We start from the raw sequence: 111,944 nt of genomic DNA, 5'->3' as shown, positions 1-111,944 counted from the left end.
GCGATCATTTCGCCGGGTAAAATGCAGGTAACCGCTGTCAAACCCGGCTTCAATTTCAAGCTGGGGTCGGTCATGCACGATCAGAAGGGAATTGCGGAATGTTATGATCCCATCGCGGCGCAAGGCCGAGAGGGTTTTGTTCATGTGTACGATCGAGATGCCCAGAATATCAGCGAATTCATCCTGCGACAGCGGTATGAGGTAGCTTTCATCGATTCCTGCGCCGACAATTTCCATACGCGCAATCAATTCACAAAGCACATGCGCAGTACGCTGACGTGCAGATCTGCGGCCCAGCGAAACGATACGCTCGGCCAACATGCTTTCCTCCTGACCGTTGATCCAGAACAGCGCTGCGGCCAATGAGGCGCTTCGCGAAAGCGCGCGTTCCAACGCGTCGCTGGAAAACCGGTAGGCGCTGACATCGGTTTTGCACTTCAGCTCGAAATCCGACGTGGTGAATAAAAGAGCGTTGAAGGCCAGAAAATCACCCGCCATGACGGTGTTTACAATCTGCCTGGACCCGTTGGCCATGAAGCGCGCGCGTAACGCCCATCCACTATCGACAAGATATACGTCACCATAGTCTCCATCCTGCGCCACAATAACGGATCCGGCGTTCAGATCGACTTTGTCGATACAGATATCGGATAGGATTTCAGTGACATCATCGGTCACATCATAACACCCTTCGAGTTTTTTGAGGATCGCACTGGTCAAGGCGTAGAGCCCCTCCTCTTCCCCCGTGTTGAGCATGGCGTTGTTCCGGACAAGTGTTCCACTAATTCTGCAGAACCCGCATATAGCAGACCACAATTCACTGGCTTCCGTCCAGCCTCACACTGTTACCATGCACTCTCAATCGATCCAGAAGCGTCGCCGCAACCTGGTTTTTTTCATCCGTGTGCTGCGCGTGCCGGTACTTGTGGGCATTGATTGCCGCGTCAAATGCGTCGTCCAGCTCATCTTCGGTAATCAGGCTCTTTTCCCGCAAAATCAGAATGATGGCTTCAAGCAATGATAGCGCGCAGATACCGTATATATCGGTGTCGGCCCTTTCTTCGATGTCGCGGGTTTGGGGCAATTGAATAGATCCTCGGCAGCGATTTGACCCTAAGTCGCGAAGGCGCTTCAGGGCATTTGGTCTTTCGTGGCGTTTAGTCCGAGTGATTACGCGTTGAATGCCGGAAGGTTCCCGCTAGTCAACGCATATATGCACCCAAGATCGAAGCAACCCAGCATTGTTAAAAGATTTCGTGCTTTCGGCGGGTGACAGTGCGTTAACGACGCGTTCACATCGGCACGGTCCTCGTTAACCGCCAGGCCGGTCATTGCGTGTCTTCACAGGCTGGATCGGATGGCAAGATGAATATCGCAACGCACGAACCCTTCACCCAAAAAGCAGACCCCGCAGATCAGGCTTCTTCCAAGGAATACCCTGATGATTTTGAACAGGGGTTGGTGTATTTTCTACCCAATCTCAAGGCATTTGCCTGCTCTCTCACACGCGACGTCTCCCATGCCGAAGACCTGGTTCAGGACACCGTGCTGCGTGCTCTAAAATACAAGGCGAAGTTCATCCGCGGATCGAACCTGCTGGCATGGCTATTCACAATTCTGCGCAATCTATTCCTGTCCGAAATACGGCGAAACAAATCCTTTGCCGAAATCGTTCCACAGATTCAGGCACGGAAGAAACCAACCGAGACCAGCAGCCAACACGACTACATGCAATTGGTAGAGCTATTGAATGCGATCGGCAAACTGCCATCACACCAAAAGCGCGCCATAACCCTGGTTGGGGCGCTTGGGTATTCGTACGAGGAAACCGCAAAATGCGAGGCTTGCGCCGTTGGCACCGTCAAAAGCCGCGTCAGCCGGGCGCGATCTTCATTACAGGAATGGACCGATCCAGATCCGCTGTGATTGGTTTCTCAGGGCAGAGCGACCTCAGTAAAATTTTGGGAACCAACGGACAGCGCGTGCGTTATCGCTGATAGTCGCGGAATTATCGTGACCAACCCATTATGCAGGGATGTGGAATTGGACATTTCAATCGAACCCATCGCTGTGGCAACCGAACAAATCAACCTTTTCCTCAAGCAGGTCGTCGCATTAACACCAAACTTGCTGGCAGCCCTGATCGTGCTGCTTTTCACCGGCGTTCTGGTTGCAATCGTCACACGGATCGTCCGGAAAATTCTGACGCGTTCAAAAACGCGCCCGTCGCTCAGAAATGCACTGCTGACGCTGACCCGCATGCTGATCTGGCTGATCGGCATTCTCATTACCGCAACCATTATTTTTCCGAACCTGACACCGACAAAACTGGTGGCCGGCCTCGGGATCGGATCAATTGCAATTGGGCTTGCCTTCAAGGACATCTTCGAGAACTTTCTGGCCGGATTTCTCATCTTGTTGCGCAAACCGATGCGGATCGGTGACGACATCGAATGCGAAGGACTATCTGCCCGGGTCGAGGATATCTCGATCCGTGATACATTTCTCCGCAAGCGCTCGGGCGAACTGGTGATCGTTCCCAACAGCTTCCTGTTTAAGAACCCGGTCAAGATCCTGACCGATGACAACCTCCGACGGATTTCCGTCGCCATCGGCGTTGCCTACGGTGAAGACGCTAAGGAAGCCTATTCCATAATTTCCTCTGTAATCGAAAACCTTGATAGCAGGGACAGTTCGAAAGGGTTCGAAGTCGTCGCAGATAATTTCGGGGCGTCTTCGGTCGATTTCACCGCGCGTTGGTGGACCGAAAGCACACCACCGGCCGAGCGTCTTTCAAAGAGTGAGGCGATACTGGCGATAAAGGCCGCACTGGACGATGCCGGTATCGAAATACCCTTCCCCTACCGCTCGCTTACATTTGCCGAGCCCTTGCAAATAGACATGACCAAAGTGCCACAGGCCAGCAGTGCGGATTAATCGATATTGGTTTACCTCTGATGGCCGCCGATATTCGGATAGCGTATTTCACCGGTCCTTGCATTGTCGCTGTCAGCACGGTGGCATAAGGTTTTAAACATGTGAACGGGATGGGCCCAGATTTCAGATCGCGCGTGATCTGCGCTTTGTCGGGCCTGCGGAATGACGAACATCGCTGACGGGCCAGGTGGGTATCATGGATAAAGATGCATTTCCAACACGTCCGCTGGACGATGTCACACCGCTGATTACAGCTGGTGAAGGCTATCCGGCGCTTGAACGTCTTGCGTTGAATGCCGAATACTATCTCTGGCTGGCCTTTCGTATTTTCGACCCAGAAACTCAACTATATTCAGCGGCCTCAGGAACAGGGACGTGGCGCGACCTGCTGGAACGAAAGATCGCTCAGGGCGTTGCCGTTCGGCTCCTGATCTCAGATTTCGATCCGATCGGCGCGCCAAAATTGCACGAGACGACCTGGCGCAGTGTCGAACACCTGCGAGGGCTGGCCAATAGGGGTGATTTCCAGGTGCTTCCTGTGCGACACGAAGCACAGGTCGGCAAGGGCCTGCGGTTTGGTCTTTGGCTTATGGCGGCCCGCGCGATCGAAAGCCAGCGCAAAGAACTGAACGACGCAAGACCGGAAGAAAGCAGTACGATATTCCAAACCCGGCCCGGCCTTTGGCGTCACCTCAAGCAGGATAAAAACGGCACATTCAAATGGCGCAGCTTGCTGTTGCCAAGGTTGTTCCCGGCGACGCTGCACCACAAGGTTGCGGTGGCCGACGGCACAGCAGCAATCATTGGCGGTCTGGATGTAGACACCCGCCGATACGATGATCTGAACCATGACCGACCGGCCGAAGAGACCTGGCATGACGCAACTGTGCGCGTGGACGGCCCCATTGCGGGTGACATCGCGCATTATGTGGCGCAGACGTGGAACGCCAACCGTATCAGAATGGCGGCGATCCGGCGCGAGCAGCTACGCTACGCACCCGACGGTGTCGCTGAGCGGGAATTGCAGGTCGCGCCGCTGGAACTCCCCCAGCCGTCAACGGCATCTGCCGAAAGGGGTGGTATCCGCCTCATTCGCACCCTTTCCAAACAGGCGCGCCGCACTGGTTTTCAACTTTCACCCAAAGAGCATCTTCGCGAAATCGAAGAGGCCCATATCCAGCTGTTCTCAAATGCAAAAAGGCGCGTCTACATTGAAACCCAGTATTTCAGAAGTAAAGCAATCGCCGATGCCTTAGCTACCGCAGCAAAGAATACCCCTGAGCTTAGCCTGATCCTCATTCTCCCCGCCGCCCCCGAAGAAATCGCCTTTGGCGACGTGCCTCACGTCTCGGACAAAATGGGGGAGCAGCTTCAAACCGAATGCCTGGAACGCGTTGCCGGGGCATTCGGCAACCGGATGACCGTTCTCAGCCCTGTCAGGCCAAAACCCCGAAGCACCGATGGGCGCGACAACCTGCACGGGGCCGAAATCATTTATGTGCACTCAAAAATAGCCATCGCTGATGATAACGACGCGATCATCGGATCGGCCAATCTGAACGGACGAAGCATGCGATGGGACACGGAGGCCGCGGTCAGAATTGAAGATCGTGACGTCGTCACCAATCTCTGCACCCGTGTTTTCGAAGCCTGGCACGTTGCGGGCCGGCAGGCGCCCGACCTGTTGATGGCGGATGCATCGCACTGGCACAAGATCGCCCAGAGAACAGCGCAGGAATTGCCCGAGGAAAGAGGGTTTTTCCTGGTGCCCTATTCGGAAGAGCCGGCCAGACGGCTTGGACAATCCATTCCGCTTGTTCCGGACGAGCTTGTGTAAAATGTGTGAGAACAATGCCAATGCAGTGTTGTTCGCGAAGCACACCAGACCAAAAGCCAAACATGCTCAATCTGGCCATCATGTTTTTACAATCGCGCTTGTTGCCGCATTAGTCTCAAATTTCCTGCGTCGCAGTTCGTAAAACCTGCCTGCCTTCTTCCTTGGGGCAACTAATGATGTCGCACCCTTTGCCCTTGGCCCCAATCCAACCCGAAGGGCCATTCAATGGCGCTTCGGGCGGCACATAAGTTATGCAGAGATGTCATTGAGGAAACGGTCCACTTCCTCTTTCGCTTCTTCTTTGGATTTGCCGTATTTTTCCTGGATTTTACCTTCCAGTTTCTCACGATTTCCCTCTACCTGATCAACTTCGTCATCCGTCAGATCCCCCCACCTTTCCTGAACGCTACCCTTCATCTGCTTCCAGTTTCCGACAATTTGATCCCAATTCATCTCTTATCCTTTCACATTAACACCAGGCCAAACGTAGACCTGCCTCGTTAACGGGCTCACCGCGGCAAAGTTCCAATGCAAAAGATGGGAACCAAAGTCGAAATCAGGCGTTTTACATAGACTGGCGAGCATCGGAAAGAACCTGCCCATGACTGACGACACCTATCCAAGGTCTGACCGGCAGGTCCAAGAATGTATGAAGATGACTTCGACAATTCCATCCAATCGCGGATCATCCTTGATACGTCGGATGGTAGAAAAAGGGCCCCGGTATTCCGAAAAGGCTCTTGTTTGGTCAACGTATCTGAAAGAGACCATTTTCGGTCCTATTTGTCCCCAAAAGGCCCGTTCGCTATGGCCGTTCCCAACGGCGGTTTGTCGCCATTCCAGGGCAATGTTCAACGCCGCCCCTACCCTGAGCCGGCGATTGCCAACCGCGACATTATCTCGATCGTTCTTGAAAATTCTCTTCCGGTGCTTGCCAGTACAACTGCCGACAAATTAGCATGACCCAAACAGCCCGGCTTGCGGTACAAGATCGGGGTATTGGGCAAAACAATGACGTTTCACATTAGTCCACGCGCTTTTTTCGGCAGTCCGACGGTGTTAGTAGACGTTTGATTTTGTTGGAAAATAAAACCCCACGCTGGCGTTATTTTGACAACCCGTACTGATCATCACTGACCTTTTCCAGCCAATCCACGGCAATGCCATCTTCGGCCTCCTGCATCGCCAGATGGGTCATGGCAACATCAGGTGCCGCCCCGTGCCAGTGTTTTTCGCCAGACGCAAACCAGACCGTATCACCGGGGCGGATTTCGCGAAGCGGCCCACCCCAGCTTTGCACCAGACCAAGACCCGAAAGAACATGCAGCGTCTGCCCCAACGGGTGCGTGTGCCAAGCGGTGCGCGCTGCGGGTTCAAACGTGACGATCACCGCGCGCAATCGGGCCGGATCGGGCGCGGAATGCAGCGGGTCGATCCGGACCGCACCGCTAAAATACTCTGCCGAACCGGATGAGGACGGGCGGGAGCCGCCGGGGATGATGTCCATGTCTGGTCTCCTGCCAATTGCACGATTTCAGACTAGGCAAAGCGGTGAGCACTGGCAATCCGATCAGCAGCAAAACGCACGCCGTGGCGCCCGGGAAATCTCCTCGCATACACAGTTAAGTGAAACTTTTTTGGATGTGCGCCCGTGTCATCAATACCGGCAGAGTTGAGTTCGTTTGTAACGCCGGCGACAGAAAAGGAGAAAGATCATGGGTTGGATCATTGTACCGGCTTCCGTGAAAGAAGGTGATAGCAGCAACACGACGATGGAATTTGACATCGCGTGGGATTTCAAGACCTCGCTACCCTATCCAAAGGCGAACAAAGTAACGCTGGAGTTTGATATCAAGCACGGCACCACCGACGCCAGCGACCTGTCAGGCACGTCTTCGCAAGTCACGCTGAGCAAAAACGGCAATGGTATGTTTGTTGGCAAAATCAAGCTGGATATCCATGGTGACACGGATGTGGAATCGAATGAAACCTTTGAAATCCAGTTGACCAAGGGGTACTGGAACGTGCCAGGCTACGGTAATTTCCTGCATTTCCACACCGAGGTGGCCAAGGGGACGATCGTCAACGACGATGCACGTTTGCCCGACGAAGAATTCGTTTTCCATAGTGGCGGCAGCAGCATCGGCGACAGTGGCGGTGGCTTCATCACCAAACCGGGCTACTGGTTCCAGAAAGAGGATGCAGGAACAGATTTCAGCGACGTCGTCGAGATTGCAGCGCAGCCACTGGACCCGGTGATATCCGGCCAGCCGGCCTTTGCACCTGCCGCGCTTGGGGGCCTGTCCATGGAAACCCTCACCGTCTATCGCTACGACGATGCTGACCTGACGAAACAGCAGGTTCTGGGCCAGCTTGAGCGCGGTCAGATGCTGCTGGAGACGGTGCTTGTGACCCCCGGGCCGTTTGATGATTTGGGGTGAGACAAGGTGGCGCGGGCCGTTCTGCGCCCCTTGTTTGGCCGCATGACGCCCCCATATCGGTTTCAATTGAAACAGGAGGCTTATGACACACGATGCAATGTCCGATTGATGGAACACAGCTGGTAATGACGGATCGAAACGGGGTCGAAATCGACTATTGTCCCCAATGCCGGGGCGTTTGGTTGGATCGCGGTGAATTGGACAAGATCATCGAGCGCAGCACCGTGCAGGCCGCACCGCCGCCCCCGCCCCCGTCAGCAGCACCGTCGCATGATTATGACCGTGTTTATGACAAACGTCCGCACAAGAAAAAGAAACGCGACAGCTTCCTGAGCGAGATTTTCGACTTCTGACCACGTGCCGCTGTCGGCTTGGTAACGGGCAGTACACGGTCAGATTTACAGCAAAAAAAGGCCGGGCATGAACGCCCGGCCTTTTCTGATCTCATCTAAGAGATGGCTTAGCCGTCAATGCGGATGACCTCGTTTTTCGGATCATAAGGGCTGTCGCAGGTCACCACCGCATCCCAGAGCTTGTCCTGCATGCGCACCTGCAATTTGGTACCTTCAACCGCCAGATCGGGGGTGACATAGCCCATACCGATGGATTTGCCGAAGACCACCGAATAGCCGCCTGATGTTAGACGGCCCACGCGGGTGCCATCCAGCATATAAAGCGCCTCGCGGCCCCACGGATCGGCATCGTTCGGCCCGTCGATCAGCAGGGTGCAGCATTTGGCGCGCACGCCGGTTTCAACCAGTTTGCCCTTGCCGTGGAAGTCTTTTTCCAGGTCGACGAAACGTGGCAGATCGGCCTCAAGCGGGGTGGCGTCGCGGCCCAGTTCGGTGCCGAAGGCACGGTAGGATTTTTCCTGCCGGAGCCAGTTCTGCGCACGGGAGCCGACCAGTTTCATACCGTGCTTTTCGCCAGCGTTTTCAAGCAGATCGAAGAGATAGTTCTGCATCTCCATCGGGTGATGCAGCTCGTATCCCAACTCGCCCGTATAGGCGACGCGGATGGCGTTGACAGGGCACATGCCCAGTTCGATCCTGCGCGCGCTCAGCCAGGGGAACCGCTTGTTGGAAAGCGCTGTGTCGGGATCGGCATCCTTGATCACCTCGCGCAGCACATCGCGGGATTTCGGCCCGGCGATGGCGAAGACGCCCCATTGGGTGGTTACGTCCTGGATCTCAATATAGCCGAACTCGGGCGCCTTGTCCTCGGCGGCCTTGCGCAGATAATCGGCATCGTATTCGGTCCAGGCGCCGGCCGAGACGAGGTAGTAGTGATCCTCGCCATTGCGCACGATGGTGTATTCGGTGCGGGTGGTGCCATGGGCGGTCAGCGCGTAAGTCAGGTTGATGCGGCCCACTTTCGGCAGCTTGTTGCAGGTGAACCAGTCAAGGAAGGCGGTGGCGCCGGGGCCCTTGACCACATGTTTGGTGAACGCGGTGGCGTCGATGAGGCCGACGCCTTCGCGGATCGCCTTGGCCTCTTCGACCGCGTATTGCCACCAGCCGCCGCGGCGGAAGGACCGCGCGTCATGGTCGAAGTTTTCGGGCGCATCGAGCGGGCCGAAATAGTTCGGGCGTTCCCAGCCATTGACCCAGCCGAACTGCGCGCCACGGGCCTTCTGCCGGTCGTAGGCGGGGGCTGTACGCAACGGGCGGCAGGCGGGGCGTTCTTCGTCCGGGTGGTGCAGGATGTAGACGTGGTCGTAGCATTCCTCGTTCTTGCGGGCGGCAAACTCGGTCGTCATCCAGGATTGCGAGTAGCGTTTGGGATCAAGCGACGCCATGTCGATCTCGGCCTCGCCTTCGACCATCAGCTGCGCCAGATAATAGCCGGTACCGCCAGCGGCGGTGATGCCAAAGCTGAACCCTTCGGCCAGCCACATGTTTCTGAGGCCGGGTGCCGGGCCGACCAGCGGATTGCCATCGGGGGTGTAGCAGATCGGTCCGTTGAAATCGTCCTTGAGGCCGCTTTCCTCGCAGGACGGCACGCGGTGGATCATCGCCATATACTGCTCTTCAATGCGTTCCAGATCGAGCGGGAAGAGATCGGCGCGGAAACTGTCGGGCACGCCGTACTCAAAGCAGGCGGGCGCGTTTTTCTCGTACACGCCCAGGATCCAGCCGCCGCGTTCCTCGCGCACATAGGATTGCGCGTCGGCGTCGCGCACGACCGGGTGTTCCTGGCCCCCGTTTGCGCGGTATTCGACCAGCGCCGGGTCCTTGTCCATGACGATGAACTGGTGCTCGACCGGGATGGCGGGCATCTTGATGCCCAGCATCTTGGCGGTGCGCTGCACGTGGTTGCCCGACGCGGTCACCACATGTTCGGCAGTGATCACGATCTGCTCGTCCGAGGCGACCAGGTTGCCACCCTTCTCGACCATTTTCGAGCAGGTGACTTCCCAATGGGTGCCGTTCCAGTGGAAGGCATCGGCCTGCCATTTGCGTTCGATCATCACGCCGCGCTGACGGGCGCCCTTGGCCATCGCCTGGGTGACATCGGCGGGGTTAATATAGCCGTCGGTGTTGTGGTAGATCGCACCTTTCAGGTCCTCGGTATTGATCAGGGGCCAGCGTTCCTTGATCTGGTCCGGGGTCAGCCATTCGTAGGGCACATCACAGGTTTCAGCGGTCGCAGCGTAGAGCATATATTCGTCCAAGCGTTCCTGGGTCTGCGCCATGCGCAGGTTGCCGACCACAGCGAAGCCCGCGTTGAGGCCGGTTTCGTCCTCAAGCGTCTTGTAGAAATCGACCGAGTATTTGTGGATATGCGTGGTCGCGTAGGACATGTTGAACAAGGGCAGCAGACCGGCGGCGTGCCAGGTGGAGCCGGAGGTCAGCTCGTCCCGTTCCAGCAGCATCACATCATCCCAGCCTGCCTTGGCAAGGTGGTAGGCAATCGACGTGCCGACGGCACCGCCGCCGACGACAAGGGCTTTGACATTGGTTTTCATGTGAGTGCGACTCCGTTACATGACCTGCCGGAGTTTTATCAATCCTGTCGCGCGGCGCACAGCCCAGCCGACGCTAGATCGCGCAAAACCGACCTCGGCGATGAAATGCACCGTATTCGCATCGCGGCATGGCACCCACTACCGCGCTGCGACGTGTTCTATGTTCGGGCGACGGCTGTGCGGACTTTGCGGTCTTTTGAGAAAAGAACTCGAAGGTCTGCTTTTGGTTTGTCGCTTCAGACAGTATCGACCGAGCTACCCAACGAGCTTGAGGAGGTTTTCGAGCAGCTTCAAAAGGCTTTCGAGACCAATCTGAACCGGTTCGGTTTGTGCCGCAAAATAACCTACACCGGCACGTATTGCCCACTTTGTACCCGTACTTCCTAACTCTTCAGTGCCTTTTTTTGAGAGCGACATCAATGAGTTTTCCAGTGTGATTTGAGACTCTTACGAGCAATCGGTAGAGCTTGGCAACAAGGCTTCGGAGGCGTTCTGAGGAAATGCCCGGCTTGTCCACTACCTCTTTCGCGTCATTGAGCGCAATGCTCGTCTCATCTATTAGAGCATTGACCTCAGCTTGCTCGTCTATCAATTCAGGAGGATTATTGTGAGAGCGAACTTCGATCATAGCGCGTGCTTTGGAAATATTCGCGCGGATCTGTCGAATCTTCCGTATGGTCTCATTGGGAAGTAATGCACCATCGATTTGGGAATCGAGCGTGTCTCCCCGCGCTTCCCAGTCATCGCCAGAAATTGAAGAAATCGACTGCATGGAGCTTATGCACTCTGAGACTTTCAGACACATCGGCGATCAAACAGCATAAATGACGTGAAGCGTTCAGATATTCATGCGATGCAGTCGAATGCCAATGGCTACTCCTCTGTAGCATTTCACAGGGAAATACGGATGGAAAATCAAAGGAAACCATTTGCTGCGAACAATAAGAATTTGCTTGAACACGCGCTAGCGCCTTCGTTTCGGTGGCTAATCGCAACTGCGCTTGACGATTCGACCATGACATATGGAGAAGTTAAAGCGAGGCTCGAGAAGGAAGCTGGCTTTTCTACCGTATTCGCGACCCGCGTTGGATTTGTCGCCGGTGCACTGATGGACCGAATACAGCAAGTAGATGCCGCCGCTCCACTCATCAACGTGTTGGTGGTGAATCAAGCGGATCGAATGCCAAGCAAGGGAGCGGGTTCGTTCATGGCAAGGCGGTTCAAGAATTCAAAGCTTGGGAAAACCGAGTATAAGCAGCGCCACACTGAAAAATGGCGTGATTATTTCCAACGCGCCGTCGCCGAGGTCTATTCTACCTCCGCGGAAGATTGGGCTAACCTCTACCACCGGGTGTTTGCTGTCGAACTCCCGCAAGATCTGATCGCAGCCGAACGTGAGAAGCGCCAAAACGGAAGAGAGAATGATTTTGGCGCCGGCGGCGACAAGTATGGGCAAGGGGGAGAAGGTGAGTTTCACAAGGCGCTGCGACTCTGGCTAACTGCGAACCCTCACAAAATCCGGCGCTCCTTTGCGAAGGCGCGAACAGAAACTGAATTCTGCCTCGACTCCGGAGATCGGATCGATGTGGTTTACCATCTCGACGATCGAAGGATCGTGCTTGAAGTGAAATCACGGATCTCCAATTTTGTCGACTTAAGTCGTGAGGTCTACTAATGCGTCAAGTATCGAGCAGTAAAAGCCGCTATGGATATACGCGAAAATGTACCCGTTGAAGCGATACTGGTCACCGAAGGAAAGCCGTCCGGGGAAATTATGGGCCTGCTGAGACAAAACAGGATCAGCCATTTTAATGCGCGTTTTCTGCTTGACTAACGGTCGTCATGGCTAACTTGCTCAGTGATCTGGCCGACCTCGGACAACTGCCAATTTCACGAGAAAGCCGAGCGGCAGCAATTTCCGCACATCGTAGGTTCGACCATCTCGAAGCTTTGCACGCGCAGCGAATGGCCGCAAAATGGGCTGCGACTTCAGCATTCTTGGACTATGCTGAGAGTCCGGTTCGGGCCGAAGTTGCAGTGATCGGCTGATGAAATCGGCATTTCGTTCACCGCTTTGTTCGCTGCATCCGTATATTCACGCTCCTCCCGTCAAATCTTCGGCGAGCATAAGAGCGTTACCATCAGGGTCGTAGAAAGTTGCCGTCTTGACCATGCCTTCGACGACATCCGTTTCGCCATCGAATTTCACTCTGGCCTGTTCCAACTTCTGCCTCGCGACGTCCAAATCTGCGACCCCAAAGACGGGGACGCAGTTGCCGGGCGCGGGTTTGGTATGCTCACCAAGGCCAATTGTGACTCCGATTGTATTTGTTTGAAGTTCCGACCAGCCTGCATCATCTGCATGATAGATTGTTTCGAATCCCAGCATACCTCCGTACCACTTTGCACTGGCGTGGCGGTCTTTGACAGATAGCGAGATAGTGATGGTTTCATCCAATGAAATGAGCGACATGGGCTTTCCTTTGGGCTTAAAATATACTAGATATACTTTATGTACATTGGAGTGTTTGTCAACATCACGTCGAGAGCTTGGGCATTACCCATTCTATCGAATCTGCACGAGGGTGTCGCCGGACGGCAAGCACCACTGTTGGCAGCTACTGGCGCAAGTAGGACCGCTTTCGCGCAAAGCATGGACCATCTGATTACGATGAAGTTGTTGGAACGGAACCCTGGCTACGGTCATCCGCTGCGTCCAGAATTTCGACTCACGCAGTTCGGAGCTAAGGCCGCCGCAATCGCCAACAAAATTCACCGTGTTGCCGGAGATGAAGATCAAGACTTGCTTCGTCGGTCATGGACTTTGCCGGTGCTAACGTCGCTTCACACACCATGCCACTTCAATGACATCAAGCGAAACTTGCAGACGATTACAGATCGCGCTTTGTCGCAGTCGTTGAAATCGATGGAAGCTAGAAGCTGGGTGTGTCGCAGCGTTGATGGAACCGCTCGCCCACCCAGATCGCTGTATAGCGCCGTGAACACTGGAGGAATGATAAGTAAGGTCTCCGCACCAGAAATTAGTTTTGTCTAGCAATACCTGTCGTTCGTTCAAAAGTGGGGAATTCAGCGACCCGGTCGTTGCCGTAGTCCAAATGCTGCGCGGCTCGTGAAAGCCGACTGTGAACCCTCTCTGACAGATGCTGCGCTTTGTGCAAATGGCGGCTTCTGTGATTCTGTGAAAATTGCGAATCTTGCCGACTTGGATTGTCAAAGCATTCAGATTTTCCTCTCAATGCATCATTTTCGACCGAAATGCTTAGCCTAAGTAATTCCCGTTATTGTCTTTTTTGGGCGCCCAGTCAGCTTGTTTCAAAACGTCAACGCTAAGGCAAAGATCACGCCGGAGGGCCACCCCAGCGTGATCCTCCTACTTCCGAGCTCTATTGGATGCTATCAGCATCTGCGGGAGGAACTATGAAAGCTCTGGCAGGAATGCGGCGTTCATCATTAGTGCCCGGTGTTCCAAACAAAAAGCTTTAGCGTCTTTCAAATGTAATGATCGAGTTTGATCTTACAGTCGCAGAACATGAACCGAACAATGCGCGTGGCGAACGATGAGAGCGGCTGTCGAACCCAGAAAAAACTCTCTCATACCCGGTTTGTGAGACGCGAGGACAATACAGTCGATGCCATTTTTGTTGGCGTATTCAGTGATTGCCCGGCCGGCTGATTGGCTCTCAAGCAAGACAGAAGAGACATCAGTTTCATCTTTCAGGCGCTCTGCTAACCTCTCCTTCGCCCTTCGGTAAGATTTTTCGGCGACGCCTTCTTCCATGTAGTACATGATCTGTTTGTTTGGTGGTTCGTGGATATGTGTCGCGGTGATCTTTCCACCTTCTGAACTCAGAGCGCGTGCCGTGGAGAGCGCGTGAGCGCTGATGCCATGCTCCAGAGATAGAGCTACTAAGATATTGCCGTACATGATTTTCCTCTCGTGTTGAGTTTCGACTCTGCTGCCGCAGTCTTGTTTCCGATTTGCATTGCCTCGCTCTATCCGCAACTTGGTGGGAGACTGCACACACCCCAATTCTTTGCCTGGGATGCGTGCCTGGTATTTTCGGACTTTCCAGCCGTTACTTCCCGAGCAGAAGATCCGGCAGGAAAAGGGCCAGTTCTGGTACAAAGGTCGTAAGCATCAGCGTCGGAAGCCAGGCAAACACAATGAAAATCAGGGTCGGCCAGAGCATGCGTGAAACCGGTTCATCACAGACCTGAGCACCAAGATAGAGCAATGGTGCTGTGGGTGGGGTAATATTCGCCATACCCAGATTGACACCAATAACCGCTGCAAAATGGATTGGGTCCATGCCAGTGCTTTGCGCAATGGGCAGCAGGATCGGCGTTGCCAGAAGCAGGCCCGAGATATCGTCCATCAGCATGCCGATCAGGATCATCACGACGTTGATCATCAAAAGGATCACAATCGGGTTGTCCGACACGGAATAAACGAGGTCCTTGGCCAATTGCGGCGCACCTTGCGAGATCAGGTTGTCCGACACGATCAAAACCATGAAGATCATCACCATCACCACTCCGATCGTGACGCCGGAGTTTTGGATGGTCTGAGCCAGGGTTTTCCAGGTCAGGCCACGGTAGAAGTAGATCGCAATCGGGATTGAGTAGACAACAGCAATGCCGGCCGCTTCGGTCGGGGTCATGATCCCACCGTAGATACCGCCCAGAATGATCAGAGGCATCATCAAAGCAGGCCCCGCCAGACGCGCCTGCACACCAAAAGTTGGCAGGAACGGTTTGGGACGCTCTGTCAGATTAATGTTGTCATATTTCCGCAGCATGAACTGGTTGGTGATGATCAGCAAAGTGATCAGGATGATCGCCGGAAATACCGTCGACAGAAAGCACTTCAGCACATGCTGCTGCGCGACCCAGCCATAAAGGATGTGCGACGAACTGGGCGGGATCAGCAGACCCAGAGGGCTCGCCGCGACGATCAGCGCCGCCGATTGACCACCCGGATAGTTGGCCTTTTTCAGATGCGGCATCATGATGCCACCGATGCAGGTCAGCGTCGCATTGGCACTACCGGAAATGGACCCAAAGACCCCACAGGCCAGAACACCCGCAGCGCTAAGACCGCCCTTGATATGGCCGATGAACATTTCCGCAAGCGACACAAGAGGCGCGGCGATCTTACCTTTTTCCATAATGCCACCTGCAATCATGAATAGCGGGATCGCCAGGAGCACCAGCGAGCGGATGCCAGTGGAACCGGTCGGCAAGTAGCCCGTGATGGATTGGTCCCCGACCAAGGCGATGAAGATCAGAACCGAGCCGAATGCCACATAGACGCTGACACCGAGTAGCAGCATCGCGCACACGATTAGAAGGCTACCTGTAATGATCATTTTGCGACCTCCTTAACGATGTCTGATTTGAGAGGGAGGCCTAGCCCCTTGCGGATATGAACGTAGAGATATGCGGCGGTGAACATCGCCATGAAGCCAAAAGCGCACATGATCCCAATCCGCCATGTGACGAACGGAATACGCAACACCGGTGTCGATCGCAGGCGTGGGAATGAGAAGTCGTCAAGCAGCGAGACGTAGCACGCATATAATAGAAACAGGATTACCAGTAGCTCGATTACCAGCACGATCAAACCGCGCCACCAGATCTTCTTTGGGTCCTGGATCACGATGCCAAGAATATCGGCGTTGATGTGCAAATTGCGTGCTGATGCCAGAACCGCACCAGCGAAAAAGCCCACGATACTGATACCCAAAAGCCATTCTTCGTAGGCAAAAAGGTCACCGCCAAAGCCGTATCTGATCACAACGACGGCCCCAAATGTGAACGCCATCAAGAAGCCGGAAAACATCACGATCTGCCGGCAGACGAACGCGATAACTTTCATCGGGTATCCGATCAGAATGGGCAGTTCGTCGGTTACTTTTTTCGGACTTTCTATGTTGTCACTTTCCACGGCCTCCGGCCGTTCGTCTTCTAATTTAGACATCTTTTCCCTCCCTTTGTAACGACAGAGCAAAAAGGGCCGGCTGGTATGCCGACCCTTTTCCTGTTTTATTGTTCCTTGGCGGCCAGCAGGCGGTCGATGATGTCCTGACCAACACTTTTCGCCATAGATGGCCAAACCGTCTCTTGAACGTGCGCAGCCATCGCGGCCTGCTCTTCGGCGCTTAGGCTGAGGATTGTGTAGCCACTATCGAGCAGCTTCTGGCCAAACACTTCGTCGTTTTCACGGTTGTAGTTGAAGAAGTCGCCGGAGGCTTTCGACATCGCCGTCTGAAGGGCCTCGCGTTGTTCGTCGTTCAGCTTGTCCAGCGTACGTTGCGACGCATAGAACGTGGTCAGCTCCGAGATTGAGTTATATTCGACGAAATGCGTGCCAACGTCGGATTTGGCAAAGATCGAGTAGGTTGCCGTCTTTGTGCAACAGATCGCGCCATCAACGATACCCGCCTGCAGTGCCGGGAAAATGTCGCCCCATGCCATTGTCGTGGCCTGGAAACCCAGCTCTTCGACCATGGATTTCACGACGCTCGACGACCAGACGCGAATATTCATGCCCTTGTCATCGAATGTGTTCCAGTTCGTCGGCTCCTGCGAGGCGACGATGCCGATGAACCCTTCCGGGTTCTGCGCCATCACGCGGACGCCGTATTCGTCGGTGATCTCTTGCAGGATCTTGTTAAACTCGGAATCCATGTTGCGCATGATGTTGTCCATGTCGTCCCAACCGCCCAGAAGGAACGGCATCGACAGGAACTCCAGACGCGGATCGGTATCGGCGTAGATAAAGGCCGCTGCTAGGTCGATATTACCCCGCGCTACATCTTCGAACAGCGCCTCGCCCGAGCCGAGCTGGTTGGCCGGGAAGACATCAACCTTCAGGCCGACACCAGCCGCTGCAACATCCTCGGCGACCTGCTGCATCATCTTTGTGCCCTGGTGGTCGATCGGAAACACACCGGCAAAGCGCAGCGTTATGTCTTCTGCAAATGCAGCCGTCGACATCAGGGCGCTCAGCGCACCCACTGCCAGACCTTTTGTAAACTTGTTGAAACTCATCGAGTTTTCTCCTCCTTGTTGATGAAAGACGCCCGCCCCGCGACATGCGGTGACGGGCGGTGATTTGCTTAGTTCAGCAAATTTCTGGGGTCCTCAAAGGCATAGCCGAGGTCATCCGCGACGGCCTTGTAAGTGACCTTGCCGTACGCGACGTTCAGGCCGTTCAGCAGGTGGTGGTTGCGCGACACAGCGTCCTTCCAGCCGTTGTTCGCAAGCGCCAGAGCATGCGGTAGTGTCACGTTGTTGAGCGCATAGGTCGAAGTTCGGGCCACCGCGCCGGGCATGTTGGCGACGCAGTAATGCACGACGTCATCGACCATGTAGGTGGGGTCCGCGTGAGTGGTGGCTTTGGACGTTGCAAAACACCCACCCTGGTCGATGGCCACGTCCACGACCACAGCGCCGGGTTGCATCTTTGCGATCAAGTCACGCGATACCAGTTTCGGGGCCGCCGCGCCGGGGATCAGGACTGCGCCGATCACCAGATCGGCATTCGTCACTTCATCTTCCAAGGCGGACTGGGTCGAATAGACAACTTTCGCCGAGGATTCGAAATGGTTTTCCAGGCGTTCCAGCGCGGTAGGGTTGCGATCCAGGATCGTGACATCCGCGTGCAACCCGACGGCCATCTGCGCCGCATTGAAGCCGACGACCCCGCCGCCGATAACAACCACTTTGCCGGGTTTCACACCGGGCACACCGCCCAACAGCACACCACGCCCGCCATGCGCTTTCTCAAGAGCGGCGGCGCCAGCCTGCACCGACATGCGCCCGGCAACCTGGCTCATCGGTTTCAGCAGCGGCAAACCGCCCGCAACGTCTGTCACCGTTTCATAGGCGATGCAAACAGCGCCAGAATCCACCAGATCCTTGGTTTGTTCGGGGTCGGGTGCAAGGTGCAGATAGGTGTAAAGCAGCTGACCTTCCTGTAGCATCGCCCGTTCGACTGCCTGCGGCTCCTTGACCTTGACGATCATCTCGGCATTGGCAAAGACATCAGCGGCGCTTGCAGCAATCTCGGCACCCGCCGCGACATAAGCCTCGTCATCTGCGCCGATACCGAGACCGGCACCGGTTTCGACGACAGCCTTATGTCCGTTCGATATCAGTTCGGCCACACTTTCAGGGGTCAGCCCCACCCGGTATTCGTGGTTCTTGATTTCTTTGGGAACACCAATGAACATTTGCGTTCTTCCTTGTTTTGAGGGGTTATTTTGCTGTCGGCATCACGAATTCAGCGCCCGCATCGATGCTTTCAGGCCAGCGCTGCATGATGGATTTCTGCTTGGTGTAGAACCGCACGCCTTCTTCGCCATAGGCATGCATGTCGCCGAATAGGCTCTTCTTCCAGCCGCCGAACCCGTGCCAGGCCATGGGCACCGGGATAGGGACGTTGACCCCGACCATGCCCACCTGAACCTGCTTGCCGAATTCGCGTGCGGCGTTCCCGTCACGGGTAAACAGCGACACGCCATTGCCGAATTCATGGTCGTTGATCAACTGAAGTCCTTCGGCGAAATTCTCGACCCGCACGCAGGATAGAACTGGTCCGAAAATTTCCTCGCGGTAGATTTTCATGTCCGATGTGACGTTGTCGAACAGTGTGCCACCCAGGAAATAGCCATTCTCGTGATCTGCGACCGTGTAATCACGGCCATCGACCAACAGATCCGCGCCTTCTTCGACGCCGGAGTCAATATAGGCCTTGATCCGGTCGCGCGCGGCCGCAGTAACGATCGGGCCCATTTCGGCATCCAGCTCCAATCCGTTTTTGACCTTGAGCGTCTCGGCACGTTCCTTCAGAACCGGCATCAGCTTGTCGGCGGCATCGCCCACCAGCAGCGCGACGGAGATCGCCATGCAGCGTTCGCCCGCAGAACCGAACGCCGCCCCGATCAACGCATCAGCGGTCTTGTCCATGTCGGCATCGGGCATGACCAGCATGTGGTTTTTGGCGCCGCCAAGGGCCTGAACGCGTTTGCCGTGGTGTGCCCCTGTTTCATAGATGTAGTTGGCGATCGGCGTTGATCCGACGAAAGATACCGCCTTGACGTCATCATGCTCCAGCAGGGCATCCACCGCGACCTTGTCACCCTGGACGACGTTGAACACACCATCCGGGAAACCGGCCTGTTTCATCAGGTCGGCATAGAGAAGCGACGGGGTGGGGTCGGTGGGCGATGGCTTCAGGATAAAGGTGTTGCCCGCAGCGATCGCAACAGGGAACATCCACATCGGCACCATGACCGGGAAGTTGAAGGGCGTGATGCCTGCCACGACGCCAAGCGCCTGACGCGTTGTCCAGTTGTCCATTCCAGTCGAAACCTGCTCGGTATAATCCCCTTTCAGCAGTTGCGGGATACCACAGGCAAATTCGATGATGTCGATGCCACGCTCGACTTCGCCCTGCGCGTCGGTAAAGACTTTTCCGTGCTCCAGTGTAATAGCACGGGCCAGATCGTCCTTGTGCTCGCGGACCAGACCCAGGAAGTTGTTCATTATCCGTGCACGACGGATCGGTGGCTTGTTCGACCAGGCGGAGAATGCCGCCTTTGCCGCCGCGACCGCATCGGCCACCGTTTCCACCGTCGCAAGCGAAACCTCACCCGTCTGCTCACCCTTCGCGGGGTTGAAAACGGCCTGCGTTCTTTCGCCATCGGGGCGTTTCATTTGGCCACAGATATAGTGGCCGATCTTTTCGATCGGGGTCGCATCTTTCATGATGTCGGTCCTCTGGATTAGGGGGTGGGGGTCACGGTAAGTCGCTCAGAACGTCACCAAGTGTCTGGCACAGAGTGGCTATCTCCGGCTCGGTAATGATCAGGGGCGGCGAGAGGGCGATGATATCGCCGGTGATCCGGATCATGATCCCGGCATCCCAAGCACGTTTCATGGCGTCAAAGGCGCGCGTACCGGGCACACCATCGCGTGGCGCAAGCTCAACCGCACCGATAAGCCCGAGATTGCGAATGTCGATGACATTCGGCAGAGCTTTCAGCGCGTGTAACTGATCTTCCCAAGGCTGCGACAGCAGCGCAGCGCGCTGGAAGAGATCGTTTTGCTGGTAGCTGTCAAGCGCCGCCAATGCCGCCGCGCAGGCCATCGGGTTGGCCGAATAGGTATAGCCGTGGAAAAGCTCGATGGGTCCGTCCGCGTTTTCCATGGCCGAGTTGTAGATTTCGTCGCTGACAATGACCGCGCCCATCGGGATGATCCCGTTGGTCAGACCCTTGGCCGTGGTTATAATGTCTGGCGTCACTTCGAAATAGTCCGATGCCGTGGCTGCACCCAACCGGCCAAAAGCGGTTATGACCTCGTCGAAGATCAGAAGGATGCCGTGCCGATCACAGATTTCGCGCAGGCGTTTCAGATAGCCTTTGGGCGGTAGCAACACGCCGGTGGACCCGGCCATCGGTTCGACAATCACCGCGGCGATGGTCGAGGCATCATGCAGGGCAACGATCCGTTCCAGATCATCGGCTAGCTCCGCCCCATGCGCGGGGCAGCCGCGGGAAAACGCGTTGCGACCCAGATCGTGCGTGTGTGGCAAGTGATCGACGCCGGTCAGAAGCGAGCCGAAATACATCCTGTTCTTCACGATCCCGCCCACAGATATGCCGCCGAAACCCGTACCGTGGTAGCCGCGTTCACGACCAATAAGCCGGGTCCGCGATGCATCGCCCCGTGCCCGGTGATAGTGCAGGGCAATCTTCAGCGCGCTATCGACGGATTCCGACCCGGAGTTGGTGAAAAACGCATGGTTCATGCCGTCGGGCATCATGCCCGTCAGGCGGGCCGACAGTTCAAACGCCTGCGGATGCGAGAACTGGAAGTTCGGCGCATAGTCAAGCTCTTCGACCTGTCGCTGCAGCGCTTCTACTATCAGCGGATCACGATGTCCTGCATTCACGCACCACAGCCCTGCGGTGCCATCCATGATCTTCCGGCCATCAGAGCTAGTGTAGTACATACCTTCGGCCGAATGGATCATCCGGGGCTCGCGAAGGAAATCACGGTTGGCCGTGAACGGCATCCAGAATGATGTCATTGTGTTGGGATTGTCGAGCACGTCCATTCCTCGCGATCTGGTTTTTCGTTTCCTGCCAGAGTGTTGCAGATATCGAAACGCGCGTGCAGTCAGTTTTATGGAAATCGATAAGTTATTGAAAAACGGTCATGGATGATCCAAGGTGCTTTCGATCGAAAGCAGGAAATCACGATGAGCGATTCACAGACGTCAGACTTGGAGGTGGCTCGGCGCCTTCGTTTGATTCGAACCTCTAAGGGAATCAGTCAACGCGAGATGGCGAAAAAAGCAGGTGTCGGAAGTGGTACGATTTCGCAAATCGAAAGCGGGTCCACGCAGCCTTCGGTGGCGTTACTCAAAAAAATCCTGGCTGGCGTCGATATCAATCTCGGTTTTTTCTTCAGCTTTGAGCTTAAGGATGACGACAATTTCTATTTCCCGCACGAAGACATGCGCGACCTTGGCTCTCATGGAATATCCTATCTTCTTGTCGCGGGTGAACGTCGTAATCGAAAACTGCAAATGCTAATCGAAGAATATGCCGTCGGCGCCGAGTCCGGAAGGACCGCCCTGTCACATGAAGGCGAAGAATGCGCTGTTGTTATAGAAGGCCGACTGGAGGTTACGGTTGATGGCAATTCCCGGATTTTGCGGCCTGGAGACGCCTACTATTTTTCGAGCATTTTGCCGCACCGGTTTCGCAATGCCGGCGATAAAGCCTGTAAAGTAATCAGCGCATGCACCCCATCTTCATTCTGACGCACATACGCTTTTAACGCCAAGCACAAATTGTAAGATAATGCGTAAATTCATACTGCTTTCCGTTTCTAAGCTAAAAGCCGAAAGCAGCCATTTGGGAAAACGCAGCGGATTTTCGCTTCGTCCGCACTGTTTGAATTCGCCAATCTCCTGATTGTGCAGGCGCAGCGAATGTCTCCTTCGATGGGCTGCATCGCAGCGTTCAGGATGGTTGCTGGACGGCGGCTCTGGGCCGCGAACCATGTTCTCCGGTAACGCACTGTTGTCTGTTCTTAAGGCAACCTCGGAAATCCGCATCACGCTTCTAGATAGTCTTTTGCGTCGAGGGTGGACACGGAGAACTTGATAGTCGAACCACCGTTCGCACGTTGAAAGCCTTGCGGCGCACGCGCAAGTAGATTGGTTATGTCATTGGCACCCATCCAGATCAAATGGTCTTCCTCGGTCACCTGTTGATCCGGACCCAGCCAGCGACCGGATTCACAATGGTTGTAACCGTAGCGCAGATGAGCCCCCTTGGCGGCCAGTTTCTTAGGCACAAGCGCAAACACAAATGACGGGCTCCACACCCCTACCCGACTGCACCTGACGTCTCCTTTGCGGGAAGGACCAACTGGTCCCGCTTCGGCTGAGCTTCTTTTTGTTCAGGTCAGTGGTGAAACGCGGCTCATAGAAAATTGTCTGGCGACGGGGCAAAAAGCCAGGCCTTTAGCCCCGCCGCAAGACTGGCACAATCCCTATGGGAATATCGTAGATGCGGGACAGTGTGTTGGGTAAAACGCTAGAATTCAGTGGGAGCCGACCTTAATTCGATATGCTATGGGCTTCCACTCTGAGCCCATAGCAACTGATGCTGCATGATGCACCGATGTAAGGTTTGCCAGCGTTCGCGCTTGACCTCAATCTAGGTTGAGGTCGTACCTTTTGCCTAAATGAAAGTGACACCGGCAACTGGCCTGGACCGCGGCTGACCAATCTTTGCATACACCCGTAACTAAAGACCTGAATAGATCAGGCGGTGGCCACACTCTGCCAGGTCATTGCCGTGATCTTCTCGCGAAACGCGAAGGTTTCCAGGTGTCTGTCAATCACATGGCGCGCTGGCTCCTCCGCACGCACATCCTCCAGCTCAAAACGCACGGTCAGGCCTATCTCATCAGCGGTCATGATGGCCTCACCAAACACAAACGCTGCCGTGCCGCGATGTGCGTCATATTCTACGTCGATCTTATGACCAAAATGCTTGCACAATTGCTGAAGGTATTTCGAAGCGTTCGGGGTCTCAATATAGCCGATCAAAGACGTCATTCGCCAAGCCCCTCATAAACCCTCTAACTTCGGCTATACTTTTGGGTTTTTTCACAATATTCAAGCGTCAAATCACTCTGCAAAGCCAGTTTCACCAGCCATGCAACCGAACCCAAGGTTTTGCTCTGATGAAATATGTTTTTGCCTTCGCTCTCGCCCTTTTGTCAACGCCCCTTGCCGCGCAGGAGGTGACCATCGACACCTATGCCGGTCTGACCACCCTGCCCGCATCGCCGCAAAAGATTGCCGTGTTCGATCTGGCCGCTCTGGACACTCTGGCCGCACTTGGAGTGACACCCGATGGCGTGATCAGCCCGACCTACCTGCCCCATCTGGATCGGGCCGCCGAGGGGGCCGAGCCTGTCGGATCGCTATTCGAGCCGGATTTCGAGGCGGTGAACGCCCTGCAACCCGATCTGATCATCGCCGGGGGTCGCTCGCAGGAACACGTACCGACCCTGTCAAACCTTGCCCCGACCATCGACATGACGATCTGGGAAGACACCATTGGTCAGGGGCTGGAGCGGCTGACGGCCTATGGGACGCTGTTTGGCAAAGAGGCTGAGGCCGCCGCCCTGCGCGCGACCTTTGAGGACAAACTGGACCGCACCCGCACCGCCACAGCAGATCAGGGTAAAACCCTTGTAATCATGACCAACGGACCCAAGGTCACCGCCTATGGCGCGTCCGGGCGGTTTGGCTGGCTCTACTCCGGGCTGGGCCTGCAAGAGGCCGTGGCCGATGTGGAAACAACCACCCATGGCGAAGCGATCAGTTTTGAGTTTATCCGCGAGGCGAACCCCGATGTGCTTCTGGTGGTAGACCGGCTGGGGGCCATTGGAGCCGACGGGGACCGTGCGCAGGTGACATTGGACAACGCCTTGGTGCACGACACGGCCGCGTGGAAATCGGGCAAGGTGATTTATCTTAACGCCGGGGCCGTTTACATCGCAGGCGGCGGCATCCAATCCATGACCCTGGTGCTGGATGATGTACTGGCCGCTTTGTCCATCGAGTAACCCGGTGCGATCGATCCTTATCCTTGGGTTTGGCCTTGTCGTCCTTTCGATTGCCTCGCTGTTTATCGGCGTGATTGATTTGCGGCCCGGCGATCTTTGGCGGGATCGCGCCGCGCTGGAACTGGTGGTGGTCAGCCGCGGGCCGCGTCTCTTTGCCATCCTGATCACTGGCGCTGCGCTGGCCGTCTGCGGTAAGATCCTGCAAATGCTGATGAAGAACCGCTTTGTAGAGCCGATGACCGTGGGCACTGGCCAAGGTGCCGCGCTTGGCATTCTGATCGCGGCGATTTTCTTTCCGACCGCCCCCCTGCTGAGTCAGATGGGGATCGCCGCGATCAGTGCCCTGATCGCCAGCCTCGGGTTTATCGCCATGGCCCGCCGCCTGCCCCCGACTCAACCATTTCTGGTGGCTCTGGTGGGGATCGTATATGGCGGCATTCTGGGTGCGATCATGGTCTTCATCGCGTTTCAGGCGGACCTGCTGCAATACATCGACATCTGGCTGACGGGCGAGTTTTCGGGAGTGCTGCAGGGCCGCTACGAGCTGCTATGGCTGGCCGCTTTGGTCGCAGCACTCAGCTATCTGGCCGCCGATCAGTTTGCCATCGCCGGGATGGGCCGCGCCGCCAGCATCAATCTGGGGCTGAATTACACTCAAGTGGTCCTGATCGGGCTGGTGGCGATTTCGCTGGTCACGGCGATGACGGTGGTGACCGTGGGAATGCTCCCTTTTGTCGGGCTGATCGTACCCAATATCGTATCGCGGCTTTATGGTGATAACCTGCGCCACACCTTGCCGGTTGTTGCCATGATGGGGGCCGGGTTGGTGTTGGCCGCTGATATTCTGGGGCGGGTGGTGCGCTATCCGTTTGAGATCCCTGTCGGGGTGGTTCTCGGCGTGGTCGGCGCTGTGCTGTTTATCTGGCTTCTGTATCGGCCCGCGCGCTATGCCGGGTAAGCGCCTCGTCATAATGACCGGGCTCATGGCAGTTTGCATGGTGTTTCACATGACACTGGGCACCCGTGGTAGCTGGGACTTTGTCCTGCCGTTTCGCGGTACAAAACTAGCCGCTTTGCTGCTGGTGGCCGTCGCGGTATCCACCTCGACCTTGCTGTTCCAGACCGTGGCGCGCAACCGCATCCTGACTCCGTCGATAATGGGGTTTGATGCACTTTATGTGTTGATTGTAACTCTGTCTGTGTTCGCCATTGGTGCTCAAAGCTATGGCACCCTGCCCCCGATGGTGCAGTTCTTCCTCTCGCTTGCGATCATGGTGGCCGCTTCAATGCTGCTCTTTGGAACGCTGTTGCTGCACCGCAAGGAAGACATTGTGCGCATGATCCTGACGGGCATCATCCTGGGGGTGCTGTTCCGCGCCGTGAACAGCTTTGTGATGCGCATGATTGACCCCAATGAATACAGCGTGATCCAGACCTCCTCTTACGCTCGGTTCAGCCGGATCGAGACCGATCTGCTGGGGATCAGTGCGGTGCTGGTCTTGATCACGCTGGCCTTGGTCTGGCGGATGCGTCACCGTCTGGATGTACTTGCCCTGGGGCGCGAGGCCGCGATCAACCTGGGCGAAGACCCGCGCCGCGATACGGTGCAGATCCTGCTTCTGATCGCGGTGCTGGTCTCGGTCTCGACCGCCTTTGTCGGACCCGTTGCATTTCTTGGCCTGCTGGTGACCAGCCTGACCCATGTCATCACGCCCACCGCCCATCATGCCATCCTGCTGCCCAGTGCCGCACTGATCTCAGCCATCGCGCTGATCGGCGGGCAAACTCTTCTGGAACACGGGCTTGCTCTGTCCACCCCGCTGGCCGTGGTGATCGATAGCTTTGGCGGCATTCTCTTCCTCTTCCTCATTCTGAAAAGGGCGCGCACGTGATTACAGTGTCCAACCTCACCCACCGCATCGCCGGCAAAGACATCTTGCACGACATCTCGCTGCAGATTCCCAAAGGTCAGATCACCGCTCTCATCGGTCCCAATGGCGCGGGAAAATCCACGTTGCTGTCGGCCATCGCCCGGCTGACCCCGCACCAGACAGGTCAGATCATGGTGGATGAGCTGGAAGTAGGCACTTCTGCCTCCAACACGCTGGCCAAGCGCTTGTCGATCCTCCCGCAAGTGCCCGAGATTGCTCCGCGTCTCAGCGTGGCCGAGTTGATCGGGTTTGGCCGCTACCCCTATCACAAGGGCCACCCGACTAAGGTAGATCGCCAGAAAACCGACGAGGCCATCGTACTTTTCGAACTGGACGAGCTGCATTCCCGCCCGCTCGACACCTTGTCCGGCGGTCAGAAACAGCGCGCCCTGCTGGCAATGACCTATGCGCAGGATACAGAGTATATGCTGCTGGATGAGCCGCTGAACAATCTTGATATCTCCACATCGCGCAGCCTGATGCAACTGTTGCGTCGACTGGCCGAGACGCGCGGCCGCACGGTGGTGATCGTGCTGCACGACATCAACTACGCCTGCTCTTACGCGGACCGGATTGTCACGATGAAAGACGGACGCATCGGTCGCTGCGGCGCCCCTGCTAAGATTGTCGATGCGGGGATGTTGCAGCATGTCTTCAGCACGCAGGCAGAGGTGCATATCGTCAACGGTCGACCGCTTATTGAGGTGTGACAGGCAGCGCTCGGATCGAAAAAGAGGCGTCACGTTCTGAACCGGTTCACCAGACAGCCAATGCGCCGAATTTTTGCAAGAGCGCGCACACCCAGGTTGCATTTGCCCACATGTCATCTTTAGATCTCAGGCAAGACCATTTCTGCATTGTATTGATTGAGTGGATTGCGCCCATGGACACTACAAAGCTCGAGTTCCGGTTTGCCCAAGTACATGACCAGAAGACACTCGCAGGATTGATGCTCAAAGCGAACCGCCATTACTGGGGGTCCGTCGAGGGGGGCTGAGGACATGACGTCAGCATCATCGCATGCCATGATCAGTGGCCGATCCGGTTGCCGTGCCATTCTCGCCTGGAAAGCGGGCGTGGCCGTCGGGTTTGCCACCATCAGCACTTTACATCCTGCTCTTAACGAAAGTGGAACGCTGTTCATGAAAGACCTTTTTATCTCTCGAAGAGTTCGTGGCGGTGGATTGGGGCGACAATTCATGGTTCACATTGCCAGTCTGGCGCTCAGCATGGGATGTCGACGCTTCGATTGGACCGCAGAAACCGACAACGCCAGGGCGCTCGCTTTTTACGATGATTTGGGCGCCAGTCGAATCGACGAAAAAGTGTACTTCAGGTTTGATGATGCAGGGCTAGAGGCATTCGTCTTAGGGTCTCCAGTAGATTGACCCCCAACGGTGGACTTGCCACATTCGACATAATGACCGCGTTGTGAGGGTCGCGAACCGTCGAGCGCGCCCATCAAGAAGATGACATCTCTCTACTTTCAGCCAGCGCTAGCCTGCAAAAAACAGCGAGGAATCCTGCCCCTGCTGGCCGAGGCTTTATAACTTCAGGTTCGCGGTTAGGCTGAGCGATCAGCCTGGTTCGTTCAGCGGTATCACCCTGACGGAATCAATCCCGTCCGAACTGCGGCTAGCATAGGTCTTGTCAAAGATATTGCGCGCATCCAGCCGTAGCTCCAGATTCTCCATCGTACGGGGCCTGTAAGTGGCATAGAGGTTCACCACCTCATAGCCCGGCAAGGACAAGGCCGCGTCATTTTTGTCAAACGCCACCTCGGCACTGCTGCCCAGACCCCATTGATCGTCAATCTGCCAAGCACTCTCAAGTGTCAGGATGTCACCCAAAGGACGGCTCAGATAATAAGCGGTCGACCCGATCGTAGCATTGTTCAGCTTTACGTCAGCCCGCGTGTAATTCAGCCGTACAAACCCGCTGGCCCAGTTGTAGGCAACAGAGGTATCCCAGCCCTTTGATTCCAGATCGGACAGCGCACCTCGGTTGCCGTTGCTTGGCAGCACAGCATTGATATCATTGACGTATGTCTCAAAATAGGCACCGCTCATTTGCCACGGGCCACGTTCAAACCGCAGGCCGATCCGGCCCGAATCCGAATGCGAGTCGGTGAAACCTGCATAGGTCCAGGGCGTGCCGAAATTGACCAAAGCTGCCTCGCCCAACTCGTATCCGCCCCAGCTGCGGGCTACCCTGCGTTCAGGGTCAGGCTGTCGGTGAGGATAACGTCGATCGAACCATTGGCGCTGAACCCATCATCCTTGAAACTCTGGCCATTGGCCGCATCGAATTCCTGCCAGTCATAGCGCGTGCCTTAGGTCACAGAGACACGCTCACCAATGTCTTGACGGGCTTGGGTAAAAATGCCGATATTGCGGTGCTCTTTCTTGCCCGAACTGTCAAACGGCCCTGGACCGCGACCAAAGCCCGACGCACTTTCATCGAAGAAATCTAGCCCGACCGTCAGGGTGCCCTCGGCAATCTGGAAGTGGTTCTTTATCGTCCCGCTGAAGCTTTCATTGGTGCCGACTACCCCCGACACATCGACCTTTTGCTCGTTGTAACTTAGCTGCACTGTCGGATCGAGCCAACCTTGTGCGACTTCGATCGAGTAGGTGAACATATAAGAGGTGCGTTGCGACAGCGCCTCGACAAAGACCGATGGTGCCCCCACGACCCCCTCGAAATCTGGGCGCACAAAGATGATGCCACCCGGACCGATTTGTCCGGCGCGAGCACCGGTGTCTTCGGTCTGGGAGGCTGCGAATTCAAACCGGTGCCCGCTTTGCAACGTATACGCCAGCTTGCCGATATAGTTGGTCAGATCAGCACGTGTGCCATCAACGACCTGGCCTGCGCCATCCTCATAGTCATCCCCGTCTGTACCTGTGGCACTGAGTAGATATTCAAACCAGCCGCTGCGCCCAAAGACAGTAAGGCCGCCGCGCAGGAAATCATCGTTGTCCCCAACCCTCAGCGACAGCATCCCACCGAAATTGTCCCCCTCCTCCAGCAGATCAGAGGCGTCTTTGGTCTCATAAGCAATCGAGCCCGCCAAAGCGTTCGGCCCGACATCGGCCGGGGCCAGACCGCGGCTGACCTCGACCGACTTCAACAAGGCCGGATCAATCAGAACATTGCCGGTGTGGTGGAAGGGCGATTTGCTCTACCGTGCGCCATCAATGGTCACGGAAAGCAGGCTTTCCTCGATCCCGTTGACGAAAACCTTGTTGGCAATCGCCGCCCCACCGCCAGTTGTGACTGCGGATTCCCCGTCAAACACATCGCGAATGGAACTGGGGTTGCGCTGTTCAATCTCTTCTTCGGTGATCGTGTCATTGCCCAACAGGGCCTGCGCTTCGGGCGCACCGATCCGCAACGTGCCCAGATCACAGAAACCATCATCCTGTACATTCTGAGAGACAAACTCAGCCTGCGCCGCCACAGCCCCATCCCGGCCCTCGCTGACACTGATCTCAATCACGTCATCGATCCATGCAGTTTCAAAGGCGGTGCCCCGTACCCGGACACGCAAATCCCCTACCATGACCTCAAAAGGCCTCGGGTTTTTGGCGACATCAAAAAAAGCGGCTCCCTGCAACAGCGTCACGGCGCGGGTATCGCTATCCGTGTTATCGGTAATGGCCGACCCCGCATCCAGATGCAGCCGGCCCCCCGAAACAAGGGCAGCCTGCATCGGCTCAAACCGGGTGTACAAATCTACCAGCATAATGATGCGCAGTGGGTCGGCAATAAAATGGGCGGACAGCAGCAGCCCCAGAAGCAACGGATCAGGATCAGGGATCGCGGTTTGCGGCGCGCACCCGAAACAGTCCAGCCTTCGACGATCTTGGCATAGGCCTCGCGCTCAGTCTTGCCCCGCGCCAGAAACGCCGCCTTGCGGGCCAGAAACTTGGGGTCATCCGGGGCCTCGCACAGGTGCAGGAAAATGCCAACCGCCTCGTTCAGAAAACGCTTTTTTTCCGCTTCAGACATTGCCTTGCCCCGGTGGTGATCCTGATCTCTCTTAAAGAAAACGTTTGAGACCACAAATCTTTATCGATCGAGATGCAGCACGATCTGCACCAGCGCCTCACCCACCAGCCGGTAGGCGCTGGCCTCGGACACCCCCAAACGCGCACCTATCTCGCGATAGGTCAGCCCGTCCAATCGGCTAAGCCGGAATGCTTTGCGCATTCGCTCGGGCATCATCGCCAAGGCGTTGATCACCAAGGCCACCTGTTGGCGAGCAATCACAACGCGTTCCGCATCGGGCGCATCCTGCGCGATCAGCTTGTAGGTGGTCAGGTTCTGATACTCGGTGCGCTGGCGGCGATACCAGGTTCTTGACAATCCGTAGCAGGATTGGCCGTGCCCGGTCATTTGGATAATCGCTGTTTTGCCAACGCAACCAACTGTCCTGCACCAACTCGCCGGCCACCTCGGGACAACTCACAACCTTGCGGGCCAGCGTAATCATGGCACTGCGTTCGTTGATGAAAGATGTCAACACAAGGTCCGCCGGTCTTTTGCTCTTGATCCATCTCCAGTCTGACATAGTGGCGTCTGGCTGGATGAATCGGCTTGACGAAGGGCTTCCCTTTCTTTGGCCTTAGGCCAGCGGCGCGGATAAATCCAGTAGGCAGATCTGGACCATGCCACAGCGGCAGCGCACGTCCGGCCCGGTGCAGTTGATCTGGTCACGGGGCGCGAAACTTTCTATAGTTTTCCGGGTATCACTTGCAGATCCAGGACGTCTTTTGACCACCAAGAACATCAACCCAGATCAGGAAAATTTCGGCGATTACGACCCGCGGATCGGGTATAATCGGGTGTGGTTCAACCTGATGCGCCTGCATCGTAATATGATGCCACCCATCGCCGCCGCCTTGCGCCGCGAAGGGGTTAATGATCCGATCTGGTACGAGATTCTACTGACCATCGAAAGTGCTGGATCAGAAGGCCACATGATGGGCGAACTGGAAGACAAGCTGTTCTTGCCTCAATATGCCCTATCGCGCCATATCAGCCGACTGGTCAAAGCCGGGTTGCTGCGGCGGGAATATGTGGCGGACGGGCGGCGCAAACAACGCCTGTTTGTGACCGAAAAAGGCATGGGGCTGCATCAACGTATCTGGCCCACATATGTGAAAGCCATTCAGGCCGAAATTGCGCCACGCATTTCCACCGACGAGGCCTATAGCGCGACCCATATGCTGATGCGTATTCTTTACGGAAAAGAACCCGGTGATGACATCGGGCTCCATTCTAACAACAGCAAGTAGCGTTTCAGAAATGCGCGACGGCCGTCAGGACAAGGGTGCGACCGGGCTCATTCAGCGTGGCAAATCCGGGATAATCGCCCCCATAGGTCGCACGATCCGAGAACGACTCATCAAACACATTTTGCACCTCGGCACGCAGGGTCACGTTTTTCATCTGACGCGGTGTGTATTCGGCGAACAGGTTCAGCACCTCATACCCATCAAACCCCTGTACTGCATAGGGCCGCACCACATTGGGCGTGTAATCCAGCGCCACGTCCAGATTTCCCCCCACAGTCAGGCCGATTTCGGGGAATTTCTGTTGCACGGTCAGCGCAATCACGTCACCCAGTGGCGCGCCAAAATCCAGCACATCAAAACTGTCCGCAGGCGTACCATTGGCAGTTACGTCGCTGTGGGAATAGGTCAGGCGGGCAAAGCCGTTGTTCCACCCATACGTGGCCTTGAGGTTGTACCCTTCGCTTTCAAAATCAAAGTTGGTATCGCCGTTGCGTGCATCGTCGATCGTGGTGCGAAACAGCTCGCCCCCGATGGCCAGATTGCCTTGCCTCCAATCTGCGCCAATCACAATATTCTCGGCCCGAGACGTGCGCAGCATGGTATAGTTCCAAGGGCTGAAAAACACGTAGTTATCTTCCAGTTGATAGCCTCCGAAAACATTGGAATACCCGGCTCGCACGGCAAATGCTTCGGTGATGTCAAACACAGCCGAGATGTTGCCACTGGCCCCGGAATCGCTGTCGCTATAACCATCCTTACCCGTGAAATCTTGCCAGTCATAGCGCAAGCCCGCCGAGATATCCAAACGCTCGGTCGGCTCTAGACGGGCCTGGGCAAATACACCGGTATTGTCGGTTTTTTCCCTCAGAAGTGGGCTGACATCCGATGTGTATTCGCTGCGTTTATTGGTGAAATCTACCCCCGCTGAAATGACACCTAGATGGCCGATGTGAAAATTGTTCTGGAATTTGGCCATCAAGGTATTCGAGGTGCCCTGGCTGTCTTCAAAGAGGGGCGCGTCAATCTGGCTTTCCGAGAAACCCAGCACCACTTCCGGATCCCAAAAGCCCTCGCTCTTGGTGTGCTCATAGCGCAGCGAAACATTGGTCCGCTTGGTGTCATAGCGCACCAATGGTTGCGGGCCAGGGCCGAAATTGGCGCGGAAATTCCGCAGCGCCGCGTCTTCCAGGCGCTGGGTGGAAAATTCAAACCGGTGACCGCTGTCGCCTTCATAAGCCAGCTTAATCAAGCCGCTTTGGAGGTTCGCAGCGGTGCCTGTCACCGTGTCCCCATTGCCATCTTCGAAGTCTTCGCCATTGGCATATTTGCCATAAATCAGCGCCTCAAACCCGTTAAGGGCAAAGCCAGCGGTTACGGCAGTGCTGAAGGTCTCGCCATTGTCCCCATAGCTCAGCCGCAGATTGCCGCCAACGCTCCGCCCATCGCGAAGGATATCCGTGGCATCAATGGATTCCATGATCACCGCACCGGCCACCGCATTCGGCCCCGCATCCGCTGGGGCCACGCCAGGATCAACCCTGACGAATTTCAGCAGGCCGGGATCAAACGCATTGGCGCTGGCGTGATGAAACGCGCGGTTGTTCTGCTGCACGCCGTCCAGTTGGATTGTCAGGTTCAGCATATCGACACCGTTGACGAAAATCTTTTGCGCGACCGGAATCGCCCCGCCCACCGAAACCGAGGCCAGTTCCGAAAACAGGTCTTTCACATCGCCCATACGCGCCCGTTCTAGCTCGGCATCCGAGACATAAATCGCCCCTGCCCTATCCGCGGCTTCGCCGTTTTCGTCACGCTCGCGTACTTGCGCAGGGTCTGGTGACAGCACGATGGTACCTAGGTCAAACGGTGCGGCGTCCTGCGCGAATGCCGTGGATGTCATGTAGAGCACAAGTGCTGTGCCACTCGGCAGGCGGTTTGTGAGCCGCAACGGTGCGAAAGCCATGATATGTGTTCCCTCTTTGATCGACGAGTTGGCTCACATATTGGCTGGCTGAGGTCAGTCTTTAGGTTAACAGTTATTGACATGCAAGTGCATGTTAATAAATTCGACCCGTAGTGTAAAAAAGCTACAAAGGTCAAGACTGCTGTGACTTAGCACTTAATTACAAGACTCCATGCCCAATGATTTCAGCTAGATGGCTGAGCCCTTAATTCTTAGACTTGGCACTTTATTTAAGACTACGGCTCTTGACTTAGCCGACTCTGAACTGCCGTGATTGATCCACTTTCCGAAGAAATTGATGAGACGTTCTGGCAAGAGGCGTTCCGACGGGCGGATGCATTGCGACATGTCCTGAAGGGCAATGATGATCAGACCTCTGCGGCCCACATTGCAGACCTATCTGAAGAACTTGGTCTCAGCCGGGCCTCTGTATTCCGTCTGATCAGGCTGTTTCGAGAAAGCGGCACGGCCATGTCGCTGGTGGACCTCAAAAGTACACGGCTGTCAAAATTGCTCTGGGCTCACCATCGGCGTCGCTCAGAATGAGCGTTTCGCCCTCGATCAGAAAATCCGATGTCTCAGAGAGGGCAAGACCAAACTGCCGTTCAAGCGCATCAAGCGGTTCGGGACATGCCATCATGGTCGAAGCCGCGGGTGAAAAGCTCACTTGCTCGCCATTGAGCGTGTAGGCGCCCCGCATCCGGTTACACCCGACTGTGGCGCGATAGCTGCTGCCATCGGCTGTCTCCAGCATAAGATGCGGCTCCCGGGTTGCGAGGTCTGACGGGAAGGCCACGCCCTCCAGCATGTCCAGCCGCCAGTAGGTGTTTTGCAGGCTTGCATCCGCCATTTGCCGCTCGCAGGTCACCTCAGGCCGGGTTCGGATGAACCTGTCGACGATCACCATCTCGCGGTCGGGCCCTTCCATGGCAGGGCGAAGCGCATGGCCGCCTTCCAGTATGACATAAAGAGGTTCTCCGGGTGCTGCGCGATCCGACAGATAGGCCTTTTCCAATGCCGGATAATCGCCTTCCATCGCGATAGTGAAGGTCGCGCCGCTTTTGCATTCCACCAGGATGGCGGCGTCGGCCATATAGGTCATCATACCGGCAATCAGCATATCGCCACGTTCGGCGGCTTCATCGGAAGGCGCAACGCCGGGTCGCACCATCACTAGGTTTATATCCGGGGTCCTGACCGGATAATCCTCAAGGATTGTTCCGGCAGCCATATAATGCCGATCTTGCCACATCACTTGTGTCTTCAGCGCGTAACGCCCCGCTTCCGTCACGGTGTCGTCAGCAAACGAAATGGTAAAGGCATATGGAGGGCCTGCGTCGCCCGGCCCCTCAAACCGCCCGATCTCAACCTGATCGTTGTTCGAGATATCGTAGAGGATGGCCATGAATGTCGCCTCGCGCGGTAGCGCGATACGTTCGCGATATGAGGCTGTGCCAGAAAGCTCTCCGGCAAAACTTTGTGTTGCGGCAATAATCATCGCCAAGCCCAAAAATACACGCGACATCATCTCAGTTCGTTCCTTTACTAATCGCAGCTTCCAGAGCGGCATAATTTTTTTTGACGCGCCTCGACGAGAATTCCTTGGGTAGCCAGTAAACTTTTTACGGCTGGCTCAACCTGGTGCAATCGAGAGACTACTGCAAAAGCAACCCTTTGAGAAACATGCAACATACGTGCTTTGGGCTCAATGCAGTCATTGGTCATTTTGCCGACTTGGTAGCGTTTGACCTTGCCACCCCCGCCCGGAATCAAGCCGCAGGCGCCGGGCGAGCGGTGGACCGTCGCGAATGGCTGGCGCTCTCCCTTATCACTAAGTCCACATTGGGCTCAAAGCGGCAACGTTTTGATTGTTGAAGCCCTGCGCCCGTGCGGTATCAATCCGAGAGGCCGGGCTGGTCCAGCAGGTGGCGGCCTTTGCTGTCTTCGACCTCGATCACCCAGAGGTCGGGATCGAAGCCGCGTTGGCGGGCGATGGTGGTGTCCACATCGGCCTCGACGCCCGTGGCCAGTTCGGCCCATTGCCGGTCGCCGGTCATCAGATCGAAACTGCGCTGAAAGACGGTGGCCTGCCCGTCAAGTGTGTTGAGCTTGACCAGGACCGCGCCCGCCGTGTCGTCGCCATGGGCCACGACGAAGGCCGGGATGTCCTGCAGGCGCAGGCGGGTCAGGTAGGCCTGGACCCAAAATTCGGCCGTCAGGCGCGTCATCTGCGGGCCTTGGCGCGCGGGGCAATCGCGGGTGCCTCCGGCGGGAGTATTGCTGCCAAGAAGAAACAGGGGCGCATGGGTCTAGTTGCCGTCTTTGAAATCAAGGCCCATCTCGGAATAGCGTTCGGCCTCTTCCAGCCAGTTGGGCCGCACCTTGACCTGCAGGAACAGGTGCACGCGGCGGCCCAGGAATTCTTCCAGCTCCTCGCGGGCGGCCTTGGAGACCGCCTTGATGGTTTCGCCCTTGTTGCCCAGCACGATGCCCTTGTGGCCGTCGCGCATGACATAGATCACCTGGTCGATCCGGGCCGAGCCGTCTTTGCGTTCCTCCCAGTTTTCGGTCTCGACGGTCAGTTGGTAGGGCAGTTCCTGATGCAGGCGCAGGGTCAGTTTCTCGCGGGTCATTTCCGCCGCGATCACCCGCATCGGCAGGTCGGCGATCTGGTCTTCGGGGTAGAGCCAGGGGCCCTCGGGCAGCTCTTGGGCGAGCCAGCCGCGCAGGGCATCGACGCCGTGGCCCTTTTCGGCCGATATCATGAAGGTTTCGGCAAATCCGAAGCGCTCGTTGAGGTCCTGGGTAAGGCCCAGCAGTTGTTCCGATTTCACCCGGTCGATCTTGTTGATGGCCAGCGCCACCTTGCGGCCCCGGGTAACCTCGGGCAGGCCGTCGAGGATGCGTTCGACGCCTTCGGTGACGCCGCGATGCGCCTCGACCAGCAAAACGATCACGTCGGCATCGGCAGCCCCGCCCCAGGCGGCGGCGACCATCGCGCGGTCAAGCCGGCGGCGCGGTTTGAAGAGGCCGGGCGTGTCGACGAAGACCAACTGGCTGTCGCCGTCGATGGCCACGCCCCGGATGCGGGCGCGGGTGGTCTGGACCTTGTGGGTCACGATCGAGACCTTGGCCCCGACCATGCGGTTCAGAAGCGTGGATTTGCCCGCATTGGGCTCTCCTATCAGGGCGATGAAACCGGCGCGGGTTGTCATGGGGGCATTCCTGTTGCTGCAACGGCGCGGGCTTAGCTTATATCGCCGGCCTGTGCCAGTTTAATTCGACCCTCAGGCAATGGCGGTCCAGACACCGATTGCGCCTACGAGGATCAGGCTGAGCGCCCAGACCACATCGAGATTGAACCAGGTCCGCGACAGGAATTTCAGGCCAAGCCAGAAATACATCACCGCCGCCAATATCCCGCCCGCCAGCGTCATCGCCACCGTGTGCACCACCGAGACCACCAGCGCAGTGCCCAGATTGCCCGCCATCAGCGACCCGGCAGCGCGGTGGCCCGCATCCAGTTGGTCGGGCGCGCAGAGGCCCAGGAAGATCGGCACCAGCATCAGGCCCGCGCCATGCGCCATCGCCGCCAGGAACGACCAGAGCGCCAGGCGCGAGGGCGGCACACGCGCCAGAAACCGCGGGTGGCGGCGATTGATCAGCAGGTAGATCCCGAGGGCAATGACCAGCAACCCGGCGCCGATGCGAATCTCGGCCTCCCATGCGACCAGGACCGTCATCAGGGAAAACGGCAGCAGGATCGCGGTCATGGCGAGGAAATGCCCTGCCGCCAGTGCCGCAAGCGCGCCCAGAAGGGCCGAGCGTCGCCGTTCCATCAAGGCAGCCGACACCGCCAGCGGCCAGCCCATGCCGGGGTTCACGCCGTGATAAAGCCCACTTGCCACCACGGCCAGCCAGAGGCCGCCCGTGGTTGTGATCGGATCCAATTTCTATGCCCTGATCTGCGTCAGACCGACGGGTAGCAGAAGCTGTCGGTGGAGCAATCTCCACCCTCAAGTCGGATCTGGTGCGACCGATAACCTTTTGGAAATTCGACAAAAAAGTCATTGTCTAGCGTCAACCCGCCGTTCTCGCCGACATTGGCCATGACCATCTGGCCGCCTTCGTCATCGGGGTAGAACTGATCATCCCAGCTGGAATAGAGCGAGTTGGTCCAGTAGACGCGTTTGCCGTCGCGGCTGATCTCGACCATCTGCGGGCCATAGGCGAAATCCTTGCCGTTGGGGTGGTTCTTGTCGGCGACGATGCCGCCCAGCTCGACCTTGCCTGCCAGTGTCGGGTTCATCGGGTCGGAAACATCATATTGATGCATCTCGCCAGTGCCCCAGCAGGCGACATAGAGGTATTTGTCATCAAGGCTAAGGTCGATATCGGTGACCAGCGGCGGCACCGCCTCGAACCCTTTCAGAAGCGGCGGCAGGTCGTCGGCGGCGGCGGGTTGCGGCGGGATGGTGACTGTTTTCTTGGCGTCGAACGTGCCGTCCTCTTTGCGCCACCAGGTCCAGATCGACCCTTCAAGGTTGGTGGTGTCGACCACCACGCCGCAGAAACCGTATTCCTTGGCCGGATCATGGGCCGGGCGGATTTCCAGCGCCATCTGGTGATTTTCGCCGAAATCAATCGTCTGCACGTTCTTGCGCGCCCGCAAATCCCAGAAATGGATGGAATGCCCGTATTTGTTGCTGAGCAGATCCTCGGGCACGATACCGCCTTCGAATTGCGGCGGCAGGCCCCATTCGGAGCTGACCATATAATTGCGCGGCAGGTTCCACCAGAAATCATACTGCTTGTCCTGCACGCCCCGGTCCATCTCGTAGCGGCCCAGGATATCAAAGGTTTCGCAATCCATGATGAACATGCCCGGAGGGCCATCGGTGCCATCCTCGCCACCGCCACCAAGGGTCGAGACATAAATGCCCTCGGGGCCGCAATGGATGGTATGGGGGCGCGAATAGCCGGTCTTGGCGAAAACCTCTTCAGGCTCGATGATCTTGTGGATCTTGGCCTTCAGCGGCTCTTTCACGTCGATGATATAGATGCGTGACGACCGGATGCCGGGGATGATCAGATAACGGCGCTCCAGAAAGGCGTGCCCGGTCAGCGGTGACAGCGCCGAGGAACAGGCGTTCCAGCCGAAATGATGAAATTCGTCGCCGAGGTTGGGCATGAAAAGGCTGTGCACGATCTCGCCATAGGTCTTGGATGACGGATCGACATCGACCACCGCCAGCCCGTCGGGTTGCGTGCCATCGGGGCTGAGCATCAGCGTAAAGGCCAGCTTTTCGGCGGGCGCCTCCATCGCCAGCTTGGGTGTGGCGTGGAACGTGGGGTCCGGTCTCAGGTTCATTTCAGTTTCCTCCCATTGGATTGATATGCCCCTTTTGGGCTTGTTTCAGATTTGATTTCAGGCGGCCTCGGCCAGTTGGATGGCACCGCTTATGCGGGTTGAAAGCGTGATCAGTTCCTGCCCGACACGCTGGCGGCTTGCCTTGTCGAAACGACGCACCGGGCCGACAGCGCCGATGCTGAACGTCGCCCCCAGAGTGCCAACCATCACCGGCGCGGCGACGCTGGCGATGCCAAGGTCAATCTCCTGATCGCATTCGGCATAGCCGCGTTTCGTGATCTCGGCGAATTCAGCCCGCAACGCCCCGGGCGTGGATTTGGTGTGCTCGGTATATTGCGTCAGGCTGCCGCGCAGGATGTGATCCTGAAAATCCGGTTCGGAAAAGGCGGCGATGGCGCGGGCGCAGGAACAGGCATGCAGCGGACGGCGGCCCAACCCGGGGTGGATATGATCGCGCGTGGCATCCTGGGGCACCTCGACATGGATGATTTCAACCGCATCGCCCCGGAACCGCGACAGGAATACCGTTTCGCCAAAACTGCTGGCCGCCGCGCGCAGCGTAGCCCCCGAGGCCCGGCAGACATCGCCATCGGATTTGCCCGAAAGCGCAATGCGCATCAGCCGCTGACCGATCACGTAGCGCGACTGCCTGCCCGGATCGTCGATCAGACGCTGATCCGCGAGGGTCTGCAACAACCGGTAACAGGTTGGGCGCGGCAGCCCTGTCGCCTTTTGAATTTCGCCCGTGGTGATGGGCCGCCCGGCCATGGCGATGGTTTCCAGAATGGTGACAAGGCGGTCAAGATGCACGGATCAATCTCATATTGCAGGAATGTGTCTCGTATTTTGATACGCAAAAGTGATTCCCGGCAACGCAAACTTTAGTCGGCCCCGAAAACCGGCAGGGTCGGGACATTCTTGTGCTGCTGCTTGACACCCGGGGCGTTGCTGCTCATGTAGCGGCCCAGACCCTGAACCCGGAGATGCCCCATGGCCTCGGACGCCAAAGAAAAGAATTCCATTGTCGAGACGATCAAGACAGTGGTCTACGCCCTGCTGATTGCGGGCATCTTCCGCACGATTTTCTTTCAACCGTTCTGGATTCCGTCCGGGTCGATGAAAGACACGCTGCTGATCGGCGATTTCCTGTTCGTGAACAAGATGGCCTATGGCTACTCCTACGCGTCCTGCCCGTCGATCCGCATCCAGCGGCTGGGCATCAATATCGACGCCACCGATATCTGCGGTTTCATGGATGGCGACAACACAAGGCTACTGGGTTCGGAACCCGAGCGTGGCGATATCATCGTCTTCCGCCACCCGGTGTCTGGGGCCGATTTCATCAAGCGGGTCGTGGGCCTGCCGGGCGATGAAATCCAGATGAAAAACGGCGTGCTGCATATCAACGGCCAGGCAGTCAAGCTTGAAGATGCCGGCGTCTTCGAAGAAGAATTTGCCGCCCAGGGGCCGATCGGCAGCTACCCGCGTTGTGAAAACGGCGTGGTCGGCGAAGGCGGCATGTGCAAAAAGTCCCGCCAGACCGAAACCCTGCCCAATGGCCGCTCCCACAGCATCCTCAACATCACCGAACAAGGTGTTGATAATACAGGCGTTTTCCGGGTGCCACAGGGGGAATACTTCTTCATGGGCGACAATCGCGACAACTCCACCGACTCGCGCGTGTCGCGGGGTCGTCAGGGCGTCGGGTTCGTGCCTTACGAAAACCTGATCGGCCGCGCCGGACGGGTGATGTTCTCGTCCGCGGGCAGCCGGATGTTCTATTTCTGGACCTGGCGCGGGGATCGTTTCTTCAAGAGGCTGGATTGAAGCTCGGGGCCGAGCTGAAGGCGCTTGAGGCGCGGCTGGGGTATACGTTCACTGACCCGGCGCTGCTGGTGCGCGCGGTGACGCATTCCTCGATGTCCTCGGCCACGCGGGACGATAATCAGCGGTTGGAATTCCTGGGTGACCGGGTTCTGGGTCTGGTGATGGCACAGGCGGTACTGGAACATGACAAGGCCGCGACCGAAGGCCAGCTGGCCCCGCGTTTCAACGCGCTGGTGCGCAAGGAAACCTGCGCCGACGTGGCCCGGCAGGTCGATGTCGGCGCGGTGCTGAAACTGGGTCGGTCCGAAATGATGTCAGGCGGGCGCCGCAAGCAGGCACTTTTGGGTGACGCGATGGAAGCGGTGATCGCCGCCGTCTATCTTGATGGTGGTTTCGACGCGGCGCAGGCGATGATCCTGCGGCTTTGGGGCGACCGCGTGGGCCGGGTCGAAGCCGACGCCCGCGACGCCAAGACCGCCTTGCAGGAATGGGCCCAGGCACGCGGCCTGCAACCACCACGCTACGTGGAAACCGCCCGCTCGGGCCCCGATCACGCCCCGCAATTCACCATTCAGGCGCAGCTCGAAGGTGAAACCTCCGAGAGTGCGACCGCCGGTTCCAAACGCCAGGCCGAACAGGCCGCAGCCAAGGCGTTCCTGTCGCGGCTCGAAAAAAGCTGAGATCACTCCCAAAACTGGCTTGGCCTTTCGGCTGATGTCGCGGCCACCAATCGGCGGCCCTGCGCCCTACCCCGCCTTCACCGAAGTGCCGACTTTCGCCGCGCGCAAGCTCCAGCCCTCGCGCCCGATGGACCGGCAGAGGATCAGCACCGGGATCAGGCCAAACGCGACCAGGACCAGTGAAGGCACCGCCGCCTCGTTCAGGCGCTCATCCGATGCCAGCCGGTGTGCCTGCACCGCCAGGGTCTGGAAATTGAACGGATGCAGGATCAGTGTTGCGGGCAATTCCTTCATCACATCGACAAAGACGATTAACAAAGCGGTCAGAACGGATGTGCGTGACACCGGCAGATGCACCCGCCACAGCATTCTGGGCGTGCTTTGCCCCAGCGACCGCGCGATGGCATCGAAATGTGCGGGCACAGTGGCCATGCCGCTGTCATATGCATTCAACGCCGCCGCCATGAACCGCGCCATATAGGCCAGCACCATCAGCCAGATCGACCCGGTGATCAGCAGCCCGGTCGAGATGCCGAACCGCGCCTCCATCACCCCGTCGATCAGGTTGTCGAGCGCGGCCAGCGGCACCATCAGCCCCACGGCAATCACCCCGCCCGGCACCGCGTAGCCCAGCCCGGCCCCAATCACCAACCCGCGCGAGGTGCGCCCGGGGCGGGTCCGCGCCCGGAACCCGATCAGCACCGCGCCGATCACCGTCAGGACCGAGGCAACCCCCGCCAGCGTGACCGAATTCCACATCAGGTCGATATAGCGGTCCGACAGCAGGCTCTGCCCCGATCCCTGCGCCATCAGCCCCAGCATGATCACCGGGATGACAAAGCCCAGCAGCACCGGCGTGAGGCAGATCACCATCGCCACCCAGCCGGGCACACCGCTGAGACGCGGCTTTTCCATTGCCTCGAACCGCGCACCACGACCCGCCGTGCGGGCCTTGCCACGCTGCGCCCGCTCCAACCCGGCCAACAGCAGCGCGAAACTCAGCAAACACAGCGACAATTGCGCCGCCGCCGCGCGATCCCCCAGCGAAAACCACGCCTGATAGATGCCGGTGGCAAAGGTCTGCACGTTGAAAAACGCCACCGTGCCGAAATCCGAAATCGTCTCCATCACCGCCAGAAGTGCGCCCCCCGCAATCGCCGGACGCGCCATCGGCAAGGCCACCCGCCAGAATGCTCTGAGCGGCGAGCGCCCCAGCGTGCGCGCCACCAGAAACGCGTTCGACGATTGCTGCCGGAACGATGCCCGCGCCAGCAGGTAGACGTAGGGATACAGCACCACGGTCAGCATCATCGCCGCCCCGCCCAGACTGCGGATTTCCGGGAACCAGTAATCCCGCGGGCCCCATCCCATCACCTCGCGCAACAGCGTCTGCACCGCGCCGGGATGATCCAGAAGGTCGGTATAGGCATAGGCCAGCACATAGGCCGGAAAGGCCAGCGGCAGCGCCAGCGCCACCTCCAGCCATTTCGAGCCAGGAAAGCGATAGACCGTCACCAGCCAGGCGGTGACACTGCCAATGATCGCCGTGGACACGCCGACGATCAGCACCAATGTCAGCGTGGTACGCACATAGCGCGGCAGGACCGAGGCCAGAATCTCGCGCCAGGTCTGCAGATCACCGGTAAACGCCGCCAACGCGGCGGCCACGATGGGCGCCACGCAAAAGGCCACGGCCACCCAGGCCAGGCGATGCAGCAGTCGTTCGGTCATGAAATCGGCACTTCGCTGGTTTCAGATGCCATCGCTGCCACAAATCCGCGCCGGTGGCCAGAAGAACCTGACAAAAAGCGTGCGACAAAGAGGCCGCAGCTACAGAAACGCGCCAAACACCTCCTGGTATTGCGACATCTTCTCGACCTGATCGGTCGCGCCATCGCCCAGCGCACAGACAACATCCTGATAAAGCAGGTTCAGCCCGAAATGCAGCCCCACCGGCATCGGCAGGAAAAACTGGCCCTCATTGGGGAAGGTAAAGACGTGATCGGCGAACCGGCTGCCCCAGTCACAGAACTCGTCACACATCAGGATCACTTCATACCCGTTATCCTTGGCATGTTCTGCCAGCGCCGGTCCGTGAGAGGCATAGCGGAACATGTCGATGATCAGCAGACATTTGCGGCCCGTGCCCTGAGTAAAGACCTCGGTATAGACCCCGTCCAGCCCGGACACGACCTTCACACCGGGGCGGACATAATTCAGCCGCATCGCCAGCCCGGTCGCCAGGTACTGATAGAGCTGGAATCCCACGATCGCCACGAAATCCGCCTGCGCCAGACATTGCACCCCCGCCTGCCACTTGGGCGAGGCCCGCAGGTTCAGCGCGGCATTGATGCCCGCCTCGGCCATCTCGCGTTCCTTATCCGCCCCCTGGGTTGCCTGCGCGCGCACAAAGCTTTGGTAGCGATCCCCGATTCTCGCTGATCGCGGCCCCGACATTTCCTGCCGCGCTTTGGTACGCAACTCCGTCGCGCGCTCATATCCCAACTTCTTGAAAAACCGGCTGACCGTCATCGGACTGACCTCCAGTTTCTGGGCTATCTCGGCACTGGTTTCCAGCGCAAGCGCCTCGGGCCGACCGACCAGATAGGTTGCAACACGTTGTTCCAGCTTGGTAAAACTGACATCGCCGTTTCGAATGATGTCTTCAATCTTCATTGTCACCGGCCTCCCTGTTCTGGCGCCTACATGATCAACCGGTCCCCTATTTCGAACGATAGCTTTTCCGGTTGACTGCTATTTTTATCCCATTACTATAAATATTGGTAGTTTGATACCAAAAATGAACAAGGGGGGCGCGGAACGCAGGGAGGAGCCGGCGTGTGCAGCCATGGCTTACGTGGCGACAACAAAGCTTTACACCTTCTCAGAATCGCGACAACCTTGCCGACATGATCGGGGACGAGCGCAACCGGCGTTTGATACATCCCCGCAAATCAGGGAGACTTCGATGAAAACACTTCGGACATTAACGGCTGCCACAGCCATCTTTTTGGGCGCGGTCGGGATGGCCCCGGCGCAGACGCTCAATTTCGCCTATGACGCCGATCCGGTATCGCTGGACCCGCATGAGCAGCTTTCGGGCGGCACATTGCAGCTCAGCCACATGATCTTTGACCCGCTGGTGCGCTGGAACAAGGATCTGGGCTTTGACGGCCGTCTGGCCTCAAGCTGGGAGCGTGTCGACGACACCACCATGCACTTCAAACTGCGCGAGGGCGTGAAATTCCACTCGGGCAACCCGATGACCGCCGCCGACGTGGTCTGGACCATCGACCGCCTGAGATCCTCGCCCGATTTCAAAGGTATTTTCGCCAGCTGGACCTCGGCCACCGCCGTCGATGACCTGACGGTCGAGATCAAGACCGATGGCCCCAGCCCGCTGGTGCTGCACACCGCCACCTATGTCTTCCCGATGGACAGCAAGTTCTACGAAGAAGGCGGGGCGGATATCGTCAAGCACGGCGACAGCTTTGCCTCGAAAACCGTGTCGGGCACCGGACCATTCACCATCACCGAGCGTGAACAGGGCGTCAAAGTCGTCTTCACCCGCAACGCCGATTACTGGGACACCGACAGCCCGGGCAATGTGCAAACCGCGATCCTGACCCCGATCAAAGAGGCGCCGACCCGTGTCGCCGCCCTGCTGGCCGGTGATGTCGATTTCATCGCGCCCGTTCCGCCCACCGATCTGCAACGGATCGAGGATGACGCCAACACCCAGTTGGTCACCATGAGCGGCACGCGCATCATCACGCTGCAACTGAACCAACAGCGGCACGAAGCGCTGGCCAATCAGAACGTGCGCCTGGCGATGGCCTATGCCATCAACAACGAAGGCATTGTTCAGAAGATCATGAAGGGCTTTGGCACCGCCGGCGAACAGATGTCGCCCAAGGGCTATATCGGCCACAATCCTGATCTGACGCCGCGTTTCGACCTGGCGAAAGCGCAGGAACTGATGGCCGAAGCTGGCTATGCTGACGGGTTCGAGGCGACAATGATGTGCCCCAACAACCGCTACGTCAACGACTTCAAAATCTGCGAAGCGGCAGCGGCAATGCTGGCCAAGATCAACGTCAAGATCGACCTGACCACCATGCCCAAGGCGCAATACTGGCCCAAATTCGATGAACGCGCCGCGGACATCATGATGATCGGCTGGCACGCGGATACCGAGGACAGCGCCAACTTCTACGAGTTCCTGGCGATGACCCCGAATGAAGATACCGGCCGTGGTCAGTACAACTCGGGCAACTACTCGAACGCCAAGGTCGACGAACTGACCGAAGCATCGCTGGTGGAAACCAAGGGTGACACCCGCGCCGAGCAGCTTCAGATGGTCGAGAAAATCCTGCATGACGAAGCGGCCTTCATTCCGCTGCACTGGCAGGACCTGGCCTGGGCCGCGCGCACCGGCGTCAATATCGAGCCCGTCCTCAACGTGATGAACTTCCCCTATCTGGGCGACCTCGTCATCGAATAAACTCCCCAGCGGGCCGGACAAACCTCCGGCCCGCCGTCATTTAAGCGCCAGGTTCATATGCATATCCTAGCTTTCCTTATCCGCCGCGCCATTCAAGCCGTCATCGTGATGTTCGTGATTTCGATCATCGGCTTTTCCATTCAGGACAATCTGGGTGACCCCCTCCGCGAGCTTGTCGGGCAATCCGTGTCCGAGGCCGAGCGCCAGACGCTCCGCGACGAACTGGGCCTGAACGATCCGTTCCTGGTTCAGTATGGCCGTTTCCTCGGCAATGCCGTTCAGGGCGACCTGGGCACGTCCTATTTCTTCAAACGCCCGGCGCTCGATGTGATCATGGATAAATTCCCGGCGACGTTCGAACTGGTGCTGGGCGCCACCTTCATCTTTCTGGCCCTCTCGATCCCCGGCGGCATCTACTGCGCCATCAACCGCGAGAAATTCCTGGCCAAGGCGATCATGACCGGGTCGATCATCGGCATCTCGGTGCCGGTGTTCCTGACCGCCATCTTCATGGTCTGGATCTTCGGGGTCGAGCTGCAATGGCTCCCCGCCTTTGGTCGTGGCGAAACTGTTGAAATGCCCTGGGGCTGGGATACCGGCTTCCTGACCATCGACGGGCTCGCCCACCTGATCCTGCCCTCGATCGCGCTTTCCTCGATCATGCTGCCCCTCTTCATCCGCCTCATCCGGGCCGAGATGATGGAGGCGATGGGCACCGATTACGTGCGTTTCGCCAAGGCCAAGGGCCTCAGCACCGCGCGCGTCCGCTATGTGCATGCCTTCCGCAACACGCTTTTGCCGGTGGTGACCGTCGGCGGCCTGATGATCGGGACGCTGATCGCCTACACCATCCTGACCGAAACCGTGTTCCAGTGGCCCGGCATGGGCTTTTTGTTCCTCGAGGCGGTGAACCGCGTCGATACGCCCCTGATCATCGCCTATATCATCGTGGTCGGCCTGATCTTCGTGGTCGTCAACACGCTGGTCGATTTCATCTACACCCTCATCAATCCGATGGTGAAACTTCCGGGGGCAAAATCATGATCACCTGGCGCGGTTTCCTCAAACGTTTCCTGGCCGATCCGGTCGCCATCGGCGCTGGTATCGTGCTTCTCGTGCTGGTCCTCATGGCGGTTCTCGCGCCGCTGATCGCTCCGCAGAACCCCTATGACCTGATGCAGCTTGACATCATGGACAGCGAAATGCCTCCCAGCTGGATCCCGGGCGGTGACGATCGTTTCCTGCTCGGCACCGATGCACAGGGGCGGGGCGTGCTGTCGACCATCATGTACGGCACCGGCATCTCGCTCCTGATCGGCATCGGCGCCGTCATCGTTCAGGGCATCCTTGGCATAACCCTGGGCCTGATCGCGGGCTACAAGGGCGGCTGGGTCGATAGCTTCCTGATGCGCCTTGCCGATATCCAGATGTCGCTCTCGACGCTGATGATCGCGATCATCGTGCTGGCGCTCTTCCAGGCCGCCTTCGATGCATCGGTCTATGCCGATTATGCCATCTTCATGCTGATCCTGATCATCGGCATCGCCGAATGGCCGAAATTCGCCCGAACCGTGCGCTCCTCGGTGCTGGGTGAGAAAAACAAGGAATATGTCGATGCCGCCCGCGTCATCGGCCTGCCCGCCCGCAAGGTGATGTGGGGACATATCCTGCCCAATACGCTGACACCCGTTCTGGTGATCTCGACCATTCAGGTGGCCGAGGCGATCATGACCGAAGCCGCCCTTTCCTTCCTTGGTCTCGGCATGCCGGTCGATCGCCCCTCGCTCGGGTCGCTGATCCGCTCAGGGTTCGAATTCGTCTTCTCGGGCCAGTACTGGATCACCTTCTACCCTGCGCTCGTGCTCATTGCGCTGGTTCTCGCGCTCAACCTGCTGGGCGACTGGCTGCGCGACGTGCTCAACCCGAAACTGCGGAGGGGAGAAGACTGATGGCCATGCTCGAAGTCAAGGACCTGCACGTCGCCTTCCCACGCGGCAAACATGACGAGGTCGAGGCCCTGCGCGGTGTCTCCCTGACGCTGGAAAAGGGCGAACGCCTGGGCGTCGTGGGCGAATCCGGCGCCGGTAAATCCATGCTCGCCTTCGCCATCCTGAACCTGATCGCCGAACCGGGCCGGGTCAGCCACGGCACAGTCAAGTTCAACGGCGAAAACCTGCTGGACCTCAGCGAACGGAAAATCCGCGACATCCGCGGCAACCGCATCTCGATGATCTTCCAGGATCCGATGGTCACCCTCAACCCGGTGCTCTCCATCGGCGTGCAGATGATGGAAACGCTCCGCGCCCATCGCAAGATCAGCGACAAGGAGGCGCGCGCGCTCTGCGTCGCCAAGCTGAAAGAGGTGGCGATCCCGTCCGCTGAATCACGCCTTGATGCCTATCCGCACGAACTTTCCGGCGGTCTGCGCCAGCGCGTCGTTATCGCCATCGCACTTCTGACCGACCCCGAGATCATCATCGCAGACGAACCCACAACCGCGCTGGATGTCACCATCCAGGCCGAGATCATGGCGCTGATCCTCAAGCTTTGCCGCGAAAAAGACGTCGCACTCATCCTCATCACCCACGACCTTGGCGTCGTGGCCGAGGTGACGGAAAAGCTGATGATCATGTATGCGGGCAAATGCGTCGAAACCGGCCCCACCCGGCAGATCATCGACACGCCGCAGCACCCCTATGCCAGCGGGCTTCTCAAGGCCCTGCCCCAACATGCGGGCCGCGGCACAAGGCTCTACCAGATACCGGGCTCGATGCCGCCGATCACCAACCTGCCCAAGGGCTGCACCTATCATCCGCGCTGCGATTTCGCGACCCAGCGGTGTCATGGCGGTGAACCTGATCTTGTGAACGGCGTCGCCTGCTACAACCCGCTGACATCCGACCCCGCGACCGGAACCGAGACAAAGACCGAGGCCGAGACATGACCCAACCCATTGTCGAAACCAAAGGGGTCGAGGTCCGTTTCCCCCTGCCCACGCACTTCCTCAGCCGTGAAAAGCCGGTCCTGCACGCGCTCAACACCGTCAACGTATCGATCATGCCGGGCGAAAGCTTCTGCGTGGTGGGCGAAAGCGGCTGTGGCAAGACCACCCTTGGCCGCGCCATGCTGGGCCTGAATTCACCCACCGCCGGCGAGATTTATTTCCGCGGTGAACGCATTGACCAGATGGACGAGGCAACCCGCAAACCCGTGCGCCGCGACATGCAGATGGTGTTCCAGAACCCCTATGCCTCGCTCAATCCGCGCCGCAACGTGTTCGAAACCCTGGCTGAACCGGTGCGTCACCTGATGCCCGAGCTTTCCTCGGCCGAGGTTCGCACCCGCGTCGAAGAGGTGTTGGCCGAAACCGGCTGCGACCCAAGCTGGCAGCGCCGCCTGCCGCATGAGTTCTCCGGCGGCCAGCGGCAACGCATCGCCATCGCCCGCGCGCTGGTGACAAACCCCGCCTTCGTGGTCGCGGATGAACCGATCTCGGCGCTCGACGTGTCGATCCAGGCGCAGATTCTGAACCTGCTCACCGAATTGCAGCAGGAACGCGGGCTGACCTACCTCTTCATCACCCACGATCTCAGCGTGGTGCAGCATTTCGGCTCCCGGGTCGCGGTGATGTATCTGGGTCAGGTGATGGAACTGGCCTCGGCCGAAACCATCTTCGCCGATCCCAAGCATCCCTATACCCAGCTCCTGCTCGAAGCGATCCCCAAGCTTGAGGGCGGATCGTTCGACAAGCCGCGCCAACCCGGTGAGCTGCCCGATCCCGTGAACCTGCCCAAGGGCTGCCCCTTCGCCGCCCGCTGCCACATGGCGCAGGATCGCTGCCGTCAGGAACGCCCACAGCTGCGCGGGCTGCCCAACGGCACCGAAGTGGCCTGTCATTTCGCGGAATAGCACCGTTAAAAGCCCGTTGAAACACCGCGCGCTTTTACCTTTATTTACAAAGGGTTAATAAAGCGCGCGGATGTTCGGAAGTTTACACAATCCGCGTACATTGTGTACACAGTTGCGCCTTTTCCATCGCAAATCCGCAAGCGCGATCAGGCCGATTTTGCCGCCCCGATGCTACCTTTGGGGACTGCCGTGGCCTTGAGGATGGCAAAACAGCGGGTGCCGGGTTCCAGCCCCATCTCCCGCGCCGCCTGCGCCGTGATCCGCGCCAGCAGCCGCTCCTCTCCGGCGCACAAAGATATCGCCGCCCCCGGCCCGTCACCCAATCGCAGGCTCTCCACCGTGACCGGCAGAATGTTTCGGGATGAAAGACCGGCAGGCCGCTCAACCGATAGTAGAATATCCTGGGATAACACCCTGATTCTTATTACAGAACCTTCATCCGCCGTGACCCCGGGCAGCACCAGTTCCCCGCCGCTGATCACCAGACGGCTTAGCCCGTCAGGCCCATGTTCCAGCACCTTCGCCCGCAGGATTGACCCGGCCTCGCGTACGCCCACAAACGGCATCGCCGCCGGGTCGCTCAGCACTTCTTCGGCGGGCCCATGACAGGCAACCTTACCGCCCTGCAGGATCACCAGATCATCCGCCAGCCGCGCCACCTCGGCCACCGAGTGGCTGACATAGAGGATAGGAATATCGCTCTGATCTCGCAGCCGTTCCAGATAGGGTAAAATCTCTTCCTTGCGGGGCTCATCCAATGCCGCAAGTGGTTCGTCCATAAGTAGAATTTCGGGGTTTGACATCAATGCCCGCGCCAGTGCCACCCGCTGCTTCTCCCCCCCCGACAGCGCCCCGGGACGCCGCTGCATAAGGCTCTCAAGTCCCAGCAAATCGACCACCTCAGCGGGGTTTCCCACCCCTTTGGCAAAGCGCATCCCAAAGCGGATATTGCCCTCAACCGTCAGATGCGGAAACAGCCGCCCGTCCTGAAACACATAGCCGATCCGGCGTTTATGGGCGGCCACACAGACACCCTGCGCTGCGTCAAAAAGCACCTGGTCGCGCAAGGTCACACGCCCCTCATCTGGAACAAGAAGCCCCGCTATCCCGTTGGCAACGCTGGTCTTTCCCGATCCTGATGGGCCGAACAAAGCGGTCACACCGGGCCCGGCTTCAAACGCCACGTCCAGCGTGAAATCGCCAAGCTGATGGGTGATCCGAACCGACAGACTCATCCCCGGCCAATCCTTTCCGCGACCCGCCGCGCCAGCCATTCCGAGACCAGCACCGCCCCCAGCGCCACCACCAGCGACAGCCCAACCAATCGCAACGCGCTGCCCTCACCACCGGGCACCTGCAAGAAGGCATAGATCGCCGATGGCAACGTCTGTGTCTGGCCCGGGATATTGGCGACAAAGGTGATCGTCGCGCCAAATTCCCCCATCGCTTTGGCAAAGCCCAGCACTGCCCCCGCTAGAATGCCTGGTGCGATAAGTGGCAGTGTTACAAGGATAAATCCGGCCCAGCGCCCGGCTCCAAGGGTCGATGCCGCCTGTTCCAGACGCGGGTCCACCGCCTCGATCGCCAGTCGGATTGCGCGCACCATCAGCGGGAACCCCATGATCGCCGCCGCCAGTGCCGCCCCGGTCCAGCGAAAGGCCAGAACGATGCCGAACTGCTCCAGAAATCCGCCCACCGCGCCGTTGCGCCCAAAGGTCAGCAACAGCAGATATCCTGTCACCACCGGTGGCAGGACAAGCGGTAAATGCACCAGCGCGCTTAAAAATGATTTCCCCCAGAACTCCCGCCGCGCCAACACCCAGGCAACCGCAAGGGCCACCGGCAGGCTCAGTAATGTTGCCACCACCGACACTTTCAAAGACAGCAACAGCGCCGCCCATTCCTCGGGTCGCAACCCCATCTACCGGGCCTCCACAAGCGGGATGAAACCATGCGATCGGAAGATTTCAAGAACCCTCTCAGATTGAATAAATCTCATAAATTCAACTATATCGGGATCATTGTTATCCTTGACAACAGCGACCGGATAACGCACCGGATCATGCATATCGTCAGGTATTTCATACAAAGTGACGACACCACGCTCTGCCCTTGCATCGGTCGCATAGACCACCCCCAAAGGCGCCTCGCCACGGGCCACAAGGGCAAGCGCTGTACGGACATTTTCAGTCTCGGCCAATTGCCCGGCCAGAGCGGACCAAAAACCAGCGTTTTCAAGCCATTGGCGACCATATATGCCCGCTGGGACACCCTGTGTCTGGCCCATTGCCAACCGTCCGCCCGCCAATCGCTCCACCAGAATGTCCGCGTTAACCTCCGGCATCGGAATAGCCCCTTCAGGCCCGATCAAAACCAGACGGCTCCCCAATAAATCCAATCGGTTGCTCACGCTCTCTAAAGCATTAATTTCCAGCCAGTCCATCCACGCAGCATTGGCCAGGATCACCACATCCGCCGGCGCCCCCTGCGCCACCTGCCGCGCGATCTGCCCGCTGCCGCCATAGGAAATCACGACCTCGCCCTCATAGGCCGCCACAACATCTTCCAGCGCGTCCCGGAGGGATGCCGCGGCGAACACGGTCACCCCCTGTCCCGCCGTCGCCACGAGAGGCAGGAACAGCAGCGTGCTAATCAATGGCAATAGGTGGAAAATACGTTTCATTGCGGCGATTATTCCAGTGCACCATTGTCAGCGCAAGGCAAACCACACACGCCAGATGTGGTGTATAATCCCAACAAAACCACCAGACTTCGGCGGATAATGCGTGAAAATGCCGCGAATATTTGTTAAATTTAAATAAAATTGCCATATTGAAGCTACGAAACGCGCAACATTCACAGTAAAGATTGAACAGCACCCATGACGCTGCACAAATCAAAACAGTCTCCGATCAACCTCCAATCTGCGGCAAAGTCCGACGTGCGGACCCAATTCGCGGCGCTCTGCTTTCGCATCAAAGATGGCGAAACGCAGATTCTTCTGATCACCTCTCGTGGTTCGGGCCGTTGGATCATCCCGCGCGGCTGGCCGATGGACAACAAAACCCCGTGCGAGGCCGCCCTGACCGAAGCCTGGGAAGAGGCGGGCGTCACCGGCAAAGCCTATGAGGTTTCGCTTGGGCTCTACTCCTATACTCGTGACATCGGTGAGGAAAAACAGGTGCCTTGCGTCGCGATGGTCTATCCGGTCAGGGTCAAGAATCTGGCCCATGAATTCCCCGAAGCGGGACAGCGAAAACGCAAATGGCTCAGCCCGAAACAGGCGGCTCAAAGGGTAAGCGATCCCGAGCTGGCCTATATTTTGAAAGGGTTTGACCCAGGTAAACTCTGACCGGACCTTTTGCCGGGCAATCCGAAAAAGCTTGCAATTCGCGGATATCAGAATAGCTCTGCACCAAGGGATCTGGAGCACATGTAATGATTCAATTTGCACTCAGATGCGATGATGACCACCGGTTTGAAAGCTGGTTCAAGTCGGCAGAAGCGTTCGACAAGCTGCATAAGGCCGGCATGGTCAGCTGTATCATCTGCGGCTCGAACCAGGTGGAAAAGGCGCTGATGGCCCCCAAGGTGCGCGACAGCCGCACGCGCGTGCCAGCACAACCGCCCGAGGTGACCGAACAGGCGCTGAAAGCGCTGAAAAAGCAGGTTGAGCAGAATTCCGAATATGTCGGAATGAACTTTGTCCGTGAAGCGCGCGACATCCATGACGGGACCGCGCCGGAACGCTCAATCTACGGTCAGGCCCGCCCCGAAGAGGCGCGAAAGCTGATCGAAGACGGCGTGCCGGTGGCCCCTCTGCCCTTCCTGCCCAGCCGGAAATCCAACTAATTCCCTGCGTCCGGCCGACATGATCGACAGGCCATTTTGACGTGCGCCCGGTTTACTGAGGCCAGCCACCTGCGCGCATCTCGGCGGAGATTTCCAACTCGACCACATCACTGGTCAGGGGGGCGAACTTGCCGACCCCCAATTCGCTGCGCAGCAATGTCGTGGTCGCCTCGGCCCCGATCCATTCGCCTTTGTAGTAGTCAAAAAACTCGCCCAGCGGATGCGTGCCCTGAAAAGTCATGTCGACATTCAGCACGGCGGGCTTGACCTGTCCCTTGACCGTCAGATCGCCGGTCAACTGCATCGAGCTGGCCCCGGTCTGCACCGCACCGGTCGAGACGAAAGTGATCTCGGGATAGGTTTCGACGTCGAAGAAATCACTACTTTTCAAATGCTTGTCCAGCTCGGCATAGCCGGTGTGCAGGCTTGCCGGGTCGATCGTGATCATCGCTTTGGTGGCGTTCACCGCGTTGGCGTCAAAATCAATCGTGCCTGAAACCTTTGTCCATTCGCCGCTTTGCGTCGTCAGCCCGGCATGGTTCCAATAAAACCGAACCTCCGTATGACCGGGATCCAGTTCGTATGTCTCGGCCATCACAGCACTACTCATGACCAGAAGCGCGATACCTGAAATTGTTGGGATATGCATTGTCTTGCCCTCATTTAAAACGCGTTGGCGGATCAGGGTGTAAAATCCATCCCCAATCCGTCGGCCAATTCTGCGCAGCAATCCGGTGCGGACCCAACTCACAATTTCGTCAGCGGGCGACGGCACAAGCTCCAAAGACCCTCGATCCAAGCCGAGTAGCCCCTTGCCCTTGCGGAACGATCAGAATAAACCCGCGCCGACCCACCCCAGCCAGGACGCTAATATGCCCGTTCTCGTGATGAAATTCGGTGGCACTTCGGTTGCCACGCTTGACCGTATCCGCCGCGCCGCCAAGCGCGTGGGCGTCGAGGTGTCGAAGGGCTATGACGTGATCGTCATTGTCAGCGCCATGGCGGGCAAGACCAATGAACTGGTGGGCTACGTGAATGAAACCTCGCCGCTCTATGACGCACGCGAATATGATGCGGTCGTCAGTTCAGGCGAGAATGTGACCGCTGGCCTGATGGCCCTGACGCTTCAGGAAATGGACGTACCCGCACGTAGCTGGCAGGGCTGGCAGGTGCCGCTGATCACCACCAGCGCCCATTCCGCCGCCCGGATCGAGGACATTCCGACCGACAATATCAACACCAAATTCGCCGAGGGCATGCGCGTGGCCGTGGTGGCCGGTTTCCAGGGCATCTCACCCGACGGGCGCATCACCACGCTGGGCCGGGGCGGCTCGGACACCACCGCCGTGGCCTTTGCCGCCGCGTTCGAGGCCGAGCGCTGCGACATCTACACCGATGTCGATGGCGTCTACACCACCGACCCGCGGATCGCATCCAAAGCCCGCAAGCTGGACAAGATCGCGTTCGAGGAAATGCTGGAACTGGCCTCGCTAGGGGCCAAGGTGCTGCAAACCCGCTCGGTCGAGCTGGCGATGCGCTATAATGTCAAACTGCGCGTGCTCAGCAGTTTCGAAGAACAGTCGGATGACGCGGGCACGCTGGTCTGCGCCGAGGAGGAAATCATGGAATCCAATGTTGTCTCAGGCATCGCCTATTCCCGCGACGAGGCGAAAATGACGCTTGTGTCCGTGGCCGACCGCCCCGGCATCGCCGCCGCCATCTTCGGCCCGCTCAGCGATGCGGGCGTGAATGTCGACATGATCATTCAGAACATCGCCGAAGAAGGCCGCACCGACATGACCTTCTCCTGCCCGACCGATCAGGTGAAACGCGCCGAAAAGGCGCTGCTCGACGCCAGAACCAACGGCGAGATCAACTATCACGACCTGATCGCCGACACCGACGTGGCCAAGATTTCCGCTGTCGGCATCGGCATGCGCAGCCAGTCTGGTGTCGCCGCCAAGATGTTCAAAACACTCAGCGACGAGGGCGTCAACATCAAGGTAATCGCCACATCCGAGATCAAGATTTCCGTGCTTGTCGATCGCAAATACATGGAGCTGGCAGTGCAGGCGCTGCACGATGTTTTCGAGCTGGACAAGACCGCGTAAACACCTGAATCTCAAGACATCTTTACAACCACCACGTGCCTTCGCACAACGGTAAGAAATCCACTGTTGTTAGAATCGCATTTCACCTTCGCCCGGACTATGCTCTAAGCTGAAGGCATATAGCTCTGGCGTGTGCTTTAGGGAGGTAATGCACCGGCATGGACGGTCAAACAGGGACAGACAGCCGTAAATTGCTGGGCCGCCTGCGCGATGTCATGGCCGATGACGCCGCAGGGCAGCAGCGGCTTGACCAGATCACGCAACTGATCGCCGACGAGATGCACACCGAAGTGTGTTCGATCTACCTGTTTCGCGATGAGGAAACATTGGAACTTTGCGCCACACAAGGGCTGAACGCCGAGGCCGTGCACCAGACCCGCATGCGCATGGGCGAGGGGTTGGTGGGCCGTGTCGCCCGCACCGGTGAGGTGATCAACACCGACGACGCGCCCGCGACCAAGGGCTTCCGCTACATGCCGGAAACCGGAGAGGAGGCGTATTCCTCGTTCCTCGGCGTGCCGATCCAGCGGCTGGGTGAGAAGCTGGGCGTGCTTGTTGCCCAATCCCGCCAGGCCCGCCTTTATTCCGAAGAAGAGATCTATGCCATCGAAGTGGTGGCAATGGTTCTGGCCGAAATGACCGAACTGGGCGCGTTTATCGGCGAAGGCGCTGCCATGTCCGCCCGCCACCAGCAGCCGGTGCTGTTCCGCGGCGGGACTGGACAGGAAGGCGCGTCGCAGGGCCATGTCTGGTTGCACGAACCTCGCGTGGTGGTCACCAACCCGATTGCCGACGATCCTGATCGTGAAATGGAACGTCTGAATGACGCGGTCGAAGAGTTGCGGGTGGGCGTGGACCGCATGCTTTCCAGTGCTGCGACCGGCGACAAGGAACAGCTTGAGGTGCTCGAGGCCTACCGCATGTTCGCCAATTCCAAGGGCTGGATGCGGCGGATGGAGGAGGATATCTCGCGCGGCCTCTCGGCCGAAGCCGCCGTCGAAAAAGAGCAATCCGCCGCCCGTGCCCGCATGGTACAGGTCAACGATGCTTACCTGCGCGAACGCCTGCACGACCTGGACGACCTCAGCAATCGCCTTTTGCGCATCCTGACCGGTCAGGGCGGTGAAACAGGTGCCGAAATGCCCCCCGACCCGATCCTGGTTGCCCGCAATATCGGGCCTGCGGAGCTGCTTGATTATGGCCGCAAGCTGAAGGGGATCGTGCTTGAGGAAGGGTCCGTCGGGTCACATGCCGCCATCGTGGCCCGCGCCCTTGCCATCCCCTTGGTGATCCATGCCGACCGGGTCACCACCGAGGCGCTGAATGGCGATCTGGTGCTGGTCGATGGCGATCAGGGCATCGTGCACCTGCGTCCCGACGAAACCGTCGTGGCCGCCTTTCGCGACAAGATGGCGATGCAGGCCCAGGCGCAGGAACGCTATGTCTCGATCCGCGACAAGCCTGCCGAAACCCTTTGCGGCACCACGATTTCGCTGACCATGAATGCCGGGCTTATGGCTGACCTGCCCAGCCTTGTAAGTTCGGGGGCGGACGGGGTCGGGCTGTTCAGAACCGAATTGCAGTTCCTCATCCGCAGCCACATGCCCAAACGCGCGGAACTGTCCGAGCAGTATTCACGCGTGATGGACGCGGCGGGTGACAAGCGCGTTGTTTTCCGCACGCTCGACATCGGGTCCGACAAGGTGCTGCCCTACATGACCGCCACGGACGAGCCCAACCCGGCGATGGGCTGGCGCGCCATTCGCGTTGGCCTGGATAAGCCCGGTGTCCTGCGCATGCAGTTGCAGGCGTTGATCCGCGGAGCCAATGGCCGCTCGCTCAGCATCATGTTCCCCTTCGTCGCCCAGCGCGAGGAATTTCAGGCCGCCCGTGCCGAAATGGAAAAGGCGCTGGAACGCGAACGCATCCTTGGCCACCCGATCCCCGAAACGCTCGAGGTGGGTGCCATGCTGGAAACCCCGTCGCTGGCCTTTGCGCCGCACAGGTTCTATCAGGATGTCGATTTTCTTTCCATCGGGGGCAATGACCTCAAGCAGTTCTTCTTTGCCGCCGACCGTGAAAACGAACGCGTCCGCCGGCGCTATGACACGCTGAATGTCAGCTTCCTCAGCTTTCTGGAAAACATCGTTGCGCGCTGCGATGCCACCCGCACACCGCTGTCGTTTTGTGGCGAGGATGCCGGTCGCCCGGTCGAAGCCGCCTGTTTTGCCGCCATCGGTCTGCGTGCGCTGTCGATGCGCCCGGCCTCGATCGGGCCGGTCAAATCCATCCTGCGCCGGATTGATCTGGTCGATCTGCGTGCCGTCATCCACGAGGCCCGCGACGAAGGTCACCAAACCGTCCGCCCCATGGTGATGAAATACCTCAAGGGCAAGCTTTAAGGCGCCTGTCTCAGGCTTCGCCCTCGCCCCGCTGACCGCAGAAATAGCCGACACCAAAGCTGGGGGAACTGAACGTGATCACGCTCCCCTTGGGAAAATAGAACAAATCCCCCTTGGTCGCCTTGACGGTCTGCCCGGTATCATCCGTGACGTGAAACTCCCCATCAATGATCAGCTTGAATTCGTGATAGGTGTAATCATAGGTCACGGCCTCACCCGCTTCGAGCCGGAAAAGGCCCGCCGTCATCGGCTTTTCGACATCATCCGACGTGGCAAAATCATCCAGAAACGCATGTGGCCCAAGCTCGGCCATGTTCGGCAGTTTTTCCTCCAGGACATTGCCCGAGATATGCTTCATTGCTGGCATCACACTCTCCTTTTTCCCGTCTGTTGAAAGCATTCAGCATAGCCAGCAGCATCCAACGGGAACGGCCCGAATACGGCAGCCCCCCTTGCAAATGCGCGGCGCAATTTGGGCGCGGCCCGCGCAAAGGCACCGCGCGCTTTGTTAAACCGACCCGCTCTCGGTGCAAATACCGACGTAATACCGACGTTATACCGACGCGATACAGCCTGGGTTTTTTGCTTGTTAACCAGTGGGTTGAGGGGTGATTCGGTGGATCAGGCGCGGTGCAGCGGATCGCGGGCGACACGCTTGCGGAAATCTTCGACCAATTCGGCATGATCCCGGTCGGCCTCGATCGCCAGCCGTCTGAGGCCGAAATGCACTTGCGCCATCTGCTGATAGTAGCTGGTATAGGCATAGTTCGTGGCCGCCCCCGCTGCGGCCCCCAGCACCGGCACCGTCTGCGCCGCCAGTTTCTGCCCCAGAACCGTCGCCAGTCGCGGTGCGACACGGGCAACCAATGCCTGAAGCGTGGCACCGGTCATCGCCAGCCGCGTACTCAGAAAGGCAATGTCCGATCCATCGTCGTGATCCAACGGTCCAGCGGCGGCCAGCACCTGGATGCAATCGAACATAACGCCTTGTTCTTCTGGGTTAAATCCGTGTTCGATGGCAACATCCTGTATCGCCCGCAGCAGGATCGTGGTAGTCACCGGCAGTTCGGCCATCGCGCTTGGCAGGCCGCCAAATCCACCCGCCGCGCCCATCGCGGTTGTCACCACGCGGGTCAGCCAGGCCGGTTGTTCGCCCACCACGCCGCGGGATCGTTGCGCGGCGTTCATGGCCAGTCTCAGCGCCTGTTCAGCGCCGTCGCCCATCCGGTCCCGAATGCCCGAGGGAAGCCGATCCAGCAACCCTTCGGCCTGCCCGCCGACCATGTTCAGAATCTGTATGCCAACATTCCCGGCGGCCGCATGGCGCTTTGCCAATTCATCAAGCCGCTGTTCGGTGTCCACTGTAGTGAGTTTGTTCTCAAGGATTTCCATACCCTAAACATCGGCGCTTCGGCCTTTGTTTTCAAGCGCTACGGGCAACTTTCCCGGTCACGTCACCCCATGCCCCCGGCACCAGATCAACGCCCAGAACACGCTCGGGATTGGTCGGTGGCGGCATCTCGACACCGTCCAGCCGGGCGAACCCGAAACGGCTGTAATAAGGGGCATCCCCCACCAGCATGACCCGTTCCCAGCCACTGTTTTCCGCTCGGTAAAGGCTTTCCCGGATCAATGATCCTCCCAGGCCTTCACCCTGCCGCGTCGGGTGCACCGCGACCGGCCCCAGAAGCAGCGCCTGATGCCCCGAGATCAGAACCGGCCAGAACCGGATCGCGCCGCCCAGGATGCCATCCGTATCGCGTGCCACAAGGCTCAACCCCTGCACCGGGTCGATGCCATCGCGCAACCGGTACGACGACAACGCCTCGCGCCCCGGCGCAAAGCAAAGGTCATAGAGCGCCTCGACCTCCCACCAATCGTCTTTTTCTTCAGGCCGCAGCTCTAACACGCGAATTTCCTTGCGAATTCAGGTGGCACAGCGCGTAGCACGGCGATAGGTCTGGTTCAAACAGCTATGCGAGGAACAGATGTTCTACAAACCCGAAGATGGCCACGGCCTGCCCCACAACCCCTTCAACGCGGTGGTCACTCCCCGTCCCATCGGGTGGATATCGACGCGCGGACCCGGTGGCGCAGACAACCTCGCCCCATATTCATTCTTCAACGCCGTGGCCTACGTGCCGCCGCAGGTGATGTTTGCCTCGACCGGCGCCAAGCCTGATCGAGACGGCACCAAGGACAGCATGGCCAATATCCGTGAAACAGGCGTTTTCTGTGTGAATATCGCCGAATATGCCATGCGCGACGTGATGAACCAAAGCTCGGGTCCCTGGGACAGTGACGTGGATGAATTCGCCGATGCCGGGATCGAAAAGGCCACCTGCGAAACCATTCCCTGCGCCCGTATCGCCGCGGCCCCAGCATCGCTGGAATGCAAACTGACCCAGATCGTGCAGCTTCCCGGCGCGGCCAATTTCGTGGCCTTTGGCGAAGTGATCGGGGTTCATCTGCGCGATGATTGCATTGTCGACGGGATTTTCGACGTCACCCGCTTCAACCCGCTGACGCGGCTGGGCTACAAGGACTATTCTGTGATCCGCGAGGTCTTCAGCATGCCACGACCCGGCGACTAAATCAGAAAAGCAGCTCTGCCAGGCTGATCCAGACCGGCAGCGTCACCGCGCTCAGCAAGGTTGTCTGTGCAATCAGCGTCGCCACCAGCTCCCGGTCTGCCCCAAATCCCGCCGCAAGAACATGCGCCGCCGACGCCGTCGGCAAGGCCGCAAATACCACAAGCGCACCCACCACAGGGCCGGACCAGCCCATGACAAGGGCGGCGGAGACAACCGACACAGGCAAGACCAAAAGCTTGGTTGCGCAGATCGTGGCGCTGAAGCGGTTCAGACGCGCCAGCGCATGCCAGTTCATCGTGGCCCCAATTGAAATAAGCGCGATCGGAATGGCGGCCTGTGCCAACATCGACAACGGTGCCATGATCGGATCGGGGACCTTGCTACCCGAAAGCCCGACCATCACGCCAGACAGGGACGCCAGCAGAAACGGGTTCATCGCCACTTTCCGGATGGTTCCCCACAGACCCAGGCTTCCACCACGCGAAAGCGCCGAAACCGCAAAAACATTGGCCACCGGCACTGCCAGCCCGATCACTACCGCCATCAAGGCTGGATCAGCATAGCTGAGCGTTTCGACCGCAGCGAAACCAAGCGCCGAATTGAAACGCCATGAAATCTGCCAGGCACCGGCAAAATCCAGAAAACTGTCAGGGCCGAAACGCCTTGCAAGATAACCGAACGCCAACCCGCAAATGAGGATCGCACAAACCGCCGGTGCGATTGTCCCCACCGCCGACAACTCAATCTGACGGCTTGAGGCAGCCACGAAAAGCAACGCCGGAAAGAGGATTTCAAAGTTGAGCTTATCCAGCCCTTGCCAGGCATTGACCGACAGGCGATTGCGTACCAATCCACCCAAGGCAACCATCAGGAAGCTGGGGATCAGGCCAAGGAGGATCGTGAGAAAAACAAAACCCACCTGCCCGTCCTTTCGCCTTAGTGACCCGCGCCAAGAACCCCGGTGCGCACGCTGTAATCTACAGCCAAGGCATAATCCGGGTCGTCATCGCTGTCGACCATCAGGTGTCCGGCCTTATTGAGCAACCGGTGACAATCGCGGCTGAGATGACGCAGCATGATACGCTTGCCGGCGGTCTCGTATTTGCCCGCAACGGCCTCGATTGCCTGCAGCGCCGACTGGTCCACCACACGGCTGGCGGCAAAATCGACGATCACCATGTCTGGATCTTTGGCGATATCGAACAACTCGGCAAACCCTTCGGCCGAACCGAAAAACAGCGGGCCCTGGATTTCATAGACTTTGGCCCCTGTTTCGGTGACGGATTCACGCTCGATGGCATGAATGCGGGTGGCGTTGTTCCAGGCATAGGTCAGCGCCGATACGATCACGCCCACGACGACGGCGATGGCAAGGTCGTATTTCACGGTCACCGCCGTGACCAGAACGATGACCGCTGCATCGCTGAACGGCACTTTTCGGAGGATGGTCAAAGAGTTCCAGGCAAAGGTGCCAATCACCACCATGAACATCACGCCGACAAGTGCCGCCAGCGGGATCTGCTCGATCAGCGGGGCCGCGAACAGGATGAACACCAGCAGAAATAGTGCCGCTGCTATCCCGGCAATCCGGGTGCGACCGCCGGATTTCACGTTGATCATCGACTGGCCGATCATCGCGCACCCCCCCATACCACCGAAAAAGCCGGTGACGGTGTTGGCCAACCCCTGCGCGATACATTCCTGGCTGGCGCCACCACGTTTCCCGGTCATTTCCCCGACCAGGTTCAGTGTCAGCAGGCTTTCGATCAGGCCAATTGCCGCAAGGATCACCGCATAGGGCAGAATGATCTCGAAGGTTTCAAAACTCAGCGGCACCATGGGTATGTGAAATGCCGGTAACCCACCCTGAATCGAGGCTAGATCGCCCACACGGGGCACGTCCAGGCCCATCGCGATCACAATCCCAGCCACGACGCCGATCCCGGCCAAAGGGGCAGGAATGACCCGCGTCAGGCGCGGCATGACCCAGATGATCGCCATCGTCAGCGCCACCAGTCCCAGCATCGTGCCCAGGGCAGCTCCAGAAAGCCATTCACCGCCGCTCATCCCGTGGCCGGTGTTTTCCATGCTGCCCGGCACCTTGAACTGCCCCAGCTGCGCCAGAAAGATTACGATTGCCAATCCATTGACAAAGCCCAGCATCACCGGGTGCGGCACCAGTCGGATGAATTTGCCCCATCGCATGGCGCCGGCAATGATCTGCAACAGCCCCATCAGGACAACGGTCGCAAACAGATATTCAACGCCGTGCTGCGCCACCAGCGCCACCATGACAACTGCCAAGGCACCGGTCGCACCGGAAATCATGCCGGGGCGCCCGCCAATCAGTGCCGTGATCAGACCGACCAGAAAAGCCGCATATAACCCGACAAGCGGGTGTACGCCGGCGACAAAGGCAAAGGCCACGGCCTCGGGCACCAAGGCCAAGGCAACGGTCAGCCCAGAAAGGAGTTCAATACGCAGCCGGGATACACTGAAGCTTTCATCGGGCATAAGCCGCAAATCAGGCATCGAAATTCGTTTGGCAAAAGCTGCCAGAATGGCGTGTTTCAAGGGGATATCCTGTTGGTCGGGTCTGCGCGCGAACGCGTCCTCTACAGGGAATGCAGCGATTTGACCAGCTACAATTGCGGGATGCCGCCATTCGCAAAAGCCATATCGCGTGTCATGGATTGAATTACCATTTCCTTTCACCCTTGCGATAACTAACAATGCCACCTGACCAATACCGGAGGAATGATGAGCAAGACGATGATCGGCGTAATCGGTGGCTCGGGTGTTTATGACATCGCCGGGCTGGAAGTTGCTGAATGGACGCGGGTAACCGGCCCTTGGGGGGCACCGTCGGATGAAATTCTGACCGGCACGCTTCAGGGCGTCAGCATGGCATTTCTGCCGCGCCACGGTCGCGGTCATGTGCATTCCCCAACATCGGTGCCTTACCGCGCCAATATCGACGCGCTGAAACGCCTTGGCGTCACCGATGTGATCAGCGTGTCGGCCTGTGGTTCGTTCCGCGAGGAGATGGCACCGGGCGATTTCGTGATCGTCGATCAGTTCATCGACCGCACCTTTGCGCGTGAGAAGTCATTTTTTGGCACCGGGTGCGTCGCTCATGTCAGCGTTGCCCACCCCACCTGTCCGCGCCTTGGCGATGCCTGCGAAACCGCCGCTCGCGACTCCGGTGTCACTGTGCATCGGGGCGGCACCTATCTGGCGATGGAAGGGCCACAGTTTTCAACCCTCGCAGAATCCAAAATGTATCGGGAGACTTGGGGCTGTGACGTCATCGGCATGACCAACATGCCCGAAGCCAAGCTCGCCCGTGAGGCTGAGCTTTGCTATGCCTCGGTAGCAATGATCACCGATTACGATAGCTGGCACCCTGATCACGGTGCGGTCGATGTTACCCAGATCATTGCCACGCTGATGGGTAATGCCGACAAGGCGCGTGACATGCTCTCTCGTCTGCCACAACTTTTAGGCAGTGACCGCGCGCCCTGTCCACACGGATGTGACCGCGCGTTGGACTACGCCATCCTGACCGCGCCTGACGCCCGCGATTCAGACCTGATCGGGAAGCTGGATGCCGTTGCCGGTCGTGTTCTCAACTCCAAGGAGCCTTAGAATGCCATTTGAACTCTGGCTGACCTTTGTCGCTGCCTCGACCGCGCTATTGATGATCCCCGGGCCAACCGTGCTCTTGGTCCTCAGCTATGCGCTAAGCCAAGGGCGCCGCGTTGCGGTGGCCAGCGCAACAGGTGTCGCATTGGGGGATTTCATTGCCATGACCGCCTCGCTCCTTGGGTTGGGGGCGCTGGTTCTCGCATCAGCAACCTTGTTCACGGTGCTCAAATGGATTGGAGCACTCTATCTTGTATGGATGGGCCTGAAGCTTTTGCGCGCGCCGCATTCTGAGGGTTTGGACACGATCGCGACCTCTGATACGACACCTCGCAAGGTTCTCGGACATACCGCCGCCGTAACCGCTCTCAACCCAAAATCCATCGCCTTCTTCATCGCCTTTGTTCCGCAATTCGTTTCGATCAACGCCCCGCTTGCCCCACAATTTGCAATTCTGATTGCGACATTTGTGGGCTTGGCCGCACTGAATGCACTGACCTTCGCGCTATTGGCGGACAAGCTGCGGATGACCATCAAGCGCCCGTCGGTCATTACATGGCTAACCCGCAGCGGGGGCGTCGCATTGGTTGGCATGGGAGTGATGACAGCAACCTTACGCCGCGCTTCATAACCAGTGGCCCCGGCCCCATTCTGATGCTGTGAGCGGATTTTTACTCCGGCATTTGGGTGTTGGGTTATCGTCTTGAGATGGCAAATCTGCATTTGCGAACCGACAGTTGGTGCATGATACCGGGCATTGCTTTGTCGAAGCATGATCACCCAGCCTGTGATCTTTGGTTCACGCTTGGCCAACCGGCATTCGGCACCCAAATCAGGATCAACAGTTTCGCGATTGCCTAATCAGATAGCTGGGAATTGAGGCTCCCGCCCCTTGCACAGATGCCGTCTATGGGCGACACCTTTTGGGGGCAATTCTTGAGGTGCATTATGGTACAACAAAAATCCGTCAAAGATTACATTCGCACAATCGTGGATTTCCCGCATGAGGGGATCATGTTTCGCGATGTCACAACGCTCTTTGCTGATCCACGCGGGTTTCGGATGGCGATTGACCAGATGCTGCACCCTTACGCCGGTGTCGAAATCGACAAGGTCATCGGGCTTGAGGCACGAGGATTCATTCTGGGGGGCGCCATTGCCCACCAGCTTAGCGTCGGCTTTGTTCCCATCCGTAAGAAAGGCAAGCTTCCGGGCACGGTGATCAGTCAGGATTATCAGCTTGAATATGGCGAGGCTATTGTAGAAATCCACGACGATGCCATAACCGCTGGCGAAAAGATTTTGCTGGTCGACGACCTCCTCGCGACGGGCGGCACTGCCGAGGCTGGCATCAAGCTGATCGAACGATTAGGGGGTGAAATCATCGGCTGCGCTTTCATCATCGACCTGCCTGAATTGGGCGGGCGCGATCGGATCGAGGCGCTTGGCATGGATGTCCATGTGCTGTGCGAATTCGACGGCGAGTGATCTCCATCGAATATCTGACAAGATAAAATTTCAGTTAAATTATCTTTAAGTTCTTGGTAACTCCATATGCCTAAAAGATAGGTGCCGACATTGTACGGCACTGCTTGCAACGATCAATGAGGATCGGCTACAGCGCCCCACTTCCCCCTCCTGGTGGGGTGCTGTTTCCGCCGCATCACTTCTGATAATAATTCCTGAACCAGCTTACGAACTGCGCGATGCCGTCGCGCACATCTGTCTGGGGTCGATAGCCTGTCAGCTCGTTCAAAAGCGTGGCGTCGGCCCAGGTGGCGGGTACATCACCCTTTTGCATCTCCATGTAGTTCCGATCGGCTTTGACACCCAGTTCCGCCTCAATCGCGTCCACGAAATCTTCCAGGCGGACCTTGTCGGAATTACCGATATTGACCACGCGATACGGCGCCACAGGGGAAAGGCTGTCCCATTCAGGAATATCCTCAGGCCGGTCGGGACGCACTGGCACCGCGTCGATCAAGAGCCGTATACCGCGCACCAGGTCATCAACATAGGTAAAGTCGCGATACATCTCGCCGAGATTGTAGATGTCTATCGGCCGCCCATCCAGAATGGCATCCACAAACTTGAATAGCGCCATGTCCGGCCGCCCCCATGGCCCATAGACCGTAAAGAAACGGAACATTGTGGTCGGCAGATTCCACAAATGCGCATAGGAATGTCCCATCGCCTCGGTCGCTTTTTTGGTGGCGGCATAGATCGTCATCTGACTGTCGGCCTTGTGTATCTCAGCATAGGGCATTTGGGTGTTTGCGCCGTAGACCGACGATGTTGAAGCCATTAACAGATGCTGAACCGCGTGGCGGCGCGCGGCCTCCATGACGTTAAAAGTCCCGACGATGTTGGCGTCAATGTAAGCGCGCGGTTGCTCCAGCGAATACCGAACACCGGCCTGAGCCGCGAGATGTACGATTATATCCGGCCCAAACCCGTCTATCGCCTGGCTCAGGGCCGCATCATCCTCCAGCAAAGCCTCCGTCGCCTCGAAATTCTGATTTTCGAGCAAGATCTGGTGTCTACGCTGCTTTAGAACGACATCATAGTAATCCGTCATCCCGTCAAATCCATGAACGACAAAACTGTCATCCAGCAACACTCTGGCAAGATGAAAACCGATAAAGCCGGCCGTACCTGTAATGAAAACACGCGTCATCGCGACCATTCCCCACTGTTTATCAAAGCGATAGCGGCAGGATGCAGTTGGAACAACCCTGCTTGGCGCTCAGGGAATTCATTTCCTACAATTGACAGGCATATACGCGTTGTTAAGGTGTACTTGTTTACATCCAAGAAAATTAAGGCGCTCTGAATTTGGCAATCAAGATCGAAATGCTTCGTTGTTTCCGTACGGTTGCCGATCAAGGCAGCCTGGCAGATGCGGCACAGACACTCGGGCGCACGCCTTCGGCGGTGTCGATGATGTTACGTCAATTCGAAGATCACGTCGGCTCCGCTCTCTTCGAAAGCGCCCGCAAGTCCCGCCTGACACCTTTGGGCGAAATGGTCTTGATTGAGGCCCGGCGCGAGCTTGAACACTTTGAGCGTACGGTTACCGCAATCGAAGGGCTATCGCGCGCGGAGTTGGGACATGTCCGCCTAGCCGTGACACCATCGGTTGCGCAGGCCGTGTTACCGAATATCTTGCAAGAGTTCATGCAAAAGCATCCAGGCGTTCGGATTGACATGCGCGATGCCGACAGCGCATCAGTACAACGCGAACTGACATCCGAACGCGCAGATATCGGAATGGCCACATTGCGACATATGCCGGGTTTCGACCGGGAGTTGATATTTTCGGATCGGTTCGGCGTCGTCTGCCCGGTTGATAATCCGTTGGCACAGAATTGGTCAGAGCTTACCTGGGCGGATCTGGAAGGTGTAAACTTCATCGCCAACGGCCTGTGCTACGGAATACACGACGAAGGTTTCGCACCGATCCTGAACGCATCGCAGCTTATGGTGCCTAACACAGCCTCGATCCTAAGCCTTGTTCGCGCCGGTGTTGGCGTGACGATCCTGCCCGAGCTTGCTGTACTACCAGAATTTCTGGATCTTGAATTCCTTCCGCTGACCGATTGCTCCGCCAGGCGCGAGGTCTGGATGGTGACGCCCGCCGCGCATATGTTGACGCCAGCGGCCTTGGCATTGGCCAACGCGATCCGTCAGGCAGACATCTCGATCATCCACAGTTAAATTCAATTCTCCTGAAGTTTAATTAATAAGTTTGCATTTGCCTGAATCGTTGCGATGTGCGGTAATAGAGATGAAGATTCTTGCCAGACACGCTGCATCAAAAGGGGACAACCTATGGGCCAATCACAGCATAATTTCATCGCAGGTCAGTGGGTCGCCGGCACAGGTGAGGTTGAGAACCGTAACCCATCCGATCTGAGCGATCTGATCGGACTATATGCCCAGGCAAGCAGCGACCAGTTGGAACAGGCGCTTGATGCAGCTACAAGCGCCCAAAAAGAATGGGCTGGCTATGGCATGGAGCGCAAACAGGCCGTTCTGATGTCAATCGGTAATGAGCTGATGGCACGCGCCGAAGAGCTGGGCACGCTGCTCAGCCGGGAAGAAGGCAAACCGCTGGCCGAAGGCAAGGGTGAGGTATTCCGCGCCGGACAGTTCTTTACCTACTACGCCGCCGAATGCCTGCGTCAGTTGGGTGAGAACGCCGACAGCGTACGCCCGAACATCGAAGTCGATGTGCGCCGCGAGCCGATTGGCACCGTTGCGATCATCAGCCCCTGGAACTTCCCCACCGCCACCGCCAGCTGGAAAATCGCCCCGGCGCTGGCCTATGGCAATGCGGTGATCTGGAAGCCTGCCAATGTCACCCCTGCCTCGGCCGTAGCCCTGACCGAAATCATCAGCCGTCAGGACATTCCTGCGGGTCTGTTTAGCCTGGTCATGGGGGCAGGCCGCGATGTGGGGCAGCGTCTGGTCGAAAGCCCCAAAGTGAATGCAATTTCGTTTACCGGATCTGTGCCGGTCGGCAAAGGCATCGCCACTGCCGCCGTTCAGAACCTGACAAAGGTTCAGCTTGAGATGGGCAGCAAGAACGCCCTTGCGGTGATGGATGATGGCGATGTCGATCTGGCCGTCACCCTGGCCCTGGGCGGAGCCTTTGGCGGCTCGGGTCAGAAATGTACTGCCTCGTCGCGCCTGATCGTGCATGCGGGCGTTCATGACGCCTTTGTCGAAAAACTGATCAAAGGCGCCGAAGCGATGAAGGTCGATCACGCATTGGCAGGAGGTACACAGATCGGGCCGGTGGTCAGCGAACAGCAACTCAACGAAAACCTGGCCTATGTCGATCTAGGTAAATCTGAGGGCGCTGAGCTGGCCTGCGGTGGCGCCCGTGTTGAACGCGCGACCGAAGGCTACTATATGACCCCCGGCGTTTTCCTGAACACAAACAATAACATGCGGATCAACCGCGAGGAGATGTTTGCGCCGCTGGCCGCTGTCATCAAGGTCGACAGCTATGACGAAGCGATTGCAACGGTCAATGACACCAATTTCGGCCTGACCGCCGGTATCGTCACGCAAAACCTGGCCCGCGCCACACATTTCCGCCGTAACGCGCGCACTGGTGTTGTCACTGTAAACTTGCCCACCGCTGGTACCGACTACCATGTGCCCTTCGGCGGTCGCGGCGACAGCTCTTACGGTCCGCGTGAACAGGGCACCTACGCCAAGGAATTCTACACCACGGTCAAAACCGCCTACATCGCGGCAGGAACACCGGCATGACGTATCGGATCGACAATCTGCAATATGCCAACTGGTCGGAAAAAATCTTCCGCCAGTTGCGCGAAGGAGATGTCGACGCCATCCATGTCACGATTTCGTACCACGAGAATTTCCGCGAAACGGTTCTGAACCTCGAACAGTGGAACCGCTGGTTCGAACAATACCCGGATCTGATCTGCCGGGGCGAATGGGGTGACGATGTGCGCAAGGCCAAAGAGGCCGGTCGCACGGCGATCTTCTTTGGCTTCCAGAACCCTGCCCCGATCGAGGATGATATCGGGCTGGTTGAAATCGTGCACAAGCTTGGTGCGCGTTTCATGCAGCTGACCTATAACAACCAATCGCTGCTTGCGACCGGGTGTTACGAGGCCGAAGACCCCGGCATCACCCGCATGGGCAAGCAGGTGATCAAGGAAATGAACCGGGTTGGCCTGGTCGTGGACATGAGCCATTCCGCAGATCGCTCGACCATCGAAACAGCAGAGATTTCGGAACGCCCGATCGCTATTACCCACGCCAATCTACATTCATGGCAGCCCGCCCTGCGCAACAAGCGTGACGACGTGGTGCGCGCGGTCATCGAAAACGGCGGCATGATGGGTTTTTCGATGTATCCGCATCACCTGAAGGGTAAGTCCGACTGCACATTGGACAGTTTCTGCGAAATGATCGCGACAGCCGCCGAAACCTTCGGTGCACAAAATTTTGGCATCGGCAGCGACCTCTGCCAGGATCAGCCCGACAGTATCGTCGAATGGATGCGCGTGGGTCGCTGGTCCAAGGAAATCGACTATGGCGAAGGATCGGCTAGTGCGCCGGGCTTCCCACCGCAGCCGGATTGGTTCAAAGACAATCGCGATTTCGGCAATATCGAGGCCGGCCTACGTAAAGTCGGTTTTGACGAAACCGAAGTGGCCGGCCTGATGGGTGACAACTGGTTACGCTTTTACGACGAAAATTTTGCACCGGTAATTACCATCTGATCTCAACCGTTCTACATCCCATTCAAGCCAAGGAGGCCGACGATGCAAAACCCTGATCCAACCCGCACCATCGCCCCCCGAGACCCTAATGTTGTTATGCGGCTTGAACGCATGGGTTCTTTTCACCAATCTCGCCTGTCGTTTATGCGGGTGCTGCTGCGACGGCTGAAATCAGAGAGCTGGACGTTTGAACGCTCCGTTTTCGACATCAACGAACGTGGCGTTGGCAGGGCTGTTTATACGGCCCATGGACCAGAGCGCAGCTATTCACTAGTGGCTTTTGCCAATGACCTGCCGCCCGAAAAACGCTCCGACCGTGTGATTGCAACCGAATGGGACGCGACCTTTACGCTTTTCGACGGGGTCCCGACCGAAGAGGATGTCGACCGTTTGTCCCGCAACGTTCCCAAACAGGAAGCAGGCCGAGTCAGCGAAAAAGAACTGTCGCTCTCGCGTGCAAACCGGTCTGTCCGTTTGTGGGATTATGTCGTCGGCATGCTTTCGAAAGGACAACAGCCCGATCTGGAGAAGATCGAGGACGTTGGGTATCTGATGCGCACCACGGCAGTCTATGGCTCTGGTAAATTCGGCGCAGCAGACCGTGAACAATCATCGCACCGGTCCGAATGCCAGGGCCCGTTCCAGATCGAAATGCTCTCGGTCTTTCTGACCCGCGCCTTTGTCATGGACCTGGTGGAACATATGGCGAAACTGCGCGCGCCGGATACAGCAGTTGCTCTGGACCCGGCACTGCGGCGGCGGTTTGGCATCGGTAATTCCACCGGGTTGGGCATGGCGCCTTTTTTGCTGAACCATCCGGCCCTGATCAGTAATTGGATTTCCGCGCGCGAAGAGGCTCTGGCGCGCATTCGCTCCCTGCCCTCGGCGACCGATGACGAGGCCCTTGCATTCCGCCGGATAGCAGCCCGCGCACAACTCCATTCGGACTATTGGACGTCGGAGCATCCCGTACAAATTGAGAAGCTCAAACATCTGCGCGCCGATATGGAGACACTGTGTAGCCATCTGGAAACCGCAGATCTGGCCAGCAACCTTCCCTGGAACCGCCTATGGCTCTGGGCCGAAACCGCGCTTTCGGTTGAGGGACAGGAGCAACTGGCCTCGATCTTGATGGAACCCTATGGCGGTCTGGTCGACGGGCTTAGCTGCTGCATGTCCGCCGACGAAGCGCATTTCTACCGCATCGATGGATCAATGAGCATAGCCACGCTGAAGGCGTTAATCGAAGATATCTATGCTTGGGCGCTGGAAATCGACTGGACCAGCCGCGACGCGCAGGCGCGGGTCTGGTACGTGTCAGAAGAAAAGCTGGAGCCGCGCATGGGTGAACGATTTGATGAACCGATCGAACCCTATGAACAACCGCTTTGCCCGGGGCGTGATGCCGCGCGCATGTATGCCGACCTCAAGGGCTTTGCTGATGGCCCCGTTGCCATATTCCTGCTGCGCCATCCTGAACATCGCCATGTGGTGCGTCGCGCGCAAATTGCTGCAAAACACCCCTATGCGGAAATCCGGGACAACACGATCAGCTCTGATGTCATGCCGATTGATTTGTTACGGGCCAAACTCTCGTTCTTTGGAGCCTGTCATTTCGATCCACGATCCGACCGTTGGGTGCGGATCAACATGTTCCAACACGCCCCTTTCCCGCATGAGCTAGCCAGCGGAAACGCTGATGATTGGACCTATCCCTACCTGTCGGACCAATCCGCATGAGCTGGTCATTGAATGAAGTTGAAGGGCTGGCACGCAAGGCGGCGCGCGGTTCCGGACTAAGCTGGGGACTGGCCGAAGAGGCCGGTAAATCCGTTCGCTGGCTGGCCAGCACAGGTCTGCCAGGCCCAGAAATGCTCTCGGCGCTGCTCACCCAGAATGACGGCAAGGTCTATGAATCGCTTTGCCCTTTGGAAACCCAGGGAATCTGGGCGGCGGACAGCGGCCAACTCTGCCCTCTCATCACAGGTGCCGTCATCTGCGATCATGCAGCGGATATCGCCGCAGGCCGTGACGTTGACCTTGGCCGGACGTCCTTTCCGATGTTGTTATTACCCTTTGTCGCCGGTGCGGCGCAGCTGGTAGGAAGAACTATGGAAATCAAATGGCCGGGCACGAAAGCCACAATCACCGCTCGCGGACAAATCGAATTATCCAAAGATGCGACACTGCAAACCGATCAAGCAGATAGCATTTCGGTGCGCATCAGTGATGCTGCGGTAAATGATTTACAACGTGCCCATCTACGTGCCGAAATTCCCGAAGACACTGCCAAAGTCCTGGGTGCATTTGCCCATCGCACCTATGCCCCCGACACACCCGAAAGCCGTCTTGCAGGCGCTGGTGCAGGGCTAACAGACAACGATTGATGAATGGGACCCGTAGCGAAAACCCACTAAACAACTGAATTATAAAATTATTTCCCCGCGGCGAACAGCGTCGCAATATCGTGAGGCGATGTAGCTTCAAAATCTGCTAGACTGGTGCCGTAGCCTGCCGGTTGCGCGCATCCGACAGAAATTACACAGACATCAGCCCGGGATGGGCAAAGACAGTCCTCCTGAGCGGAACGTCAGGAGGAAATCATGGTAAAAACGATTGGTAATCCGCTGACATGGGCCGCTGATGCGGTCTTTGGCACAGGCCGAACGGTTGGGGCAGTCGCCGATGCAATGGCAAGTCAGGAGACAATCCCGCCGCCAACACGGCAGATCGGCGATACGGAAATCCGCAATGCCTTGCGGAAAGGCGTAGATGATTTCAAGAACTTTCGTAGTGATGTGATGTTTCTGGTGGCAATCTATCCGATTATCGGCATCTGCTTGGTTGTCGTCTCATCGGATTTGGCCTTGTTACCTTTACTCTTTCCGCTTGCTGCGGGGTTCGCCCTATTGGGTCCGATCGCTGCAATCGGACTTTACGAAATGAGCAAGCAACGGGAGGCTGGCAAGGAGGTCGGCTGGAGCGCCGGTTTACAGGCCCTACGGGCGCATATCGTCGGGCCAGTGATGGCACTTGGCATCTATCTTTTTGCAATGTTCGTGCTTTGGATAATGGCCGCAATCATGATCTACAGCTTCACTCTGGGTCCCGAGCCGCCGATTTCGGTCAGCGCCTTTGCAGTCGATACGCTGACGACCGGAGCGGGGTGGATGATGATCCTGATCGGCATGGGTGTCGGATTGGTTTTTGCGTCGATCGTTCTGGTGATCAGCGTCATTTCCTTTCCGATGCTGATTGATCGGCGCGCAGGCATCCCTGTAGCCGTCGCAACATCGGTAAAGGTTGCCAAGCAAAACCCGGTGACGATTGCCAAATGGGGGCTGATCGTGGCGTTGCTGATGGCTCTGGGGTCAATTCCGTTCTTCCTGGGTCTGATTATCGTCTTGCCCATCCTGGGGCACGCCACATGGCATCTCTATCGTGCTGCTGTTCCGCGTTTGACAGATAGCTGAATTCGCGACTGGACGGTTCCGATACCATCGGTCTAGGGTTTGATCTGATCGAGGGGATTAGCCATGCGCACGTCACGAATGATAACAGCCGTCGAAGCCCACGCCGAGGGTGAGCCGGGCCGAGTGATCACCGCGGGCGTCCCGAATATGCCGGGCAAAAACGTTTTTGAAAAAATGCAATGGATGCAGACGCATGCGGACGACATTCGCTTGCTCATGCTGCGAGAGCCGCGCGGCCAACCGGCGCTGTGCTGTAATGTCATCGTGCCACCATGCGATCCGCGCGCCGATGCCGGTTTCATCATCATGGAACAGACCGAGTATCCTCCGATGTCCGGCTCAAACGCAATCTGCGTGGTAACGGTCTTGCTTGAGACCGGCATTTTGCCGATGCAAGAACCAGTGACCGAGCTGACACTGGAAGCCCCCGCCGGATTGATCACTGTGCGCGCAGAGTGTGCAAACGGCAAGGTTACCCGGGTGACCTTCCGCAATGTGCCCGCTTTCGCCATGCATCTTGACGCTTCGGTCGAGGTGCCCGGCCTGGGCCACATCAACGTTGATATTGCCTGGGGTGGTATGTTTTTTGTTCTGGCAAATGCCGATCATCTGGGCGTTGATCTGGGGGGCGATAACGGGGCGGAGATTGTCAAAATCTCCGAGGCGATCCGAGCCGCAACAGTAGAACAACTGCCCGTTGTGCACCCGGAAAACCCCGAGATCACCGGTCCGACTATCACCAATCTTTGGGGCGCGCCGGTCGCCCCCGATACCGATGGCCGAGGCGCGATTACGCTTTCAACCGGTGGCTTTGATCCAAATCGTCCACACGCTTTGCCGGGTACTCTGGATAGGTCACCCTGCGGCACCGGAACCTGTGCAAAAATGGCTGTTCTGCACGCCCGTGGCCAGTTGGCAGTGGGGCAGGACTATGTCAACGCTGGGCCCATGGGAACCACTTTTACTGGTCGTATCCAAGAGATTACCAGCGTTGGTACCTACCCCGCCATAATCCCAACATTGGCGGGCCAAGGCTGGATTTATGGCACAACCAATTACATGCTCGACCCCACGGATCCTTTCCCAGAGGGCTACAAAATCGGGGATATCTGGGGTTGATGCCACTTGCCGCTGCCAAATTATTGACTTGATACAGTCAACGCCACGCCAAAGTTACCGCCTAGGAAACTCCAACTAGTTCTGGGGATCCTTTGTTATGACGATGCAATCTGATGTGTTTTCCAAGCCAAGTTCGAAAGCGTTCGGTGCAGAAAAGTTCCAGTTCCGGTCCGCGCTGACGCAAAACAGCATATTGATATTCATCGTTCTGTCCTATTTTGCTGCGGCCAAGCTCATCAGTTTAGCGATTTCGGTTCCGATCCACTCGATCAACTTTTCAAATATGAAGTGGATGTTACTGGCCTCAATACCGATCTTTATCGGATCAATGATCATCTGGCGCTTTGCCAATATGATCATGAACGTCCGCCCCGAAAAACCGATCAACTGGTTGGCCGCGGACATGCGTGACACCTTCTTTCGGGATCGGCAAAGGCTTTTGAGCGGTATGGTTGCCGTTACCTGCGTCATTTATTTCGCCGCCATATTCTCATTCGTCAAAGATACCATTCCCTATCTGAACCCATTTTCGTGGGATCCGACATTTGCAGAATGGGATCGCATTCTTCATGGTGGGGTTGATCCATATATCTTGCTGGCGCCGATTTTCGGTAACCCTTTGATGACAAAACTCGCAGACAGCGCCTATAGCTTCTGGCTACTTCTGGTGCATTTCTTTTCCTTTGTCGCCTGTATGGATATTGGCAACCCGCACCGCCGCAACACATTTCTTTTTGCGTTCGTTTTGATATGGATTATCAGCGGTTCCGTCCTTGCCATTCTGCTGTCATCGGTAGGGCCGGTCTATTACCAGGCATTCGGCTTTGGCGATCAGTTTATGCCGCTCATGAACATGCTCAAAGATATCAATGATGTACAGCCACTGACCGCGCTTGAACTACAAACCATGTTGCTGGACGGGTATCAGAGCGGCAATGGTATGAAAGGTATTTCCGCAATGCCCAGCATGCATGTGGCGATGTCCTGGATCATCGCATTCCATGCGTTTCAGTTCCACAAGACCTTCGGGTGGCTCATGGTTGGATTTGCCGTTTTGATACAGCTCAGTTCGGTGCATCTTGGCTGGCACTATGCGATCGATGGCTATCTGGGATTTGCTGCCGCGATCATCTGCTGGCTCCTTGCAAAACAGCTGGCCAATCTACAGCAGAGGTTTGAAAAAAGGTTGGCTGCTTGAAGATCACGCGGTTTCGGCCAGACGTGCCACATATCGCGCTAAAGTATCGATCTCGAGATTGATCGGATCACCCACCGATACATCACCCCAGGTCGTGACCTGTTTAGTGTGTGGGATGAAGTTGATGCCAAAATCTTGGCCATCGACTTCATTCACGGTAAGCGATGTCCCGTTCAAGGCGACAGAGCCCTTGGGGGCAATGAAACGCGCTAGGTCCTTGGGAGCCCGCAATTTGACCCGTGTGCTGTCACCCTCGTCCGTGACAGCGACGACTTCAGCCAGACCATCAACATGGCCCGACACGATGTGGCCGCCCAACTCGTCACCAACCTTCAACGCACGCTCCAGGTTGATGCGCTTCCCCTCGGCCCACTTGCCCAGGTTGGTCTTTGACAGCGTTTCCGCAGAAACATCGGCGTCAAACCAGTCATCGCCTAATGCAACTACGGTCAAACACACACCGTCACACGCGATAGACGCACCGATTTCTATCCCTGCAGTCTGGTAGGCCGTGCCGATACGGGCGCGCAAATCACCAAGCTGCGTCAATTGCCTCACCTTGCCGGTATCGGTGATAATCCCCGTGAACATCGCTTGCCTCCGTTTGTATTTCGGCAACACCTAATGCATCGCACGCAAATAAGGTTATGCAAATTTAACCATGTCCGCTTTAGACTTGCCTCCGCTAGCTGGCAAGCCGCACTGATTGTTCGGCCACAATTTCGCCCAAATTCGGCTTTAATCCGAACACAAGTGTTAAAGGGTCGATGTGTAAATGGAAATTCTGACGGGAAAAGACCGCGTGTTTCTGTTCCTTCAGGGACCACACGGGCCGTTTTTCAGCAAATTGGGCCGCATGTTGCGTAAATCCGGTGCTGAGGTCTGGCGCGTCGGATTTAACGCCGGCGACCGGGCGTTCTGGCGCGACAAGGCAAGCTACATTCCCTATCTAGGTGACAGCGCGGATTGGTCCGATGCATTCTCGAACCTGGTTACCGAGAAGAACGTGACCGACATCGTCCTATATGGCGATACGCGTCCGATCCACGCGCAGGCTGTGCAGCGCGCCCGCGCCCTGGGGTTGCGCATCCACGTCTTCGAAGAGGGTTACATGCGCCCTTATTGGGTGACATATGAGCGTGACGGAACCAATGGCCATTCCCGGTTGATGGACATGAGCATCGACGACATGCGCAGCGCCTTGGAAAATTCTGATATGGACGCACCGTTGCCTCCGGCAAGTTGGGGCGACATGCGTGAGCATATCTTTTATGGCGCGGTCTATCATGGCTTCGTTTTTCTGATGAACCGCCGCTACCGAAACTTTCAACCACATCGCAGCTTGAGTGTGTCTCAGGAATTCAAGCTTTACCTACAGCGACTGCTATTGATGCCCGCGCAGGCATTGGATCGCCGGATTGCTACCTTGCGCATCAAATACGGTGGTTTCCCCTATCATCTGGCGCTTTTGCAGTTGGAACACGATGCGTCTTTCCAGGCGCATTCACCTTTCTCAACCATGGCGGAGTTTCTGGAAACGGTGATCGACGGTTTCGCGAAAGGAGCGCCGCCGCATCACCATTTGGTGGTCAAAGCCCATCCGCTGGAAGACGGCCGCGCGCCGATCCGGCGGGAGTTGAAGCGGTTGGCGAAAGCACGCGGACTTGAGGGGCGGGTACATTACGTGCGCGGCGGCAAACTGGCGAAATTGCTGGACGAGGCACGTAGCGCCGTCACCGTGAACTCTACCGCAGCGCAACAAGTGCTGTGGCGGGGCATTCCGCTCAAAACCTTTGGCCAGGCCGTCTATGACAAACCGGAATTCGTCTCTACCGAACCCCTCATCGATTTCTTTGCCGGTGCAGAACGCCCCGATCATCGTGCCTATAAAGATTATCGCCGGTATCTGCTTGAAACCAGCCAGATCGCGGGCGGGTTTTATTCCTCGCGCGGGCGTCGCCAATTGATGCGACAGGTGGTCGACATGCTGCTTACAGCGGACGATCCCTATGATGCATTGAAATCCGGCACCGCGGCCCCAAGGCAACAGTTGCACGTCGTCAGTTAAGCCACGCCGTTACAATCTCTGGATTTTACATCGGGATTCCGCTAACTTACCTAAAAAAGACCGAGGCAGTATAAACAGGTCGAGGAGACCGAGCAGTGAACTCCCAATCCAAACGCTGGGCGAAGTCCGTCGCCCTTTTCGTCGTTGTGGCCATGGTGGCGTCCTGTGGCACGCTTCCCCGCGTCGGGCCGAACAAGAAAGAGATCTATGCGGGATCAGTGCAAAAATCCGGCGATGCCTTCGTTGTATCCGTAAATGACAGGGTGACCCGCGCGACAGCGGTGCAACCTGCCCTCGGCTTCAGTGACAGTTTTCTGAGAGCCGGGTCAATCGGCGCAGATACCATCCGTCCCGGCGATACGCTGGGGCTGACCATCTGGGAAAACGTCGATGACGGCCTTCTGGCAGGCGAAGCTCAGAGCCAGACCGTGCTGGAAGAAGTTCAGGTCGACGGTGCCGGTTTCATCTTCGTGCCCTATGCCGGGCGCATCCGCGCCGCTGGCAACTCGCCCGAGGCGATCCGCCGGATCATCACTGCCAAGCTGGACGAACAAACGCCTGACCCGCAGGTCGAGGTGCGCAGGCTTGCCGGTAACGGCTCAACGGTATCTCTGGTCGGCGCTGTTAATGGTCAGGGTGTTTATCCTATCGAACAACCAACCCGCAGGCTGTCTGCGATGCTGGCCGCTGCAGGTGGCGTCGCCATTCCGCCCGAAGTCGCCCAAGTCACCGTGATCCGCGGGGAACACCAGTCGAAGGTCTGGTTCCAGGACTTATTCAAAAACCCCGAATTCGACATCGCCTTGCGCGGCGGTGACCGTATCCTCGTTGAACAGGACACGCGCGCCTTCACAGCGCTTGGGGCAACCGGATCGCAGGCTCGCGTGACCTTTGAAACCCAAACTCTCAGCGCAGTCGAAGCGATTGCCACTGTCGGCGGGCTGACAGCAGGGGCAGCGGACCCGACTGGCGTCTTCATCATGCGCAACGAACCCGCTGAAATTGCCAATCAGGTTCTGGGCCGCGATGACCTTATCGGTGCCCAACGTCTGGTCTATGTGCTTGACCTGACACAGCCCAACGGCATGTTCATGGCTCGTGATTTCGCGATCCGGGATGATGATACGATCTACGTAACCGAGGCACCGTTCGCCCAATGGAGCAAGGTCATCTCAGCCCTTACCGGCACACTTGGTGCTGTAGGGTCGGTTTCAACAGCCGAGGATACGCTTGGACTGTGATGTCCGATGACGAAAAGCGTTCTCCCGCCGGGGCTGCGACACCCCGGCGGGTTTTCTATTTTAACGCCGGGTTTCTGCGTCAGCGCCGCGTTCGCCGCATGCTGGAATTGGCCGGTTATCCGTTGCAGATCGGCAAACCCTCTGCTGACGATCTGATCGCGGTTTGGGGCCATTCCCCTTATGCAAAGCGTGGCGAAGCGGTCGCGGAAAGCACCGGCGCGGGGATAATCCGGGTAGAAGACGCGTTTTTGCGCTCGGTCCATCCTGGCCGTGAGGGGACACCTCCGCTTGGTCTAGTGATTGACCAAACTGGGGTGCATTTCGACAGCAGCCAGCCTTCGGATCTGGAGCATCTGCTGGCCACGCATCCCCTGGATGACACCGCTCTGATGGATCGCGCGCGGGGGGCGATTGCTTATCTGCAAGAGGCACATCTGAGTAAATACAACGCTTTCGACCCTACCACCCCCTGCCCCGATCCCGGTTATGTTCTGGTGATTGACCAGACCAAGGGCGATGCCAGCGTGATCCACGGGCAGGCGGATGCCAACACCTTCCGCGAAATGCTTTACTATGCGCAGGAAGATCACCCCGGCGCGAAAGTTCTGATCAAAACGCACCCGGAAACAGCGGATGGCAACCGGCCCGGATATTTCGGCCCCCAGGATGCTTCAGACCGCATCGAACTATTGGCCGACCGGGTCAGCCCCTGGGCGCTTTTTGACGGCGCTGTCGCGGTCTACACTGTCAGCTCGCAAATGGGTTTCGAGGCCATTTTTGCAGGTCACAGACCACAAGTTTTTGGACAGCCCTTCTATGCCGGTTGGAACCTGACCGAAGATCGCCACCCGGTGTCCCTTGCCCGGCGCGGGCGCCCCCTCAGCCGCGCACAGCTTTTTGCCGCCGCCATGATCCTTTACCCCACCTGGTACGATCCGCATCGCGACTGTCTGTGCGAAATAGAGGATGCCCTGGCCATCCTTGAGGCACAGGTAAGATGCTGGCGCGAGGATCGGCAAGGTTGGTCAGCCCACGGGATGCGACTATGGAAACGCAGGCCCTTGCAACGTTTCTTTGGTCAACACGGTCGCGTAATTTTTCACAATAGCGGCACACCCGCCAAGGATAAACGCATCATGGCTTGGGCCAGCCAGATCGAGCGCGCACCGCCGGCCGCTCTGCGTATCGAAGACGGATTTCTGCGCTCACGCGGATTGGGTGCGAAACTGGTTCCGCCACTATCGCTGGTCTGCGACGATCTAGGCATATACTATGATCCCAGCTCTCCCAGCCGTCTGGAAGAATGGATTGCAAAACGGGCCACCCTGCGCCCCGATCAGGAAATCCGGGCTGAAAGGCTAATTTCAAGCATCATCAGGCTCGGCCTCTCGAAATACAATCTGGGTAAAGGCGTAGCGGATTTACCGGTCGGACACCGTATTCTGGTGCCAGGTCAGGTCGAGGATGATGCCTCGATCCGCCTTGGCGCAGGCACGGTCTCTACCAATCAAGCGCTGCTGGAGCGTGTGAGGGCTGAGAACCCAGAATCAATCATTCTCTACAAACCGCACCCAGATGTTGAAGCAGGGCTCAGAGCAGGCAAAATCGATCCTGCCGAAATGGCGGAGCTGGCAGATTTCGTACTGGATCACGCCGATCCTGCCGCCTTGCTGCAACAGGTGGATGAGGTGTGGACCATGACCTCGCTCATGGGGTTCGAAGCATTGATCCGCGGCGTGGCCGTGACCACTACTGGCGCGCCGTTCTACGCGGGCTGGGCGCTAACCCGCGATGTTGGCGTTGTCCCCGGTCGCCGTACCGCGAAACCCAGTTTGACAGGGCTGGTACATGCTGCGCTGATTGACTATCCGCGTTACTTCGATCCGCTCACCGGCACCGCCTGCTCGGTCGAGACGGCCATAGACAGGTTGGCCTCGGGCGCGGTCCCTCATCCCGGTGCAGCAAACCGGATACTCTCCAAACTACAAGGGATTTTTGCTTCTTATTCAGGGATCTGGCGGTGAACCGGCAATAGCGGTACGGCTACACCCGCACCCACCGATGCAGTATATCAACGCCGATCAAACGGCTCTCTGCGAGCTTAAAGCGCGGGGCATCACCCAAATTGCTCAGTCCCAAGGCTCCGATTGCGGGCAACCCCTCGGCACCGATGGTCATCCCTGCAGTATAGCCGACCAGCTCGTCCACAAGATCCGCCGACAGGATTGAAGCGGCAAGCCCGCTTCCACCTTCGCAAAAGACCCGCGTTAGCCCCTTTGCACCCAGCTGCCGCAGCACCGAACGAACATCAAGCTGCCGTCCCGTCAAATCACAGGAAATCAGCGTCGCACCGATCCCCTGCCATGCCTCAATCAGCGCCGGATCGGCATCGGGTCCGTGACAGAGCCACAGTGGTGCGATCTTGGCAGATCGCGCAAGCTTGGACATCATCGGTAAATCCAACCTGCGAGAAACGACCACCCGCACCGGTTGCTGCATGATGCCAAGGTCCCGCACCGTCAACGACGGATCGTCAGCGCGTGCAGTACCGGCACCGACCATGACAGCATCGTGGCGGGCGCGCAGACTGTGGACGTGGCGGCGGGCGCTTGGGCCCGTAATCCATTGGCTTTGGCCAGTGGCCGTGGCGATGCGACCGTCAAAGGAACTGGCAAGCTTCAGGGTCAGATGCGGACGACCATGTTCGGTGCGCATGAAGAACCCATCAAGATCACCTGCGGCCTCATCCGCCAAAACGCCGGTCGTGACGTCGACCCCTGCATTTTGCAGAAATGCAAATCCCTGACCTGCCACACGTGGATCACTATCAGCCAGCGGGGCCACCACACGCGCGATCCCTGCCGTCACCAAAGCCTCGGCGCATGGGGGCGTCTGACCGTGATGGGCACAAGGTTCCAACGAGACATAGGCAGTGGCGCCCTGGGCCGATTCACCAGCCTGTTTCAGAGCTTGCGTTTCGGCATGTGGGCGACCGCCATCGGCTGTCCTACCCCGACCGACAATCCGACCATCCTTGACGATAACACAGCCCACAGCAGGGTTCGGCCAAGTACGCCCCTGACCGCGCCGGCCCAACATCAGAGCCAGCGACATAAACCTTTCGTCGCGGGCGCTCACCCGTCCGAAGGGTCTTCAGATGCAGAGGTATCGGGGCGTAACTCACTGACAAATTTGTCAAAATCATCCGCCGCCTGAAAATTCTTATAGACGCTGGCAAAGCGCACATAGGCCACGGTATCAATCCGTGCCAGGCTTTCCATCACGATTTCACCCACGGTCTTGGACGGGATATCCGTCTCGCCCATGCTTTCCAGCCGCCGCACGATGCCTGAGATCATCTGCTCGATCCGTTCCGGCTCAATCGGGCGTTTCTGTAGTGCGATACGGATCGACCGTTCAAGCTTGTCGCGGTCGAAATCTTCGCGCCGGCCGTTGGTTTTGACCACAACCAGATCACGCAGCTGTACCCGTTCATATGTTGTGAAACGTCCACCACAAGCCGGGCAGAAACGGCGTCGCCGGATTGACACGTGGTCTTCTGCGGGGCGCGAGTCTTTGACCTGTGTATCTATATTTCCGCAAAACGGACAGCGCATCAGCCGTTCCCCTCTTCTTCTCTGCCACCTGTCATTTGGGTCTTTTGCCCAGTTATCCACAGTCACTATAGGACAGCCGCAAGGTTTTGGGTAGAGGGGAATTTATACCGCTAGATGAGCAGCAATCTGGCGGGTATGAGGCGCATTTCGGTGTTCAAACAGGTAAATCCCCTGCCATGTACCCAGCATTATATGCCCTTCCGAAACCGGGATGCTGAGGTTGACCGGCATCATCGCGGCCTTGATGTGAGCGGGCATATCGTCAGGACCTTCATAGGTGTGGGTCAGGTAGGCCATCGACGGGTCGGTGGTTGGCGGCACAAGCCTTTGAAAATAATGCAAAAGGTCGCTCTGCACTTCAGGATCGGCGTTTTCCTGAATCAACAGGCTGGCCGAGGTGTGACGGATGAAAAGCGTCAGCAGACCCTGATCTGCCTTGGCATCGCGCAGCCATGCCGAGACCTGCGGCGTAAATTCATAAAGACCCTGACCGCGGGTCTGGAGAGAGAAAACCGTCTGCATCATGGGCCGCATGATTGCTGCAATCGGGCACGCGCCACAAGCCCCCGACCGCAGCCCGGAAAGTTGCAACTGTGTAAACTGTGTACGCGGATTGTGTAAACTCGCCCCGGCGTCAGGCCGGATGCGGACCCCCGGTGTAACAGATCAAAAATCCGATCCATCCCGCGCAGCGGACAGGGCCAATCCTATCCCCAGCAGGCGTTGGTGACGCAGTGATACGAGTGAGGATCAGGTTAAACGCAGTCGCTATTTGCTATTGGCTTTTTTTACTGTCTTCCAGCGCATGGGGCAGAAACGCGATCTCGTCCACTTCGGCGAAGGAGTTGATCAACCGGTCCATGCTGGGCGAAGTGGCGAAACGGGGGGCAGGACGATCCATCGCCTGAAAATCCTCGAGTGACATCATTACGACGGGTTTGCCGCGCCTGCGGGTCACGATCAGCGGCTCGTGATCATTGTTCACGGCATTCAGCATGGAGGATAGATTTCTGCGCAGATCGGATAATTTTGCCTGTTTCATGGCGACCACCTACGCAGTCGTATGGAATCTGACAAGCCTTGCGAGAAGTATCGGCAATATTTCGCGCATAGGTTGCAGGCTGTAAGCCAGATCAGGCCACTGTGCTACCCGCCCTGATTGACGCCGACAACCCCCGCGCGAAAAGCTCTTAAAATTGTGCACAAATCCGCTCTAATCGGCGGTGGTTGGCGGGATTGTGCCGGATTTGCTCCCAGAGCCACAGCGCAGTCACCGCCAAAAGAGCAAAGCCAACGATGGTCGCGGCCCGGATACCGGAGGTGAGTGACAACGGCGATGCCAAGTGCGCCCAGGGCGGCGTTGGCCCACAAGGTGCCCTAGCAGGCCACCATTGACAGGAATGTCGCGATGGGCCGAGCGTGGCGCGTGTTATTGATCCAGGAAAGACCGCAATTTGCGCGACCGGCTGGGGTGTTTCAGCTTGCGCAGGGCTTTCGCCTCGATCTGGCGGATACGTTCGCGGGTAACGGAAAACTGCTGGCCCACTTCTTCGAGCGTGTGATCGGTGTTCATGCCGATACCAAAACGCATGCGCAGCACCCGTTCTTCACGCGGTGTCAGGCTGGAGAGCACGCGCGTGGTGGTTTCCTTGAGGTTGTCCTGAATGGCGCTGTCGAGGGGCAGAACCACATTCTTGTCCTCGATGAAATCGCCCAGCTGGCTGTCTTCCTCGTCGCCAATCGGGGTTTCAAGGCTGATCGGCTCCTTGGCGATTTTCATCACCTTGCGGACCTTCTCAAGCGGCATTTGCAGCTTTTCGGCCAGTTCCTCGGGCGTGGGTTCACGGCCAATCTCGTGCAGCATCTGACGACCGGTACGGACCAGCTTGTTGATCGTTTCGATCATGTGGACCGGGATGCGGATCGTGCGCGCCTGATCGGCGATCGAGCGGGTGATCGCCTGACGGATCCACCAGGTGGCGTAGGTCGAGAACTTGTAGCCACGGCGGTATTCGAACTTGTCGACCGCCTTCATCAGGCCAATGTTACCTTCCTGAATGAGATCCAGGAATTGCAGGCCGCGATTGGTGTATTTCTTGGCGATCGAAATCACCAGGCGCAGGTTCGCCTCGACCATTTCCTTTTTCGCGCTGCGGGCTTCTTTTTCGCCCTTCTGCACCTGCTGGACGATGCGGCGGAATTCAGGAATATCAAGGCCGACATACTGGCCGACCTGGGCCATGTCGGCGCGCAATTCCTCGACCTTTTCGGGCGAGCGTTCCATGAACATCTGCCAGCCACGACCGGATTTCTTGGCCATGTCATCCAGCCAGTTCGGGTCCAGCTCACGCCCGCGATATTCGTCGATGAATTCGCGGCGATTAATCCGGGCCTGGTCGGCGAGTTTGACCATCGCGCCATCGATCTGCATGATCCGGCGGTTGATGCCATAAAGCTGGTCGATCAGCGCTTCGATCCGGTTGTTGTGCAGGTGCAACTCGTTCACCAGCTCAACGATTTCCGAGCGTAGCTTCTGGTAGGTGTCTTCCTGCTTTTTCGAGAACGAGCCGTCTTCGTTCAGGGTGGCCGAAATCCGGCTGTCCTGCATTTCCGAAAGCTTCACGTAATCGTCGGCGATGCGGTCCAGCGTTTCCAGCACGCGCGGTTTCAGCGCGGCCTCCATCGCGGCAAGGCTCATGTTGGCCTGTTCGTCCTCGTCATCGTCGTCATCCGTGGCAATCGGGTTGCCATCGGCGTCAAGCTCGGGCTCGTCTGCCTTGTTCTCGGACGGGGCCGAGGCGACATTGGCCACGACGGGGGTCTCTTCCTCTTCGTCCTCGCCAAGCTGATTGCCAAAGGTGGTTTCAAGGTCGATCACATCGCGCAGAAGAATGTCTTCGCTGACAAGTTCGTCGCGCCAGATGGTGATCGCCTGAAAGGTCAGCGGGCTTTCGCAGAGGCCTGCGATCATCGTGTTGCGACCGGCCTCGATGCGTTTGGCGATCGCGATCTCGCCCTCACGGCTGAGCAGTTCGACGCTGCCCATCTCGCGCAGGTACATGCGCACCGGATCGTCGGTGCGATCCAGTTTCTCTTCCTTGCCCGAGCCAAGCGTGATCTCACCGCGTTTGCTGGTTTCGGCCAGCGCGGTTGATTTCTGCTCTTCTTCCTCGGCTTCTTCGGCTTCGATGATGTTGATGCCCATTTCCGAAAGCATCGACATCACGTCTTCGATCTGCTCACTGCTGACCTGGTCGGGCGGCAGAACATTGTTGAGCTGATCGTAGGTAATAAAGCCTTTTTCGCGCGCCTCGGCGATCATCTTCTTGACCGCAGCCTGGCTCATGTCGAGGGACATTTCGCCGTCTTGATCTTCGGTCTTTTGGTCGTCGTTATCTTTGGCGGCCATGAAGGTCTCCTGCTCAGCGGGGCGGCGGGGTGATTCGTTTGATCGAATCATTAACGCGAATCAGAGTGATTCGCACTCCCGTTTACCCTGTTTTCTTTACCTATTCCTCACCAAAATCCCTTAGCGGCCTGGTTTGGAGAATTTGATTTTGTCGAGGAGCGCATCAAATTGCTCGCGTTCGCCGCGATTAATTCTGGCACCATTCTCGCCTAAGTCGTATTCGGCCTTATCCTCCTGCTGGCTGCGGATCGCCCGGTTGCGGGCCTCGGCGGCCTGGCCCAACCGCCAGGTTACGGCCTCGTCGGCGATGCCGACAATGTCTTCTGCGGCCTCAACAAGTTCCGCGTTCAGGCCGCGTTCGGCGTCGATCTTGGCAAGTTCTTCGGCAATTGTCATGCGGGCGATGTCCGCATCCCCCGGATTGCGCACCGGTGGTGCTAAGGCCACATGGGGCAGCGCCATCAGCTTTTCAAGGGCGGCCTCGCCGATTTCGGTGCCGATATGGGCATTCAGCGTCTCGGTTCCGGCATCGGCATGACGCAGGATCAGGTCGCGCAGACGGGCATGATCGGGATTGGCACATTCAAGATTTTCAAGCGCGACCTCGAATTCCTCGCAGACCTGCGGGGTGGCAACCAGCGAGGCCAGGATAACCCCCAGGCGCAATTGCATCTGGGCATCGTCCCCTGCCGCCACCAGCAACGAGGATTTGGTCGAGGGCATGGCGCTGGCGGGTGGCGGTTGCCATTTGCCACTGCCCGTTCGGCGACGGGTGCCGACGGCACCGGCATTGGCACGACGCGGGTTGAAAAGCTCCCACCGCATGTCCTTGATCGCCTGCCCGTAATGGCTGCGGATCGACGGATCGCGGATCAGTTTGATCTTTTCACGCAGGGCCTTGTCCAGCGCCGCCTTGCGTTCGGGGCTGTCGAAATTGCGCGCCTCGGTCTCGCGTTGCCAGAGCAGTTGAACCATCGGCAAGGCGTTATCGACCAGCTTTTGCAGCGCCGCCTTGCCTTCGGCGCGGATCAGATCGTCGGGGTCTTTGCCCTCGGGCATCAGGGCGAAACGCAGGGATTTGCCCGCCTCAAGCAGCGGCAGCGCCAGGTCGATCACCCGGTGTGCAGCGCGCAGGCCCGCCGTGTCCCCATCGAGCGCGATCACCGGTTCATCGGCCACGCGCCACATCATCTGAAGTTGGGTTTCGGTCACAGCCGTGCCCAGTGGGGCCACTGCAGCACCAAAGCCGCCTTCGGCCAGCGCGATCACGTCCATGTACCCTTCGGCCACGATCAGCGGCTGACCCTTACCCGCCGCTTCGCGCGCGGGACCGTGGTTGTAGAGGGTGCGGGATTTGTCAAAGAGCTCGGTTTCGGGCGAGTTCAGGTATTTGGCGTTGTCGTTCGGGTCCATCGCCCGGCCACCAAAGGCGATGCAGCGCCCGCGCGCGTCGCGGATCGGGAACATGATGCGACCCCGGAACGTGTCATATGGCTTGCCGCCCTTGGTCGATGGCTTGGCCAGCCCCGCGCCGAGGATCAGATCATCGGCGACATTCTTCGCCTTCAGGTGATCCCAGAGGCCCTGCCAGGCATCGGGCGCAAACCCGATTTCGAACCGATCCTGCGTGGCTTCTTTCAGACCGCGCCGGTCGAGGTATTCGCGCGCGGCGGACCCGGCGGCAGTTTTCAGTTGCAGCCTGAAAAACTGGACAGCGATTTCCATGACATCGGCCAGTTCGGTGCGTTTGTCGGCCTTGGCCTGCGCCTGCGGGTCGCGTTCGGGCATCGTCATCCCGGCTTCGGCAGCCAGAATTTTAATCGCTTCCATGAAATCGACATTCTCGGTTTCACGGACAAAGCTGATCGCGTCGCCTTTGGCGTGACACCCGAAACAATAATAGAAGCCTTTCCTGTCATCGACATGGAAGCTGGCGGTTTTTTCCTGATGGAACGGGCATGGCGACCACATATCGCCCTTGCCCTGATTGGATTTGCGCGTGTCCCACATGACCTTGCGCCCGACCACCTGGCTGAGCGAGGTGCGGGTGCGTAATTCATCCAAAAAACCGGGTGGTAGACTCATATTTCATATATCGGGCGCATGCGCGTCCGAGTCTAGTTACCGAAAAGAATAAGTTGGGGGTAAGTCTATTGCGTCAGGCAGGCTAGCACGTAGGATTTCGCGGCCTCTTCGGTCAGTTGGTCGGCTTCCAGCGTGTAGACCCATTGCACCAGAGGTTCGACAGCCGGTTTGAATTTGGCCTTGTCTTCGGTCAGCCAGTCCTGCACCGCCTTGATCGCGGTTTCTTCATCGGCCCCGCCCAGACGTTCGGCCACACCGGCGCCGACAATCTCACCGGATGTATTGCAAAGCAATTCCTTGTCCTGCGCCGCATCCTGCGCGGCCACAGGGGTGGCGAGGATGGTGAAAAGAGCGATGATACGTAGCATTTGAGCCTCGTGAATTTCTTGACTGGTCGGTCCCTACCTTATCTGAGGCTGGATGTCAGGCAGACATAGGGGGAATTTTCCGCAAATTGTGACTGTGGCGGAAGCTTGCCGAGGGATTTTCGGGCAGCCACAGTCAAATTCAGCCTCTGGCGGCAACGCCTTGCATGGCGGTCTTGAGGTCATGCACGAGGGTCTGGGCAAAGCCACGAAACACCATGATCTGATAGCTATTCGGCCCCAGGCGGGTGATGCCTGACATCATGTGCCTCAGTTCCGTGCGCGCCGTGTGACCCCGCTTGAACTGGCTGTCGCGCAGGTCAATGGGCGTCAGGCGCGCAAGCGTGTCGGCGGCCCCGGCCCCTTCCAGGCGCACCACGGCCCAGGCATCGGACTGATCGGTGAGGGCCGCGTGTTTTGCCAGGCCGGGATCCGGTGGCGGGCCTTGCAGCAGGATCATGCGCTGGCCGAACCAGATCGCGCGCGCGCCCTCTTTGCCGGTCGCACGATTGGGGGCCGGTGCGGCCATGCCGTGCAGGGATTTAAGCGCAGCCGACAGGGCCTTGTCCTGCCCATTATAGGGCGCGATGCTGGTCAATGTGCCGGGTGTGGCCTCGGACAGGGTGACGCTGCCGATGGTAAGGGGCAAGAGCCCGGCACAGGGGGAATTTGCACTCAGATCAACCACGCAGGCGTCCTCCCTCTGGATCGAACTGGACCGGGTCAATCACCTCGCACAGGGTTTCCGAGCCGCGTAAGTGATCGACCATGCGCAGTTTTTCCCCCAGGCGGGCGCGACCGCGCTTGAGAAAGCCCAGCCCCAGCGCATGTCCCAGAGTGGGCGAATATCCGACCGAGGTGATGTAGCCCTGATCATGGGCGCTGATCGCCTCATCCTCGGGGTTGAAAAGATGGGCGCCTGCCAGCAGTTCCTTGACCGCGCCCACGGGTTTCAGGCCCACCAGTTGTTCGCGGTTTTCATCCCTAAGCCCCGGGCGTTGCGCGGCGGTCTTGCCGATGCAATCCTTCTTGGCGCTGATCATGCGGTCCATGCCGATGTCAAAAGCGGTAACGCGGCCGTGGATTTCGGCATGGGTGATAAAGCCCTTTTCGATCCGCAGAATATTGAGCGCCTCCATCCCGTAGGCGCCGCCCTCCAGCGCCTCGGCACGAGAGACGAGTTCACGGAAAAGACTGTCGCCGTGGCGCGCGGGCACGGCCAGCTCATAGCCCTGCTCGCCCGAAAACGAGATGCGGAAAAGCCGTGCCGCGGTGCCGCCGATGGCGACATTGCCACAGGACATGAAAGGCCAGCTTTCGTTGTCGATGGGCTGATCCAGCAAGGCGTTCAGCAGGTCGCGCGATTTCGGCCCGGCGACGGCAAATTGCGCCCATTGTTCGGTGACCGAGATGAACCGTACATCAAGCTGCGGGCACAGGCACTGGTGCACAAACTCCAGATGCCGCATCACCTCTCCGGCGGCGGCGGTCGTCGTGGTCATCAGGTAGTGTTTACCGCTTAGACGCGCGGTGGTGCCATCATCCATCACATGGCCATCTTCGCGCAGCATCAGCCCATACCGCACCCGGCCTTTTTGCAGGGTCGAAAAGGTGTTGGTGTAGACGAAATCAAGGAATTGCGCCGCATCCGGCCCCTGAATGTCGATCTTGCCCAGGGTCGAGACATCGGCGATGCCCACCGACCCGCGCACCATGTCGACCTCGCGGTCGCAGGATTGCCGCCAGTGGGTTTCATCGGCGCGCGGAAAGATACTGGGGCGGTACCAGAGGCCCACTTCGATCATTGGCGCGCCACGTTCGACACTGGCACGGTGCGAGGTCATGTAACGCTGCGGCGCGAACCCCGTGCCCTGACTACCCGCGCCCATCGCCGCGATGGATACCGGCACATAGGGCGGACGAAAGGTGGTCGTGCCGGTTTCGACAATGCCTTGCCCGGTGGCGTCGGCCAACACCGCAAGTGCTGCCACGTTCGAGTTCTTGCCCTGATCGGTGGCCATGCCCTGCGTGGTGTAGCGCTTCATATGCTCGACCGAGCGGAAGTTTTCAGTGGCTGACTGTTTGATATCCTTGACGGTTACATCGTTCTGGAAATCCAGCCAGGCGCGGCCCTTGCCCGGCACGGCCCAGAGCGCGGCGATGTCATAGGCGCTGTCCTCGGCTTTCGGGATCTCGGGCTTGGCCGGTTTAAGGCCCATATCCTCAAGCGCGCGATTGGCGGCGGCCACACCGCCTTCGAGACAGGCGCGGGTCGAGAAATCACCGCGGCAGGCGCCGGCAGTCTCAAGCCCGGGAAGGGCACCATCCACCGGCAGAAACGCCTCGTGATCCGGGCTCCAGACCGGTTTGGCACCCCTGTGGCAGGTCAGGTGCAGCGACGGGTTCCAGCCGCCGGACATGGCCAGACAATCGGCCTGGATCTTATCGATACCGCTGACCGATGCGACAGAAACCGCCTCAAGGCCCTTGCGACCATGCGCCTCGCAAATTCTGGCCCCGGCATGGAAGGGGATGTCCAGATCGCAGGTGGCATGATGGCGCGAATCTATAAGCGCCGACACATGCACCCCCGCCGCCAGCAGATCCGCCGCCGTACGGTGCGCGCTGTCGGTATTGCCGAAAACAACGGCATTCTTGCCCGGGCTCACCCGCCACCGATTGAGATAGGCCCGCACCGCGCCCGCCATCATCACGCCGGGCCGGTCATTATTGGCAAAGGCGACGGGGCGTTCCAGCGCACCCGCTGCCAGTACGGCGCGTTTGGCGGCAATGCGCCAGAAACATTCACGCGGCGCACCGGCACGCATCGCCAAGTCAGGCGACAGTTTTTCAATCGCGCCATAGGTGCCCTGATCATAGGTGCCCATGACAGTGGTGCGAGTCATCACCCGGACATTGTCCATCGCCACCAGATCGGCGGTCAGTTCCGCCGCCCAGTGGTGACCGGGCCTGCCATCCACCTCAAGCGTTTCGGCATTGAGCCGCCCGCCGGTGCGGGTGTCTTCGTCACAAAGGATCACATCCGCCCCCGCCTGTGCCGCCGCCCGCGCCGCCATCAACCCGGCAGGACCGCCGCCAATGACCAACAGGTCGCAATGGGCAAAAGCCTTTTCGTATTTGTCGGCATTGTGCTGGCCCGACAGCGCGCCCAACCCTGCCGCACGGCGGATGATAGGCTCATACAGCTTTTCCCAGAACACCCTGGGCCACATGAAGGTCTTGTAATAGAAACCGGCCCCCAGGAACGGCGCGACCAGGTCATTTGCGGCCATCAGATCGAAAGCAAGCGTGGGCCAGCGGTTCTGACTGCGTGCCAGCATACCCTCGAACAGCTCTGCGGTGGTGGCGCGCACATTGGGTTCCTGCCCGGCCTCAAGCCCCAGCATAACCAGCGCGTTGGGTTCTTCGCTGCCCGCGGTCAGGATGCCGCGCGGACGGTGGTATTTGAAAGACCGCCCCACCAGCGTGATGTCATTGGCCAGCAGCGCCGAGGCCAGCGTGTCGCCGGCAAAGCCTTCGTACTGATGCCCGTCAAAGGAAAATCCGATCCGTTTGGTGCGGTCGATCAGCCCTGCGCCCTCAACCCGCATTGCGCTGCCCTTTCACATCCGCCGCCAGCTCGGTCTTGAGCACCTCATGGGTAAGCGTATTGCGGGTCACCACCAGCCACGCCGCGCAGCCGGTCTCGTGATACCACAGGTCCCGGGTCACCCCCGCCGGGTTGTCGCGGTTGTGCAGGTAATCATCCCACGCCGCCCCCCCGGCATCCGGCGCCGGGCGGTCCAGAAAAGTCGCAGCACCGGTATAGTAAAACTCGCGCCGGTCGCGGTCGCCGCAATTCGGGCAGGTTATCCTCATGTCGCGCGCCCCATCTTCTTCTTGGCAAAAATACTCAAAAGCCCAACCTTTCCGGACAGCGCGTCAATGCAGGTTATGCTGCGCGCCGGTCGCCTCCTCATCCATCAGCCCTTGCCCGGTGCGGAACCGGTCCAGCCGGAACCTCGCGGCGGTGTCATGGGGGGTATCCGTCGCCACCAGATGCGCCGTGGCCCAGCCCGAGGCAGGAACAGCCTTGAAGCCACCGTAGTTCCAGCCACAATTCAGGTAGAGCCCTTGGGTCGGCGTCTTGTCGATAATAGGCGAGCCATCGGGCGACATGTCCATGATCCCGCCCCAGCTGCGCAGCATCTTTGCCTTGCCGATCATCGGCATCAGCGCCATGCCCGCCTCCATCACATGTTCGACCCCCGGCAGGTTGCCGCGCGCGGCATAGCTGGCATACATGTCCAGATGGCCGCCAAAGACCAGCCCGCCCTTGTCGGACTGGCTGATATAGAAATGCTCCATCCCGAAGCTGACCACGTGATTGATGACAGGCTTCAGCCCTTCGCTGACAAAGGCCTGCAACACGTGGCTTTCGATCGGCAGGCGCATGCCCGCCATGGCCGCCACCTGAGACGAGCGCCCAGCCACGATCATCGCCACTTTCTTCGCCCGGATCGCCCCGCGCGTGGTCTGTACCCCGGTCGCGACACCATTTTCTATGTCGATGCCGGTGACCTCGCAATTCTGAACAAGGTCCACGCCCCTGTCGCTGGCACCCCGGGCAAAACCCCAGGCCACCGCATCGTGACGCGCGGTGCCGGCGCGGCGTTGCAGGATGCCGCCATAGACCGGAAAACGCGCATTGTCGAAATCGAGATAGGGCAGATGTTTGCGCACGCCCTCGCGGTCCAGCATCTCCGCGTCGTCGCCCTGGTTTCGCATGGCGTTGCCCTTGCGCGCCAGCGCGTCGCGCTGCCCGTCGGAATGAAACAGCACGATCTGGCCACGCTGCGACATCATCACGTTATAATTCAGCTCCTCCTCCAGCCCTTCCCACAGTTTCAGCGAGTGGCTGTAGAATTCGGCATTGCCGGGCAGCATGTAATTGGCCCGCACGATGGTGGTGTTGCGGCCAATGTTGCCGCCGCCCAGATAGCCCTTTTCCAGCACCGCGATATTGGTGATCCCGTGGTTCTTGGCCAGGTAATAGGCGGTGGCCAGCCCGTGCCCGCCGCCACCGATGATCACCACGTCATAGGCGTCTTTGGGGCTGGCGTCGCGCCAGTGCGGCGCCCAGCCCTTGTTGCCGGTCAAGCCCTCTTTCAGAACACGCAGGCCCGAAAACCGCATCTGTGATCCTCTCTGTTGGTCGCCGCAAATGAACAAATCGTTGACAGAATAGCAATGGTGTGGATGATGCCGCCGGTTTCCCCGACATTTCCGCGTCAGCGCGCGACCAGATTGAACCGGCCGGCTATGGCAGATGATCCGGTCGGGCGGCCTTGCGCGCCTCAAGCGAGATGACCTCGACCGGGGCGATGGGGGCTCCGTCGGGTCCACGCAACGGATTGGCCTTCGACCGCCCGCTGAGCCAGGCCAGAAAGGCGCGTTTCAGCGCCAGCGTGCCTACCCGGCGCATCCCCTTGTCGGCCTTCGGAGCCTTGGCATCGGGCCGCGCCGACGCGGTGAAGGCATGGCACCGGACCGGGCCCAGCAACGGGTCAGTCCCGGTCAGTTCCGGCTGGCGCAGGGTCACGCTGATAAAGGGAATTTTCAGATTGCGGGCGGTGCTGAACATCAGCGTGCCGCAGCAGCCCGCATACCAGCGGCATCCGCCACGCGGCGACAGGCGCGAGATTTTCAGCGTTTCTGCCCCGGCGTCGATGCTGATCAGATCCGGGGTGGTGTGCCAGATATCGGTGCCGCCTGCGGGCGACAGAAGGTCCTGATCCGGGTCATGCAGCTGCGCCGCTGTCTGGCAGTCGCCACAGTAGCACCGAAGGCGTGTGCCCGCCGAGGGGGCGGGCACATCTATGGTCATTTTGGTGCGGCCGCAGCGGCAGGCGTGTCGGAACACACCCGCTGCGGCGCCGCGCATCACAGGCCCAGGGCGCGGTAGCTGTCGGCCACCTTACCGATCGACACCAGATAGGCGGCGGTGCGCAGGTCATCGACATTTTCGCCGCTGTGCCATGTCTCGCGCATCGACTGGTAGGCCGCGCGCATGGTGTCATCCAGACCCGAGCGCACAAGCTCAAGCTCGCCCGCGCCACGCAGGTATTTCTGCTTGAAGTCCGGCGACATCGACCATTTCTCACCCAGGTGTTCGTCAAGCTTGTGCAGCTCGTCCACGATCAACTGGTGCCGCGCCTCTTCCTGGCGGCGGCCCAGGCGGCCGAAACGGATATGGCTGAGGTTCTTGACCCATTCGAAATAGGACACGGTCACACCGCCCGCGTTGGCATACATGTCAGGAATGATCACGCAGCCCTTTTCGCGCAGGATCTGATCCGCGCCGGCAGTGACCGGACCATTCGCAGCCTCGATGATCAGCGGGGCCTTGATATCGGCCGCGTTGGACATGTTGATCACACCCTCCAGCGCCGCCGGGATCAGGATGTCGCATTCGTTCTCAAGATATTTAGAGCCGTCGCGGATGAACTTGCCCTTGGGATAACCATCGACACCACCATGTTTGGCGATCCAGTTGCGAATGGCCTCGACGTCAAGACCGTCCTCATCCATCAGGCCGCCATCGCGTTCGATGATCGCGGTGACCTTGCAGCCATCTTCCTCCTGAAGAAACTTGGCAGCGTGGTAGCCCACATTCCCCAACCCCTGCACGATCACGCGCTTGCCATCCAGCGATCCCGACAGGCCCGCCTTGGCGATATCTTCGGGGTGACGGAAAAACTCCTGCAACGCGTATTGCACACCGCGGCCCGTCGCCTCGGTCCGGCCCTGGATGCCGCCCGCGTTGATCGGCTTGCCGGTGACACAGGCGCGGCTGTTGATATCGGTGGTGTTCATGCGCTTGTACTGATCGGCGATCCACGCCATCTCGCGCTCGCCGGTGCCCATGTCGGGCGCAGGCACGTTCTGCGAGGGATGGATCAGGTCGCGCTTGGCCAGCTCATAAGCGAAACGACGGGTGATCTGTTCCAGCTCATGCGCGTCCCATTCGCGCGGATCAATGCGCAGACCGCCCTTGGAGCCGCCAAACGGCGCTTCGACCAGCGCGCATTTATAGGTCATCAGCGCCGCAAGCGCCTCGACCTCATCCTGGTTCACGCCCATGGCAAAGCGGATGCCGCCCTTGACCGGTTCCATATGTTCCGAATGCACCGAGCGATAGCCGGTAAAAGTATGAATCTGACCCCGCAGACGCACGCCGAAACGAACCGTGTAAGTGGCGTTGCAAACGCGGATTTTCTCTTCAAGACCGGGCGGGAGATCCATCAGCGCCACCGCGCGGTTGAACATCAGATCGACGCTTTCGCGGAAACTCGGCTCTTTGGGTGCATTCATGATATATCTCCCTGAAATTGCTAAAACGGGGTTATTGGGGCGCTGTCTTTAACCCGCCCGAAGTAACCCAATCGTTAAACCATGCGACAATTTTGTCCACCCACGGTTTTGCGGAACCCTTGGGACCGGTGCGATCCAGGGCCTCCCGACGCAATCGTTAACAGATGAACTACAATCCGCAGATCGTGCTGATATTGTTGAAAATTTGACGCTAATTCGATGTTAATTAAGGGTTAATTTTAGGTTCAGCGCCATAATCTCGCCACAGAAATCGTTAATCAAAAAGGTGGTGCATTGTGTACTGCCGGGCGTCTGCTAGCCCAAAGAGGTGACGACATGAGTAATAATACGATTTCAAATTTCACGGTGCAATCGCTCCGCAAATCCGCTTTGCGGCGATATTTGGCGCCTCGGCTGAACCGCTTCCGCAACGAGGAAGACGGCGCCGTTGTCGCGTTCACCTTATATATGTTCCTGGTCTTCATGCTTATGGCCGGGATCGGCATTGACACGATGCGACACGAGATGGAGCGCACGCGCCTGGCTGCTGTCGCCGACGCGGCCTCACTGGCTGGCGCCGCCGCCGCCGACAACACCGCTGCCAAGGCCGTGGTCGAGGATTACTTCGACAAGATCGGCATGCGGGAGTATCTGGATGCGTTCGGTGAGGACGATATTCAGATCACGCTGAACACCTCGAAGGTAACCGTGAATACATCCATTGATGTCGAAACCTACCTGATGCGGGTGATGGGCGTTGAAACCCTGAGCGCCGAAGCCGATTCAACCGCTGAAAAGCGCATCCCCAAGCTGGAAATTTCGCTGGTTCTGGACGTCTCGGGCTCGATGAGAGGGTCGAAACTGACCGAGATGAAGAAAGCCGCCAAAAGCTTTGTGACCAAGATCATCGACAGCGCCGATCCGGGTGATGCGGTGATTTCCGTCGTGCCGTTCAGCTTTGGCGTGACCCCCCCCGACGTTGTCTACGAAGCACTGACCGTCGACGAAACACATGATAACTCGACCTGCCTGGTCTTCTCCGAAGCTGATTTCAGCGACACGGCGATTGATCCCGATGTGACCTATGCGCAGCAAATCTATACCTCGCGCTATGACATCAACGGCGATTTCAACACGCTGAATGCATCCTGGCGGTCGTGCTATGACGATGACTATTTCCGCTTCCTGCCCTATTCAAGCAGCAAGACCGATCTGCATAATGCGATCGAAGCGTTGCAGGCCGATGGCAATACGTCCGGCCATCTGGGCATCAAATGGGGGGCCGCCCTGCTGGACCCGGCATTTGACGATGTTGCAAAAGCCGTAAATCCCGACCTGACGAATTTCCCGGCCAAGTATAACGAGCTGGAAACCCAGAAGGTCATCGTGATGATGGGTGATGGTAAGAACACCACCTCCTACTATTTCAAGGACCCCAACGGTCTACTGAACCCGGACACGGCGGAAACCCACGCAAGCTCGGATTACCGTGGGCCGAATTCCGATTTGCATGAGGTGAAGTACAAGGACGAAGAGTTCGACTATGCCCAGCACAGGTACAAGCCTTCGAAAAAGTCGAATGATCCGGCAAAGTGCAGCCGGTCGCGGTGGAAGTGCTACTACAAAGCCAGTGACGCGGACCTGTCGACCTACTTCCTCTATGATGAGAACGACGACCGTTTCTGGGACATCTCCAATGAAGACTGGATGACCCCGGCTGAATTCGCGGCCTACAAACAGGCGCTGGAAGACAACGTTGATCCGAATGGCGATCCTCTGCCGCTGCTTATTTCTGCCGGACCGCTGGATTGGGAAGAGGCCTGGGGCCTGATGTCACCGGACTACCACTCGGACATCACCGGTTCAGATGCCTATAGCGAATATAAATACGACAATAATGTCTCTGGTTCGATGAAGAACACCCGGATGGCGGCGGCCTGTACGGCAGCCAAGGCTGCGGACAAGAAAGTGGTCATCTATACAATCGGGTTCGAAATCGACGAAGGTGGTACGGCTGAAACCGAGCTGAAAAACTGCGCCACGGAGTTCTCGAAATACTATCGCGCTGAAGGCGAAAAGATCAAAGGTGCCTTCAATTCGATCGCGACCAATATCCAGAACCTGAGGTTGACACAATGAGACATCTGTTCGGTAAATATTTCCGGCGTCTGAAAGGCGACGAAGCGGGTAATGCCTCGGTAGAGTTTGTCATCATCGTTCCGACCTTCATCATGCTGATGACCATGTCGATCGAACTGGGTTTCGTGACCATCCGTCACACCATGCTGGAACGCGGCCTTGATATCGCGGTGCGTCAGATCCGCCTGGGAACGGGCGAACCCAGCACCTATGAAGAGATCAAGGAAGTGATCTGCGACAACGCGCCGATCCTGGCCAATTGCGAAACCGAGCTGCGCCTGGAGATGCAGCCGGTCGACCTGCGGGCCTATTCGTCGCTGGATGCCAAACCCAAGTGCATCGAGAATTCGCAGCCGGTTGAACCGGCCGTTCTGAAAAAGGAATTCGTTTTCGGGGGCGTGAACGAATTGATGGTCCTGCGCGCCTGCTTCCTCTACGACCCGATCTTCCCGGACGAAATGATGGGCAGAGCATTGCAAAAGGACGATTACGGTAAAACGGCGATTGTAACGATGTCCGCCTTTGTTCAGGAGCCCTCATAAGATGAAACAGTCCTTTATGAAACGAGTTATGCGCAGGTTCTGCGGCGAGCGTGACGGCTCGGTCATGGTGGAAACCGTGATCTGCCTGCCCCTGCTGGTCCTGGGACTGGTGGCGACCTGGGAATTCTACGAGGTACATCGCTATAAAAGTGCCCGCGAAAAGGCGACCTATACCATCGCCGACATGATCTCGCGCGAAACGCCGGGGATCACGGACACCTATATCGACAACGCGATGAAACTCTTTGACGGGATCACCAATGACGACGGTGCGAACCAGATTCGGGTGTCGGTGGTGCGTTTCGACGCCGCCAAGAATGAATATTACATCCGCTGGTCGGAAACCCGTGGTGCCGGTAGCTATACCGACCTTACCGATACCGATGTGGCGACCGCCCATTCCATCCTGCCCATTCTGGGTGACGGCGAAGACCTGATCCTGGTGGAATCGGAATCCGATTACAAACCGACCTTCAAGGTCGGGCTGGGCAGCGGCGTGACAATCACCACACGGATCTTTACCAAGCCCCGCTTTACCGGGCAGATCTGCTTTGAAGGGTCATCCTGCTATCAACCGCCTCAGGCCGCACCGCCGTCAACCTGACGCTGCGCGATCATGGCCGAGATGATCTCGGCCATGGCCTTGGTCTGCGGGGCTGAGGTGACACCACCCACCCCGACACGCCCCCCCAATGACCACCAGAACCCCGGCCGCCAGCGGCGCGTGGTTTTGCTGTTCAGCTTCAGCATGAAACCGTTCGAGGGCTTGAAGGCGAACATGCCGCGATCCATTGATTGAATATCGGACACCTGCGCCAAAACCGTGCCATCGGTGCTGCGCAACTGCGTTTCGGTCAGCTCCAGCCGGTGTTGCGTCACATCCCACATCCGGTAGGCCATCCAGAACGCCCCTGCCCCCAGCCCCAGCAAAAAGACGGCCCAGGCCGGGTTTGACGGCGGTTTAGACAGGGCAACGGTGATCAGCATCAGCCCCAGCAGGCCCAGAACACCCACACCAAACACGCGGCGCGGCGCCGAAGCGGTGATCGTGGCCAGAATATCGTCGTCCATTGCGCCCTCTCCTTTTGCACCTGCCCTTAACGGGTTTGCCGGGCAGATGCGAGGGCCTCGGCAGATCAGATCCCGGGGCGCACCTCGGCGCCCGGCTCTTCGGGCTCGTCATCTGTCATCTCGGGTGGGAAACCCGGCGCAGTGATATCCAGACCTGTCGCCTCTTCCAGCCGTTTGATGATGTTGGGGCTCAGTTCACGTGGACCGAAGCGTTCGATCCCGTCTCGGAAGATGTCGATCAGCAGCGGGCTGAGTTCCAGGGGCACATTGGCCCGGTCCGCCACCTCCTGGAAAAGGCCGATATCCTTGGCCACCAGATCCATCGTGAAGGAAATGTCGCGACTGCCATTCAGAATGACCTGGCTTTCGGTCTCATGCACGAAAGAGGTGCCGGAACTGATCTTGATCGCCTCGTAGGCCACGTTGAGGTCCATGCCGGCCGCCTTCGAGACGGTCAGCGCCTCGGCACAGCTGACAAGGTTGGCGGTTGCCAGATAGTTCGTGACCACCTTGAGGATCGACGCGCTACCCAGATCGCCGGTGTGCAACACCCGGCGTCCCATGATCGTCAAGAGCGGCAGAATGCGTTCAAACGTGGCGCGGTCACAGCCTGCGAAGATGCTGATATTGCCGGTATCAGCGCGGTGACAGCCCCCCGAGACCGGACAATCCACCGCAGCACCACCGCGTTCGATGACCTGTCCGCCCAGACGTTTGACCTCGGCCTCGTCGGTGGTGGACATCTCCATCCAGATTTTGCCGGAGCCAATTTCGGGCAGCATCTGCTGCATCACCGCATCGCTGGCGGTAGGACTGGGCAGACAGGTGATGACCGCATCGCAGTCGCGCATCAGCTGGGACGGGCCGCTGGCGGCCTTGCCACCCTTGTCGACAAACGCCTGCACCAGATCGGCATTCAGATCATGCGCGGTGATGTCCACCCGGTTGCGCAATAGGCTTCCTGAAAGTTTGCCGCCGACATTCCCCAATCCGATAAATCCGATTTTCACGCGCATTTCTCCCTTGTCTGTTTGGGAAATTCTGAGCGTGCAGATCAGGGCCGACTATCGCGCCTGCGACAGATGTGGCGCAAACCGACCTCAGCGATCGGCAACGGTAAAATCGTGCTGGCCATCATGCGGGCTAGGCAGGCGCACCCAGATCGGCATGTGATCGGTGAAATCATGGGTGAAGCGCGCGTAATCAGGTGTGCCATCCGCGGCCCTGCCGGGGCCCGCATCCCGGAACGCCTCGACGAAATTGAACATGCCGTAATCATATTCATCCGGCCCCAAGGTGCCGGCCAGATGGTTATGACGCCCGCGCGGCAGGCGGGTGTCACCGGTGATCCAGGCAATGTGGTCAAAGGTTTCGCTTTGCCGGGCATTGGTCAGGTAACCGCCGTCGAGAAACGGGAAATTCACCTTTGCGGTCAGCCCTTTTTCAGCGTTGATCGAGATCATGTAATCCTCGAACGCCTGTTTTCGCTTGTCGACATTCGACTGAAAATCAAGGTTCAGATCGGCCATCAGCACAAAGGTTTTGCCGTCTTTCGCCACGGTCGTGCGGCTATCGAGCAGTAACCATTCCAACAGCGCGAAAAACTCCTGCTCACGCTCGGATTTGCTTTTGCCCGAAACCAGATGCGCATTGACGCAATAAAGTTCATAGGCGCCACCTGGCCCGTCGATCACGAATTCCACGATATGCGGCGTGCGAATGAACTGAACGAAATCCTTGAAGGGCAGGAACGGCTTGAGCTTTTCGCCGGTCAGCCGCGCCTGGCCACTCAGCCAGCTTGTCAGCTGCGCCCAGAAACCCTGTTGTCCGGCCAGCTCGATCTTCTTGCCGATCACCTGCGCCATTGCTGCGTTGACATGGTCCAGAACGGCGGTGCGGTCGAACGACAGGTCCGAGGCCAGATCGCCGCGCCGCACCTTGTCGGTGCGGTAAAGAAACGCCATCCGTTCGGCCATGCCCTTGTAGCCCGGGCTCATGCCGGTCACATCCGTCAGCACGACATCATAGCGCGGGCCATCCGCGTTCAGCCGGTCGCGCAGCGCATAGACGCTTTCGGAATTGCGCTGCACTTCCTGTAGCGCGATCAGGTCGGCCTGACGGCAGACCCGGGTGATCATATCGAAAGCACCCGGGGATTTTTTGGGTTTGCTGCCCGCCATCAGCGCCCCGAATTTGCGGATGTTCCAGCTAAGCATCACGACCGATCCATCGCGACGCTCGGGCAGGCCATAGCGGGCCGGATCTGTATCCAGATGCGCATTGATCTGCGCCCATTCGGTATCTGTGAAATGCTGAGCCATGTCCGGACTTCTGATTACGTCAGCCTAAGATAGGTTAAACCCCCCGCGCGCTCTTCAGGCAAGGGCAAGGGTTCCTGAAAGGAGTTCGCGGACGCTCACTCATTTGAGTTCTGCGCTCAGGGCGCGCAGCCCCTGGGGTTCCACCCCAAACCCCGCCGTCTCGTCCCTGGTTGACGGGCTACCCTCATTTCATCCTTTCAAATCCACTTGCCAAAGCGCCCCCCCTCACCGATACGCGCTGCGGCCTCCGGTAAGTAGAATGCCGCGATGCCACCCGTGCGCCCTGTTAGTCCTGCAGATGACCGATCCATATACCGACGCGATACCGACGTAATACCGACGTGTTACCGATTTGCATTTTTCAGCATTTTCAGCGCGTTAACGCCGATTCCTTGCCGATCGGGACCTGAGAGGGAAATTTCAAAATCTGCAAGCTCAGGCCGTGACCGATTTGCGCACCATCGCCCAATAGATCTCTTCAACCTCCGACAGGCTCAGCCGACCTGCCTCGCGGTACCAGGTGTTGACACCCGTGAGCATGGCAATGACCGCCATCGCCGCAACCTTTGGTTCCGGCACATTGAACGCCCCATTGGCGACCCCCGCGCGGAGGATATCGGCCAGCGCATCCTCGTAGGTGCGGCGCAGTTTTTCGACCACGGTGAAATTTCCGGGGCTCAGGTTGCGTAGTTCCATATACGAGATGAACACGGCCTCCGGGCGTTTTGAATGAAAGCGGATGTGGAAGCGGGTGAACTGCTCAAGCGCCGCCAAGGGGTTGGATGTCTTGGGCTGGGTTGCCCAGGCGGCCAGCAATTCATCCATATGGCCTTTCATCAGGTCAAACAGCAGCGATTGCTTGTCGGGTGTATAGTTGTAGAGCGCACCGGCCTGCACCCCCACCTCGCCCGCAATCTGGCGCATCGAAACCGCCGCATACCCGTGGCGCGCAAAGAGCGTCAGCGCCGCCTCGCGGACGCGCGGGCCGGTGATATCGGAATGGGAACCTTGGGTACGTGCCATGCGCAAGATTTAACTGAACAGGCGTTCAAATCAATCCCCTGCTTGCCCAGGTGGATGAATAAATGGCATGAAGTGTGGCAGATACACTTGTAACGGATCGCAAACCTTATGCGCCTGACCCTTTTCATGTTGCCAGCCCTGGTCGCGCTGCTTGGCGCCTGCAACCAGTTTCCCGAGCTGGATCATACGGTCGACAGCGACGCACAGGCGGTAGGCTACACTGATCTGGTCCCCATCGAGACGATCAAAGCGGCTGTGCCCGAGACTCAGATCGAACCGAAGACAGAAGAGGATCTTGAGGATCGCGTCGAACGGTTGAAGAAGCGCGCCAATGGCCTGAGAGGTGCCGTTGTCGACGAGGCCACGCAGGAGCGGATGAAGGCAGGAATCGAGCCCGGATCGGAATAGGCCGTCCCGACGTCAAAACCCGCGTTGCAAGGGGCGCGGGAACCCGTTACATCGCAGCCCCAGACCCATTTCGTGAACCGTGATCGGAGAGCCCTATGACAACACCCCTGCGCCTTGGCATCGCCGGTTTGGGCACCGTCGGCACCGGAGTCGTCAAGATCGTCCGGCAAAAGGCCAACCTGCTGGCCAACCGCGCCGGGCGCCCGGTGATGATCACCGCCGTGTCAGCGCGCACGCGCGACAAGGATCGCGGCGTAAACATCTCGGACTATGCCTGGGAGGACGATCCAGTCGCGCTGGCCAAACGCGACGATGTGGATGTGTTCGTGGAACTGATGGGCGGCAGCGACGGCCCGGCCAAGGCCGCGACCGAAGCGGCGATTGCCCATGGCAAGGATGTCGTCACCGCCAACAAGGCGATGCTGGCCCATCATGGTCAGGCACTGGCCGAGGCCGCCGAAGCCGCGGGCCGCGTGGTCCGGTTCGAGGCCGCCGTCGCGGGTGGCATCCCGGTGGTCAAGGCGCTGACCGAGGGGCTGGCGGGCAATGATATCACCCGCGTCATGGGCGTGATGAACGGCACCTGCAATTATATCCTGACCCGGATGCAATCGGCCGGTCTACCCTATGCGGAAGTGTTCGAAGAGGCGAACCAGCTGGGCTACCTCGAAGCTGACCCGACGCTGGATGTGGGCGGGATCGACGCCGGGCACAAGCTCTCGCTTCTGGCCTCGGTCGCCTTCGGCACGCAGGTCAATTTCGACGGTGTCGAGTTGGAGGGGATCGAGCGGATCACCATCGACGACATCCATCAGGCCGCCGATATGGGATATCGCATCAAGCTTTTGGGCGTCTGCCAGATGACCGGCCGGGGGCTGGAACAGCGCATGTCGCCCTGCCTTGTCCCCGAAACCAGCCCGTTGGGACAGCTGGAGGGTGGCACCAACATGTGCGTACTGGAAGGCGACAATGTGGAACAGATCGTGCTGCGCGGACCCGGTGCAGGCGAAGGCCCTACCGCCAGCGCGGTGATGGGCGACGTAATGGATATCGCGCGGGGTTTCCGTATCTCGACCTTCGGGCAGCCGGCGGCGGGCCTCAGCCCCGCGAAACCGGCCAAGGCCGTGACCCCTGCGCCCTACTACCTGCGCCTTGCGCTTGAGGACAAGCCCGGCGCGCTGGCCAAGGTGGCGAAGGTTCTGGGGGAAGCGGGCGTTTCGATCGACCGGATGCGTCAGTATCAACACGAAGATACCACCGCGCCGGTGTTGATCGTCACCCACAAGACCACCCGCAGCGCCCTTGATGACGCGCTGACGGCCATGTCCGCGCTTGATGTTCTGGCGGGTGAGCCCGTCGCGCTGAGGATTGAAACCGTCTGAGGCCGCGCTTGCGCCAATCAGATACGCCAGATAATGCTGGTCAGACCAAAGAAACGTAAGGAATTGCCGATGTCCGCCACTGTTGATTTCAACGACCGCATGCTCTCATTGGGGTTGGCGCGTGTGTCCGAGGCCGCGGCCCTTGCCTGCGCCGACATGATCGGGCGCGGTGACGAGAAAGCCGCGGATCAGGCCGCCGTGAACGCCATGCGCGAACAGTTGAACATGCTGAACATTCAGGGCGTGGTGGTGATCGGCGAAGGTGAACGCGACGAAGCACCGATGCTTTACATCGGTGAGGAAGTCGGCAGCGGTGAAGGCCCCGGCGTCGATATCGCGCTTGACCCGCTGGAAGGGACTACGCTGACCGCCAAGGCGATGCCGAACGCGCTGACCGTCATTGCCATGGCGCCGCGCGGCACCCTGCTGCACGCGCCGGATACCTATATGGACAAGCTGGCCATCGGTCCGGGATATGCCAAGGACGTCGTCTCGCTTGAGATGAGCCCACGCGAACGGGTGGAGGCACTGGCCAAGGCGCAAGGCTGCAAGACCAGCGACATCACCGTCTGCATCCTGGAACGCCCGCGCCACCAGGACATGATCGCCGAAGTACGTGGGACAGGCGCGTCGGTCTATATGATCACCGATGGTGACGTGGCCGGTGTCATTCACTGCGCCGAGGCCGAACGGACCGGTATCGACATGTACATGGGATCAGGCGGCGCCCCCGAGGGTGTGCTGGCCGCGAGTGCGCTGAAATGCATGGGCGGGCAGATCTGGGGTCGCCTTCTGTTCCGCAACGACGATGAACGGGGCCGCGCCCGCAAGGCCGGCATCACCGATTTCGATCGCATCTACAGCCGCGACGAGATGGTCACCGACGATGTGATCTTTGCCGCCACCGGCGTGACGGACGGCTCGATCGTGTCGGGTGTCAAAAGTCGCCCGGGCTATGTCGAAACCGAAACCGTGCTGATGCGGTCGAAAACCGGATCGCTGCGGCGGATGATCTACCGCAACCCGGTCAAGTAACCCCGTGACCGAAGCGCTTGTCCTGATCGACATCCAGACCGGTTTCGATCATCCGGTTTGGGGCACGCGCAACAACCCGGGCGCCGAAGAGAACGCGGCGCGCCTGCTGGCGGCATGGCGCGGCGCGGGGCGACCTATTTGCCATATTCGCCATGTCAGTGTTGAGCCCGGCAGCCCGCTGGGCCCGGACACGGGCGGCACCGAATTCAACGACCTGGTGGCACCGCTTGACGGTGAGGCGATCTTTGAAAAATCGGTCAACTCCGCCTTCATCGGCACCGGGCTCGAAGCGCACCTGCGGAGCGTAGGCGTGACTGACCTGGTAATCTGCGGCCTGACCACCCCGCATTGCGTATCGACCACCATCCGCATGGCCGCCAATCTGGGGTTCCGCGTGACGCTGGCCCATGATGCCTGCGCCGCCTTCACCGCCAATGCCGATACTGGTTGGGCCGATGATCTGCCCACGATGAGCGCCGACGCCATCCATGTGACGGCCGTGTCGCACCTGCATGGCGAATTTGCCGATGCCCGGGCTACCGCCGATATCCTGACCGGCATGGCATGAGCTTTCTCGGCATAGAGACATCGCTGACCGGGCGCCGCTGGCTTGGCCCCGCCCCCGAAGTGGAACGTTTTGCTGAGGCGATGGCGCAACAGACCGCCCTGCCCGCCCCCCTGTGCCAGACCCTGGCCCGGCTGGAGGTCGCGACCGGGGACGCGCAGACCTACCTGACACCCCAGCTGCGTGACCTGTTACCCGATCCGCGCGGGCTGAAGGATATGGAACGCGCCGCCACCCGGTATTTGCAGGCTGTCGAACGACGCGAAAAGATCGCGATTTTTGCCGATTACGATGTGGATGGCGGCAGTTCGGCGGCGCTGCTGCTCGACTGGCTGCGGCAGATGGGGCTGACGGCCACGCTTTATGTGCCCGACCGGATCGACGAGGGTTATGGCCCGAACGAACCCGCAATGGCCGACCTAGCCGCGGCGCACGATCTGATCATCTGCGTCGATTGCGGCACGCTCAGCCATGGTCCGGTGGCGGCGGCACGAGGCGCCGATGTGATCATCCTCGATCATCACCTGGGCGGTGAAACCCTGCCGGGCGCGCTGGCCGTGGTGAACCCGAACCGGCAGGACGAAGGTGGCGACCTGGCGCATCTCTGTGCCGCTGCCGTGGTGTTCCTGATGCTGGTCGAGGCCGGACGGCAGCTGCGCGAGGCCGGTCGCAAGGGCCCCGACCTGATGGCCCTGCTGGATCTGGTGGCGCTGGCCACGGTGGCCGACGTGGCCCCGCTGAAGGGTGTGAACCGCGCCTTCGTGCGCCAGGGTCTCAAGGTCATGGCCCGGCGCAACCGGCCTGGGCTTGTCGCCTTATCGGACGTGGCCAGGCTGGATACTGCGCCTGCGGCCTATCACCTGGGCTTTGTTCTTGGACCGCGGGTGAATGCCGGGGGGCGTATCGGCAAGGCCGATCTGGGCGCACGATTATTGTCTACCAACGATCCTAACGAGGCCCGCAGTCTTGCAGAGCGACTGGACCAGCTCAACGCTGAACGCCGCGAGGTCGAGGCATCGGTACGCGCCGCAGCCATGGAACAGGCCGAGACGCGCGGGCTGGACGCGCCACTGGTCTGGGCCGCGGGCGAAGGCTGGCATCCCGGCGTCGTGGGCATCGTTGCAAGTCGATTGAAAGAGGCCACAAACCGCCCTGCCGTGGTGATCGGGCTGGACGGCGACGAGGGCAAAGGCTCGGGTCGGTCGATCAGTGGCATTGATCTGGGTGCATCGATACAGCGATTGGCGGCCGAGGGTTTGCTGATCAAGGGAGGCGGGCACAGGATGGCGGCAGGGCTGACTGTGGCGCGCGATCAGCTTGAGGCGTCGATGGCCCGACTGTCCGAATTGCTGGAACGTCAAGGCGCCGCCGAAGCCGGCCCGTCAGACCTGCGCCTTGACGGCTTGCTCATGCCGGACGCCACCACCGTAGAACTGGTCGAGCAGATCGAGGCCGCCGGTCCCTTCGGCGCCGGAGCCCCAGGACCACGCTATGTTTTTCCCGACATGGCAGTGAGTTTCGCCAAGCGGATCGGCGACAGCCACCTGAAACTGCGGTTCAGTGACGGCATCGGTGCGCAGATGGACGCGATTGCTTTTGGCGCCTTTGACGGCCCCTTGGGCCCGGCGCTGGAGGCCCATGGCGGCGCACGTTTTCATCTGGCGGGCCGGTTGGACATCAACAGCTGGGGTGGCCGCAAGACGGTGCAGCTCCGCCTCGAAGATGCCGCGCGGGCCGGCTGAATTCACCGCTGTCCCGTAACAGGAGTGCAGGATGCGGACAGTTGCCCATCTGTTGCACTTTTTTGCAAAATGCCCCTTGCGTCGGCCCCCGGTTTTGCCTAGAGAACGCCTCACGCCAAGGCATGGCCCGTTCGTCTATCGGTTAGGACGCCAGGTTTTCAACCTGGAAAGAGGGGTTCGATTCCCCTACGGGCTGCCATTCACTTCCGCCAAACTGCAGCTTCTCGTTTACCTTGCCATTAAGTGCGTGGTTTCAAAGGCTTGCGAAGACCTGCGTACTGCAGAGACACCGTGAGGGAGACAGGCCCGCCCCGAAATGACCCAATGTCTCTGTCGGCGATTTTCGTCTTTCCAGTTTGCGGAGGAGCGATCAGAGTGTGGAGAACAGTTCGCGCTGATCGACCCAATCGGTTGGAATCGTGTGTGTCGCGATCCGTGTCGTCGTCAGTCCGAGTGGCTGATTTCCGGCAAGAACATCGCGTACGATGTCGGGAGCGAGGAAGGCAAATTCCAAGATTTGTTGAACGCGTTTCTTCGTTGTCGCCTCGGCACATGCAATCTCGCCCAGAGTCTCAACACGTTTAATGCGCTCCAGCCAATCATGCGCCCGGGCGATGTTGGCGATGAGCGTGTCATCTGTTTTTGTTGAAGTGCTCGCCATGACGACCCGGGTTTCCACCCCGCGACGTCTGCACGTGAATGGAATATCGAAGCTAAGCAGCTCTGCGTTCAGCTCCGAAGGATCGACATCGATGGTCCTGACCAAAACATCAGCATCCAGCTGCAGCGACAGAAAGCCCTCATTGAGAACGGCGCGTGACAGCAATTCAAACGGCTAGTTTTGCTCTGCATCTTGCAGGTTATGCAGCCGCTTCAGAGTTTCGACCTGCGCATTCGGGACGAGAGCAGCCATCTCTGAGCTTGACAGATAGTTGCGGATTGCCTGAGCCACAACCTGCTCCAGCGGATCAGCAGGCAAGCGCCACCCCCTGCCCTTCAGTCTGTCTTTGCAGCCGGTGACATATCCACGCGAGATGTAGTAACGATACCGCCTGGCCCGCTTCCGACTGTGGCTCGGGGAAAGACGCGCACCGTTTTCATCGAACAGTTTGCCCAGTAACGGAGAGGCCCTGGTCTTTCGTGTTGCCTGCGATCCGGGTGCTGGCGATCTGGCAAGAAGCTGGTCCTGAATGCACTGCCAGCGCGCTGGATCAATGATGGCCGGATGCTGACCTGCATAGGTCTTGCCTTTGTGCGGAATGCGTCCGGCATAGATCGGACTGGTCAGGATGTAATGGATATGACCACGCGACAGCACATTCCCACCGCGACAATCTCCCGTCTTTGTTCGGCGCTTGCGAGATCGAATGCCGCTTTTCGCTGCCTCTTCGGCCACGATGTTCGATGCCCCATGGGTCTCGTAGAGATCGTAGATCGTCGCCACAGCTTCGGCTTCTTCCGTATTGATCTTCAGTGTCTGGCCATCCGCATCATATCCCAGCGGCACATTGCCACCCATCCACAACCCCTTACGCTTGGATGCCGCGATCTTGTCCCGAATCCGTTCCGCTGTAACCTCGTGCCCGAACTGAGCGAAGCTGAGGAGCACATTCAGAGTGAGCCGCCCCATGCTGGTTGCCGTGTTGAAGCACTGGGTCACGGAGACAAAGGACGCTTCTGCCGCATCCAGCCGGTCCACCAGCTTTGCAAAATCGGCAAGCGATCTCATAAGACGATTGATCTTGCAAACAACAATCTGGTCAACCTGCTTGTAGTCCACGTCCTGCATCAGCCTCTGCAGGGCGGGGCGGTCCAGATGGCCACCGGATATGACGCCATCATCATAGGCCCGGTCGATGAGTTCCCAGCCCTCGTGCTTCTGACTTGCGATGTAGGCTTCACAGGCCTCTCTTTGTGCATTGAGGGAGTTGAACTCCTGCTCAAGTCCCTCCTCGGTAGATTTGCGGGTGTAAATGGCGCAGCGTATCCGGCGCATCTCAAGCCCTCCGTTTCTCGCTCAGGCCGAAAAACCGTGGTCCACTCCAATGCGCTCCAGTGATGTGCCGTGCAACAGCGCTCACGGAACCATAGCTCTTGCCGTCCAATGCATAGCCTTCCGGGGACACATCGACACGATAGATCCGGCCATTCCATTCCCGGACCAGTGTGGGACCATCAATGGCAGTCTGGGAGGATACGGAGCCGCCTCTGCGCGCCAGAACCAACTTCAGCGTGCGCTTTGTTGCTGCCGAATGCCCGCCGAGTTTTCGGCATTGCAGATCATGCGCCAAAACCCGCCGCATGAAAGAAACGGACAAGTACTTGGGTGGATCGTTCCTGAAGGCTTTGATCCAGGTCAGTTGTCATTCGGTACAGCTCAGCTCTGCAACCTCCCGAAGAAGCTCCGGGAGATCTGTTTTCGGCTTACGCACGCTCATTGCGCAGCCTTTGTGGCGACAATCCTGTAAACCGAACCGGATTTGCCCGTGACGCACACAACCGTGTTTCCGGCCTTACGCACCCCCGATACCGCGGCGCGCACGGTATGCGGTTGCCAGCCGAATTCCTTCTGAAGCGCATCAAGGCTTGCGCCACCTTTCCGACGCAACAAGGCCTGTAGACGTTGCTTCTTCGTCACTGGCGCGTTTCGATCAGTCGCATTGTTCGTGGCGTGGTTTTGCTTGGATTTACTCGCCATATTCTGGTCCTTTCAATACCAGGGCTGGCCGATCCAGCCCCCCGTACTGACCAGAACCCGGAGTTCCGGGCAGACCATTCGAGACACCCGCAGTCACGCTTGCGGCAGGTAAAATGTCCAGTGGAAAGTGGGCTAAAAGGGCAACTAACTGACATTGGTTTCGCTGGAACTAAGTTCGGCTTCGCGATAAAGATCTGACATTCGCGCAATTGGCAGAGAACGTCCGAAACGACGGGCGCGCCGGAGTCCTTCGGCCAACAGCAACTTCTCTAATTGGGCGATTGGGTCAAGCTCATTTTCCTTGTTTTTCGCAGGTCCATTGTCACTCATCCGGGTCACGC

Annotated in this window: 114 protein-coding genes and 1 tRNA gene (1 of these 115 running past the window's edge); 50 read left to right on the top strand and 65 right to left on the bottom strand. The window is 58.4% G+C overall.

Going from position 1 to position 111,944, the window contains the following annotated elements; translation table 11 throughout:
- A protein-coding gene (locus tag Q1B27_RS22350; protein ID WP_299851523.1) for a Crp/Fnr family transcriptional regulator crosses the window boundary here: on the bottom strand, positions 1-756 show its 5' portion. The gene continues 27 nt to the left of window position 1, outside the view; only the first 756 of its 783 coding nucleotides appear in the window; its start codon is at positions 754-756; the stop codon falls past the left edge of the window.
- 61 nt (positions 757-817) lie between these two features.
- Positions 818-1,084: a hypothetical protein gene (locus Q1B27_RS22345; RefSeq protein ID WP_299851520.1), complete on the bottom strand. Its 267-nt coding sequence runs from the start codon at positions 1,082-1,084 to the stop codon at positions 818-820.
- Between the two features lie 281 nt (positions 1,085-1,365).
- Between Q1B27_RS22345 and Q1B27_RS22340 the strand changes: the two genes are divergently transcribed.
- The 3 genes from Q1B27_RS22340 to Q1B27_RS22330 all read left to right on the top strand — a co-directional run bounded on the left by Q1B27_RS22340 (position 1,366) and on the right by Q1B27_RS22330 (position 4,774).
- Positions 1,366-1,926: a sigma-70 family RNA polymerase sigma factor gene (locus Q1B27_RS22340; RefSeq protein ID WP_299851517.1), complete on the top strand. Its 561-nt coding sequence runs from the start codon at positions 1,366-1,368 to the stop codon at positions 1,924-1,926.
- A gap of 117 nt (positions 1,927-2,043) precedes the next feature.
- Positions 2,044-2,937, top strand: coding sequence for a mechanosensitive ion channel family protein (locus tag Q1B27_RS22335; protein WP_299851514.1), 894 nt, complete (start codon positions 2,044-2,046; stop codon positions 2,935-2,937).
- Between the two features lie 196 nt (positions 2,938-3,133).
- Positions 3,134-4,774 (top strand): phospholipase D family protein, encoded by a 1,641-nt coding sequence (locus Q1B27_RS22330; RefSeq protein WP_299851512.1) that lies wholly within the window; start codon positions 3,134-3,136, stop codon positions 4,772-4,774.
- A gap of 249 nt (positions 4,775-5,023) precedes the next feature.
- Here the strand turns inward: Q1B27_RS22330 and Q1B27_RS22325 are convergent, their stop codons facing one another.
- A complete protein-coding gene (locus Q1B27_RS22325) occupies positions 5,024-5,227 on the bottom strand; it encodes a CsbD family protein (protein WP_299851509.1) in 204 nt (67 codons plus the stop codon).
- Positions 5,228-5,419: 192 nt separating this feature from the next.
- On the opposite strand from Q1B27_RS22325, the gene Q1B27_RS22320 reads away from it, so the two are divergent.
- Positions 5,420-5,737, top strand: a complete 318-nt coding sequence (locus tag Q1B27_RS22320) for a hypothetical protein (protein ID WP_299851506.1) — start codon at positions 5,420-5,422, stop codon at positions 5,735-5,737.
- A 142-nt stretch (positions 5,738-5,879) separates the two neighbouring features.
- On the opposite strand, the gene Q1B27_RS22315 is transcribed toward Q1B27_RS22320, so the two are convergent.
- On the bottom strand, positions 5,880-6,281 hold the full coding sequence (locus Q1B27_RS22315) for a cupin domain-containing protein (RefSeq protein WP_299851503.1): 402 nt from the start codon (positions 6,279-6,281) through the stop codon (positions 5,880-5,882).
- Positions 6,282-6,489: 208 nt separating this feature from the next.
- On the opposite strand from Q1B27_RS22315, the gene Q1B27_RS22310 reads away from it, so the two are divergent.
- Together Q1B27_RS22310 and Q1B27_RS22305 are read left to right on the top strand one after the other, a co-directional pair.
- Positions 6,490-7,215, top strand: a complete 726-nt coding sequence (locus Q1B27_RS22310) for a hypothetical protein (protein WP_299851500.1) — start codon at positions 6,490-6,492, stop codon at positions 7,213-7,215.
- A 92-nt stretch (positions 7,216-7,307) separates the two neighbouring features.
- Entirely contained in the window at positions 7,308-7,568 is a 261-nt protein-coding gene (locus tag Q1B27_RS22305) for a zf-TFIIB domain-containing protein (protein ID WP_299851497.1), read from the top strand.
- Positions 7,569-7,675: 107 nt separating this feature from the next.
- Here Q1B27_RS22305 and Q1B27_RS22300 read toward each other — a convergent pair whose 3' ends face one another.
- Together Q1B27_RS22300 and Q1B27_RS22295 are read right to left on the bottom strand one after the other, a co-directional pair.
- Complete coding sequence (locus Q1B27_RS22300) at positions 7,676-10,183, bottom strand: FAD-dependent oxidoreductase (RefSeq protein ID WP_299851490.1); 2,508 nt, start codon at positions 10,181-10,183, stop codon at positions 7,676-7,678.
- Between the two features lie 391 nt (positions 10,184-10,574).
- The gene (locus Q1B27_RS22295; protein ID WP_299851487.1) at positions 10,575-10,955 is read right to left on the bottom strand and encodes a hypothetical protein; all 381 of its coding nucleotides are present in this window, start codon (positions 10,953-10,955) and stop codon (positions 10,575-10,577) included.
- A 57-nt stretch (positions 10,956-11,012) separates the two neighbouring features.
- Between Q1B27_RS22295 and Q1B27_RS22290 the strand changes: the two genes are divergently transcribed.
- The gene (locus tag Q1B27_RS22290; RefSeq protein WP_299851484.1) at positions 11,013-11,858 is read left to right on the top strand and encodes a hypothetical protein; all 846 of its coding nucleotides are present in this window, start codon (positions 11,013-11,015) and stop codon (positions 11,856-11,858) included.
- A 420-nt stretch (positions 11,859-12,278) separates the two neighbouring features.
- Here the strand turns inward: Q1B27_RS22290 and Q1B27_RS22285 are convergent, their stop codons facing one another.
- Positions 12,279-12,656, bottom strand: a complete 378-nt coding sequence (locus tag Q1B27_RS22285) for a VOC family protein (protein ID WP_299851481.1) — start codon at positions 12,654-12,656, stop codon at positions 12,279-12,281.
- 39 nt (positions 12,657-12,695) lie between these two features.
- Between Q1B27_RS22285 and Q1B27_RS22280 the strand changes: the two genes are divergently transcribed.
- Positions 12,696-13,238 carry a helix-turn-helix domain-containing protein gene (locus Q1B27_RS22280; protein WP_299851478.1) on the top strand — a complete coding sequence of 181 codons (543 nt, stop codon included), beginning with the start codon at positions 12,696-12,698 and terminating at the stop codon, positions 13,236-13,238.
- A 480-nt stretch (positions 13,239-13,718) separates the two neighbouring features.
- On the opposite strand, the gene Q1B27_RS22275 is transcribed toward Q1B27_RS22280, so the two are convergent.
- The 7 genes from Q1B27_RS22275 to Q1B27_RS22245 all read right to left on the bottom strand — a co-directional run bounded on the left by Q1B27_RS22275 (position 13,719) and on the right by Q1B27_RS22245 (position 21,332).
- Positions 13,719-14,129 carry a universal stress protein gene (locus Q1B27_RS22275; RefSeq protein ID WP_299851475.1) on the bottom strand — a complete coding sequence of 137 codons (411 nt, stop codon included), beginning with the start codon at positions 14,127-14,129 and terminating at the stop codon, positions 13,719-13,721.
- Positions 14,130-14,280: 151 nt separating this feature from the next.
- Entirely contained in the window at positions 14,281-15,573 is a 1,293-nt protein-coding gene (locus tag Q1B27_RS22270) for a TRAP transporter large permease (RefSeq protein ID WP_299851472.1), read from the bottom strand.
- Entirely contained in the window at positions 15,570-16,184 is a 615-nt protein-coding gene (locus tag Q1B27_RS22265; protein WP_299851469.1) for a TRAP transporter small permease, read from the bottom strand. The genes Q1B27_RS22270 and Q1B27_RS22265 overlap by 4 nt, the downstream gene beginning before the upstream one ends.
- Before the next feature lie 65 nt (positions 16,185-16,249).
- Positions 16,250-17,257, bottom strand: a complete 1,008-nt coding sequence (dctP, locus tag Q1B27_RS22260; protein WP_299851452.1) for a TRAP transporter substrate-binding protein DctP — start codon at positions 17,255-17,257, stop codon at positions 16,250-16,252.
- A gap of 68 nt (positions 17,258-17,325) precedes the next feature.
- Positions 17,326-18,441 carry an alanine dehydrogenase gene (gene ald, locus Q1B27_RS22255; RefSeq protein ID WP_299851449.1) on the bottom strand — a complete coding sequence of 372 codons (1,116 nt, stop codon included), beginning with the start codon at positions 18,439-18,441 and terminating at the stop codon, positions 17,326-17,328.
- Between the two features lie 25 nt (positions 18,442-18,466).
- Complete coding sequence (locus tag Q1B27_RS22250) at positions 18,467-19,978, bottom strand: CoA-acylating methylmalonate-semialdehyde dehydrogenase (RefSeq protein WP_299851446.1); 1,512 nt, start codon at positions 19,976-19,978, stop codon at positions 18,467-18,469.
- Positions 19,979-20,009: 31 nt separating this feature from the next.
- A complete protein-coding gene (locus Q1B27_RS22245; protein ID WP_299851443.1) occupies positions 20,010-21,332 on the bottom strand; it encodes an aspartate aminotransferase family protein in 1,323 nt (440 codons plus the stop codon).
- Positions 21,333-21,476: 144 nt separating this feature from the next.
- Here Q1B27_RS22245 and Q1B27_RS22240 point away from each other — a divergent pair, with 144 nt between their 5' ends.
- A complete protein-coding gene (locus tag Q1B27_RS22240; RefSeq protein WP_299851440.1) occupies positions 21,477-22,043 on the top strand; it encodes a cupin domain-containing protein in 567 nt (188 codons plus the stop codon).
- Here Q1B27_RS22240 and Q1B27_RS22235 read toward each other — a convergent pair.
- The 3 genes from Q1B27_RS22235 to Q1B27_RS22225 all read right to left on the bottom strand — a co-directional run bounded on the left by Q1B27_RS22235 (position 22,035) and on the right by Q1B27_RS22225 (position 23,351).
- Positions 22,035-22,340 (bottom strand): hypothetical protein, encoded by a 306-nt coding sequence (locus Q1B27_RS22235; RefSeq protein WP_299851438.1) that lies wholly within the window; start codon positions 22,338-22,340, stop codon positions 22,035-22,037. The two genes, Q1B27_RS22240 and Q1B27_RS22235, sit on opposite strands and share 9 nt — an antisense overlap.
- Positions 22,340-22,594 (bottom strand): hypothetical protein, encoded by a 255-nt coding sequence (locus tag Q1B27_RS22230; RefSeq protein ID WP_299851435.1) that lies wholly within the window; start codon positions 22,592-22,594, stop codon positions 22,340-22,342. Before Q1B27_RS22230 ends, Q1B27_RS22235 begins: the two co-directional genes overlap by 1 nt.
- Before the next feature lie 460 nt (positions 22,595-23,054).
- Positions 23,055-23,351: a DUF2218 domain-containing protein gene (locus Q1B27_RS22225; protein WP_299851433.1), complete on the bottom strand. Its 297-nt coding sequence runs from the start codon at positions 23,349-23,351 to the stop codon at positions 23,055-23,057.
- A gap of 128 nt (positions 23,352-23,479) precedes the next feature.
- Between Q1B27_RS22225 and Q1B27_RS22220 the strand changes: the two genes are divergently transcribed.
- The 5 genes from Q1B27_RS22220 (at position 23,480) to Q1B27_RS22200 (ending at position 27,689) form a co-directional block, all read left to right on the top strand.
- Positions 23,480-24,370 (top strand): siderophore ABC transporter substrate-binding protein, encoded by an 891-nt coding sequence (locus Q1B27_RS22220; protein ID WP_299851430.1) that lies wholly within the window; start codon positions 23,480-23,482, stop codon positions 24,368-24,370.
- A 4-nt stretch (positions 24,371-24,374) separates the two neighbouring features.
- Positions 24,375-25,328: an iron chelate uptake ABC transporter family permease subunit gene (locus tag Q1B27_RS22215; RefSeq protein WP_299851427.1), complete on the top strand. Its 954-nt coding sequence runs from the start codon at positions 24,375-24,377 to the stop codon at positions 25,326-25,328.
- Entirely contained in the window at positions 25,318-26,262 is a 945-nt protein-coding gene (locus tag Q1B27_RS22210; protein ID WP_299851424.1) for an iron chelate uptake ABC transporter family permease subunit, read from the top strand. Before Q1B27_RS22215 ends, Q1B27_RS22210 begins: the two co-directional genes overlap by 11 nt.
- Complete coding sequence (locus Q1B27_RS22205) at positions 26,259-27,011, top strand: ABC transporter ATP-binding protein (protein WP_299851421.1); 753 nt, start codon at positions 26,259-26,261, stop codon at positions 27,009-27,011. Before Q1B27_RS22210 ends, Q1B27_RS22205 begins: the two co-directional genes overlap by 4 nt.
- A 291-nt stretch (positions 27,012-27,302) precedes the next feature.
- Positions 27,303-27,689 (top strand): GNAT family N-acetyltransferase, encoded by a 387-nt coding sequence (locus Q1B27_RS22200; protein ID WP_299851418.1) that lies wholly within the window; start codon positions 27,303-27,305, stop codon positions 27,687-27,689.
- 189 nt (positions 27,690-27,878) lie between these two features.
- Here Q1B27_RS22200 and Q1B27_RS22195 read toward each other — a convergent pair whose 3' ends face one another.
- The 5 genes from Q1B27_RS22195 to Q1B27_RS22175 form a co-directional block, all read right to left on the bottom strand.
- Positions 27,879-28,484, bottom strand: coding sequence for a TonB-dependent receptor (locus Q1B27_RS22195; protein ID WP_299851415.1), 606 nt, complete (start codon positions 28,482-28,484; stop codon positions 27,879-27,881).
- A gap of 149 nt (positions 28,485-28,633) precedes the next feature.
- Positions 28,634-29,437 carry a hypothetical protein gene (locus Q1B27_RS22190; RefSeq protein WP_299851412.1) on the bottom strand — a complete coding sequence of 268 codons (804 nt, stop codon included), beginning with the start codon at positions 29,435-29,437 and terminating at the stop codon, positions 28,634-28,636.
- Between the two features lie 48 nt (positions 29,438-29,485).
- The gene (locus tag Q1B27_RS22185) at positions 29,486-30,049 is read right to left on the bottom strand and encodes a FecR domain-containing protein (RefSeq protein WP_299851409.1); all 564 of its coding nucleotides are present in this window, start codon (positions 30,047-30,049) and stop codon (positions 29,486-29,488) included.
- Positions 30,040-30,315 carry a hypothetical protein gene (locus Q1B27_RS22180; RefSeq protein WP_299851406.1) on the bottom strand — a complete coding sequence of 92 codons (276 nt, stop codon included), beginning with the start codon at positions 30,313-30,315 and terminating at the stop codon, positions 30,040-30,042. The genes Q1B27_RS22185 and Q1B27_RS22180 overlap by 10 nt, the downstream gene beginning before the upstream one ends.
- Positions 30,316-30,375: 60 nt before the next feature.
- On the bottom strand, positions 30,376-30,702 hold the full coding sequence (locus Q1B27_RS22175; protein ID WP_299851403.1) for a sigma-70 family RNA polymerase sigma factor: 327 nt from the start codon (positions 30,700-30,702) through the stop codon (positions 30,376-30,378).
- Between the two features lie 272 nt (positions 30,703-30,974).
- Between Q1B27_RS22175 and Q1B27_RS22170 the strand changes: the two genes are divergently transcribed.
- Positions 30,975-31,604, top strand: coding sequence for a MarR family winged helix-turn-helix transcriptional regulator (locus tag Q1B27_RS22170; protein ID WP_367181383.1), 630 nt, complete (start codon positions 30,975-30,977; stop codon positions 31,602-31,604).
- Between the two features lie 4 nt (positions 31,605-31,608).
- On the opposite strand, the gene Q1B27_RS22165 is transcribed toward Q1B27_RS22170, so the two are convergent.
- The 7 genes from Q1B27_RS22165 to Q1B27_RS22135 form a co-directional block, all read right to left on the bottom strand.
- A complete protein-coding gene (locus Q1B27_RS22165) occupies positions 31,609-33,567 on the bottom strand; it encodes a TonB-dependent receptor (RefSeq protein ID WP_299851400.1) in 1,959 nt (652 codons plus the stop codon).
- A 487-nt stretch (positions 33,568-34,054) separates the two neighbouring features.
- Complete coding sequence (locus tag Q1B27_RS22160; protein WP_299851397.1) at positions 34,055-35,095, bottom strand: META domain-containing protein; 1,041 nt, start codon at positions 35,093-35,095, stop codon at positions 34,055-34,057.
- Positions 35,096-35,462: 367 nt separating this feature from the next.
- Positions 35,463-35,795, bottom strand: coding sequence for a DUF1491 family protein (locus Q1B27_RS22155; protein WP_299851394.1), 333 nt, complete (start codon positions 35,793-35,795; stop codon positions 35,463-35,465).
- 81 nt (positions 35,796-35,876) lie between these two features.
- Positions 35,877-36,782 (bottom strand): GTPase Era, encoded by a 906-nt coding sequence (era, locus tag Q1B27_RS22150; protein ID WP_299851391.1) that lies wholly within the window; start codon positions 36,780-36,782, stop codon positions 35,877-35,879.
- A 72-nt stretch (positions 36,783-36,854) separates the two neighbouring features.
- The gene (locus tag Q1B27_RS22145) at positions 36,855-37,517 is read right to left on the bottom strand and encodes a hypothetical protein (protein WP_299851388.1); all 663 of its coding nucleotides are present in this window, start codon (positions 37,515-37,517) and stop codon (positions 36,855-36,857) included.
- A 20-nt stretch (positions 37,518-37,537) separates the two neighbouring features.
- Positions 37,538-38,938, bottom strand: a complete 1,401-nt coding sequence (locus Q1B27_RS22140) for a selenium-binding protein SBP56-related protein (protein ID WP_299851385.1) — start codon at positions 38,936-38,938, stop codon at positions 37,538-37,540.
- A gap of 57 nt (positions 38,939-38,995) precedes the next feature.
- Positions 38,996-39,748, bottom strand: coding sequence for an IclR family transcriptional regulator (locus Q1B27_RS22135; protein WP_299851382.1), 753 nt, complete (start codon positions 39,746-39,748; stop codon positions 38,996-38,998).
- A gap of 180 nt (positions 39,749-39,928) precedes the next feature.
- Between Q1B27_RS22135 and lepB the strand changes: the two genes are divergently transcribed.
- Together lepB and rnc are read left to right on the top strand one after the other, a co-directional pair.
- On the top strand, positions 39,929-40,765 hold the full coding sequence (gene lepB, locus Q1B27_RS22130) for a signal peptidase I (RefSeq protein ID WP_299851379.1): 837 nt from the start codon (positions 39,929-39,931) through the stop codon (positions 40,763-40,765).
- The gene (gene rnc / locus Q1B27_RS22125; protein ID WP_299851376.1) at positions 40,762-41,445 is read left to right on the top strand and encodes a ribonuclease III; all 684 of its coding nucleotides are present in this window, start codon (positions 40,762-40,764) and stop codon (positions 41,443-41,445) included. The genes lepB and rnc overlap by 4 nt, the downstream gene beginning before the upstream one ends.
- Before the next feature lie 66 nt (positions 41,446-41,511).
- On the opposite strand, the gene Q1B27_RS22120 is transcribed toward rnc, so the two are convergent.
- Together Q1B27_RS22120 and Q1B27_RS22115 are read right to left on the bottom strand one after the other, a co-directional pair.
- A complete protein-coding gene (locus Q1B27_RS22120; RefSeq protein ID WP_299851372.1) occupies positions 41,512-43,176 on the bottom strand; it encodes an iron ABC transporter permease in 1,665 nt (554 codons plus the stop codon).
- A 99-nt stretch (positions 43,177-43,275) separates the two neighbouring features.
- Entirely contained in the window at positions 43,276-44,121 is an 846-nt protein-coding gene (locus Q1B27_RS22115; protein ID WP_299851369.1) for a MurR/RpiR family transcriptional regulator, read from the bottom strand.
- 292 nt (positions 44,122-44,413) lie between these two features.
- Between Q1B27_RS22115 and Q1B27_RS22110 the strand changes: the two genes are divergently transcribed.
- Genes Q1B27_RS22110 through Q1B27_RS22090 form a run of 5 tightly spaced genes read left to right on the top strand, consistent with a single transcriptional unit; the run spans position 44,414 to position 49,858 of the window.
- Entirely contained in the window at positions 44,414-45,949 is a 1,536-nt protein-coding gene (locus tag Q1B27_RS22110) for an ABC transporter substrate-binding protein (RefSeq protein WP_299851366.1), read from the top strand.
- Between the two features lie 57 nt (positions 45,950-46,006).
- A complete protein-coding gene (locus Q1B27_RS22105) occupies positions 46,007-46,993 on the top strand; it encodes an ABC transporter permease (RefSeq protein WP_299851363.1) in 987 nt (328 codons plus the stop codon).
- Positions 46,990-47,898: an ABC transporter permease gene (locus Q1B27_RS22100; RefSeq protein ID WP_299851360.1), complete on the top strand. Its 909-nt coding sequence runs from the start codon at positions 46,990-46,992 to the stop codon at positions 47,896-47,898. Before Q1B27_RS22105 ends, Q1B27_RS22100 begins: the two co-directional genes overlap by 4 nt.
- Positions 47,898-48,893 (top strand): ABC transporter ATP-binding protein, encoded by a 996-nt coding sequence (locus Q1B27_RS22095; RefSeq protein WP_299851357.1) that lies wholly within the window; start codon positions 47,898-47,900, stop codon positions 48,891-48,893. Before Q1B27_RS22100 ends, Q1B27_RS22095 begins: the two co-directional genes overlap by 1 nt.
- Complete coding sequence (locus Q1B27_RS22090) at positions 48,890-49,858, top strand: ABC transporter ATP-binding protein (RefSeq protein ID WP_299851354.1); 969 nt, start codon at positions 48,890-48,892, stop codon at positions 49,856-49,858. Before Q1B27_RS22095 ends, Q1B27_RS22090 begins: the two co-directional genes overlap by 4 nt.
- Positions 49,859-50,004: 146 nt before the next feature.
- On the opposite strand, the gene modC is transcribed toward Q1B27_RS22090, so the two are convergent.
- Genes modC through modA form a run of 3 tightly spaced genes read right to left on the bottom strand, consistent with a single transcriptional unit; the run spans position 50,005 to position 52,541 of the window.
- Positions 50,005-51,093 (bottom strand): molybdenum ABC transporter ATP-binding protein, encoded by a 1,089-nt coding sequence (gene modC, locus Q1B27_RS22085; RefSeq protein WP_299851351.1) that lies wholly within the window; start codon positions 51,091-51,093, stop codon positions 50,005-50,007.
- Positions 51,090-51,779 carry a molybdate ABC transporter permease subunit gene (gene modB / locus Q1B27_RS22080; RefSeq protein ID WP_299851348.1) on the bottom strand — a complete coding sequence of 230 codons (690 nt, stop codon included), beginning with the start codon at positions 51,777-51,779 and terminating at the stop codon, positions 51,090-51,092. The genes modC and modB overlap by 4 nt, the downstream gene beginning before the upstream one ends.
- Positions 51,780-52,541, bottom strand: coding sequence for a molybdate ABC transporter substrate-binding protein (modA, locus tag Q1B27_RS22075; protein WP_299851345.1), 762 nt, complete (start codon positions 52,539-52,541; stop codon positions 51,780-51,782).
- 198 nt (positions 52,542-52,739) lie between these two features.
- Between modA and Q1B27_RS22070 the strand changes: the two genes are divergently transcribed.
- Both Q1B27_RS22070 and Q1B27_RS22065 read left to right on the top strand, forming a co-directional pair.
- Complete coding sequence (locus tag Q1B27_RS22070; RefSeq protein ID WP_299851342.1) at positions 52,740-53,210, top strand: NUDIX hydrolase; 471 nt, start codon at positions 52,740-52,742, stop codon at positions 53,208-53,210.
- 86 nt (positions 53,211-53,296) lie between these two features.
- Positions 53,297-53,710: a DUF1178 family protein gene (locus tag Q1B27_RS22065; RefSeq protein WP_299851340.1), complete on the top strand. Its 414-nt coding sequence runs from the start codon at positions 53,297-53,299 to the stop codon at positions 53,708-53,710.
- A 52-nt stretch (positions 53,711-53,762) separates the two neighbouring features.
- On the opposite strand, the gene Q1B27_RS22060 is transcribed toward Q1B27_RS22065, so the two are convergent.
- Entirely contained in the window at positions 53,763-54,359 is a 597-nt protein-coding gene (locus Q1B27_RS22060; protein WP_299851337.1) for a YceI family protein, read from the bottom strand.
- Between the two features lie 223 nt (positions 54,360-54,582).
- On the opposite strand from Q1B27_RS22060, the gene Q1B27_RS22055 reads away from it, so the two are divergent.
- Both Q1B27_RS22055 and ptsP read left to right on the top strand, forming a co-directional pair.
- Positions 54,583-55,821 carry an aspartate kinase gene (locus Q1B27_RS22055; protein WP_299851334.1) on the top strand — a complete coding sequence of 413 codons (1,239 nt, stop codon included), beginning with the start codon at positions 54,583-54,585 and terminating at the stop codon, positions 55,819-55,821.
- A 158-nt stretch (positions 55,822-55,979) separates the two neighbouring features.
- Positions 55,980-58,223: a phosphoenolpyruvate--protein phosphotransferase gene (ptsP, locus tag Q1B27_RS22050; RefSeq protein WP_299851331.1), complete on the top strand. Its 2,244-nt coding sequence runs from the start codon at positions 55,980-55,982 to the stop codon at positions 58,221-58,223.
- A gap of 10 nt (positions 58,224-58,233) precedes the next feature.
- On the opposite strand, the gene Q1B27_RS22045 is transcribed toward ptsP, so the two are convergent.
- The 3 genes from Q1B27_RS22045 to Q1B27_RS22035 form a co-directional block, all read right to left on the bottom strand.
- A complete protein-coding gene (locus Q1B27_RS22045) occupies positions 58,234-58,590 on the bottom strand; it encodes a cupin domain-containing protein (protein WP_299851328.1) in 357 nt (118 codons plus the stop codon).
- Positions 58,591-58,844: 254 nt separating this feature from the next.
- Positions 58,845-59,615: an EcsC family protein gene (locus Q1B27_RS22040; protein WP_299851326.1), complete on the bottom strand. Its 771-nt coding sequence runs from the start codon at positions 59,613-59,615 to the stop codon at positions 58,845-58,847.
- A gap of 31 nt (positions 59,616-59,646) precedes the next feature.
- Positions 59,647-60,132, bottom strand: coding sequence for a GNAT family N-acetyltransferase (locus Q1B27_RS22035; RefSeq protein WP_299851323.1), 486 nt, complete (start codon positions 60,130-60,132; stop codon positions 59,647-59,649).
- A 79-nt stretch (positions 60,133-60,211) separates the two neighbouring features.
- Here Q1B27_RS22035 and Q1B27_RS22030 point away from each other — a divergent pair, with 79 nt between their 5' ends.
- Positions 60,212-60,817, top strand: coding sequence for a flavin reductase family protein (locus Q1B27_RS22030; RefSeq protein WP_299851320.1), 606 nt, complete (start codon positions 60,212-60,214; stop codon positions 60,815-60,817).
- A gap of 1 nt (position 60,818) precedes the next feature.
- On the opposite strand, the gene Q1B27_RS22025 is transcribed toward Q1B27_RS22030, so the two are convergent.
- Both Q1B27_RS22025 and Q1B27_RS22020 read right to left on the bottom strand, forming a co-directional pair.
- On the bottom strand, positions 60,819-61,736 hold the full coding sequence (locus Q1B27_RS22025) for an AEC family transporter (RefSeq protein WP_299851317.1): 918 nt from the start codon (positions 61,734-61,736) through the stop codon (positions 60,819-60,821).
- Between the two features lie 17 nt (positions 61,737-61,753).
- A complete protein-coding gene (locus Q1B27_RS22020; RefSeq protein WP_299851314.1) occupies positions 61,754-63,391 on the bottom strand; it encodes a SulP family inorganic anion transporter in 1,638 nt (545 codons plus the stop codon).
- A gap of 186 nt (positions 63,392-63,577) precedes the next feature.
- On the opposite strand from Q1B27_RS22020, the gene Q1B27_RS22015 reads away from it, so the two are divergent.
- The 3 genes from Q1B27_RS22015 to Q1B27_RS22005 all read left to right on the top strand — a co-directional run bounded on the left by Q1B27_RS22015 (position 63,578) and on the right by Q1B27_RS22005 (position 65,950).
- Positions 63,578-64,465 (top strand): S-methyl-5'-thioadenosine phosphorylase, encoded by an 888-nt coding sequence (locus Q1B27_RS22015; protein ID WP_299851311.1) that lies wholly within the window; start codon positions 63,578-63,580, stop codon positions 64,463-64,465.
- A 1-nt stretch (position 64,466) separates the two neighbouring features.
- Positions 64,467-65,093, top strand: coding sequence for a LysE family translocator (locus tag Q1B27_RS22010; RefSeq protein ID WP_299851308.1), 627 nt, complete (start codon positions 64,467-64,469; stop codon positions 65,091-65,093).
- A gap of 317 nt (positions 65,094-65,410) precedes the next feature.
- Positions 65,411-65,950, top strand: coding sequence for an adenine phosphoribosyltransferase (locus tag Q1B27_RS22005; RefSeq protein ID WP_299851305.1), 540 nt, complete (start codon positions 65,411-65,413; stop codon positions 65,948-65,950).
- A gap of 175 nt (positions 65,951-66,125) precedes the next feature.
- Here Q1B27_RS22005 and Q1B27_RS22000 read toward each other — a convergent pair whose 3' ends face one another.
- On the bottom strand, positions 66,126-67,139 hold the full coding sequence (locus Q1B27_RS22000; RefSeq protein WP_299851303.1) for an NAD-dependent epimerase/dehydratase family protein: 1,014 nt from the start codon (positions 67,137-67,139) through the stop codon (positions 66,126-66,128).
- Between the two features lie 158 nt (positions 67,140-67,297).
- Here Q1B27_RS22000 and Q1B27_RS21995 point away from each other — a divergent pair, with 158 nt between their 5' ends.
- The 7 genes from Q1B27_RS21995 (at position 67,298) to Q1B27_RS21965 (ending at position 75,320) form a co-directional block, all read left to right on the top strand.
- Complete coding sequence (locus tag Q1B27_RS21995) at positions 67,298-68,179, top strand: LysR family transcriptional regulator (RefSeq protein ID WP_299851300.1); 882 nt, start codon at positions 67,298-67,300, stop codon at positions 68,177-68,179.
- Positions 68,180-68,293: 114 nt separating this feature from the next.
- Positions 68,294-69,745, top strand: coding sequence for an aldehyde dehydrogenase family protein (locus tag Q1B27_RS21990; protein ID WP_299851295.1), 1,452 nt, complete (start codon positions 68,294-68,296; stop codon positions 69,743-69,745).
- A complete protein-coding gene (locus Q1B27_RS21985) occupies positions 69,742-70,728 on the top strand; it encodes a membrane dipeptidase (RefSeq protein ID WP_299851292.1) in 987 nt (328 codons plus the stop codon). The genes Q1B27_RS21990 and Q1B27_RS21985 overlap by 4 nt, the downstream gene beginning before the upstream one ends.
- Positions 70,729-70,770: 42 nt before the next feature.
- Complete coding sequence (locus Q1B27_RS21980; protein WP_299851289.1) at positions 70,771-72,468, top strand: hypothetical protein; 1,698 nt, start codon at positions 70,771-70,773, stop codon at positions 72,466-72,468.
- Positions 72,465-73,115: a DUF3726 domain-containing protein gene (locus Q1B27_RS21975; RefSeq protein ID WP_299851286.1), complete on the top strand. Its 651-nt coding sequence runs from the start codon at positions 72,465-72,467 to the stop codon at positions 73,113-73,115. Before Q1B27_RS21980 ends, Q1B27_RS21975 begins: the two co-directional genes overlap by 4 nt.
- Positions 73,116-73,331: 216 nt before the next feature.
- Positions 73,332-74,201 carry a DUF2189 domain-containing protein gene (locus tag Q1B27_RS21970; RefSeq protein WP_299851283.1) on the top strand — a complete coding sequence of 290 codons (870 nt, stop codon included), beginning with the start codon at positions 73,332-73,334 and terminating at the stop codon, positions 74,199-74,201.
- A 63-nt stretch (positions 74,202-74,264) separates the two neighbouring features.
- Entirely contained in the window at positions 74,265-75,320 is a 1,056-nt protein-coding gene (locus tag Q1B27_RS21965) for a proline racemase family protein (RefSeq protein WP_299851280.1), read from the top strand.
- A 213-nt stretch (positions 75,321-75,533) separates the two neighbouring features.
- On the opposite strand, the gene Q1B27_RS21960 is transcribed toward Q1B27_RS21965, so the two are convergent.
- On the bottom strand, positions 75,534-75,725 hold the full coding sequence (locus tag Q1B27_RS21960; RefSeq protein ID WP_299851277.1) for a hypothetical protein: 192 nt from the start codon (positions 75,723-75,725) through the stop codon (positions 75,534-75,536).
- Here Q1B27_RS21960 and Q1B27_RS21955 point away from each other — a divergent pair.
- Complete coding sequence (locus Q1B27_RS21955; protein ID WP_299851274.1) at positions 75,724-76,518, top strand: phosphatase PAP2 family protein; 795 nt, start codon at positions 75,724-75,726, stop codon at positions 76,516-76,518. The two genes, Q1B27_RS21960 and Q1B27_RS21955, sit on opposite strands and share 2 nt — an antisense overlap.
- 3 nt (positions 76,519-76,521) lie before the next feature.
- Here Q1B27_RS21955 and Q1B27_RS21950 read toward each other — a convergent pair whose 3' ends face one another.
- The gene (locus Q1B27_RS21950; protein WP_299851271.1) at positions 76,522-77,109 is read right to left on the bottom strand and encodes a riboflavin synthase; all 588 of its coding nucleotides are present in this window, start codon (positions 77,107-77,109) and stop codon (positions 76,522-76,524) included.
- Between the two features lie 184 nt (positions 77,110-77,293).
- Here Q1B27_RS21950 and Q1B27_RS21945 point away from each other — a divergent pair, with 184 nt between their 5' ends.
- From Q1B27_RS21945 to Q1B27_RS21935, 3 genes are all read left to right on the top strand, one after another.
- Positions 77,294-78,586 carry a capsular biosynthesis protein gene (locus Q1B27_RS21945; protein ID WP_299851268.1) on the top strand — a complete coding sequence of 431 codons (1,293 nt, stop codon included), beginning with the start codon at positions 77,294-77,296 and terminating at the stop codon, positions 78,584-78,586.
- Positions 78,587-78,681: 95 nt separating this feature from the next.
- Complete coding sequence (locus Q1B27_RS21940) at positions 78,682-79,827, top strand: polysaccharide biosynthesis/export family protein (protein ID WP_299851265.1); 1,146 nt, start codon at positions 78,682-78,684, stop codon at positions 79,825-79,827.
- The gene (locus Q1B27_RS21935; RefSeq protein ID WP_299851262.1) at positions 79,827-81,851 is read left to right on the top strand and encodes a capsular polysaccharide biosynthesis protein; all 2,025 of its coding nucleotides are present in this window, start codon (positions 79,827-79,829) and stop codon (positions 81,849-81,851) included. The genes Q1B27_RS21940 and Q1B27_RS21935 overlap by 1 nt, the downstream gene beginning before the upstream one ends.
- Before the next feature lie 19 nt (positions 81,852-81,870).
- On the opposite strand, the gene ribD is transcribed toward Q1B27_RS21935, so the two are convergent.
- The 13 genes from ribD to Q1B27_RS21870 all read right to left on the bottom strand — a co-directional run bounded on the left by ribD (position 81,871) and on the right by Q1B27_RS21870 (position 96,677).
- Positions 81,871-82,965: a bifunctional diaminohydroxyphosphoribosylaminopyrimidine deaminase/5-amino-6-(5-phosphoribosylamino)uracil reductase RibD gene (gene ribD, locus Q1B27_RS21930; RefSeq protein ID WP_299851259.1), complete on the bottom strand. Its 1,095-nt coding sequence runs from the start codon at positions 82,963-82,965 to the stop codon at positions 81,871-81,873.
- Complete coding sequence (nrdR, locus tag Q1B27_RS21925; protein ID WP_299851255.1) at positions 82,962-83,444, bottom strand: transcriptional regulator NrdR; 483 nt, start codon at positions 83,442-83,444, stop codon at positions 82,962-82,964. Before nrdR ends, ribD begins: the two co-directional genes overlap by 4 nt.
- A 102-nt stretch (positions 83,445-83,546) precedes the next feature.
- On the bottom strand, positions 83,547-83,966 hold the full coding sequence (locus Q1B27_RS21920) for a secondary thiamine-phosphate synthase enzyme YjbQ (protein WP_299851252.1): 420 nt from the start codon (positions 83,964-83,966) through the stop codon (positions 83,547-83,549).
- Positions 83,967-84,219: 253 nt separating this feature from the next.
- On the bottom strand, positions 84,220-84,486 hold the full coding sequence (locus Q1B27_RS21915) for a type II toxin-antitoxin system Phd/YefM family antitoxin (RefSeq protein WP_299851249.1): 267 nt from the start codon (positions 84,484-84,486) through the stop codon (positions 84,220-84,222).
- Positions 84,487-84,873: 387 nt separating this feature from the next.
- Positions 84,874-86,853: an RNA polymerase sigma factor RpoD gene (gene rpoD, locus Q1B27_RS21910; RefSeq protein WP_299851246.1), complete on the bottom strand. Its 1,980-nt coding sequence runs from the start codon at positions 86,851-86,853 to the stop codon at positions 84,874-84,876.
- A gap of 120 nt (positions 86,854-86,973) precedes the next feature.
- Positions 86,974-88,938, bottom strand: coding sequence for a DNA primase (dnaG, locus tag Q1B27_RS21905; protein ID WP_299851243.1), 1,965 nt, complete (start codon positions 88,936-88,938; stop codon positions 86,974-86,976).
- A 65-nt stretch (positions 88,939-89,003) separates the two neighbouring features.
- Positions 89,004-89,306, bottom strand: a complete 303-nt coding sequence (locus Q1B27_RS21900) for a DNA primase (protein WP_299851240.1) — start codon at positions 89,304-89,306, stop codon at positions 89,004-89,006.
- 139 nt (positions 89,307-89,445) lie between these two features.
- Entirely contained in the window at positions 89,446-89,991 is a 546-nt protein-coding gene (locus Q1B27_RS21895) for a sarcosine oxidase subunit gamma (RefSeq protein ID WP_299851237.1), read from the bottom strand.
- On the bottom strand, positions 89,984-92,914 hold the full coding sequence (locus Q1B27_RS21890) for a sarcosine oxidase subunit alpha family protein (RefSeq protein ID WP_299851234.1): 2,931 nt from the start codon (positions 92,912-92,914) through the stop codon (positions 89,984-89,986). The genes Q1B27_RS21895 and Q1B27_RS21890 overlap by 8 nt, the downstream gene beginning before the upstream one ends.
- The gene (locus Q1B27_RS21885) at positions 92,904-93,182 is read right to left on the bottom strand and encodes a sarcosine oxidase subunit delta (RefSeq protein WP_299851231.1); all 279 of its coding nucleotides are present in this window, start codon (positions 93,180-93,182) and stop codon (positions 92,904-92,906) included. Before Q1B27_RS21885 ends, Q1B27_RS21890 begins: the two co-directional genes overlap by 11 nt.
- Before the next feature lie 63 nt (positions 93,183-93,245).
- Positions 93,246-94,499 (bottom strand): sarcosine oxidase subunit beta family protein, encoded by a 1,254-nt coding sequence (locus Q1B27_RS21880; RefSeq protein WP_299851228.1) that lies wholly within the window; start codon positions 94,497-94,499, stop codon positions 93,246-93,248.
- Positions 94,500-94,623: 124 nt separating this feature from the next.
- The gene (locus Q1B27_RS21875; RefSeq protein WP_299851225.1) at positions 94,624-95,247 is read right to left on the bottom strand and encodes a DUF6151 family protein; all 624 of its coding nucleotides are present in this window, start codon (positions 95,245-95,247) and stop codon (positions 94,624-94,626) included.
- On the bottom strand, positions 95,247-96,677 hold the full coding sequence (locus Q1B27_RS21870) for a Glu/Leu/Phe/Val dehydrogenase (RefSeq protein WP_299851222.1): 1,431 nt from the start codon (positions 96,675-96,677) through the stop codon (positions 95,247-95,249). Before Q1B27_RS21870 ends, Q1B27_RS21875 begins: the two co-directional genes overlap by 1 nt.
- A gap of 336 nt (positions 96,678-97,013) precedes the next feature.
- Here Q1B27_RS21870 and Q1B27_RS21865 point away from each other — a divergent pair, with 336 nt between their 5' ends.
- The 3 genes from Q1B27_RS21865 to Q1B27_RS21855 are packed head-to-tail and all read left to right on the top strand — an operon-like array spanning position 97,014 to position 99,962.
- Complete coding sequence (locus Q1B27_RS21865) at positions 97,014-98,816, top strand: vWA domain-containing protein (protein ID WP_299851219.1); 1,803 nt, start codon at positions 97,014-97,016, stop codon at positions 98,814-98,816.
- Complete coding sequence (locus tag Q1B27_RS21860) at positions 98,813-99,358, top strand: TadE/TadG family type IV pilus assembly protein (protein ID WP_299851217.1); 546 nt, start codon at positions 98,813-98,815, stop codon at positions 99,356-99,358. The genes Q1B27_RS21865 and Q1B27_RS21860 overlap by 4 nt, the downstream gene beginning before the upstream one ends.
- Position 99,359: 1 nt before the next feature.
- Complete coding sequence (locus tag Q1B27_RS21855) at positions 99,360-99,962, top strand: pilus assembly protein (protein ID WP_299851213.1); 603 nt, start codon at positions 99,360-99,362, stop codon at positions 99,960-99,962.
- Here the strand turns inward: Q1B27_RS21855 and Q1B27_RS21850 are convergent.
- The 4 genes from Q1B27_RS21850 to Q1B27_RS21835 form a co-directional block, all read right to left on the bottom strand.
- The gene (locus Q1B27_RS21850) at positions 99,938-100,429 is read right to left on the bottom strand and encodes a hypothetical protein (protein ID WP_299851211.1); all 492 of its coding nucleotides are present in this window, start codon (positions 100,427-100,429) and stop codon (positions 99,938-99,940) included. The genes Q1B27_RS21855 and Q1B27_RS21850 overlap by 25 nt on opposite strands.
- A 65-nt stretch (positions 100,430-100,494) precedes the next feature.
- Entirely contained in the window at positions 100,495-101,439 is a 945-nt protein-coding gene (locus Q1B27_RS21845; protein WP_299851208.1) for an NAD(P)-dependent oxidoreductase, read from the bottom strand.
- Between the two features lie 90 nt (positions 101,440-101,529).
- Positions 101,530-102,750, bottom strand: a complete 1,221-nt coding sequence (locus Q1B27_RS21840; RefSeq protein ID WP_299851205.1) for a hypothetical protein — start codon at positions 102,748-102,750, stop codon at positions 101,530-101,532.
- Positions 102,751-103,185: 435 nt separating this feature from the next.
- Positions 103,186-103,773: a TetR/AcrR family transcriptional regulator gene (locus Q1B27_RS21835; RefSeq protein ID WP_299851202.1), complete on the bottom strand. Its 588-nt coding sequence runs from the start codon at positions 103,771-103,773 to the stop codon at positions 103,186-103,188.
- A 108-nt stretch (positions 103,774-103,881) separates the two neighbouring features.
- Here Q1B27_RS21835 and Q1B27_RS21830 point away from each other — a divergent pair, with 108 nt between their 5' ends.
- The 6 genes from Q1B27_RS21830 (at position 103,882) to Q1B27_RS21805 (ending at position 109,104) form a co-directional block, all read left to right on the top strand.
- Positions 103,882-104,181: a hypothetical protein gene (locus Q1B27_RS21830; RefSeq protein ID WP_299851200.1), complete on the top strand. Its 300-nt coding sequence runs from the start codon at positions 103,882-103,884 to the stop codon at positions 104,179-104,181.
- Between the two features lie 95 nt (positions 104,182-104,276).
- Positions 104,277-105,563, top strand: a complete 1,287-nt coding sequence (locus Q1B27_RS21825) for a homoserine dehydrogenase (RefSeq protein ID WP_299851197.1) — start codon at positions 104,277-104,279, stop codon at positions 105,561-105,563.
- 69 nt (positions 105,564-105,632) lie between these two features.
- A complete protein-coding gene (gene glpX / locus Q1B27_RS21820) occupies positions 105,633-106,598 on the top strand; it encodes a class II fructose-bisphosphatase (protein ID WP_299851194.1) in 966 nt (321 codons plus the stop codon).
- A gap of 4 nt (positions 106,599-106,602) precedes the next feature.
- Positions 106,603-107,166 carry a cysteine hydrolase family protein gene (locus Q1B27_RS21815; RefSeq protein ID WP_299851191.1) on the top strand — a complete coding sequence of 188 codons (564 nt, stop codon included), beginning with the start codon at positions 106,603-106,605 and terminating at the stop codon, positions 107,164-107,166.
- The gene (gene recJ, locus Q1B27_RS21810; protein WP_299851188.1) at positions 107,163-108,905 is read left to right on the top strand and encodes a single-stranded-DNA-specific exonuclease RecJ; all 1,743 of its coding nucleotides are present in this window, start codon (positions 107,163-107,165) and stop codon (positions 108,903-108,905) included. The genes Q1B27_RS21815 and recJ overlap by 4 nt, the downstream gene beginning before the upstream one ends.
- 124 nt (positions 108,906-109,029) lie before the next feature.
- Positions 109,030-109,104, top strand: a tRNA-Glu gene (locus Q1B27_RS21805).
- Positions 109,105-109,275: 171 nt separating this feature from the next.
- Here the strand turns inward: Q1B27_RS21805 and Q1B27_RS21800 are convergent.
- From Q1B27_RS21800 to Q1B27_RS21785, 5 genes are all read right to left on the bottom strand, one after another.
- The gene (locus tag Q1B27_RS21800; RefSeq protein ID WP_299851185.1) at positions 109,276-109,731 is read right to left on the bottom strand and encodes a hypothetical protein; all 456 of its coding nucleotides are present in this window, start codon (positions 109,729-109,731) and stop codon (positions 109,276-109,278) included.
- A gap of 9 nt (positions 109,732-109,740) precedes the next feature.
- Positions 109,741-110,901 (bottom strand): recombinase family protein, encoded by a 1,161-nt coding sequence (locus Q1B27_RS21795; protein ID WP_299851183.1) that lies wholly within the window; start codon positions 110,899-110,901, stop codon positions 109,741-109,743.
- Between the two features lies 1 nt (position 110,902).
- Positions 110,903-111,256, bottom strand: a complete 354-nt coding sequence (locus tag Q1B27_RS24570; protein ID WP_367181385.1) for a DUF2924 domain-containing protein — start codon at positions 111,254-111,256, stop codon at positions 110,903-110,905.
- A gap of 83 nt (positions 111,257-111,339) precedes the next feature.
- Positions 111,340-111,603, bottom strand: coding sequence for a DUF3489 domain-containing protein (locus tag Q1B27_RS21790; protein WP_299851180.1), 264 nt, complete (start codon positions 111,601-111,603; stop codon positions 111,340-111,342).
- A 144-nt stretch (positions 111,604-111,747) separates the two neighbouring features.
- A partial coding sequence (locus Q1B27_RS21785; RefSeq protein WP_299851177.1) for a hypothetical protein occupies positions 111,748-111,944 on the bottom strand: 197 nt, incomplete at its 5' end.

Source organism: uncultured Roseovarius sp., assembly GCF_947489715.1.
Lineage (GTDB): Bacteria > Pseudomonadota > Alphaproteobacteria > Rhodobacterales > Rhodobacteraceae > Roseovarius.
The sequence above is the reverse complement of the archived record's forward strand: the minus strand, read 5'-3'. Positions and strand labels throughout refer to the sequence as shown.

What these genes read in the sequence shown, in the direction of transcription:
- Q1B27_RS21795 (WP_299851183.1), bottom strand. Translation starts at nt 110,901, where the DNA reads ATGCGCCGGATACGCTGCGCCATTTACACCCGCAAATCTACCGAGGAG.
- Q1B27_RS22295 (WP_299851487.1), bottom strand. Translation starts at nt 10,955, where the DNA reads ATGCAGTCGATTTCTTCAATTTCTGGCGATGACTGGGAAGCGCGGGGA.
- Q1B27_RS22200 (WP_299851418.1), top strand. Translation starts at nt 27,303, where the DNA reads ATGACGTCAGCATCATCGCATGCCATGATCAGTGGCCGATCCGGTTGC.
- Q1B27_RS22285 (WP_299851481.1), bottom strand. Translation starts at nt 12,656, where the DNA reads ATGTCGCTCATTTCATTGGATGAAACCATCACTATCTCGCTATCTGTC.
- modB (WP_299851348.1), bottom strand. Translation starts at nt 51,779, where the DNA reads ATGGGGTTGCGACCCGAGGAATGGGCGGCGCTGTTGCTGTCTTTGAAA.
- Q1B27_RS21850 (WP_299851211.1), bottom strand. Translation starts at nt 100,429, where the DNA reads ATGGACGACGATATTCTGGCCACGATCACCGCTTCGGCGCCGCGCCGC.
- Q1B27_RS21945 (WP_299851268.1), top strand. Translation starts at nt 77,294, where the DNA reads ATGGAAATTCTGACGGGAAAAGACCGCGTGTTTCTGTTCCTTCAGGGA.
- Q1B27_RS21950 (WP_299851271.1), bottom strand. Translation starts at nt 77,109, where the DNA reads ATGTTCACGGGGATTATCACCGATACCGGCAAGGTGAGGCAATTGACG.
- Q1B27_RS22055 (WP_299851334.1), top strand. Translation starts at nt 54,583, where the DNA reads ATGCCCGTTCTCGTGATGAAATTCGGTGGCACTTCGGTTGCCACGCTT.
- Q1B27_RS21980 (WP_299851289.1), top strand. Translation starts at nt 70,771, where the DNA reads ATGCAAAACCCTGATCCAACCCGCACCATCGCCCCCCGAGACCCTAAT.
- Q1B27_RS22090 (WP_299851354.1), top strand. Translation starts at nt 48,890, where the DNA reads ATGACCCAACCCATTGTCGAAACCAAAGGGGTCGAGGTCCGTTTCCCC.
- Q1B27_RS21830 (WP_299851200.1), top strand. Translation starts at nt 103,882, where the DNA reads ATGCGCCTGACCCTTTTCATGTTGCCAGCCCTGGTCGCGCTGCTTGGC.
- Q1B27_RS21970 (WP_299851283.1), top strand. Translation starts at nt 73,332, where the DNA reads ATGGTAAAAACGATTGGTAATCCGCTGACATGGGCCGCTGATGCGGTC.
- Q1B27_RS21835 (WP_299851202.1), bottom strand. Translation starts at nt 103,773, where the DNA reads ATGGCACGTACCCAAGGTTCCCATTCCGATATCACCGGCCCGCGCGTC.
- Q1B27_RS22305 (WP_299851497.1), top strand. Translation starts at nt 7,308, where the DNA reads ATGCAATGTCCGATTGATGGAACACAGCTGGTAATGACGGATCGAAAC.
- Q1B27_RS22175 (WP_299851403.1), bottom strand. Translation starts at nt 30,702, where the DNA reads ATGACCGGGCACGGCCAATCCTGCTACGGATTGTCAAGAACCTGGTAT.
- Q1B27_RS21885 (WP_299851231.1), bottom strand. Translation starts at nt 93,182, where the DNA reads ATGAGGATAACCTGCCCGAATTGCGGCGACCGCGACCGGCGCGAGTTT.
- Q1B27_RS21790 (WP_299851180.1), bottom strand. Translation starts at nt 111,603, where the DNA reads ATGGCGAGTAAATCCAAGCAAAACCACGCCACGAACAATGCGACTGAT.
- Q1B27_RS22095 (WP_299851357.1), top strand. Translation starts at nt 47,898, where the DNA reads ATGGCCATGCTCGAAGTCAAGGACCTGCACGTCGCCTTCCCACGCGGC.
- Q1B27_RS22325 (WP_299851509.1), bottom strand. Translation starts at nt 5,227, where the DNA reads ATGAATTGGGATCAAATTGTCGGAAACTGGAAGCAGATGAAGGGTAGC.
- Q1B27_RS22315 (WP_299851503.1), bottom strand. Translation starts at nt 6,281, where the DNA reads ATGGACATCATCCCCGGCGGCTCCCGCCCGTCCTCATCCGGTTCGGCA.
- Q1B27_RS21870 (WP_299851222.1), bottom strand. Translation starts at nt 96,677, where the DNA reads ATGAATGCACCCAAAGAGCCGAGTTTCCGCGAAAGCGTCGATCTGATG.
- Q1B27_RS21875 (WP_299851225.1), bottom strand. Translation starts at nt 95,247, where the DNA reads ATGCGCGGCGCCGCAGCGGGTGTGTTCCGACACGCCTGCCGCTGCGGC.
- Q1B27_RS21855 (WP_299851213.1), top strand. Translation starts at nt 99,360, where the DNA reads ATGAAACAGTCCTTTATGAAACGAGTTATGCGCAGGTTCTGCGGCGAG.
- ptsP (WP_299851331.1), top strand. Translation starts at nt 55,980, where the DNA reads ATGGACGGTCAAACAGGGACAGACAGCCGTAAATTGCTGGGCCGCCTG.
- Q1B27_RS22155 (WP_299851394.1), bottom strand. Translation starts at nt 35,795, where the DNA reads ATGACGCGCCTGACGGCCGAATTTTGGGTCCAGGCCTACCTGACCCGC.
- Q1B27_RS22250 (WP_299851446.1), bottom strand. Translation starts at nt 19,978, where the DNA reads ATGAAAGATGCGACCCCGATCGAAAAGATCGGCCACTATATCTGTGGC.
- nrdR (WP_299851255.1), bottom strand. Translation starts at nt 83,444, where the DNA reads ATGCGCTGTCCGTTTTGCGGAAATATAGATACACAGGTCAAAGACTCG.
- ald (WP_299851449.1), bottom strand. Translation starts at nt 18,441, where the DNA reads ATGTTCATTGGTGTTCCCAAAGAAATCAAGAACCACGAATACCGGGTG.
- Q1B27_RS21900 (WP_299851240.1), bottom strand. Translation starts at nt 89,306, where the DNA reads ATGCTACGTATCATCGCTCTTTTCACCATCCTCGCCACCCCTGTGGCC.
- Q1B27_RS21825 (WP_299851197.1), top strand. Translation starts at nt 104,277, where the DNA reads ATGACAACACCCCTGCGCCTTGGCATCGCCGGTTTGGGCACCGTCGGC.
- Q1B27_RS21920 (WP_299851252.1), bottom strand. Translation starts at nt 83,966, where the DNA reads ATGCAGACGGTTTTCTCTCTCCAGACCCGCGGTCAGGGTCTTTATGAA.
- Q1B27_RS22265 (WP_299851469.1), bottom strand. Translation starts at nt 16,184, where the DNA reads ATGTCTAAATTAGAAGACGAACGGCCGGAGGCCGTGGAAAGTGACAAC.
- Q1B27_RS21975 (WP_299851286.1), top strand. Translation starts at nt 72,465, where the DNA reads ATGAGCTGGTCATTGAATGAAGTTGAAGGGCTGGCACGCAAGGCGGCG.
- Q1B27_RS22270 (WP_299851472.1), bottom strand. Translation starts at nt 15,573, where the DNA reads ATGATCATTACAGGTAGCCTTCTAATCGTGTGCGCGATGCTGCTACTC.
- Q1B27_RS22030 (WP_299851320.1), top strand. Translation starts at nt 60,212, where the DNA reads ATGTTCTACAAACCCGAAGATGGCCACGGCCTGCCCCACAACCCCTTC.
- Q1B27_RS22065 (WP_299851340.1), top strand. Translation starts at nt 53,297, where the DNA reads ATGATTCAATTTGCACTCAGATGCGATGATGACCACCGGTTTGAAAGC.
- Q1B27_RS22015 (WP_299851311.1), top strand. Translation starts at nt 63,578, where the DNA reads ATGAGCAAGACGATGATCGGCGTAATCGGTGGCTCGGGTGTTTATGAC.
- Q1B27_RS22100 (WP_299851360.1), top strand. Translation starts at nt 46,990, where the DNA reads ATGATCACCTGGCGCGGTTTCCTCAAACGTTTCCTGGCCGATCCGGTC.
- Q1B27_RS22165 (WP_299851400.1), bottom strand. Translation starts at nt 33,567, where the DNA reads ATGGCTTTCGCACCGTTGCGGCTCACAAACCGCCTGCCGAGTGGCACA.
- Q1B27_RS22110 (WP_299851366.1), top strand. Translation starts at nt 44,414, where the DNA reads ATGAAAACACTTCGGACATTAACGGCTGCCACAGCCATCTTTTTGGGC.
- Q1B27_RS22045 (WP_299851328.1), bottom strand. Translation starts at nt 58,590, where the DNA reads ATGCCAGCAATGAAGCATATCTCGGGCAATGTCCTGGAGGAAAAACTG.
- Q1B27_RS22310 (WP_299851500.1), top strand. Translation starts at nt 6,490, where the DNA reads ATGGGTTGGATCATTGTACCGGCTTCCGTGAAAGAAGGTGATAGCAGC.
- Q1B27_RS22120 (WP_299851372.1), bottom strand. Translation starts at nt 43,176, where the DNA reads ATGACCGAACGACTGCTGCATCGCCTGGCCTGGGTGGCCGTGGCCTTT.
- Q1B27_RS22330 (WP_299851512.1), top strand. Translation starts at nt 3,134, where the DNA reads ATGGATAAAGATGCATTTCCAACACGTCCGCTGGACGATGTCACACCG.
- Q1B27_RS21840 (WP_299851205.1), bottom strand. Translation starts at nt 102,750, where the DNA reads ATGGCTCAGCATTTCACAGATACCGAATGGGCGCAGATCAATGCGCAT.
- Q1B27_RS22070 (WP_299851342.1), top strand. Translation starts at nt 52,740, where the DNA reads ATGACGCTGCACAAATCAAAACAGTCTCCGATCAACCTCCAATCTGCG.
- Q1B27_RS22140 (WP_299851385.1), bottom strand. Translation starts at nt 38,938, where the DNA reads ATGAACCTGAGACCGGACCCCACGTTCCACGCCACACCCAAGCTGGCG.
- Q1B27_RS22275 (WP_299851475.1), bottom strand. Translation starts at nt 14,129, where the DNA reads ATGTACGGCAATATCTTAGTAGCTCTATCTCTGGAGCATGGCATCAGC.
- Q1B27_RS22040 (WP_299851326.1), bottom strand. Translation starts at nt 59,615, where the DNA reads ATGGAAATCCTTGAGAACAAACTCACTACAGTGGACACCGAACAGCGG.
- Q1B27_RS21960 (WP_299851277.1), bottom strand. Translation starts at nt 75,725, where the DNA reads ATGTCCGCGGCCAACCAGTTGATCGGTTTTTCGGGGCGGACGTTCATG.
- dnaG (WP_299851243.1), bottom strand. Translation starts at nt 88,938, where the DNA reads ATGAGTCTACCACCCGGTTTTTTGGATGAATTACGCACCCGCACCTCG.
- Q1B27_RS21985 (WP_299851292.1), top strand. Translation starts at nt 69,742, where the DNA reads ATGACGTATCGGATCGACAATCTGCAATATGCCAACTGGTCGGAAAAA.
- Q1B27_RS22240 (WP_299851440.1), top strand. Translation starts at nt 21,477, where the DNA reads ATGAGCGATTCACAGACGTCAGACTTGGAGGTGGCTCGGCGCCTTCGT.
- Q1B27_RS22225 (WP_299851433.1), bottom strand. Translation starts at nt 23,351, where the DNA reads ATGACGTCTTTGATCGGCTATATTGAGACCCCGAACGCTTCGAAATAC.
- Q1B27_RS22115 (WP_299851369.1), bottom strand. Translation starts at nt 44,121, where the DNA reads ATGAAGATTGAAGACATCATTCGAAACGGCGATGTCAGTTTTACCAAG.
- Q1B27_RS22245 (WP_299851443.1), bottom strand. Translation starts at nt 21,332, where the DNA reads ATGGACGTGCTCGACAATCCCAACACAATGACATCATTCTGGATGCCG.
- Q1B27_RS22060 (WP_299851337.1), bottom strand. Translation starts at nt 54,359, where the DNA reads ATGCATATCCCAACAATTTCAGGTATCGCGCTTCTGGTCATGAGTAGT.
- lepB (WP_299851379.1), top strand. Translation starts at nt 39,929, where the DNA reads ATGGCCTCGGACGCCAAAGAAAAGAATTCCATTGTCGAGACGATCAAG.
- Q1B27_RS22320 (WP_299851506.1), top strand. Translation starts at nt 5,420, where the DNA reads ATGTATGAAGATGACTTCGACAATTCCATCCAATCGCGGATCATCCTT.
- Q1B27_RS21915 (WP_299851249.1), bottom strand. Translation starts at nt 84,486, where the DNA reads ATGAAACAGGCAAAATTATCCGATCTGCGCAGAAATCTATCCTCCATG.
- Q1B27_RS22210 (WP_299851424.1), top strand. Translation starts at nt 25,318, where the DNA reads ATGCCGGGTAAGCGCCTCGTCATAATGACCGGGCTCATGGCAGTTTGC.
- Q1B27_RS22010 (WP_299851308.1), top strand. Translation starts at nt 64,467, where the DNA reads ATGCCATTTGAACTCTGGCTGACCTTTGTCGCTGCCTCGACCGCGCTA.
- Q1B27_RS22220 (WP_299851430.1), top strand. Translation starts at nt 23,480, where the DNA reads ATGAAATATGTTTTTGCCTTCGCTCTCGCCCTTTTGTCAACGCCCCTT.
- Q1B27_RS22280 (WP_299851478.1), top strand. Translation starts at nt 12,696, where the DNA reads ATGTACATTGGAGTGTTTGTCAACATCACGTCGAGAGCTTGGGCATTA.
- Q1B27_RS22235 (WP_299851438.1), bottom strand. Translation starts at nt 22,340, where the DNA reads ATGCGGATTTCCGAGGTTGCCTTAAGAACAGACAACAGTGCGTTACCG.
- rpoD (WP_299851246.1), bottom strand. Translation starts at nt 86,853, where the DNA reads ATGGCCGCCAAAGATAACGACGACCAAAAGACCGAAGATCAAGACGGC.
- recJ (WP_299851188.1), top strand. Translation starts at nt 107,163, where the DNA reads ATGAGCTTTCTCGGCATAGAGACATCGCTGACCGGGCGCCGCTGGCTT.
- modA (WP_299851345.1), bottom strand. Translation starts at nt 52,541, where the DNA reads ATGAAACGTATTTTCCACCTATTGCCATTGATTAGCACGCTGCTGTTC.
- Q1B27_RS22105 (WP_299851363.1), top strand. Translation starts at nt 46,007, where the DNA reads ATGCATATCCTAGCTTTCCTTATCCGCCGCGCCATTCAAGCCGTCATC.
- Q1B27_RS22185 (WP_299851409.1), bottom strand. Translation starts at nt 30,049, where the DNA reads ATGCTGGTAGATTTGTACACCCGGTTTGAGCCGATGCAGGCTGCCCTT.
- Q1B27_RS21965 (WP_299851280.1), top strand. Translation starts at nt 74,265, where the DNA reads ATGCGCACGTCACGAATGATAACAGCCGTCGAAGCCCACGCCGAGGGT.
- Q1B27_RS22300 (WP_299851490.1), bottom strand. Translation starts at nt 10,183, where the DNA reads ATGAAAACCAATGTCAAAGCCCTTGTCGTCGGCGGCGGTGCCGTCGGC.
- Q1B27_RS21990 (WP_299851295.1), top strand. Translation starts at nt 68,294, where the DNA reads ATGGGCCAATCACAGCATAATTTCATCGCAGGTCAGTGGGTCGCCGGC.
- Q1B27_RS22160 (WP_299851397.1), bottom strand. Translation starts at nt 35,095, where the DNA reads ATGATGTCGCGTGTATTTTTGGGCTTGGCGATGATTATTGCCGCAACA.
- Q1B27_RS21860 (WP_299851217.1), top strand. Translation starts at nt 98,813, where the DNA reads ATGAGACATCTGTTCGGTAAATATTTCCGGCGTCTGAAAGGCGACGAA.
- era (WP_299851391.1), bottom strand. Translation starts at nt 36,782, where the DNA reads ATGACAACCCGCGCCGGTTTCATCGCCCTGATAGGAGAGCCCAATGCG.
- Q1B27_RS21865 (WP_299851219.1), top strand. Translation starts at nt 97,014, where the DNA reads ATGAGTAATAATACGATTTCAAATTTCACGGTGCAATCGCTCCGCAAA.
- glpX (WP_299851194.1), top strand. Translation starts at nt 105,633, where the DNA reads ATGTCCGCCACTGTTGATTTCAACGACCGCATGCTCTCATTGGGGTTG.
- Q1B27_RS22000 (WP_299851303.1), bottom strand. Translation starts at nt 67,139, where the DNA reads ATGACGCGTGTTTTCATTACAGGTACGGCCGGCTTTATCGGTTTTCAT.
- Q1B27_RS21880 (WP_299851228.1), bottom strand. Translation starts at nt 94,499, where the DNA reads ATGCGGTTTTCGGGCCTGCGTGTTCTGAAAGAGGGCTTGACCGGCAAC.
- Q1B27_RS22180 (WP_299851406.1), bottom strand. Translation starts at nt 30,315, where the DNA reads ATGTCTGAAGCGGAAAAAAAGCGTTTTCTGAACGAGGCGGTTGGCATT.
- Q1B27_RS22005 (WP_299851305.1), top strand. Translation starts at nt 65,411, where the DNA reads ATGGTACAACAAAAATCCGTCAAAGATTACATTCGCACAATCGTGGAT.
- Q1B27_RS21890 (WP_299851234.1), bottom strand. Translation starts at nt 92,914, where the DNA reads ATGCGGGTTGAGGGCGCAGGGCTGATCGACCGCACCAAACGGATCGGA.
- dctP (WP_299851452.1), bottom strand. Translation starts at nt 17,257, where the DNA reads ATGAGTTTCAACAAGTTTACAAAAGGTCTGGCAGTGGGTGCGCTGAGC.
- modC (WP_299851351.1), bottom strand. Translation starts at nt 51,093, where the DNA reads ATGAGTCTGTCGGTTCGGATCACCCATCAGCTTGGCGATTTCACGCTG.
- Q1B27_RS22170 (WP_367181383.1), top strand. Translation starts at nt 30,975, where the DNA reads ATGCCACAGCGGCAGCGCACGTCCGGCCCGGTGCAGTTGATCTGGTCA.
- Q1B27_RS22340 (WP_299851517.1), top strand. Translation starts at nt 1,366, where the DNA reads ATGAATATCGCAACGCACGAACCCTTCACCCAAAAAGCAGACCCCGCA.
- Q1B27_RS21935 (WP_299851262.1), top strand. Translation starts at nt 79,827, where the DNA reads ATGTCCGATGACGAAAAGCGTTCTCCCGCCGGGGCTGCGACACCCCGG.
- Q1B27_RS21955 (WP_299851274.1), top strand. Translation starts at nt 75,724, where the DNA reads ATGCGTGACACCTTCTTTCGGGATCGGCAAAGGCTTTTGAGCGGTATG.